The sequence below is a fragment of the Idiomarina abyssalis genome (assembly GCF_019797805.1).
Classification (GTDB): Bacteria; Pseudomonadota; Gammaproteobacteria; order Enterobacterales; family Alteromonadaceae; genus Idiomarina; species Idiomarina abyssalis.
The window spans coordinates 2,362,005-2,476,096 of the sequence record NZ_CP081832.1 but is presented as its reverse complement, the minus strand read 5'-3'; the positions used below and the strand labels follow the sequence as shown (position 1 = coordinate 2,476,096).

The 114,092-nt window shown below is 48.0% G+C and carries 114 protein-coding genes (2 of these 114 cut by a window edge); 56 read left to right on the top strand and 58 right to left on the bottom strand.

The genetic code is table 11. The annotated features are described in order from the left end of the window. Positions 1–170: the start of a PepSY-associated TM helix domain-containing protein gene (locus K5X84_RS11920; RefSeq protein ID WP_222235977.1), read on the bottom strand. It extends 898 nt beyond the left edge of the window; the window shows 170 of its 1,068 coding nt (coding positions 1–170); the start codon lies at positions 168–170; the stop codon falls past the left edge of the window. 142 nt (positions 171–312) lie between these two features. On the opposite strand from K5X84_RS11920, the gene K5X84_RS11915 reads away from it, so the two are divergent. The 6 genes from K5X84_RS11915 to K5X84_RS11890 all read left to right on the top strand — a co-directional run bounded on the left by K5X84_RS11915 (position 313) and on the right by K5X84_RS11890 (position 4,243). After that, positions 313–1,095 carry a ferredoxin--NADP reductase gene (locus tag K5X84_RS11915; protein ID WP_054490386.1) on the top strand — a complete coding sequence of 261 codons (783 nt, stop codon included), beginning with the start codon at positions 313–315 and terminating at the stop codon, positions 1,093–1,095. A gap of 42 nt (positions 1,096–1,137) precedes the next feature. After that, positions 1,138–1,977, top strand: a complete 840-nt coding sequence (locus K5X84_RS11910; RefSeq protein ID WP_222235976.1) for a patatin-like phospholipase family protein — start codon at positions 1,138–1,140, stop codon at positions 1,975–1,977. After that, the gene (locus tag K5X84_RS11905) at positions 1,934–2,524 is read left to right on the top strand and encodes a uracil-DNA glycosylase family protein (protein WP_222235975.1); all 591 of its coding nucleotides are present in this window, start codon (positions 1,934–1,936) and stop codon (positions 2,522–2,524) included. Before K5X84_RS11910 ends, K5X84_RS11905 begins: the two co-directional genes overlap by 44 nt. A 69-nt stretch (positions 2,525–2,593) precedes the next feature. Then, the gene (locus K5X84_RS11900; RefSeq protein ID WP_054490379.1) at positions 2,594–2,842 is read left to right on the top strand and encodes a hypothetical protein; all 249 of its coding nucleotides are present in this window, start codon (positions 2,594–2,596) and stop codon (positions 2,840–2,842) included. 10 nt (positions 2,843–2,852) lie between these two features. Next, complete coding sequence (locus K5X84_RS11895; RefSeq protein WP_199495095.1) at positions 2,853–3,569, top strand: PepSY domain-containing protein; 717 nt, start codon at positions 2,853–2,855, stop codon at positions 3,567–3,569. Further along, complete coding sequence (locus K5X84_RS11890) at positions 3,566–4,243, top strand: PepSY domain-containing protein (RefSeq protein WP_222235974.1); 678 nt, start codon at positions 3,566–3,568, stop codon at positions 4,241–4,243. Before K5X84_RS11895 ends, K5X84_RS11890 begins: the two co-directional genes overlap by 4 nt. Positions 4,244–4,254: 11 nt before the next feature. On the opposite strand, the gene K5X84_RS11885 is transcribed toward K5X84_RS11890, so the two are convergent. Continuing rightward, positions 4,255–4,716, bottom strand: coding sequence for a methyltransferase family protein (locus K5X84_RS11885; protein ID WP_222235973.1), 462 nt, complete (start codon positions 4,714–4,716; stop codon positions 4,255–4,257). Positions 4,717–4,752: 36 nt separating this feature from the next. Between K5X84_RS11885 and K5X84_RS11880 the strand changes: the two genes are divergently transcribed. From K5X84_RS11880 to K5X84_RS11870, 3 genes are all read left to right on the top strand, one after another. Then, positions 4,753–5,292 carry a DUF1415 domain-containing protein gene (locus K5X84_RS11880; protein ID WP_222235972.1) on the top strand — a complete coding sequence of 180 codons (540 nt, stop codon included), beginning with the start codon at positions 4,753–4,755 and terminating at the stop codon, positions 5,290–5,292. 85 nt (positions 5,293–5,377) lie between these two features. Then, entirely contained in the window at positions 5,378–6,766 is a 1,389-nt protein-coding gene (locus tag K5X84_RS11875) for a diguanylate cyclase (RefSeq protein WP_199495091.1), read from the top strand. Positions 6,767–6,982: 216 nt separating this feature from the next. Beyond that, entirely contained in the window at positions 6,983–7,192 is a 210-nt protein-coding gene (locus K5X84_RS11870; protein WP_054490368.1) for a cold-shock protein, read from the top strand. Between the two features lie 61 nt (positions 7,193–7,253). On the opposite strand, the gene K5X84_RS11865 is transcribed toward K5X84_RS11870, so the two are convergent. Together K5X84_RS11865 and K5X84_RS11860 are read right to left on the bottom strand one after the other, a co-directional pair. Next, the gene (locus K5X84_RS11865) at positions 7,254–7,586 is read right to left on the bottom strand and encodes a helix-turn-helix transcriptional regulator (protein WP_222235971.1); all 333 of its coding nucleotides are present in this window, start codon (positions 7,584–7,586) and stop codon (positions 7,254–7,256) included. A 3-nt stretch (positions 7,587–7,589) separates the two neighbouring features. Continuing rightward, the gene (locus K5X84_RS11860; RefSeq protein ID WP_222235970.1) at positions 7,590–7,985 is read right to left on the bottom strand and encodes a hypothetical protein; all 396 of its coding nucleotides are present in this window, start codon (positions 7,983–7,985) and stop codon (positions 7,590–7,592) included. A 223-nt stretch (positions 7,986–8,208) separates the two neighbouring features. On the opposite strand from K5X84_RS11860, the gene K5X84_RS11855 reads away from it, so the two are divergent. Then, positions 8,209–8,868, top strand: coding sequence for an SDR family oxidoreductase (locus tag K5X84_RS11855; RefSeq protein WP_244994790.1), 660 nt, complete (start codon positions 8,209–8,211; stop codon positions 8,866–8,868). Between the two features lie 59 nt (positions 8,869–8,927). Here K5X84_RS11855 and K5X84_RS11850 read toward each other — a convergent pair whose 3' ends face one another. Both K5X84_RS11850 and K5X84_RS11845 read right to left on the bottom strand, forming a co-directional pair. After that, the gene (locus tag K5X84_RS11850; protein WP_054490366.1) at positions 8,928–9,953 is read right to left on the bottom strand and encodes a phospholipase A; all 1,026 of its coding nucleotides are present in this window, start codon (positions 9,951–9,953) and stop codon (positions 8,928–8,930) included. Between the two features lie 185 nt (positions 9,954–10,138). Then, positions 10,139–10,606, bottom strand: coding sequence for a putative periplasmic lipoprotein (locus K5X84_RS11845; protein ID WP_222235969.1), 468 nt, complete (start codon positions 10,604–10,606; stop codon positions 10,139–10,141). Positions 10,607–11,051: 445 nt separating this feature from the next. Between K5X84_RS11845 and K5X84_RS11840 the strand changes: the two genes are divergently transcribed. After that, positions 11,052–11,612, top strand: a complete 561-nt coding sequence (locus K5X84_RS11840; RefSeq protein WP_222235968.1) for a hypothetical protein — start codon at positions 11,052–11,054, stop codon at positions 11,610–11,612. 263 nt (positions 11,613–11,875) lie between these two features. Here the strand turns inward: K5X84_RS11840 and K5X84_RS11835 are convergent, their stop codons facing one another. The 6 genes from K5X84_RS11835 to K5X84_RS11810 form a co-directional block, all read right to left on the bottom strand. Then, positions 11,876–12,367, bottom strand: coding sequence for a hypothetical protein (locus K5X84_RS11835; RefSeq protein ID WP_222235967.1), 492 nt, complete (start codon positions 12,365–12,367; stop codon positions 11,876–11,878). Beyond that, positions 12,364–13,422, bottom strand: coding sequence for a tetratricopeptide repeat protein (locus tag K5X84_RS11830; RefSeq protein WP_222235966.1), 1,059 nt, complete (start codon positions 13,420–13,422; stop codon positions 12,364–12,366). The genes K5X84_RS11835 and K5X84_RS11830 overlap by 4 nt, the downstream gene beginning before the upstream one ends. Beyond that, a complete protein-coding gene (locus K5X84_RS11825; RefSeq protein ID WP_222235965.1) occupies positions 13,419–13,910 on the bottom strand; it encodes an Ig-like domain-containing protein in 492 nt (163 codons plus the stop codon). The genes K5X84_RS11830 and K5X84_RS11825 overlap by 4 nt, the downstream gene beginning before the upstream one ends. A 21-nt stretch (positions 13,911–13,931) precedes the next feature. Then, entirely contained in the window at positions 13,932–15,500 is a 1,569-nt protein-coding gene (locus tag K5X84_RS11820; protein WP_222235964.1) for a DUF4331 domain-containing protein, read from the bottom strand. Between the two features lie 75 nt (positions 15,501–15,575). Next, positions 15,576–16,250 carry an anti-sigma factor gene (locus K5X84_RS11815; RefSeq protein ID WP_222235963.1) on the bottom strand — a complete coding sequence of 225 codons (675 nt, stop codon included), beginning with the start codon at positions 16,248–16,250 and terminating at the stop codon, positions 15,576–15,578. Then, positions 16,247–16,783 (bottom strand): sigma-70 family RNA polymerase sigma factor, encoded by a 537-nt coding sequence (locus K5X84_RS11810; RefSeq protein WP_199495080.1) that lies wholly within the window; start codon positions 16,781–16,783, stop codon positions 16,247–16,249. The genes K5X84_RS11815 and K5X84_RS11810 overlap by 4 nt, the downstream gene beginning before the upstream one ends. Before the next feature lie 376 nt (positions 16,784–17,159). Here K5X84_RS11810 and K5X84_RS11805 point away from each other — a divergent pair, with 376 nt between their 5' ends. Further along, positions 17,160–18,026: an AraC family transcriptional regulator gene (locus K5X84_RS11805; protein WP_222235962.1), complete on the top strand. Its 867-nt coding sequence runs from the start codon at positions 17,160–17,162 to the stop codon at positions 18,024–18,026. 90 nt (positions 18,027–18,116) lie between these two features. On the opposite strand, the gene K5X84_RS11800 is transcribed toward K5X84_RS11805, so the two are convergent. The 12 genes from K5X84_RS11800 to K5X84_RS11745 all read right to left on the bottom strand — a co-directional run bounded on the left by K5X84_RS11800 (position 18,117) and on the right by K5X84_RS11745 (position 28,783). Then, positions 18,117–19,298, bottom strand: coding sequence for a BaiN/RdsA family NAD(P)/FAD-dependent oxidoreductase (locus K5X84_RS11800; RefSeq protein WP_222235961.1), 1,182 nt, complete (start codon positions 19,296–19,298; stop codon positions 18,117–18,119). Further along, positions 19,298–19,789, bottom strand: coding sequence for a peroxiredoxin (locus K5X84_RS11795; RefSeq protein WP_222235960.1), 492 nt, complete (start codon positions 19,787–19,789; stop codon positions 19,298–19,300). Before K5X84_RS11795 ends, K5X84_RS11800 begins: the two co-directional genes overlap by 1 nt. Beyond that, a complete protein-coding gene (locus K5X84_RS11790; protein ID WP_222235959.1) occupies positions 19,773–20,564 on the bottom strand; it encodes a class I SAM-dependent methyltransferase in 792 nt (263 codons plus the stop codon). Before K5X84_RS11790 ends, K5X84_RS11795 begins: the two co-directional genes overlap by 17 nt. Continuing rightward, positions 20,561–21,013, bottom strand: a complete 453-nt coding sequence (locus tag K5X84_RS11785) for a GNAT family N-acetyltransferase (protein WP_222235958.1) — start codon at positions 21,011–21,013, stop codon at positions 20,561–20,563. The genes K5X84_RS11790 and K5X84_RS11785 overlap by 4 nt, the downstream gene beginning before the upstream one ends. Beyond that, complete coding sequence (locus tag K5X84_RS11780; RefSeq protein WP_222235957.1) at positions 21,010–21,882, bottom strand: Dam family site-specific DNA-(adenine-N6)-methyltransferase; 873 nt, start codon at positions 21,880–21,882, stop codon at positions 21,010–21,012. Before K5X84_RS11780 ends, K5X84_RS11785 begins: the two co-directional genes overlap by 4 nt. A gap of 81 nt (positions 21,883–21,963) precedes the next feature. Next, positions 21,964–23,559 carry an AAA family ATPase gene (locus K5X84_RS11775; protein ID WP_222235956.1) on the bottom strand — a complete coding sequence of 532 codons (1,596 nt, stop codon included), beginning with the start codon at positions 23,557–23,559 and terminating at the stop codon, positions 21,964–21,966. 45 nt (positions 23,560–23,604) lie between these two features. Next, positions 23,605–24,678: a 3-dehydroquinate synthase gene (gene aroB / locus K5X84_RS11770; RefSeq protein ID WP_222235955.1), complete on the bottom strand. Its 1,074-nt coding sequence runs from the start codon at positions 24,676–24,678 to the stop codon at positions 23,605–23,607. An 18-nt stretch (positions 24,679–24,696) separates the two neighbouring features. Then, complete coding sequence (aroK, locus tag K5X84_RS11765) at positions 24,697–25,230, bottom strand: shikimate kinase AroK (RefSeq protein WP_199495065.1); 534 nt, start codon at positions 25,228–25,230, stop codon at positions 24,697–24,699. Positions 25,231–25,367: 137 nt separating this feature from the next. Continuing rightward, positions 25,368–26,642: a type IV pilus secretin PilQ gene (locus tag K5X84_RS11760; RefSeq protein WP_222235954.1), complete on the bottom strand. Its 1,275-nt coding sequence runs from the start codon at positions 26,640–26,642 to the stop codon at positions 25,368–25,370. Further along, complete coding sequence (locus K5X84_RS11755; protein WP_222235953.1) at positions 26,642–27,463, bottom strand: hypothetical protein; 822 nt, start codon at positions 27,461–27,463, stop codon at positions 26,642–26,644. Before K5X84_RS11755 ends, K5X84_RS11760 begins: the two co-directional genes overlap by 1 nt. Beyond that, positions 27,456–27,977 carry a hypothetical protein gene (locus K5X84_RS11750; RefSeq protein ID WP_222235952.1) on the bottom strand — a complete coding sequence of 174 codons (522 nt, stop codon included), beginning with the start codon at positions 27,975–27,977 and terminating at the stop codon, positions 27,456–27,458. Before K5X84_RS11750 ends, K5X84_RS11755 begins: the two co-directional genes overlap by 8 nt. Further along, positions 27,965–28,783 (bottom strand): hypothetical protein, encoded by an 819-nt coding sequence (locus K5X84_RS11745; RefSeq protein WP_222235951.1) that lies wholly within the window; start codon positions 28,781–28,783, stop codon positions 27,965–27,967. Before K5X84_RS11745 ends, K5X84_RS11750 begins: the two co-directional genes overlap by 13 nt. A gap of 155 nt (positions 28,784–28,938) precedes the next feature. On the opposite strand from K5X84_RS11745, the gene K5X84_RS11740 reads away from it, so the two are divergent. Then, positions 28,939–31,401, top strand: a complete 2,463-nt coding sequence (locus K5X84_RS11740; RefSeq protein ID WP_222235950.1) for a penicillin-binding protein 1A — start codon at positions 28,939–28,941, stop codon at positions 31,399–31,401. On the opposite strand, the gene K5X84_RS11735 is transcribed toward K5X84_RS11740, so the two are convergent. Then, on the bottom strand, positions 31,402–33,873 hold the full coding sequence (locus tag K5X84_RS11735; protein ID WP_222235949.1) for a bifunctional aspartate kinase/homoserine dehydrogenase II: 2,472 nt from the start codon (positions 33,871–33,873) through the stop codon (positions 31,402–31,404). A 174-nt stretch (positions 33,874–34,047) separates the two neighbouring features. On the opposite strand from K5X84_RS11735, the gene metJ reads away from it, so the two are divergent. Beyond that, positions 34,048–34,371, top strand: coding sequence for a met regulon transcriptional regulator MetJ (gene metJ, locus K5X84_RS11730; protein WP_082332159.1), 324 nt, complete (start codon positions 34,048–34,050; stop codon positions 34,369–34,371). Here the strand turns inward: metJ and K5X84_RS11725 are convergent. Together K5X84_RS11725 and rpmE are read right to left on the bottom strand one after the other, a co-directional pair. Continuing rightward, positions 34,368–35,612 (bottom strand): malic enzyme-like NAD(P)-binding protein, encoded by a 1,245-nt coding sequence (locus K5X84_RS11725; protein ID WP_199495058.1) that lies wholly within the window; start codon positions 35,610–35,612, stop codon positions 34,368–34,370. The two genes, metJ and K5X84_RS11725, sit on opposite strands and share 4 nt — an antisense overlap. Positions 35,613–35,859: 247 nt before the next feature. After that, on the bottom strand, positions 35,860–36,072 hold the full coding sequence (gene rpmE / locus K5X84_RS11720; RefSeq protein WP_054490333.1) for a 50S ribosomal protein L31: 213 nt from the start codon (positions 36,070–36,072) through the stop codon (positions 35,860–35,862). Between the two features lie 167 nt (positions 36,073–36,239). Here rpmE and priA point away from each other — a divergent pair, with 167 nt between their 5' ends. From priA to hslU, 5 genes are all read left to right on the top strand, one after another. Further along, on the top strand, positions 36,240–38,450 hold the full coding sequence (priA, locus tag K5X84_RS11715; protein ID WP_222235948.1) for a primosomal protein N': 2,211 nt from the start codon (positions 36,240–36,242) through the stop codon (positions 38,448–38,450). Positions 38,451–38,542: 92 nt separating this feature from the next. Continuing rightward, a complete protein-coding gene (argS, locus tag K5X84_RS11710) occupies positions 38,543–40,285 on the top strand; it encodes an arginine--tRNA ligase (protein ID WP_222235947.1) in 1,743 nt (580 codons plus the stop codon). 6 nt (positions 40,286–40,291) lie between these two features. Beyond that, on the top strand, positions 40,292–40,858 hold the full coding sequence (locus tag K5X84_RS11705) for an SPOR domain-containing protein (RefSeq protein WP_054490326.1): 567 nt from the start codon (positions 40,292–40,294) through the stop codon (positions 40,856–40,858). 83 nt (positions 40,859–40,941) lie between these two features. Further along, complete coding sequence (gene hslV / locus K5X84_RS11700; protein ID WP_054490324.1) at positions 40,942–41,499, top strand: ATP-dependent protease subunit HslV; 558 nt, start codon at positions 40,942–40,944, stop codon at positions 41,497–41,499. A 1-nt stretch (position 41,500) separates the two neighbouring features. Beyond that, positions 41,501–42,853, top strand: coding sequence for an HslU--HslV peptidase ATPase subunit (hslU, locus tag K5X84_RS11695; protein WP_199495055.1), 1,353 nt, complete (start codon positions 41,501–41,503; stop codon positions 42,851–42,853). Between the two features lie 10 nt (positions 42,854–42,863). Here hslU and K5X84_RS11690 read toward each other — a convergent pair whose 3' ends face one another. After that, positions 42,864–44,936 (bottom strand): putative bifunctional diguanylate cyclase/phosphodiesterase, encoded by a 2,073-nt coding sequence (locus K5X84_RS11690; protein ID WP_222235946.1) that lies wholly within the window; start codon positions 44,934–44,936, stop codon positions 42,864–42,866. Between the two features lie 161 nt (positions 44,937–45,097). Between K5X84_RS11690 and rraA the strand changes: the two genes are divergently transcribed. Both rraA and K5X84_RS11680 read left to right on the top strand, forming a co-directional pair. Next, positions 45,098–45,583: a ribonuclease E activity regulator RraA gene (rraA, locus tag K5X84_RS11685; RefSeq protein ID WP_054490318.1), complete on the top strand. Its 486-nt coding sequence runs from the start codon at positions 45,098–45,100 to the stop codon at positions 45,581–45,583. A gap of 2 nt (positions 45,584–45,585) precedes the next feature. Then, entirely contained in the window at positions 45,586–46,632 is a 1,047-nt protein-coding gene (locus tag K5X84_RS11680; RefSeq protein ID WP_199495053.1) for a formimidoylglutamase, read from the top strand. Here K5X84_RS11680 and hutI read toward each other — a convergent pair. Further along, positions 46,583–47,809 carry an imidazolonepropionase gene (gene hutI / locus K5X84_RS11675; protein ID WP_222235945.1) on the bottom strand — a complete coding sequence of 409 codons (1,227 nt, stop codon included), beginning with the start codon at positions 47,807–47,809 and terminating at the stop codon, positions 46,583–46,585. The two genes, K5X84_RS11680 and hutI, sit on opposite strands and share 50 nt — an antisense overlap. 122 nt (positions 47,810–47,931) lie before the next feature. Here hutI and hutC point away from each other — a divergent pair, with 122 nt between their 5' ends. The 3 genes from hutC to hutH are packed head-to-tail and all read left to right on the top strand — an operon-like array spanning position 47,932 to position 51,858. Then, positions 47,932–48,633, top strand: a complete 702-nt coding sequence (gene hutC, locus K5X84_RS11670; protein ID WP_054490313.1) for a histidine utilization repressor — start codon at positions 47,932–47,934, stop codon at positions 48,631–48,633. A gap of 3 nt (positions 48,634–48,636) precedes the next feature. Beyond that, on the top strand, positions 48,637–50,313 hold the full coding sequence (hutU, locus tag K5X84_RS11665; RefSeq protein ID WP_222235944.1) for a urocanate hydratase: 1,677 nt from the start codon (positions 48,637–48,639) through the stop codon (positions 50,311–50,313). Between the two features lie 9 nt (positions 50,314–50,322). Beyond that, entirely contained in the window at positions 50,323–51,858 is a 1,536-nt protein-coding gene (gene hutH, locus K5X84_RS11660; RefSeq protein ID WP_222235943.1) for a histidine ammonia-lyase, read from the top strand. A gap of 3 nt (positions 51,859–51,861) precedes the next feature. Here the strand turns inward: hutH and K5X84_RS11655 are convergent, their stop codons facing one another. From K5X84_RS11655 to K5X84_RS11645, 3 genes are read right to left on the bottom strand one after another with little or no spacing between them, the layout of a single operon-like run. After that, positions 51,862–52,764 carry a bifunctional GNAT family N-acetyltransferase/hotdog fold thioesterase gene (locus K5X84_RS11655; RefSeq protein ID WP_199495049.1) on the bottom strand — a complete coding sequence of 301 codons (903 nt, stop codon included), beginning with the start codon at positions 52,762–52,764 and terminating at the stop codon, positions 51,862–51,864. A 5-nt stretch (positions 52,765–52,769) separates the two neighbouring features. Continuing rightward, positions 52,770–53,207, bottom strand: coding sequence for a D-aminoacyl-tRNA deacylase (gene dtd, locus K5X84_RS11650; RefSeq protein ID WP_222235942.1), 438 nt, complete (start codon positions 53,205–53,207; stop codon positions 52,770–52,772). A 55-nt stretch (positions 53,208–53,262) separates the two neighbouring features. After that, positions 53,263–54,117 (bottom strand): virulence factor BrkB family protein, encoded by an 855-nt coding sequence (locus tag K5X84_RS11645; protein ID WP_054490303.1) that lies wholly within the window; start codon positions 54,115–54,117, stop codon positions 53,263–53,265. Positions 54,118–54,186: 69 nt separating this feature from the next. Between K5X84_RS11645 and K5X84_RS11640 the strand changes: the two genes are divergently transcribed. The 5 genes from K5X84_RS11640 to K5X84_RS11620 all read left to right on the top strand — a co-directional run bounded on the left by K5X84_RS11640 (position 54,187) and on the right by K5X84_RS11620 (position 56,898). Then, the gene (locus K5X84_RS11640; protein WP_222235941.1) at positions 54,187–54,909 is read left to right on the top strand and encodes an SDR family NAD(P)-dependent oxidoreductase; all 723 of its coding nucleotides are present in this window, start codon (positions 54,187–54,189) and stop codon (positions 54,907–54,909) included. A 70-nt stretch (positions 54,910–54,979) separates the two neighbouring features. Next, on the top strand, positions 54,980–55,219 hold the full coding sequence (locus K5X84_RS11635) for a hypothetical protein (protein WP_054490299.1): 240 nt from the start codon (positions 54,980–54,982) through the stop codon (positions 55,217–55,219). After that, positions 55,216–55,863 carry a DUF2959 domain-containing protein gene (locus K5X84_RS11630; protein ID WP_222235940.1) on the top strand — a complete coding sequence of 216 codons (648 nt, stop codon included), beginning with the start codon at positions 55,216–55,218 and terminating at the stop codon, positions 55,861–55,863. Before K5X84_RS11635 ends, K5X84_RS11630 begins: the two co-directional genes overlap by 4 nt. Positions 55,864–55,878: 15 nt before the next feature. Beyond that, a complete protein-coding gene (locus K5X84_RS11625) occupies positions 55,879–56,394 on the top strand; it encodes an NADPH-dependent FMN reductase (RefSeq protein ID WP_199495046.1) in 516 nt (171 codons plus the stop codon). Positions 56,395–56,397: 3 nt separating this feature from the next. Continuing rightward, entirely contained in the window at positions 56,398–56,898 is a 501-nt protein-coding gene (locus K5X84_RS11620) for an MgtC/SapB family protein (RefSeq protein ID WP_222235939.1), read from the top strand. Here the strand turns inward: K5X84_RS11620 and K5X84_RS11615 are convergent. Further along, on the bottom strand, positions 56,895–57,509 hold the full coding sequence (locus K5X84_RS11615) for a TetR family transcriptional regulator (protein ID WP_199495044.1): 615 nt from the start codon (positions 57,507–57,509) through the stop codon (positions 56,895–56,897). The two genes, K5X84_RS11620 and K5X84_RS11615, sit on opposite strands and share 4 nt — an antisense overlap. A 177-nt stretch (positions 57,510–57,686) precedes the next feature. Here K5X84_RS11615 and K5X84_RS11610 point away from each other — a divergent pair, with 177 nt between their 5' ends. Both K5X84_RS11610 and trhA read left to right on the top strand, forming a co-directional pair. Beyond that, positions 57,687–57,968: a DUF3081 domain-containing protein gene (locus tag K5X84_RS11610; RefSeq protein WP_054490288.1), complete on the top strand. Its 282-nt coding sequence runs from the start codon at positions 57,687–57,689 to the stop codon at positions 57,966–57,968. Then, a complete protein-coding gene (trhA, locus tag K5X84_RS11605; protein WP_222235938.1) occupies positions 57,965–58,633 on the top strand; it encodes a PAQR family membrane homeostasis protein TrhA in 669 nt (222 codons plus the stop codon). Before K5X84_RS11610 ends, trhA begins: the two co-directional genes overlap by 4 nt. 72 nt (positions 58,634–58,705) lie before the next feature. Here trhA and typA read toward each other — a convergent pair whose 3' ends face one another. Continuing rightward, positions 58,706–60,547: a translational GTPase TypA gene (typA, locus tag K5X84_RS11600; protein ID WP_199495042.1), complete on the bottom strand. Its 1,842-nt coding sequence runs from the start codon at positions 60,545–60,547 to the stop codon at positions 58,706–58,708. 303 nt (positions 60,548–60,850) lie between these two features. On the opposite strand from typA, the gene glnA reads away from it, so the two are divergent. From glnA to K5X84_RS11570, 6 genes are all read left to right on the top strand, one after another. Further along, a complete protein-coding gene (gene glnA / locus K5X84_RS11595) occupies positions 60,851–62,260 on the top strand; it encodes a glutamate--ammonia ligase (protein ID WP_054490281.1) in 1,410 nt (469 codons plus the stop codon). A 73-nt stretch (positions 62,261–62,333) separates the two neighbouring features. Continuing rightward, positions 62,334–63,407: a nitrogen regulation protein NR(II) gene (glnL, locus tag K5X84_RS11590; protein WP_222235937.1), complete on the top strand. Its 1,074-nt coding sequence runs from the start codon at positions 62,334–62,336 to the stop codon at positions 63,405–63,407. Beyond that, a complete protein-coding gene (gene ntrC, locus K5X84_RS11585; RefSeq protein WP_222235936.1) occupies positions 63,397–64,803 on the top strand; it encodes a nitrogen regulation protein NR(I) in 1,407 nt (468 codons plus the stop codon). The genes glnL and ntrC overlap by 11 nt, the downstream gene beginning before the upstream one ends. A 75-nt stretch (positions 64,804–64,878) precedes the next feature. Next, the gene (locus tag K5X84_RS11580) at positions 64,879–65,559 is read left to right on the top strand and encodes a response regulator transcription factor (RefSeq protein WP_054490274.1); all 681 of its coding nucleotides are present in this window, start codon (positions 64,879–64,881) and stop codon (positions 65,557–65,559) included. After that, a complete protein-coding gene (locus tag K5X84_RS11575) occupies positions 65,556–66,917 on the top strand; it encodes a sensor histidine kinase (protein ID WP_222235935.1) in 1,362 nt (453 codons plus the stop codon). The genes K5X84_RS11580 and K5X84_RS11575 overlap by 4 nt, the downstream gene beginning before the upstream one ends. Then, positions 66,914–67,918 (top strand): alpha/beta fold hydrolase, encoded by a 1,005-nt coding sequence (locus K5X84_RS11570; protein WP_199495038.1) that lies wholly within the window; start codon positions 66,914–66,916, stop codon positions 67,916–67,918. The genes K5X84_RS11575 and K5X84_RS11570 overlap by 4 nt, the downstream gene beginning before the upstream one ends. On the opposite strand, the gene fieF is transcribed toward K5X84_RS11570, so the two are convergent. Further along, positions 67,908–68,837: a cation efflux pump FieF gene (fieF, locus tag K5X84_RS11565; RefSeq protein WP_054490268.1), complete on the bottom strand. Its 930-nt coding sequence runs from the start codon at positions 68,835–68,837 to the stop codon at positions 67,908–67,910. The genes K5X84_RS11570 and fieF overlap by 11 nt on opposite strands. 54 nt (positions 68,838–68,891) lie before the next feature. On the opposite strand from fieF, the gene trmL reads away from it, so the two are divergent. Further along, a complete protein-coding gene (gene trmL / locus K5X84_RS11560; protein ID WP_199495037.1) occupies positions 68,892–69,356 on the top strand; it encodes a tRNA (uridine(34)/cytosine(34)/5-carboxymethylaminomethyluridine(34)-2'-O)-methyltransferase TrmL in 465 nt (154 codons plus the stop codon). Position 69,357: 1 nt separating this feature from the next. On the opposite strand, the gene K5X84_RS11555 is transcribed toward trmL, so the two are convergent. The 4 genes from K5X84_RS11555 to K5X84_RS11540 all read right to left on the bottom strand — a co-directional run bounded on the left by K5X84_RS11555 (position 69,358) and on the right by K5X84_RS11540 (position 75,985). Continuing rightward, positions 69,358–70,653 (bottom strand): ABC transporter substrate-binding protein, encoded by a 1,296-nt coding sequence (locus tag K5X84_RS11555; protein ID WP_244994789.1) that lies wholly within the window; start codon positions 70,651–70,653, stop codon positions 69,358–69,360. Positions 70,654–70,738: 85 nt separating this feature from the next. Next, positions 70,739–71,914, bottom strand: a complete 1,176-nt coding sequence (iadA, locus tag K5X84_RS11550; RefSeq protein ID WP_222235933.1) for a beta-aspartyl-peptidase — start codon at positions 71,912–71,914, stop codon at positions 70,739–70,741. Position 71,915: 1 nt separating this feature from the next. Next, complete coding sequence (gene yfcC, locus K5X84_RS11545; RefSeq protein WP_222235932.1) at positions 71,916–73,367, bottom strand: putative basic amino acid antiporter YfcC; 1,452 nt, start codon at positions 73,365–73,367, stop codon at positions 71,916–71,918. A 17-nt stretch (positions 73,368–73,384) separates the two neighbouring features. Next, the gene (locus tag K5X84_RS11540; RefSeq protein ID WP_222235931.1) at positions 73,385–75,985 is read right to left on the bottom strand and encodes a TonB-dependent receptor plug domain-containing protein; all 2,601 of its coding nucleotides are present in this window, start codon (positions 75,983–75,985) and stop codon (positions 73,385–73,387) included. Positions 75,986–76,370: 385 nt separating this feature from the next. On the opposite strand from K5X84_RS11540, the gene K5X84_RS11535 reads away from it, so the two are divergent. Then, complete coding sequence (locus K5X84_RS11535; RefSeq protein WP_222235930.1) at positions 76,371–78,047, top strand: cyanophycinase; 1,677 nt, start codon at positions 76,371–76,373, stop codon at positions 78,045–78,047. A 208-nt stretch (positions 78,048–78,255) separates the two neighbouring features. Here K5X84_RS11535 and pyrE read toward each other — a convergent pair whose 3' ends face one another. Then, on the bottom strand, positions 78,256–78,900 hold the full coding sequence (gene pyrE / locus K5X84_RS11530; protein WP_222235929.1) for an orotate phosphoribosyltransferase: 645 nt from the start codon (positions 78,898–78,900) through the stop codon (positions 78,256–78,258). A 36-nt stretch (positions 78,901–78,936) separates the two neighbouring features. Then, a complete protein-coding gene (gene rph / locus K5X84_RS11525) occupies positions 78,937–79,650 on the bottom strand; it encodes a ribonuclease PH (RefSeq protein WP_126782790.1) in 714 nt (237 codons plus the stop codon). A 136-nt stretch (positions 79,651–79,786) separates the two neighbouring features. Between rph and smrA the strand changes: the two genes are divergently transcribed. Together smrA and K5X84_RS11515 are read left to right on the top strand one after the other, a co-directional pair. Next, positions 79,787–80,374, top strand: coding sequence for a DNA endonuclease SmrA (gene smrA / locus K5X84_RS11520; RefSeq protein ID WP_222235928.1), 588 nt, complete (start codon positions 79,787–79,789; stop codon positions 80,372–80,374). Positions 80,375–80,403: 29 nt separating this feature from the next. Continuing rightward, a complete protein-coding gene (locus K5X84_RS11515; RefSeq protein WP_222235927.1) occupies positions 80,404–81,267 on the top strand; it encodes a YicC/YloC family endoribonuclease in 864 nt (287 codons plus the stop codon). Positions 81,268–81,397: 130 nt separating this feature from the next. Here the strand turns inward: K5X84_RS11515 and K5X84_RS11510 are convergent, their stop codons facing one another. Further along, the gene (locus tag K5X84_RS11510) at positions 81,398–82,426 is read right to left on the bottom strand and encodes a sodium:calcium antiporter (RefSeq protein WP_222235926.1); all 1,029 of its coding nucleotides are present in this window, start codon (positions 82,424–82,426) and stop codon (positions 81,398–81,400) included. A gap of 129 nt (positions 82,427–82,555) precedes the next feature. Here K5X84_RS11510 and K5X84_RS11505 point away from each other — a divergent pair, with 129 nt between their 5' ends. From K5X84_RS11505 to K5X84_RS11495, 3 genes are all read left to right on the top strand, one after another. Continuing rightward, positions 82,556–82,852 (top strand): hypothetical protein, encoded by a 297-nt coding sequence (locus tag K5X84_RS11505; RefSeq protein WP_222235925.1) that lies wholly within the window; start codon positions 82,556–82,558, stop codon positions 82,850–82,852. A 17-nt stretch (positions 82,853–82,869) separates the two neighbouring features. Then, entirely contained in the window at positions 82,870–83,289 is a 420-nt protein-coding gene (locus tag K5X84_RS11500) for a nuclear transport factor 2 family protein (protein ID WP_222235924.1), read from the top strand. Between the two features lie 155 nt (positions 83,290–83,444). Beyond that, a complete protein-coding gene (locus tag K5X84_RS11495) occupies positions 83,445–85,313 on the top strand; it encodes a DUF885 domain-containing protein (protein ID WP_222235923.1) in 1,869 nt (622 codons plus the stop codon). A 77-nt stretch (positions 85,314–85,390) separates the two neighbouring features. Here the strand turns inward: K5X84_RS11495 and K5X84_RS11490 are convergent, their stop codons facing one another. Continuing rightward, positions 85,391–86,290: a diguanylate cyclase domain-containing protein gene (locus K5X84_RS11490; RefSeq protein WP_222235922.1), complete on the bottom strand. Its 900-nt coding sequence runs from the start codon at positions 86,288–86,290 to the stop codon at positions 85,391–85,393. 126 nt (positions 86,291–86,416) lie between these two features. On the opposite strand from K5X84_RS11490, the gene K5X84_RS11485 reads away from it, so the two are divergent. Further along, entirely contained in the window at positions 86,417–87,499 is a 1,083-nt protein-coding gene (locus tag K5X84_RS11485) for a GGDEF domain-containing protein (protein WP_222235921.1), read from the top strand. A 5-nt stretch (positions 87,500–87,504) separates the two neighbouring features. Here K5X84_RS11485 and K5X84_RS11480 read toward each other — a convergent pair whose 3' ends face one another. Then, on the bottom strand, positions 87,505–88,110 hold the full coding sequence (locus tag K5X84_RS11480) for a methyltransferase family protein (protein ID WP_222235920.1): 606 nt from the start codon (positions 88,108–88,110) through the stop codon (positions 87,505–87,507). Positions 88,111–88,240: 130 nt separating this feature from the next. On the opposite strand from K5X84_RS11480, the gene K5X84_RS11475 reads away from it, so the two are divergent. Then, positions 88,241–88,711: a hypothetical protein gene (locus K5X84_RS11475; protein WP_244994788.1), complete on the top strand. Its 471-nt coding sequence runs from the start codon at positions 88,241–88,243 to the stop codon at positions 88,709–88,711. 10 nt (positions 88,712–88,721) lie between these two features. Here the strand turns inward: K5X84_RS11475 and K5X84_RS11470 are convergent, their stop codons facing one another. Both K5X84_RS11470 and K5X84_RS11465 read right to left on the bottom strand, forming a co-directional pair. After that, a complete protein-coding gene (locus tag K5X84_RS11470; RefSeq protein WP_222235919.1) occupies positions 88,722–89,000 on the bottom strand; it encodes a peptidylprolyl isomerase in 279 nt (92 codons plus the stop codon). Between the two features lie 26 nt (positions 89,001–89,026). Then, positions 89,027–89,461 (bottom strand): nuclear transport factor 2 family protein, encoded by a 435-nt coding sequence (locus K5X84_RS11465; protein ID WP_222235918.1) that lies wholly within the window; start codon positions 89,459–89,461, stop codon positions 89,027–89,029. 86 nt (positions 89,462–89,547) lie between these two features. On the opposite strand from K5X84_RS11465, the gene K5X84_RS11460 reads away from it, so the two are divergent. Then, positions 89,548–89,970, top strand: a complete 423-nt coding sequence (locus tag K5X84_RS11460; RefSeq protein WP_222235917.1) for a secondary thiamine-phosphate synthase enzyme YjbQ — start codon at positions 89,548–89,550, stop codon at positions 89,968–89,970. 138 nt (positions 89,971–90,108) lie between these two features. On the opposite strand, the gene K5X84_RS11455 is transcribed toward K5X84_RS11460, so the two are convergent. Further along, the gene (locus tag K5X84_RS11455; RefSeq protein WP_244994787.1) at positions 90,109–91,335 is read right to left on the bottom strand and encodes an MFS transporter; all 1,227 of its coding nucleotides are present in this window, start codon (positions 91,333–91,335) and stop codon (positions 90,109–90,111) included. An 85-nt stretch (positions 91,336–91,420) separates the two neighbouring features. On the opposite strand from K5X84_RS11455, the gene K5X84_RS11450 reads away from it, so the two are divergent. Beyond that, the gene (locus K5X84_RS11450) at positions 91,421–91,867 is read left to right on the top strand and encodes a GNAT family N-acetyltransferase (protein WP_222235916.1); all 447 of its coding nucleotides are present in this window, start codon (positions 91,421–91,423) and stop codon (positions 91,865–91,867) included. A gap of 77 nt (positions 91,868–91,944) precedes the next feature. After that, positions 91,945–92,841: an LOG family protein gene (locus K5X84_RS11445; protein WP_222235915.1), complete on the top strand. Its 897-nt coding sequence runs from the start codon at positions 91,945–91,947 to the stop codon at positions 92,839–92,841. On the opposite strand, the gene K5X84_RS11440 is transcribed toward K5X84_RS11445, so the two are convergent. From K5X84_RS11440 to pgsB, 6 genes are all read right to left on the bottom strand, one after another. Continuing rightward, positions 92,824–93,939 (bottom strand): ABC transporter permease, encoded by a 1,116-nt coding sequence (locus K5X84_RS11440; RefSeq protein WP_222235914.1) that lies wholly within the window; start codon positions 93,937–93,939, stop codon positions 92,824–92,826. The genes K5X84_RS11445 and K5X84_RS11440 overlap by 18 nt on opposite strands. Beyond that, a complete protein-coding gene (gene rbbA / locus K5X84_RS11435; protein ID WP_222235913.1) occupies positions 93,940–96,669 on the bottom strand; it encodes a ribosome-associated ATPase/putative transporter RbbA in 2,730 nt (909 codons plus the stop codon). After that, complete coding sequence (locus K5X84_RS11430; RefSeq protein WP_222235912.1) at positions 96,669–97,724, bottom strand: HlyD family secretion protein; 1,056 nt, start codon at positions 97,722–97,724, stop codon at positions 96,669–96,671. The genes rbbA and K5X84_RS11430 overlap by 1 nt, the downstream gene beginning before the upstream one ends. A gap of 111 nt (positions 97,725–97,835) precedes the next feature. Beyond that, positions 97,836–98,987, bottom strand: coding sequence for a poly-gamma-glutamate system protein (pgsW, locus tag K5X84_RS11425; protein ID WP_222235911.1), 1,152 nt, complete (start codon positions 98,985–98,987; stop codon positions 97,836–97,838). A 14-nt stretch (positions 98,988–99,001) separates the two neighbouring features. Beyond that, positions 99,002–99,577 carry a poly-gamma-glutamate biosynthesis protein PgsC gene (pgsC, locus tag K5X84_RS11420; protein ID WP_054490055.1) on the bottom strand — a complete coding sequence of 192 codons (576 nt, stop codon included), beginning with the start codon at positions 99,575–99,577 and terminating at the stop codon, positions 99,002–99,004. Further along, the gene (gene pgsB / locus K5X84_RS11415) at positions 99,574–100,779 is read right to left on the bottom strand and encodes a poly-gamma-glutamate synthase PgsB (RefSeq protein ID WP_054490057.1); all 1,206 of its coding nucleotides are present in this window, start codon (positions 100,777–100,779) and stop codon (positions 99,574–99,576) included. The genes pgsC and pgsB overlap by 4 nt, the downstream gene beginning before the upstream one ends. 104 nt (positions 100,780–100,883) lie before the next feature. On the opposite strand from pgsB, the gene K5X84_RS11410 reads away from it, so the two are divergent. Then, the gene (locus K5X84_RS11410; protein ID WP_054490060.1) at positions 100,884–101,378 is read left to right on the top strand and encodes a DUF4199 domain-containing protein; all 495 of its coding nucleotides are present in this window, start codon (positions 100,884–100,886) and stop codon (positions 101,376–101,378) included. Here K5X84_RS11410 and K5X84_RS11405 read toward each other — a convergent pair. Genes K5X84_RS11405 through K5X84_RS11395 form a run of 3 tightly spaced genes read right to left on the bottom strand, consistent with a single transcriptional unit; the run spans position 101,375 to position 104,368 of the window. After that, entirely contained in the window at positions 101,375–102,583 is a 1,209-nt protein-coding gene (locus K5X84_RS11405; protein WP_222235910.1) for an alkaline phosphatase family protein, read from the bottom strand. The two genes, K5X84_RS11410 and K5X84_RS11405, sit on opposite strands and share 4 nt — an antisense overlap. A gap of 21 nt (positions 102,584–102,604) precedes the next feature. Then, positions 102,605–102,943, bottom strand: coding sequence for a zinc ribbon domain-containing protein YjdM (locus tag K5X84_RS11400; RefSeq protein ID WP_054490064.1), 339 nt, complete (start codon positions 102,941–102,943; stop codon positions 102,605–102,607). A 60-nt stretch (positions 102,944–103,003) separates the two neighbouring features. Continuing rightward, on the bottom strand, positions 103,004–104,368 hold the full coding sequence (locus K5X84_RS11395) for an SLC13 family permease (RefSeq protein WP_222235909.1): 1,365 nt from the start codon (positions 104,366–104,368) through the stop codon (positions 103,004–103,006). Positions 104,369–104,456: 88 nt separating this feature from the next. Here K5X84_RS11395 and K5X84_RS11390 point away from each other — a divergent pair, with 88 nt between their 5' ends. Continuing rightward, positions 104,457–105,680, top strand: a complete 1,224-nt coding sequence (locus tag K5X84_RS11390) for an APC family permease (protein WP_054490068.1) — start codon at positions 104,457–104,459, stop codon at positions 105,678–105,680. 9 nt (positions 105,681–105,689) lie between these two features. Then, positions 105,690–106,637 carry an ATP-grasp domain-containing protein gene (locus tag K5X84_RS11385; RefSeq protein WP_222235908.1) on the top strand — a complete coding sequence of 316 codons (948 nt, stop codon included), beginning with the start codon at positions 105,690–105,692 and terminating at the stop codon, positions 106,635–106,637. A gap of 62 nt (positions 106,638–106,699) precedes the next feature. Here K5X84_RS11385 and K5X84_RS11380 read toward each other — a convergent pair whose 3' ends face one another. After that, a complete protein-coding gene (locus tag K5X84_RS11380) occupies positions 106,700–108,832 on the bottom strand; it encodes a TonB-dependent receptor family protein (protein ID WP_222235907.1) in 2,133 nt (710 codons plus the stop codon). A 185-nt stretch (positions 108,833–109,017) separates the two neighbouring features. On the opposite strand from K5X84_RS11380, the gene K5X84_RS11375 reads away from it, so the two are divergent. The 4 genes from K5X84_RS11375 to K5X84_RS11360 all read left to right on the top strand — a co-directional run bounded on the left by K5X84_RS11375 (position 109,018) and on the right by K5X84_RS11360 (position 113,577). Then, positions 109,018–110,781 carry a putative bifunctional diguanylate cyclase/phosphodiesterase gene (locus K5X84_RS11375; RefSeq protein ID WP_222235906.1) on the top strand — a complete coding sequence of 588 codons (1,764 nt, stop codon included), beginning with the start codon at positions 109,018–109,020 and terminating at the stop codon, positions 110,779–110,781. 19 nt (positions 110,782–110,800) lie between these two features. Next, positions 110,801–111,742: an META domain-containing protein gene (locus K5X84_RS11370; protein ID WP_222235905.1), complete on the top strand. Its 942-nt coding sequence runs from the start codon at positions 110,801–110,803 to the stop codon at positions 111,740–111,742. A 15-nt stretch (positions 111,743–111,757) separates the two neighbouring features. Continuing rightward, on the top strand, positions 111,758–112,210 hold the full coding sequence (locus tag K5X84_RS11365) for an RrF2 family transcriptional regulator (RefSeq protein ID WP_054490078.1): 453 nt from the start codon (positions 111,758–111,760) through the stop codon (positions 112,208–112,210). 92 nt (positions 112,211–112,302) lie between these two features. Further along, entirely contained in the window at positions 112,303–113,577 is a 1,275-nt protein-coding gene (locus K5X84_RS11360; RefSeq protein WP_222235904.1) for a metal-dependent hydrolase family protein, read from the top strand. Between the two features lie 13 nt (positions 113,578–113,590). Here the strand turns inward: K5X84_RS11360 and K5X84_RS11355 are convergent, their stop codons facing one another. Continuing rightward, positions 113,591–114,092 carry the 3' portion of a MaoC family dehydratase gene (locus tag K5X84_RS11355; RefSeq protein ID WP_234972492.1) on the bottom strand. 398 nt of this gene lie beyond the right edge of the window, so the window shows 502 of its 900 coding nt (coding positions 399–900); its start codon lies beyond the right edge, outside the window — the gene reads right to left on this strand; the stop codon is at positions 113,591–113,593.

The window sequence follows — 114,092 nt, the reverse complement described above, 5'->3', positions numbered from 1 at the left end:
AGAGAACTTTCATGGCTTTCGACGCTGGGCGCAGACTCTATCCAGCCGGCGTGGTTAAGCGTAATGCCGGTAACTGAAAACAACAGCATGCCAATGAGGCAGATGGCAGAACTTATCCAATGCCAGTCTTTTAATGACCATCCTTTGCGTCCACTCGAGCGTCGAGCCATGACTTTTAATCCTTTACAAACATCAGTGAATGTATCTTATATAAAAACTATTCTCATTTGCAATACTTAATGATAAAAATTCTCATTTAGATTTAATCACGTTATGTTATGATGCGCACAAAATCGCCAATGAGGAATAGTTATGAGAAGTATCATTGCGGAAAAAGTGACTCAGGTACGCCACTGGAACGATACCTTATTCAGCTTCAGAACCACCCGTCAGCCAAGTTTCACCTTTGAAAACGGCCAGTTTGTGATGATGGGTCTGCAGCTGGAAGAGAAGCCCTTGCTCAGGGCCTACAGTATTGCCAGCGCAAACCATGAAGAAGAACTGGAGTTTTTCAGTATCAAGGTGCCGGACGGCGCCCTGACCTCTCGCCTGCAACACATTCAGGTGGGTGACGAGGTAGTACTGTCCACTCGTCCAACAGGCACTCTGGTTCCGGGGCACCTGTTGCCCGGCAAAAATTTGTATTTGCTGAGTACAGGCACCGGACTGGCGCCCTTTATGAGCGTTATTAAAGACCCCGATATTTATGAACAGTACGATAAAGTTGTGTTAGTGCACGGTGTTCGCTGGGTTTCAGAGCTGGCTTATCAAAAGGAAATTGGCGAGGACTTACCAAGCAATGAGTACTTTGGTGACTGGGTGCGCGAAAAGCTAATCTACTACCCAACGGTTACCCGGGAGCCATTCCGTGACGAGGCTCATCAACAACGCATTACCGACTTGCTGGAGTCGGGTACCTTGACTAAAACCATTGGTATGCCCGACATTAACCCTGAGCATGACCGCTTTATGTTGTGTGGTAATGACGCTATGCTGCAAGACTTAATGGCAATACTGAATGAGCGTGGCTTCACAAAAGCTACGTCACGTCGCCAGGGTGATTACGTGATTGAGCAGGCTTTTATTGAGAAGTAAACAGTATTGAAAAATAGAGAGCATTGAGAAATAAGCGAGTGTATGAGGCAAGAGCAAGGTAACAAAGCGCTGGTGGTTGAAGGCGGTGCTATGCGTGGCATTTTCGCCGCGGGTGTACTGGACGGTTTTCTTGAAGCCGGACATACAGACTTTGATTTTGCGATTGGTGTGTCGGCAGGTTCAACCAACCTGATTGGCTTTCTTGCCGGCGACCATGGACGTAACCGAAAGATTCTTTTGCAGCATGCACTGCAGCCCGAGTTTCTTAATTGGCGGCGATTTTTAAAAGGTGGTCACTTTTGCGATGTCAGCTGGCTATGGCATGCTTCGTTTGAGCAAGTGCCGTTGAGTACTCAGTATTACCTTGAGCAAAATCGTCCTTTGTATGTCGTTACCACCAACGTCGATACAGGCTTACCAGTTTACACCCGGGTGACAGCCGATAATTTGCACGAACTTTTTCCGGCGTCCTGCGCTATTCCTCTGGCTTACCGAGACTTCCCCACCGTTGGCGGTGCAGCTATGACAGACGGTGGTCTGGCTGACTCTATTCCGGTGATTAAAGCCTATGAAATGGGTGCCCGGGATATTACCGTTATTTTGTCTCAGCCCCGTGGCTTCAGGAAAAAAATACGACCACTACCGACCTTTATGAAGCGCTTTTTTAAACATCATCCTGCTTTATTTGACGCGGTTGCCAGACGCTCCACTGTGTATAATGACGCCATTAACTTCATTGATAATCCGCCAGCGGATTGTACTATGACTGTACTTGCACCGCCTGCGGATTTTCCGGTCGGGCGTTTTACTCAGGACAAAAAGCTGTTGGAGCAGGGGTATGAAATGGGAAGAGCCGCCGCACTGGCAACAATTACTGCGTGATGTAAGAGCCTGTACTTTATGTGAGCCGGAGCTTCCCTTAGGTGCCAGACCGGTTGTTCAGCTAAACCCTAAAGCCCGTATTCTGGTTGCAGGTCAGGCCCCTGGCAGACGTGTACACGCCTCTGGCAAACCCTTTGATGACCCAAGCGGCGACAGGTTGCGGCAATGGATGGGTATCGATAGAGAAACCTTCTATGACCCAGAAAAACTGGCTATTATTCCTATGGGACTTTGCTACCCGGGAACAGGGAAGTCCGGTGACCTGCCACCGCGTCCGGAGTGTGCTCCAACCTGGCGTAATCAGTTGTTAGAGCAGTTACCTAATTTGGAACTGACGCTGGCTATTGGTCAGTATGCTCAGCAATGGCATTTAAATGAACCAAAGCGCAATTTGACTGAGCGAGTAAAAAGTTGGCAAGATTATTGGCCAACTTTACTGCCGATGCCGCACCCTAGCCCGCGAAACAACTTATGGTTACGTCGGAACCCATGGTTTGAAGACGAAGTTATTCCTCAATTAAAGCAGAGAGTTAGAGAACTACTTTGACTTTTGCAGGGCGACCCGATAATTTTATAGAGCACTACATAATAATAAATTATAAAAATAAGGTCTATTATGGAAAATCAGAATAATAACAATGACGTTATCTCTACTGGCAATTGGTTTGTCACCCTTCTAATTACCGCTATTCCACTTATTGGCATTATTATGTTGTTTGTCTGGGGCTTCTCAGATGCAACAAATCCAAACAAGAAAAATTGGGCAAGAGCCGCTCTTATTTGGGTTGCTATTGCTATTGTCATCAATATTTTCATGTTCATTGGTATGGTAGGTATGGCTGGCTCAATGAACGGCGGTTATTAATTTAGCGCATATGAACCCTCGAAAATGGCGAGTCTGGCATCGCTGGTTATCTCTTATTGTCGGCTTACAGCTGGTGGTGTGGAGTATTAGCGGTGCCTATATGGTGTATTTTGATCTGAGCTTTATTCACGGTAATCACCTGGTGAAAGAGCTTGAGCAGCCTATTGCTAAAAATACCTTAAACTCTCCAATAAGCTGGGTGTTGGAACAAAACCCCGAAGCCACGTCGGTCCGCTTAATACAGCAGTGGATAGATGGATCTTTGCAACCGGTTTACAGCGTTGAGAGCAAGGCTGGCACACAGTTGCTTATGGCTGAGTCTCTTGAGCCGATAGAGCTTGATCGAATGGACATCGGCTACATAGCGCGACAGCATTATACCGGTGACGAAAACATAAAAGCCCAGGTCAGTTTTATTGAAGACAAAGCCCCGGGTGAGCTGAACCCTGCCTTATTACCCGTTTGGCGAGTGGACTTTAATGATATGGCCGGTGCTACTTTATATTTTTCAGCGGCGACGGGTGAGCTTGTAACCAAGCGTCATGATTTCTGGCGAATGTTCGACTTCTTCTGGATGCTCCATATTATGGACTATCAGGACAGAGTGGACATTGAAACCTGGTGGTTAAAAGCGTTTAGCATTGCTAATGGCTTGTTTCTGATAAGTGGCATTGCCTTGCTTTACTTTCATTATCGGCCACGTAAAAAAAGAAGGCGGTCAGTATGAGGTTTATGCGCAAACTGCATCGCTGGTTAAGCCTGGTTATTTTTATTCAGGTATTTATATGGTTAGTTAGCGGCTTGTACTTTAGTTGGTTGGGTCATGAGAAGCTGGCAGCCCATGACTATTTCCAACCCGTTACTGAAGAGGCCGTAGGTCCGGTTTATTACCCGGAAAGTGCGTTAATTGAACGTTTTGAGAATATTCAAAGTCTGGAAATACGCTCTGTCGCTGGTACCGCTCAGTACGTGGTTACAACAACCGATGGTAAAAAGCATTATGTGAATGCTCTCACAGGCAAGGACTGGAAAACCCCGGCCCCGATGGCAGCTGATCTGGCCCGGCGAAGCTATAATGGACCGGGCCATATTGAACAAGTGCATGCCGTAACCGGAACTGATGAGATTATTGGTTGGCGAAGCCAGGGCTTTAGAGTGACCTTCAGCGATGACATTGCAACGCGTGCTTATATAGACGCAGCCTCCGGCGACGTGATTGATCACCGTAACAGCAGTTGGTGGTTAAGTGACTGGATGTTCCGTTTACACTTTATGGACTACAGCGGTGAACGCGACTTCAACAGCCTTCTGAACATTGTTGCGGCAACCGCTGCGCTCTGGTTTAGCTTGTCGGGCCTCATTCTACTGGGCCGGAGTTTAAAACGGCGGCAGCTTTTTTAAATAAAGCGGCGCTACCACCAACGGCCAGTTTTCTGACAGTAATCTTTATAAGTTTCACCAAAGGTTTCTGTCAGAATACGTTCTTCCGGAATAATCTGAAAGCGGTTCATGTAAGCCACATACAACGCTAAGCCCCATAAAGAAAACACACTACCCAGAAAAACGCCCCACGCCATTAACAAAAAGAAAAAGCCTAAATACATTGGGTTCCGCGTTCGCTGATAAATACCCGTGGTGACCAGTTCTGTACTTTTGGCAGGGTCGCGTGGGTCTACTGTTGTCTGTGCACGTCGAAAACCAATAACACCCAGCAAGGGTAATAACACCCCTAATGCCAATAGGAAAATAGCGGCAGCGCGCTGACCAACATAAAACTGGTTAAAGGCTTCCGTGTAATGGGCGGTTAACCACATTAGCCCGGCAACAACGGCAACAACCAGCACGGGCGGTACTTTGAGTTCAAGCGATTTCATGGCAAAGTGGCTTCCTTTTCGGAAAAGATACGAAAAATGACGACTGATACAGCTAAGATTATTGAGCAAACCCGCCATTGGGTGCAACAGCTGATTGTAAAGTACAACATCTGCCCTTTCGCGCGCCGCGAAGTTGAGCGTAAGAGTATTCGATATGTGACAGCTGCTCAGCGCGAACCTCAAGCCGTGCTGCAACAATTACTGGATGAAGTTAACCACCTGGACGCGACGCCTGAAACTGAAACCACATTGCTTATTCTTCCTTCCGGGTTTGAAGGCTTTTATGACTTTCTGACTCTGGTTGATATTGCCGATGCATTGCTTGTTGAAGAGGGTTACGAGGGCGTTTATCAACTGGCGCATTTTCATCCCGACTATTGTTTTGACGGTGAACCACAAGATGACCCGGCTAATTACACCAACCGGGCTCCTTACCCGACCTTACACTTGCTGCGTGAAGCCAGCATTGAAGAGGCGCTGAAAAGCTACGATGATCCGGAATCCATTCCGGAACGAAATATAGAGTTTGCCCGCCGTAAGGGTAGCGAGTTCTTTAAGGCAATCTTATCCGAATAGTTTACGACACTTTGCTACACTGTTAGTTAGTATCGTTAGCAGTTATGCTGGCTCGTACCCTTGAGTTTTAAAGCGACGAGGCGCTATGTCAACAAACCGTATTACTCATAGAATTATTGAACAGCTGCCAACGATGGTAGCTTATGTTGATGTTGAAAGACGTTTTCGCTTTGTGAATACGGCTTATGCCTCGTTTTTTGATTTAACGCCGGATGACATGCTGGGTAGACCGGTAACCGACGTGTTGAGTGACGAATCTTACCAGCGGGTAAAGCCAAATCATGACCGTGTGTTTTCTAGTGGTGAGAAGCTAGAGTTTTCAGACGTTATTACTTTCCGAAACGGACGTAAGTGCTTTTTGGATATTCGCTACCTGCCTGAATTTGATGAGCAAGGTAAGGTCATTGGTCTTTATGCTCTTATTGAGGACGTAACGGACTATTACGCATCGGTTGATGTTATGCGCACCATTCATGAAGTGATTCATAAACGTGGACGCCGGATTGACCCCGCCTCCATTGATGAGTTACTAAAAGTTGGTGTGGATTACTTAGGTGTTGATATTGGTACCGCCAGTTCCATTAAAAACGAGACTTACACCATTGAATGGGTGCAAACCGCAAAAATGGATTTTCCTGCCGGTACGCAATTACCTCTGGCGACAACCTATTGTTCGGTAGTACTTAAGGCCAATAATTTAATTCATACCAATGACGCTTCAGAAGATCCACGCTTTAAAGATCACTCCAGTTTCCAGACTTACGGCCTGGAGACCTACATTGGTACGCCTATTATTATTAACGATATAACTTGGGGCATTTTAGGGTTTTCCCGCAAAAACAGACGGGCTGAGCCTTTCAGTGAGCTTGAAGTCGAAATGGTAAGAATGATGGGCACGGCGGTAGAAACCGTTATTGCTGAGCAACAGGTTCGTTCCGACCTAATTCGCCAACGGGATGATATGGCGGTTATTGCCTATACCGATGCTTTAACCGGACTTAAGAATCGTTCGGCGGGTATGGAAATACTTGAGCAAAGCTTAATACGGAAAAACGATGAGCGCGGATGTGTTGTTGCCGTTATTGACTTTGACCACTTTAAAGCAATTAATGACACTTACGGGCACGATGTGGGTGATAAAGTACTAATTGCAGGCACCGGAGCCATGTCAGAAGCCGTTCGTAGCAGCGACAGCGTTGTCCGGGTGGGTGGTGAAGAGTTTATGGTGGTATTGGCTTACGCCGATCATGAGAGTGCGACGCAAGTACTGGAAAGAGTGCGTCAGGCGGTAGAAGAGACAGTCATTACGCTCGATTCAGGGGAAATTATTAACCCAACAGTCAGTATTGGCGCCTCGGAGAGCCGAGCGGAAGATGACGTTTCCAGTATTTACAGAAGGGCTGATCAGGCGCTGTATAAGGCTAAGCGGGCAGGTCGTAACTGTGTTGTCTGGGCAGATGACACTGACGCATAAATTTATTATCAAAATAAAGTGATAAATCGTTTGACTCACAGTGCAATAGGCGTAGACTCCACTGCGTCGGATAGATAGAAAGACAGTTAGTTAAAAAACTCCACTTCGTTGACCTATTATTATTAATACCATCGTCCTGTAGTTCTAAGTTCTTATTTTTACCCGCATCATCGGCCTTTAACGGCCACATACTTAAAAGTTACAGGAAGATATATTATGTCTGATAAAATTACTGGTTCAGTAAAATGGTTTAACGAAGCAAAAGGCTTCGGTTTCATCGAACGTGAAAACGGCGCAGACGTTTTCGCACATTTCAGCGCTATTTCTAGCGACGGTTTCAAAACCTTAACTGAAGGCCAGCGCGTTGAGTTCGCAGTAACTCAAGGCCCTAAAGGTCCTCAGGCTGAGAACATCGTAGCGCTGTAATTACGCGCCTCGAAGTCTAAAAAGGCAACCCTCGGGTTGCCTTTTTTATGCCCACTTTTCATTAGCGGTTAGTTAGCCAGAGTGTTAAGCCAATACCAATAGCCATACCTAACAGCAGTGTGATTAACATGGGCAGTGCATCTAACCAGCTCGGTGACCGTTGTTGATTTACTGCGTTACTGACTTTGGGCTTTGTGGCAGAGTCTGCTCCGATAACCTGTCGCTCTATTTCGTACACACTACACAGGGCTGCAACGGTCTCCTGTGACGCTATGCCATCTTTTTCAACGCGTTGTATGGTCCGTAAGCTGACTGCGCAGGCATCCGCCAGGTGCTGCTGTGTCCAACCTCTTTTATTCCTTAGCTCTATGGCTTTAGCTGCATCAATTTGCATAGCTTACCCCATTACCTTTAACGCTATGGTGGCTGCTAAATAACCAAAGGCCATACCGGCCAGAAAAAATAAAATGAGGTTACGGATAAAAACTTTCTTATTATCAAAAGCGGAACGAGTTTCGGTTTTTATGACCTTGCCGTCCGCCATCAAAGTACATTCCACCCGACAGAACAGAAAACCGGTCACATTGAAGCGTAGTTCGTACGAAGTGCCATCAACCTGAAACTGATGGCGACTGGATAAGCCCAGGTTACGTTTTTTTGATACCGATACGCCGTCGACCAGAATTTCTTCTTTACCGGTAAGGCTGGAAGCATTTGCCGTAATAGTATGGCCGTTATGCTCAAATTCAAAACGATACGCTAAATACAGCTTTTCAGTCAGAGATTGTTTCATTGCGATTCACCTTTTTATTTGTTTTAAAGAATACACTCTTCGTGTGCTGAATAAAGCTACCAGTGTTAGAAAAACAGCGTGACGTCAGTTTTGAGCCTGTCATATGACAGTGCTCTGTCGTAATGCCTACAAGCCTTATGCTACTTGTAAATGTCAGTAAAATGGCGATCTAAATTCAGTAAAAGTTACGTAGAATCAGACAGAGAAAAACTCATGGAGGTGGATGATGAAAGTAGCTGTTATTGGAGCGAATGGAAAAATAGGTCAGCATTTGGTTGAGCAGATGCAGCACGCAAAAACACATGAAGTGATTGCGGTGGTGCGTAAAGAAGCGCAGCAAAAGGCATGGCAGGAACGAGGTGTTACCGCCAAATTAGGTGATTTAGAAGGACCGGTTTCAAAGTGGCAGGCGCTTTTTGACGGCGTCGATGCCGTGGTCTTCACCGCTGGCTCCGGCGCAAGTACCGGTGACGATAAAACATTGTTGGTTGATTTAGACGGTGCGGTAAAAACTATGGAGGCAGCAGAAGCAGCCGGAGTTAAGCGTTATGTCATGGTCAGTGCGTGGCAGTCTAACAACCGGGAAAACTGGGCCGATTCTTTACTTCCCTATTATGCTGCAAAACATTATGCAGACCGGGAGTTGATGCGTACAAACCTTAACTGGACCATTGTTCGCCCGGGGGCATTAACGGACGAAGAGGCGACCGGTAAAGTGGTTGTTGGCGATTCACTGGCACCGGGCTCTGTGCCTCGTGAAGATGTTGCCAGCGTTCTGCGACGCTGCCTTGACGAAAATGGAACCGAGCATAAAGCTTTTGATTTAATGGCAGGCGACAGCGAAGTCGAGCGTTCGCTACAGTCGATGAAAGGAATGGCTTAGTGCCTATGTTTTACGGTTGGAGTATCTTCTTGCTCCAGCCGTTTTTATCCATTTAAGCCTTATAGAATGTTGTTTAAAGCTATGCCGATACCAAAGCGAGTCTGTTTATGGTTGTAATCAATGAGACTCTCTCCGTAACCGGTAAATATTGAGGTATAACCTATAAATTTACCGCCAATAGGGAAGGTCCAGTTGAGTTCTGCTGACCCTCTGCCGGTATCAATGGCATGACGAAGGCGAAGAATGTATTCAAAGTCACCATCGCTGTAAGCCGTGGTGAATTCGTAGTCGCCAACGTAGTCGGTAATGTTCGGGTTGTCATCTCCGCTGGACTGCATAGGGTCGGTTTTTCTGTTTTCCTGTAAGCGTATCCAGGGTTTTAGGGAGAAAACAAAACGGCCTTTTTCAACAAAAAACTGCGCATAAAATCGGTTCCAACTGCGTGACAAAGGCTGGCTGCGACCGTTTGATAAGTGTTCGGCACCAAAAACGATCCCGGTATTTGTACCGAAAGGATGCCAGCCGGTTGGTGTGGCATAGAAAATTTCAGGCATGTAATTGGTTTCACGGAACGGCTTGGAAATATCGTCGGAGTACACCTGCCACCACGACTGCACGGTTAAACCGAAGAAAAGCTTATCTTCTTCAAACAACAAGCTTTCTCTATTGAAAGGTACTTTAAAGCTGAACTGAAACTTTGCTTCGTAGTCTTCAAGGTTTTGCTCATAACCATCTACGCTCGCATACTGCTCGCGGTTAATGTTGTTACTGGTAATTACCGGCAGTAAATAATTGCGACGGTGCGGAGTTAAAACATAAGGGTCAAACTGAGTAACCTGCTCACTTTTCATGCGGTTAGTTAAAGCGCCGGGTTGCTCAACGGCATCGACTTCAACAATGTCCTCGTCCTCAGCAGAGCGAAGTTCTTCCTCACACTGAGCCCGAACATCCGCAATAGTGACTTCAGCATTGGCGTCATTCATTTTACCCAGCAAGCATTGCTGCATATTTGAGAGTTCTTGCGCCTGGACATTAACCGCTACAGCGGAAACTCCTGTCGCAAATATCCAGATCCATTTTCTCATAAGCGCAATACTCCTTTACCAAGACTCCTTGTACTATAGCGTAAGAGAGGGTTTTAGATCACTCGCTCATTCGAAATTGAGTGTAAAGGGTTGGGGAAAGGCCCGTTGCTATGAAAGGCTCTTAAAGGCCAACTTTGTCATACTTGCTGTACTCAGAGGCTCGCAAGCTAAACGCGTCATTACTCTTATCGTTTGGGTGAAAGATAGAGAGGTTCACTCATACCGATGACATTGTCTCTGCTTTTAGTCTTTTTTTGATGAATAGCTACTTGGTATTTGAGTGGTAACTGCATTTTTTTCAATACTTCATCTGAATAATCCGCACTCGTCGATAAGGGAGTAATCCATTCCATTGACACTGAGCCGCTCCTTGAGTCGATTTGGCAAGGATCGTTTCCTATGGTTTGGGTCACCCATTCACCTTTTCCCGTCGAAAACAAGACTGAGCACGTATATAGACCATCAAGTGCTTTGTAGTTCTTGATACTATAATCAAACTTTACATGTAACTGGTGCTTATCGGTTCTAGGCGTACCCACTTCGGAGACTTTTAGGTTACTAATGACCGCTTGGCTGTCACTCACATCCAAGTAATTTTGCGATGTACATCCGGTAAGAAAAGCAACGATCACGAGCCCTAGAGTTTTCTTCATCTTTATCCTCCTTGAAAACACAACATTTTCTTCATATTGAGGTGTTGCATAGCGAGCAACATTAAGCCCCGACTTTCAAGTTAACGTTAAACCAACAAGTTGAGTAAAACAACCGCATACTACAAATTGGCGCCGCTCACGAGTTCCCTAAAGCCATTAGCGTAACCTCAGTTACTAATAAAACCGCTGCAAGTTGAAGAACATTAAAAACATTAAGAAAAATTCAAATTCCGCTTCTCGCTCCAATCGGACTTTCGTCGGTGTAACGCATAACCAATGTTAGGTATCATGCAGTCGGTAGGGCTTAAACGAGTGCTATTCAGGTTATTAATAGTGTATCTTGGTAGCGGTATTTTTGCGTTGACCTAAGGATCAGTACCTAACTGTTGAGCGAGTTACACCGTCCGCACGCAAAATGCATAAATGTGGTACACAAGGAGCTAAAGTGATCAAAAAGTTGTCATTGGTGTTGATTCTTACCTCGCTTCCATTGCTAGCGTGGTCGTTCGTAAAACCGGTTAGATTGCTTTTTCCACATTTAAACGGCATGAAATGTCACAACTCGGTTTGTGTCGAGCACACAAAAGAAATGGAAAAAGCCGAAGAGTCGTACGGATCCGCCTTCGATGCAGTCTCTTCTGCTGGAATACCTCTTCGCTCAAAGCCTATATTTGTATATTGCTCCACTTTAGAGTGTTATCAGTCGTTCGGAGGAGGCTATGAGCGGGCCATCTCATACCCTTTTCTTGGTACGGTTATAGCTCCCGCTTCTTGGCAAAGCTACATTACTCAGCATGAATTGATTCATTGGTTTCAATTTTCCGAAATTGGTGCTGTTGCGACAATGATGAAACCGGAATGGTTCAGAGAAGGAATGGCCTATTCATATAGCAACGCACCCGATTCAGATATCCCTGAGCACTACCTGCCCTTGATGGAAAGATACAATGATTGGCATTCTAAAAAATCATGGACGGAAGTTATTGAACAGGCGGGTGAGCTCTGACTTGAATAGCTTATCAACCGTACTCAATCCTACATAGAGTGCACTATCTCTTTATATTCGATATCTAAGGGCCTGCGTTAATGTCAGCTTCGAGCGATGGACGGACATTGAATTTGACTTAAGTCGACTTAATCTATTAATGCTAAGTATCCGGCCAAACAGGTAAAATTTTGTTTAATATTGTCTTACTACATTAATCTGGGCACTATTGGACCGATCACGGCAAGACTTCTTAATTTAAAGTCCCTCCCTATGATTCAAAGTTAAAAAATAACCGTGCGTTGCTCAATGTCTATAACAGTGGGATTGCTACTCGTGTCTAATAGTGAAGATTCAACAATCACTCGATGGTCAGGAAACTCTGTCCAGACATTATTTACGGTCACTGACGTTAGTGGCTGGTCGCAATCAGGCTCTGCCTGTAATACAAGATACTGTTCTTTGGCATAGGTCACGGTAACCCAGGGATTGTTGTGAGTTAATACTAAGTGACACTGGTTAAGACTGACCGTTTGATTAAGGAATTGCTCCAGTTTATTCAGTTTTCCGTTTAGGAGCTGCTTGCTTATTTTGCCTTCGTCTATCCAGTCGTCGTTTAATGCAACTAGGTCGTGAAACGATATCTGGTATTTAAGCAGCCCATCACGATCGATATTTAAAAACGATGTACTGAATGAATGTCCACTAACCTGCCCTGTAAACGCTAAAGACAGGAGCAAGAGGGGGATAGAAAAAAACGTTGGTATCTTCATCATTGATTCGCCTCTTTTTGAAGTTGTTGCGCGTCAATCAAGAGCCGTTTATCAAAGGGCTCTTTGGCGACAGAATAATTGATGTTAGCCCACTTCACAGCTCTGTCAGGATGCTCAAGGAGGTAGGTAAAATAAAACGCAATATCTGCACTGTGCAGCCGATCATTGCGAAGTACGCGCAAATGCATTCGTTGCTTGATGTAATCTACCCAGCAACCACCACCGTGCAATCGTTGTTGCACTAGGGCGACACGAACCGCTAACGCGTCGGTGAGCTGACTAGCGCAGTCGGCTATCAGCGAGTCGGGAAGTGATCCAGACGTTTCGAGCAAATAACTGTCCAGCAATAGTTTTTCTTCTACAATGGTTTTATCTTCGGGTAACTGGTTAAGCCAGCTTCTTGCTTCGGCATAACGCTCTAATAACAATGCTTGTTCGGCCAGGATCTGTAAACGCCAGCGCTCAATAGTGTCAACTTCACTGTTTTGTGGCTGTCGCTTTTGCAGATCGCTTAACTGCGTGTAAGCGGCAAGCTGTTGGTTGGCACGTCCCTCAACTTCAAGTAAACAGGTCGATACGACACTTAATGAATGTTGACCAAACAATGAGGTGCAGCGGGACTTAGCTGCTTCCGTGTTCCCTTGAGCCAAGGCAATACGCGCTTGCATCAGTGAGGCCTGCAAGTGGAATGGACGTAGTTCAAGAATCCGCTCTAAATATTCACTGGCCTTGGTAAACTGATGTTGGTATTGCAGTAAATCGGCACTTGCTAATAGCCAGTTAAGGTTCCGGTTAGCACTGGGTTGTTCTGCCAGCTTTGATCGTAACTGCTTTGCCTTTTGTAAATATTCATGGCTGTCCGAGCGGCGAACCCAGTTAAGATAGTGGTGAATAAGATCAGCGCCATGGTTCAGGCTGTTAGGGTGTTGCTGGTACCCTTGTTCAGCCTCGGTTACTTCGGTCGGAACTATGGCAGCCTCAGGCTGCCATAGTAACTCTTCCGATGAAGCCGCCATATGACTGACCAATAAACCGATCAGTAAAAGCGCGACTCTCATTCATTGCCTCCTTCCGCTACCAGATCGGCAAAAGCTGCCGTATCCGAGACATCATCATTGATTATGCGTCCATTCAAAGGCAATGGCTCAGCATTAGCAGGTTGACCATAAGCCTCACGGACATAAAAGCTCGCAGCAACCTGCTCGGCTTCCACCGCGATTGATACAGTTCCCTCATCAGAGAGTTCGCCGTCCGTAACAGAATACCTAAAGTCAACATCACCAACATATTCGCTGGGTGGTGTATAACTGAAGGTGCCATCCGAATTCACTGTTAGCTCGCCAATGTCGGTGCCTTGTTCTAGCTGGTAGCTCAGGGTATCACCGTTGCCATCATAACCATTCAGTGTTTCGTTAAGTGTCGTATCTACGGTCATTGTAAACATACTATCGCGAGCTGCTGGTGGCAGATTTTCGTCACTGTTATCCAGGCAGCCTGATAGCAACATAACGGCAGCTGAACTGACAATAATTAATGAGTATTTCATGTTGTTTCCTCCCATGCTGCGTTATTCGCTCGCTGAACCCGGTGTCGGCGTTTTCAGATAAGGGAATCCATCGTTAACGTAGCTGGCGTCGATGGGGGCTCCATCGGTGAAAGGTACATTGCCGACGGGGGCGTCGTCTGGGCTGCAAAAGCCTAAGTTAGTTGCCTCACCATTAACGGGAATGTCGTGACATAACGCGCCCATAACCACTCTTAAGGCGATATCCACTACGTCATCACCTGGCCTGCGGCCGTTAGGGAAGCCCGCTAAATCATCGCCTGCAACGCCTAAAGCAGCCTGCTCTTGAGCGGGTGTGGCCGGAATGCCGGTATTTAACCGTAACATTTCTGATGGCGTGACCATTGTCTGTTGGTTTACACCCTCGACGCCGGTTAGAAACGCAGCCACAAGATCGGTGCGTGGATAGTTCGATGGCGCCAAGCTGTCGAAGTCGGTACCTAAGGTTGTATTCACGGGTTCACGGAACAGTAGGTCAAGAATAACCGGTAGCGTTGGGTGCGTAACGTAATCAGCAAATTGGCCGTCTTCACTCGGTGCCGACGATGAGAACGTGTCTTTATCATCGATACCAATAACGAGTTCGTTCACTAATGGTGCGCCTAAGCGCGATACCTGAACCAAAGCGCCGGCATTAACGTCGGGCTTTTCAAATGTAGCGTTAGGATTTTGCAATCGCGCCTGAGGTACTTGTGCGGTTGTCCAGCTGCCGACGACCCCATTGCCGTCACCTGTGATGCAACTTTTTGGTAGCTCAAGGGCAATGGTGTTGATGTTCTTGTTACGCAAGTCATCATTGGCGTCACTCTGCTCTATCCCGCCTGGGAACGCGCCTGCCTCGATGGGCACATAATTCACGAGGTCAAAGGTTTCACCTAGGTTAACGACGAAGGGGTCTTTGCGTTGACCTACAAACACCTTACCCGGCATCGAGCAGTTTGGAATGTTGATTTCATATACATACTGGTTTGCATAATCCTGGTAGCCCTGTGCACTGCCAAATGTCTTCTCTCCCACAAACGCCAATGGTTTAGTAAACTCTTGTTCACCCGAAACGCCCATAACCTGTGCCGAGGTGCCACTTTTTTGAGGTCCATTGACGACATTAATGGTAAAGGATTCATTAAAGTTGAGGGTGCTCTGGTCGCTTGCCGAAATAGCGCCGATAAACTTCAGCGGTACACTTACATCTTTCTGCATACCATCTGTACCAACGGGTAGCTTCACGCCGCCATTTGGCAGTGAGTTATCAAAACGGAACTCAAAGGTCAGGTCTTCTTCAGCGTCACCATCACTATCAAAATGGATAGAGTAAACCGCTGATTCGTCCATAGCGAAGTAATTAGGACCACCATAAGCGTCTTGCAACGGAACATAGTTAGCGATGGCGGTAACGTAATCCTCGCGGCCAGGCTCATAACTATTGAATAGATAAAAGTCGGTTGAATCTAATGCTGGAAAGCGAGTGATGTTAGGCGCTTCGCGGTGACTGGATGCCAGTGCGGTTGCTGATACGATCCCTGCAGCCACAATCGCTGTGGCTAATGGTTTTTTAGAAAATAGTTTTTTCATAATGCCCTCTCGTTATTTTAGTTCTTCATGAGCTATCCGAACGAGAGGGCATATTGGATTCAAAAAAATATTTTTTTATAGCTGAGCAATATCAGTTGTATATAAAACGGGTCCAGTAGGCAGCCCTGTCGGGGAGCCTCCGGCAGGCTCCAGACTCACGGCTAAACCACTAACTTGCGCCAACTTAAAGGCATCCGGAGGTGTAAGCATTATGCTTCCGGCCTGTTCTGGTAGTAGACCCAGTGATACAGGGTTAGAACCATCAGCAGGTAACATCCACAACTGATAGTCTTTATCGGAGTATGGCTCGATAGTTCTCTGGGGAACAACTTCGATTGAGTTATCCGAGATGCTTAATACCCACAATGATTTTTGTTGTTCGTTTTGAATCACCGCCACACGGCTATCTGCCGTATCTGGGGTGAATACGGTTTGCTGCACCAGGAATATAGCTAACACGACTGCTGCGGCAGTACCAACCGGACCAAGCCAATGCCATAGATCGAAACTTCGTTGGTTGCGGCTGAATAGGCGCCCGTAGATCGTGTTCCACAGCTTTGCCGGTGGGTTAACGGGCTGTAGACGGTCAGTCAAATGGTTTAGTTGCCCTTCCCAATAAATAACCTGTCGATTGATAGATGAACTGCTTTGTATCAATGATCTAAAACGAATCCTCGCTGAGCCGCGCATCAATCCTATAACGTAGCGGCGCGCCAATTGTTCGGTCAATTCTTGATTATCATAATTCATGATTGCAGGCACCTCTTCAGACTGTCCAACCCGCGACGAATCCAGGTTTTAATCGACCCCAATGCTTCTCCTAAATGGTGGCTGATCTCTTGATGCGTCAATCCAAACAGGTACGCAAGGTGAATAGAATGTCGCTGTGAGCCTTGCAATTTACCAAGACAATCATCAAGCCGCGGGGCATCGGCCTCCTCCTCGTTCATCACATCAACAGCATTTTGGCTAACGAGGCGCTCGATGTCATCTACAGATATGGCCCGATTATCCGACGAACGTAAAACATCAATGGCACGATAACGAACCATACTGGTCACCCATGACATAGCCGTTCCCTGATCAGCACGATACTGCGAGGCAGAATGCCAGACTTTGATATAAGTATCCTGAAGCACGTCTTCGGCAAGGTTTCTTTCGCGGAGTATCGCAAGGCTGACTCCAAATAGCTTAGCCGCAGTCTGTTTATAAAACCGCTTAAAAGCCTGTTGGTCGCCAATTGCAATAAGGTGTAGCTCTTCAGCAAGGTTTTGACTAGCCATGGAACCTATCCTTAATTATGAAGTGAAAGTTCAATACGATGATAGCTTGGTGAAATATTGTTCGTTGCCATTTAACGGCAACTTGATGTCTATCGTCAAGTTACTCCTAACAAACATAAAGGTGAGTAGAAGAGCTTGAGTTTGCACGACGTATATGTGTAACCTAGTTATTTGCGAGCAATGGCTACTGTTGGCCTAAGTTCGCGCTTCAAATGTTCGGACAATTATTTGTTGTTACGGCTGTGGCGATGCTGTGTGTTGGTATTGCTAAAAAGCTGCTGCGTAGAACAAATTTCCCTCGATATTGAGCAACCTTAGTCAAGATTAACCCTCTATTAAGTTTTAGTATTAAACCGCTAAGGGGAGAATTACTTATATGTCGAACTATCAAGGTCGGTTTGAGAAAGTTATTAGTCACATTGAGGCGAATCTGGACGCTGACCTTGATATTGATACGCTGTGCAAGCTTGCGCATTTGTCCAAGTATCATTTTCACAGGCAGTGTTCGGCATTCATGGGAATGTCGGTAATAAAACTGGTACGGTTGCTTAGGCTCAAAAGGGCTGCTTATCAGTTGGCCTACAGAGATCATGAAAGAGTTCTGGATATAGCGCTGGCAAATGGCTACGAGAGTCATGAAGCCTTTTCTCGGGTGTTTAAAAAGCACTTTGAGAAAAGTCCATCCGAATTCAGAAAGGCGGCTAATTGGACCCCTTGGCACGAGAAATATGAACCGATATTAATGCTAAGGAAAAATATTATGGATAACGGCACAAAATTTAACGTTGATATTAAAGAGTTTCCTGAAACTCTAATCGCGGTAATGGAACATCGCGGGGCGCCAAGTTTATTGGGGGCTTCGCTACAAAAATTTATTGAATGGAGAAAGCTTAGTCATATCCCGCCAAGCAAAAGTAAGACATTTAACTTGGTTTACGATGACCCGAATGTTACCGCACCAGACGACTATCGACTCGATATAGCCTGCTCTGTCGATAAGCCAGTCGCCGCGAATGACTACGGCATAGTCAACAAAGTTATTCCTGCGGGACGATGCGCCGTAGTTAGGCATATTGGTAGCGATGACTCTATCGGTGTGATAGTAAGCTTTCTTTATACCCAATGGCTGCCGAAGTCTGAGGTTGAAGTGCGGGACTTTCCTATTTACTTCGAGCGAGTCAGTTTCTTCCCGGATGTGCCAGAGAACGAAATGATAACCGATATTTATTTACCCATTGAATAAAATATAGTTGTCGGCTAATTAGTCTGATCCCGGTTCGCCTCCTGGCACCAAGCGGAACTAACCAGCACAAGTGATCGCTCTGGCAATCACTTAAACCTCCGACCCACAAGCAAAGCCACTGCTCCACGCCCATTGAAAATTAAAGCCTCCCAACCAACCGGTTACATCCAGCACTTCGCCAATAAAGTACAGGCCGGGTTGCTTCTGGCTTTCCATGGTTTTGGAGCTGACTTCGTCAACATTAACACCGCCTAAGGTGACTTCGGCGGTGCGGTAACCTTCGGTGCCGTTGGGTTTTAGCTGCCAGCGGTTAAGGTTGTCGGCTATGGCCTGAAACTGCGCGTTAGAAGTATCGGCCAGTTTGTTGTTCAGTGGCCATTGGTGGTGCTCTGCTAGCGCGGTCACTACGCGTTTAGGGAAGTGTTGCTGTAATACGGTATTGAGCTGAGTTTTGGGTTGTTGCTGTTGTTGCGTTTTCAGCCACTCAAAGGCGTCTAAGTCGGGTAGCAGGTTAATAGTCACGGCTTCGCCGGGCTGCCAGTAGGAGGAAACCTGCAAAATGGCCGGTCCGCTGACACCGCGGTGGGTAAACAGCATGGCTTCACGGAAATAACCGCCATGGGCTTCTGCACTGACGGGTACAGCCACACCGGAAAGCTCGGCAAAGCGGGCTTTTTCGTCTTCTTGCAGGGTAAAAGGCACTAAACCTGCGCGTACCGGCACAATGGAATGGCCAAACTGCTCCGCAATTTGATACCCCAGCGGGGTCGCGCCCAATTTGGGCATAGATAGCCCGCCACAGGCAATAACCAGTTTGTCGCAGCTATAGTCGCCGCGGCTGGTTTCAATGCGGTAGTTGCCGTCGTAGTCTACCGACACAATCTCGGTGCGTAGCTGAACTTTGGCGCCGTATCGGTCGCATTCGCTCATTAACATGCGCACAATGTCTTTGGCGGAGTCGTCGCAAAACAACTGGCCTAAGGTTTTTTCGTGGTAGGCAATGCCGTACTCAGCCACCAGGCCAATAAAGTCCCATTGGGTGTAGCGGCTGAGTGCCGACTTGCAAAAATGCGGGTTGGAAGACAGAAAGTTTTCCGGGCCAGCGTACATATTGGTGAAGTTGCAGCGGCCGCCGCCGGAAATCAGAATTTTCTTACCTGCCTGCTTGGCGTGATCCAATACCAGCACCGACTTACCGCGCTGTGCGGCATGGGCGGCGCAATGCAACCCCGCCGCACCGGCACCAATAATAATCACATCCCAGTTCGACATTATTTTTGCAGTTGCTCCAGTATGTATTCGGCTTTGCTCACTTCAAAGGACTTGTCCTCTTCTACAAACACACCTTTTACCTGGCCGTCGGTAATGATCATGGCGTAGCGCTTAGAACGTATGCCACCAAAGTTACCGGTGTCCATGCTAAGGCCCATTGTCTGGTTGTATGCGCCGTTGCCGTCGGACAATAACCGAACCTTTTCTCCGATCCCTAATGCGTCGCCCCAGGCCTTCATAACAAAGGCGTCGTTTACCGCCACACAATTAATACTCAGAACACCCGCTTCTTTTAACGCTTCGGCGTGCTCTACGTAGCCGGGCAGGTGTTTCTCCGAACAGGTCGGAGTAAACGCGCCAGGCACTGAAAACAGTACGTGCGTGCCTTTGGCGAATATCTCTGCCGGGTCATAGTTCTGAATGCCAAGATCACCTTTGCTGGTCAGTGAACCTGATGGAATTTTATCGCCTTCTCTAATTTGCTGACTCATGAAAACCTCGTTTTATGTAAACATCAAAGCGATGCTTTTTACTCTTAATTTGACTGTTTGGTTCACGCCCGGCCAGAAAAGGTGCGCTGTTGGGGCGCTTAACCACTACTCGGAATTTAGCGTTATTAAGCGCAGGCTCTAGCAATGAATCGGCGTCTTCGTCGCTGCCGACTAACTGCTGGAACATTTGCATGTCTTTTTTCACTTGCGCCTTTTGCTTGCCGGTTTTTGGGTACATGGGGTCTAAATAAACCACGTCGGGCTCGTGGGTGAAGCCTTTACCCGTATATAAGTTGTCGGTTCCGATTAAATGCATGCGCTGGCAGGTTTCGCCAATGAAGTCGGCTTCCTGCTGGGCTCTGTGCAGGCCGTTATCGAGCAGCGCAGCGACAACCGGGTGACGTTCTATAAGCTGCACGTCGCAGCCCAGTCCGGCTAGTACAAAGGCGTCTCGCCCAAGGCCGGCGGTTCCGTCGACAACCGATGGTTTAAACTGCCCGGTGACACCAACTGCTTTAGCAATAGCTTCGTTTTTTAACTGTGTGTTCTGAGCACGGTAGGCCGCTTTGCCCTGATGAAAGTCGACCACTAAAGGTGACATTTTTTGTGGGCTTTGCAGCCAATGCAGCGCGAGTACATCGTCGTTCAGCCACAGTTGAAAAACGTCATTATCGGTGGCTTCAGACGGGAGGCCCCAACGCTTCGCGATCGCCTTTGCCTCAACGGTTTCAGCATCGCTGCCTGCAAGAACGGGAACCCGGACCGCGGCGGTCACTGTGCGGCCTTACGTTGCATATCAATGTGTGGAATGTCGTCTTCCAGATACTCGTCGCTAATGGCTTCAAAGCCGAAGCTTTGATAGAACTTCAGCAGATAAACCTGTGCGCCTACCCGAACTGGGGCTTTGGGAGCATATTCTTCAAGATAGTCGATACTGCGTTGCATGACTTCTCTGCCTAGCTTCTGGCGGCGCACTTTTTCATGGGTTATTACCCGACCAATACGAGAATAGCCGGTATCGGCGGTGGCCAGGTACAGCCGGGCGTAGGCGACCATTTCACCAGTGTCGTTGCGGGCGTACAAATGTAAAGCCTGCTCGTCTGCGCCGTCGGCGTCCAGGTAGGGACAAGTTTGCTCCACCACAAAAACTTCCTGCCGAAGTTTCAGTAAGTCGTACAGATCATGCAGTGAAAGATCGTTAAATGCTTTTAAGTGCCAGTTCATGTGCCTACTTTCTTCAATGAGTTGCTAAGAGAAACCACATTGCTTTTATTGACTTCGCTATCGTATAAAGCGAGCAGCTCGGCTACGGGCTTTCGACCGTCGCCTTTTTGACTGATGCTGCGCGAGACCGACAAGCTACTGATGTCGGCGTGTTTGTATAAAGCCCGGGTGAGGTCGGTGTCGTGGTTGCTTATCAGTACCGGAATGTGGCGTTTTTTCGCAACCTGCACTGCCCGGCGGGCTAGCTCGTCCTGATCAGTCAGGCCAAAGCCGCCAGTGGAGTAGCTGGTAAAGTTAGAGGTCTGGTCCAGCGGGGCGTAGGGCGGGTCGCAATAAATCACGTCGCCTTGTCGGGCGCGCCGGAAAACTTGTTCAAACGGGCGGCAAATAAACTTGGCCTTGCGCGCTTTCTCGGCAAAATGCTCGAGCTCTTTTTCAGGGAAATACGGTTTGCGGTAATCACCAAAGGGCACATTAAAAATGCCTTTGCTGTTATAGCGACACAGGCCGTTGTAGCCGTGGCGGTTCATATATAAAAAAAGCAAAGAGCGAAAGTAAGGGTCGCTGCTGGCATTAAAGGCGGCACGCAGTGCGTAGTAAGCGTCGGCCTGGTTGTTACGGTTAACGAAGAGCTTGCGGGCGTCCTGAATAAAAGTCTTCGGACGGCGCTTCACAAACTGATACAGGGTAATGAGGTCCTGATTAATGTCGTTAAGCAGGTAGCTGTCGTAGTCGGTATTCAGAAAAACTGAACCGGCACCCACAAAAGGTTCGATGAGCTTTTTACCTTGCGGCAAGCGTGCTGTTATCGGCTCGATAAGTGAGTACTTACCGCCTGCCCATTTTAAAAATGCCCGATTCTTCTTCATGCGCCGGCCGTTGGTGGATCCTCAAGGGATTGTAACCCAAAGGCCGGGGGATGAAAATTGCTGACTGCGTGATTCGTCCGGCTACTGGCTAGTAATGTCGTTTTGCACACTGGCAAACGACTTAGCCCAGGGCTCCATTTGCTGCACATCGGTCGGCAGCTGAGTGGCGGCTGCACGTGCTTGCTCAATGCTGGGATAGCTGCCAAAAATAACCACATAACGTTGATCAGCGCGCTGATACACCTGAGTATTAGCGGCAATACCGTAGTCATTACGGAAACTGCGCAGTAGCTGCGGGTCACTAATAATGCTGATTTGCAGCGTGTAATTGCCTGAATTCTGATCCAGTGCCCACTGGGTCTGGAACGGCCGCGCTTGAGGCTGAGACTGTTGTGGTTGTAGCTCAGGTTGTTCTGCTTTAACTTCTGGCTCTGGTTTGGCTACAACGGTATCAATGCCTGCCTCGGCTGCCGACTGCTCGTTAGACTGCCCTGCAGGCTCTGCTTCCTGCGGCTCTTGTTGCTTCGGCTGTTGCTTAATGAAGCCCAGCGAAATTTCGCCTTCTGTAATTTCAGAGGCGGCTACGGTGTTTAATGTACCTAACGCATTGCGGTAAGAGGCGGCCAGTTCCGCAGGAACCAGTTCTAAAGAACGTTCATTGAGCGGTTCAAAGCTGGGCAAACTGGTCGTCTGTTCGGTAGCTTCTGATGCTGTTCCATCTACGGCTGTCGTGGCACTGTTTGCATCGCCTTCTTCGGTCGTGGTTTCTGCCGATGCCGCTGATTCCGGATTCACTTGTTGCCAGTAGGCGGTCAGCTGCTCTTTATTCAGAAAACCAGCAAAGGCCAGACTCATAATGGCTGCAATTAAAAGAATAGGCCACAGACGCATTTTGCGACGGCTGCCCTGTTCTGCTTTATGGTTCGCTTTGCTCTGTTCGCTGGCGTTGTTGTCAGCATTTTCTTCGGCATTGGTATCGCGGTAGCGTGCTGCCTGAGTCGTTAAGGTTAACTGCAGACGCTGCTGAATTTCACCGGGAAACCCATGAATGGAGTTTAAAAATTGTTGAATGCGTTCCAGGTTCCAGAAGCTACGCTGCTTCTCCGGCAGTAAGGCCTGCACAAAGCGAATCTGTTCGTCATGATTAAGTGGCTGGACCTCAATCATGGTGGGCCCTTGTACACGCAAGTGCGGCGCCGGGCGTTGTTGCTGTGCCCAGCGGCTGTCGCCGGTAATGATAATGCTGGTGCGCTGACCAATGGCGCTAAGCTGAGTAACGGTGGAAATGCACTCGGCTAAAAAGCTTTCTGACAATAGCTCACCGTTATCGATAACAATAATGGCGTGGTTAAGCGGACGCTGGCGTTGCATCTGACGACTTAGTGACTCGTCGTTAATGCTGATGGTGCCGAACAACTGGTTGAGTATCTGTGCGCGAAGTCGGTCGTTGGTGGAGCGTTCATTGGCGCTGATAAAAGCGACTTCCGCGTATTCTGATGCCTGCTCCAGAAACACTTCTGCAATGGTGGTTTTACCGCTGCCCTCTTTGCCGTGCAGCATAATAAGCGAAACGCTTTGCTGGCAATTTTGGTGGAGCTGGTCAATAACCTGTTGCTGGCTTGGTTTGGTTTTTACCGGCGCGGCAACAATGTGTTGTGTGGTTGCAAGTGCTTGCATCTGTCTGTTCCTGTCTGTCAGCCGAATAGAGATAACGCGTTGGCGTTAGCAACATTCAGTGATCACAGCAGCAACGGTATTGTGTTCTACAGTACTGACGACTTCAGCTTTACCAATAGCAACTGGAAGAACAAAGTGCAGCTGACCGTCTTTTACTTTTTTGTCGCGCTGCATGTAGTCTAACCAGTCCTGCCAGGGCATTTGCGGGCCCTTCGTCGGCAAGCCAAGTGCCAGCAGTAAATCTTTGATGCGTCGAAAATCTGACGAATCGAGCCGCTGTGTCACTTCTGACAGCTTAGATGCAATTATAATGCCAGCGGCTACAGCCTCACCGTGTGTCCATGCACCGTATTCGGTGGCGGCTTCAATGGCGTGCCCAAAAGTGTGGCCTAAATTGAGTAGTGCCCGTAGGCCTTTTTCGCGTTCATCCAGTGCGACAACTTCTGCTTTAATTTCGCAGCTGCGCTTAATGGCGTAGGTGAGTGCCCCCGGGTCTTTTTGGTTTAACTCTGTCGTATGCTCTTCCAGCCACTGGAAAAACTCAGCGTCGTAGATAACACCGTACTTAACCACTTCGGCTAAGCCGCTGCGGTAGTCCCGTTCAGTCAGTGTTTGCAAGCAGTCTATGTCGATAACCACCGATTTGGGCTGATAAAAAGCGCCAATCAGGTTTTTCCCCTGCGGATGGTTAACCGCTGTTTTTCCGCCCACGGAAGAATCGACTTGCGACAGTAGGGTGGTCGGAATTTGGTAAAAGTCGACACCCCGTTGAAATGTTGACGCCACAAAGCCCGCTAGGTCACCAACCACACCTCCGCCTAAAGCAATAATGCCGCAGTCGCGGTTAAAGCCAGCGTTAATAAGAAGATCCATGGCTTCGCTGTAGCTTTCCAGGCTTTTAAACTGTTCGCCGTCGCGCATTTCAAATACTTCGACCTGATGGCCGGCAAGCGCACTTAATAATGGCTTTAAATAGTGCTGGCTGATGGTTGGGTTAGTGATGACCAGTAGCTGTTGATTGAGTCTATGCGGGAGGTTTTCTACGTAGTTTGATAACAGGGCGTTACCAATGTAGATGGTGTAGCTGCGTTCACCTAAAGAGACGTTAACCTCAGCCATGAACGCAGCTCCCTTTATTTACCCGAGGCCGTTAATCGACTCGAGTTGATCGATAATGTCATTGACGACGAATTTTGCGCTTTGATCATCGGTTTGTACCGTGATGTCTGCAATTTCTTCGTATAAAGGGTCGCGTTCTTGCGCCAGTTGCTCCAGCACTTTACGCGGGTCGTCAGCTTCTGCAATTAAAGGCCGGCGTTTGTCGCGCTGGGTGCGCGCCAGTTGTTTCTCAATGGGTGTTTTCAAGTACACAACAACACCCCGAGCCGACAGACGGTTACGGCTTTCTTTGCTCATGACCGAGCCGCCACCTGTCGCTAAGACAATACCCATGTTTTCGGTAAGCTCTTCGATTACTTTTTCTTCGCGTGCACGAAAGCCTTCTTCACCTTCAAGTTCAAAAACCCAACTGATATCAGCCCCTGTGCGGCGCTCGATTTCAGAATCTGAGTCGAAGAACTCTAAATGTAATTGTCTGGCGATTTGACGGCCAATCGTACTTTTGCCAGCCCCCATGGGCCCAACAAGAAAAATATTACGTTTCTCAGCCATATTCCTGCTTACATCATTGGTTAAAATTAGCTGTAACTCACGAATCCGGAGTGTCTGGAGACGTCCCCCAACCCAACGAAAAGAAGCGCGATTATCGCAACTTGAGCCCACTTTAGCAATAGTAATCGGCTTTTGGACTAAGTTTGGGGCAATATCGTTGGTGTGACGAAAATCATTAACTCCCGCTTTTCATTGCGCTGCTGCTGGTGAGAGAACAAATTCCCGAGTAACGGCAGCGAACCTAAGATGGGGACACGACTGTCATCATTCAAGCTATGTTCCTGAAAGATTCCCCCTAAGACGATAGTTTCTCCATTTTTCGCCAGTACCCGCGTCGACATTTCCTGAGTGTCTATAGCGACAGCGGGTCCGGTTGGTGTGGCAACGGTGTCACCGCGGGTGTTTTGGGTAATGGTGAGCTCCATTAGTACATGGTCATTTGGTGTTATTTGCGGAGTTACACTTAAACCCATAACTGCCTTTTTAAATTGCACCGCGGTAGCCCCGTGCGCAGCTGTTTCGACGTAAGGTATTTCGGTACCTTGCTCTATGTAGGCCGGTTGCTGATTCGACGTAAAAATTTTCGGACTGGTAATAATTTCGGCTTTGTTTTCCTGCTCCAGCGCCGTTAATTCAAGGTCCAGCAGAATGTCATCGCTCAGCCTGGCCAGGTTTGCGGAAAAGGTTCCGGCGGGGTTTGTTGCGGGTAAGTCCACTTGCATACCTTTTACAAAGCTCCCTGTGTCCTCTGGTATTGCCAGTCCGTACTCCGACGCGCCCCAACGAATGCCCAGTTCTTTACTCACGTTGGCCTTTACCGTCACCATACGGGCTTCAATAAGCACCTGTTTCACCGGGACATCTAAATCATTGACTAACTGACGAATGGTGGCCAGCTGCTCCGGCGTGTCCCGAACAATGAGGGTATTAGTGCGCTCATCAACACTGACCGCTCCGTTGGGTGACAAAAAGCTTTGCTGTTCATTTTTTAATAACGACGCTAAGTCACTGGCTTTAGCAAAGTTTACGCTAAGCAAAATAGAGCGGTGCTGGCTATTGTCTGCGGCAGCATCATCGGCGACATCAATGCGGAGCATGGAACCTTGTGTGTGAACCGTTAAGCCATGACTGGTTAGCAGCGTGTCGAAGGCATCCTGCCAGGCAACCTTGTTGAGTTTCAAACTGGATTCACCACTGACCTGGTCGGTAATCAATATATTTAACTGATGCTGATCGGCCAGTAATTGTATGAGTTGGCTTAGCGGCATTTTATCGGTATTGAGCGAAACAGGTTGTTGTCTTTGCTCTTCGCTCAGCAGGCTTTTCCAGGAATTTTCCATTGCGTAGCCAGATGTAGAGCAAAGCACCAGCAGCAGACTGAGCGCACGAAAAGAGAATTTAATTGGCTTCATTACGGTTTCTTGTCCTTAGTTAAACGAAGTTTGACGGTCTCTGCCGACCAACAGCCTGCATACTGCTGCCAGCGTTCGAAAAGTGCGTACCCGGGGTTAATTTCACGCAATTGCATGAGTGGGTTTTCTATCCAGCTGTTGTTAGCAAGGGTTATTACGCGGTCAGGCAGTTGTAGCAGAGCTTTTCTTTGTGGTGAGGTTTGTGTGGCCAGCAACTTCACTAAAGACCAGTCACTGATTTGAATGTTGCTCTTTATTGCAGGCCGCTCTAAGCACTTAGGAGGTTCGACAGCAATGGGCGGAAAGTTTGTTTTAAACAGCGTGTTGGCGTCAATGCTTGCCGAAGCGGCATCATCGGCGTTTAACCACAGAAACTGCCAACTGAGTTTACCGCTGGTTAAGTCTGTGTCTTGCCACTTTAATGTTTGAGTAAAAGGAAAAGCCTGAGTCGCGCCGTGTTGTGCCAGCATTACAGAGGCAACAAAACGGACAGCGCGCTGATAGCTGCCATTAACCCCAACGAACCATTGTTCAGAACTCTCTGGATCTTGTTGGTAGTGCAAGTCTACCTTTTGTTGCTTTGCCGCCTGGGTCAGTAAAGACGAAACATCCACGAAGGAGGGTTCGGATACGTAGATACTGTCCTCTGCCGGAACTGGAGGAAGAGGTGTCTGTAGCTGCTGATACTGATTCCGCAAGGTTTTGCTAAGCTGCGCGGCCTGATACCCGGTGAAGTAATAGCTAATGAGCACAGCAAGCAGGGTAAAGATAAGCAGGGCCATGACCCAGGCAATAAGTGCTTTGTGTAATGATTTAGCCACGGCTGGCCTCACGCTGGCTATTTAAGTAATGGAATGAAACGCGTTTTTGCGGCAACAACTGCTGTTTTAGCCCGGCATGAACAAGTTGTTTGTTGAGCCATAAATAGTGATCGTTAACTTCCTGAATACGGCGATAGCCAGCTTCCAGCTTGAATTGCTCATGGTTAAAAGTAAGCCTGCGATGGTGAAAGCTTTTTGGGGTGTTGTCGAGTAATGCCGAAAATGCGTTAAGCCTCAGCTTATGTAAGCGTTTAAGCCGGGTAAAAATACGCTGAGTTTCTTGCTGTTGCTTGTAGGCTTGCCAGCGTTGTTGGTGAACTTTGCGCTCAGCCAGTTTCTGATTCTGGTCGCTAACTTGCTGCTGCAACTGAGCCAGATAGTCACTGTATGAAATAACCCACTGTGACGAGAAAAAGGTAACAGTTATTAACAGCACAATACCGACTTTATGCAACGTGCGGTGGCGTTGCCATAAGCTTTGCTGTCGCCATTGCAGAAGGTTTAGCGATGCCATTGGTTAAACCCCCGCAAGGCTAAGCCTAATAACACCATTTCATTATCTAATGCTGCAACAATGGGTGCTGGATTGTTTTTGAAAAAGGGGGTTGTTGATAGCACTAAGTGCGTGAGTTGCATTTGCCCTTCAAGCTGCCGGTCAAGCGACGACTGAACCGCTTTATCGCCAAAGCTCATAACCCAACTGAATTTGCCGGACATTTGAGCCGACAAAAGATAAGGCAGTAAATTGAAAGTATCGACGTATTCTAAGCGCTGAAAAACACCGCCTTTGCAATACAGAAGAATAGACTGAGGCTGTCTCAGCTCGACAATGACCCATTGCATTGTGCTTTCAAATATTGCGTTGTCGGGCCAAAGGTAAGGAAGTACTGCGTTGGTTGCACGTACAACAGACTGATAGGCCGGCTCAACCACGTGTACCGGCATTTGTAGTGGTGCCAATATTGCCAGTAATTCTTCCAGAGCTGAGCGTTGACCAATGACCGCTTCAGCTTCGTTATCTCGGGTAAAATAGTCGTAACTGATACCGGTACTGGTCTTTAATTGTGGCGGTAACTTTTCCAGTAACTGCTCTTCAACCTGACTATGGTTGTCCAGCGCAATTTTCTGATAGTGAGTTGCGGTGTAATCAAGCGCTGAGACAATGCCATCTTTATTGAGTCCTTTATCGCTGAGGCTGTTTTTGTGTTGCTGTGAAAAGTGGTCGACGACAAAGTGCCGGCCCTGCCGTGATAGTTGTAAAACCAGACAACTTTCACGATTCATTTGCACAGCAAGTGGTTGCTGGCGAAGTAATGACATTAGACAATATCCTTATTGTAGAAAAGCCAGATGCAAGCGTAGTGTTGTGAACAAAAATCCGCCATAATAGTCAGTAAGAATTTAGAGCTAATTTATGTCGGTTTTTGCGGTTTAAGCAGACTGGTGTAGTGAAAAAGCGGTTATGGAGCAGATAATTGAAGTGGTTTAAGCGGCTAATTTACACCTTGCTGGTGTGTACTATTATTGGCGGGGTAGCGGTTGGCAGCCTTTACTTGTATGTAAAGCCCGAATTACCCAGCGTGGAAACTTTGCGCGATGTGCGTTTGCAGACACCAATGCAGGTGTTCACAGCAGACGGAGAACTGATCTCACAGTTTGGTGAAAAGCGGCGTATACCTGTGGAGCTGCAAGACGTACCGCAACCGCTTATTGATGCTTTTCTGGCAACTGAAGACAGTCGTTTTTATCAGCATTTTGGTGTTGATCCTATTGGTGTTTTGCGTGCCTTTAGTGTGTTGCTGACCACCGGTGAGATTCAGGAAGGTGCCAGTACCATTACCATGCAGCTGGCACGTAACTTCTTTTTGACCTTTGAACGCGCGTGGATGCGCAAGATAAAAGAAGCCTTTATTGCCGTTCACATTGAACAGCTCTTAAGCAAAGATGAAATTCTGGAACTTTACCTCAATAAAATTACCTTTGGGCATCGCGCTCATGGTGTCGGGGCTGCAGCACAGGTTTATTACGGTAAGCCACTAAAAGACCTGACTTTAGCACAGATGGCAACCATCGCAGGCCTGCCTAAAGCGCCGTCGAATCTAAACCCAATTTCAAACCCCATTGCCTCGAAAGCGCGCCGCCGTGTGGTTTTGTTGCGTATGCTGGATGAAAATAAAATCAGCCAGGCGGAGTTTGAAGAAGCGGCTAATGCTCCGGTTACCGCTCGTCGCCATGGAGCGGAGGTAACGGTCAATGCGCCTTACCTGGCTGAGATGGTGCGTCAGGAAATGGTAGACCGCTACGGAGACGACCAAGCTTACAATGAAGGCTACAAGGTTTACACAACGATAAGAAGTGATGTGCAGCTGGCTGCGCGTCAGGCCGTCTGGGATAACCTGCACAGTTATGACGAACGCCATGGTTACCGCGGTCCGGTGAGTTTGTTGTGGTCGGCAGAGAAAGAAGAGGAGCCGGTGGAAGAACCGGCTATTCGGCAATACCTTGAACAATTACGCGTTATTGGTGCGGTTACACCGGCTGTGGTGACAGCCATTGGTGAGCAGTCTGCGGAAGTGATGGTTAAAGACGAGGGGAAAATCACTTTACCCTGGGAAGCCATGCACTGGGCCCGCGAATACCTGAACGAAGAACGTCAGGGACCGCCTCCGGAGACAGTCGGAGAAATCATGCAGCCCGGGCACGTTATTTGGTTGCGTCGGGTGAATGACGGCAGTGAATGGCGTCTGGCTCAAATTCCTGAACCAAGTTCCGCCATTGTGTCGCTAAGGCCCGATGACGGCGCTGTAGCTGCTGTGGTTGGTGGTTACAGTTTCCAGCTGAGCCAGTACAACCGCGCATTACAAGCGGAACGTCAGGTTGGTTCTAATATTAAACCGTTAATATATTCAGCAGCCTTTGAAGAAGGATTGACGCTGGCGACTTTGGTTAACGATGCTCCGATTAACCAGTGGAACCCGGGTTCCGGTATTGCCTGGCGACCCAAAAACTCGCCTGAAGTTTACGAAGGGCCTATTCGCCTGCGTAAAGCGCTGGCTAAGTCGAAAAACGTGGTTTCAGTGCGGCTAATTCGCGAAGTGGGCGTAAAGCAAGTGGCAGACCATTTAGCGAAATTTGGGCTGGATCGTTCTGAAATTCCTGAAAATGAATCGCTCTCGTTGGGTTCTCTTTCAATGACACCGATGCAGGTAGCCAGAGCATTTGCTGTTTTCGCAAATGGTGGCTTTTTGGTCGAACCTTATTTCATTGAACGCATTGAAGATGCAGACGGAAACGTTTTAGACGAAACCGACCCGGCGCGCGCCTGTTTCGACTGCGATAAACCGGCACCGCAGGTCATCAGTGAGCAAAATGCATTTTTGGTTGAACAGGCAATGAACTCTGCTGTCTGGGGTGGTGGAAGCTGGCCTAATGGCACTGGCTGGAATGGTACCTCCTGGCGTATTCAACGTTCCAAACCCATTACCGAAGCGGTAGGTCGTAATATTGCCGGTAAAACCGGTACGACAAACGATGTGCGAGACACTTGGTTCTCGGGCTTTACTTCTAGTCTGTCCACCACGGTCTGGGTAGGTTTTGATGATGTTTCCAGAAAGCTGGGGCGTACGTCAAAGCATCCTGAAGTGGACTCCAGTCAGCAGGCAATAACAGGCGGTGAGGCTGGTGCTAAAACAGCGTTGCCGGGCTGGATCCTATTTATGGAAAAGGCGTTACCCCTGTTCCCGTCACGTGAGTTTGGTATTCCACCGGGCGTGGTGAATGTTCGAATCGACTTAGAAACTGGTAAGTTGTCGCATAAGAGCGATTACACAACACGCTTTGAATACTTCATTCGGGGAACTGAGCCGACAGAGTACAGCCGTAATAATGGCAACTCAGACCGCGATATTTTTGAAGACAATGACGACGATTTATTCTAGTCAGGCATTAGGACAAAATGAGTGGGAGCGTTGAGCTCCCACTGCCAGTTTACCCAGTAACTGATTCAAATCGGACTGAACACCACCTGCGGTAACGTGTTTACCTGCACCGGGACCACTTATTACGAGCGGCATTTCAGAATACCAGTCGGTGTAGATAACAAAGATGTTTTCGCCGGGTATTAGGTTTGCCAGCATATCCCCTTCCGGAATGTACTCAATACCAACCTGGGCGGTAACCCGCTGCTCATCACTGACCGTGAAGCTGGCCAGTAGTCGAGGGACCTTACCGTCTTTGGCGGCTTCGTCGAGCATAGCTGCCATGGGCTCATCAAGCTCAGATATGCGTTGCATAAAGTCGTTAAGCGGTATGTCGCGTAAGTTCTCCGGCACAAGGCTTTGTACCTGAATGTCCTGCCAGTCCAGATTCAAGCCAATTTCGCGTGCAAGAATCAGCAGTTTACGGACAAGGTCCTGGCAGGACAGATCCTCTCGTGGGTCGGGTTCGCTGTAACCCCTTTCTTTGGCTTCTTGTACCAGCGAACTGAAAGCCACACCTTTGGTGAAATTCTCAAACAGCCAGGACATAGTTCCGGAGAAAATACCGGAGATACTGCGGATTTCGTCGCCGGAATTGCGTAAGTCATTAATGGCGTAATTCAAAGGCAGTCCAGCGCCAACTGTGGTGTTATAGAGCCACTCACGTTCGTATTCGTGCTGGATGGTACGAATTTCGCGGTACAGCGCTTCGTCAGCCGAGCCCGCGCGTTTGTTGGCACTGATGATATGAAGGCCGTTTGCGAACAGACTCGGGTATAATTGCGCGACTTGTTTGGCATCGGTTAAATCAATCACAACCAGCTCGTCGTATGGCGCATTGGGCAGCTCGCGCAACAGTTCGGTCAATACGTAAGGGCGCGCCAGGCGGTCGAAGTCATCTGCCCACTGGGTCAGTTCAACGCCGTTGTAATCCAGCCATAAACGGCGGGAGTTGGCTATGCCAATAACGCGAACGTCCATCACCTGATTAATGCGATCTCGTTGTTGTCTGAACAGCTCCAACCAGGCTGTACCAATATTGCCACGGCCAATAACCAGCACACCCAGACTGCGGCGGTAGTTAAATAATTGACTGTGTAAACGGTTCAGTAAACGGTTATCAAGCTTCTGCTCTAAAATAGCCACAGCGGAGTCGCCGTTCTGAGTTAAGGCAAAGCGGCGTACTTTTTGTTCTGAAAGCTGGAGCTTAAAGGTCGAAAACTGATCGGTTTCCTGAATGCGGTTACCGACTATAGCGACCATGGAGTAACCGCGAATTTGAGTGATGGCATCACCCGCGCCCAGACTGTCCAGCCAGCCGGTCAGATAGTCTAAGTGGTTTTGGTGAAAGACCAGATACTGCTGATGATTTTCCGGCTCAGTCCAACTGACCAGCGGTTCTAACTCCAGTTCATCCAGGCGCTTTACTAAAGCCTTGTCCTGCAACTCAACTTTAAACAGAACCACTTCGGACAAAGACGTGAAAACTTTGCCGCGGGGCTGCGTATTCTGGAACTGACCAATGCGGGTTTGCTGGTTTTCTACTTTTAAGCTGGAACGTACCGATATGACCATGCGTTGACGGTCGACCGGCTGAAAGGTTCTTGGGTGCAGAACCGGGCTGCCAAGTCTTGCCAGTTCCTCGGCTTCGGTCCAGTCCAGTGTGGGCAAACTGACGACACGTTCAACTTTACGAGGATCCGCCGAGTAAACACCGGCAACGTCTTTCCATATGGTGACCTGGCGAGCATCAAGCAAGCTACCCACCAGCGTAGCTGAGTAGTCACTGCCGTTGCGACCCAGAGTCAAGCTTTCGCCGTTTAAGCCACGGGCAATAAAGCCGGTAACAATAAAGCGGGTGCCGGAATGAGGAGCTACCCGCAGTAGTAGCTTTTCACGGGAGTGCTCAACCTGAATCACAGGCTCTGGAGCATCCGCTGCCAGTAAGAAGTCGCGGGCATCAATGTGGTCGGCCCGGGTGCCCTGTTTTTGCAGCAGCGCAGATAATAAGCGTGCCGACCAAAGTTCACCGTAGGACAGCAGCTCGGCGTTATGAGCAATGTCTTCGTCACCGGCTAACCAACGACGCCAGCGAGTGAAGTCCTGTTGTGACTGTTGCAGCAATTGCTGTTGTAAATCGCCACTTAATAATTCAGTGATAAGCCCTTGCTGAAAATTCTCCAGCTGATCGAGCAGAATACTGGCGGTATCGCCCGGCTGCGGTTTGGCGTTTATAATAGCCAGAATACGATTGGTCGTATCACCAGCGGCGGAAACCACGACAAGATCGCTCGCGCCGGCGTATTCCGTTACAATGCGGGCCACACGTCGATAGCAAAAGGCGTCGGCAAGACTGCTTCCGCCAAACTTGTGTACCTGAACACTGTCGGCAACGGCCTGCTTTTGCTCCTCTGTGAGCTGTGTTGTTGTCATTCCGCCTTCCTTAACTACTCGCATGGATTGGGTTACTGCTACTAAGGCTAAAATATTGTCAGACAAATGTCAGCAACTTTTAGCCATCTAGACGGATAAAATTTGACGGGGTCGCTCAGTCGGGTACAATTCATTACAACTTACAGGGTTTTGTCTGACATCAGAGTAATGAATATGAAATGGAACGGCGAATACATTTACCCGTATGCTGAACACGGTCGTAAGAGTCAGCAGGTTAAGAAAGTTACGGTCTCAATTCCTACTCGGGTATTAAAAGTACTGACTGATGAGCGGACCCGTCGCCAAATCAATAATTTGCGTCATGCTACCAACAGCGAACTGCTGTGTGAGGCGTTTTTACACGCTTTTACCGGTCAGCCGCTGCCCGAAGATGAAGACTTACAAAAATCGAATTCGAATAAAATACCCAAAGCCGTGCGGGAAGAGCTGGAAGCCAGAGGCTTGCCCATCCCGACGGATGACGAATTGGACGATTAATCCTGCATATAATTTTCTGGTAAATCGATTTTCGCCGCGCCGGATTTCACGGCGGCTTCAGCAACGGCGCGAGCCACACGTTGGCACAAGCGTGGGTCGATAGGCTTAGGAATAATGTAGTTGCGGCCGAAGTTTAATTCTTTGACATCGGCTGCTTTTAGCACGGAATCGGGCACGGGCTCTTTCGCCAGCTGACGAATGGCCTCTACCGCTGCCACCTTCATTTCATCGTTAATGGCTGTTGCCCGCACATCTAATGCTCCGCGGAACATAAAGGGAAAACAGAGTACATTGTTCACCTGGTTCGGATAGTCCGAACGGCCAGTTCCCATAATTAAGTCGTCCCGTGCTGCCATAGCAACTTCCGGTTTAATTTCCGGATCAGGGTTTGAGCAGGCAAAAATAACCGGGTTAGGCGCCATTAGCTTCAGCTCTTCCGGGCTGAGCAGGTCAGGGCCTGAAACGCCGACAAAGATATCAGCACCCTCAATAACATCTTTTAGCGTGCGCTTATCGGTATTGTTAGCGAACAGTTGCTTGTATTCGTTTAAGTCATCACGGCGGGTGTGAATAACGCCTTTAGAATCGAGCATATAAATGTGTTCGCGCTGTGCACCGCATTTAATCAGAAGCTCCATACAGGCAATTGCTGCTGCGCCGGCACCGAGACAAACAATGCGTGACTCGGCCAGTTTTTTGCCCTGAATTTCCAGCGCGTTAAGCATACCGGCTGCGGTAACAATGGCAGTACCGTGTTGGTCGTCATGGAATACCGGTACATTGCAGCGTTCTATTAAGGCCTGCTCAATTTCAAAACACTCAGGCGCTTTAATGTCTTCTAAGTTAATACCGCCAAAGGTATCAGCAATGTTGGCAACCGTATTGATAAAGTCCTGTGTGGTACGGTGACTGACTTCAATATCAATGGAATCCAGCCCGGCGAAGCGCTTGAACAAAAGTGCTTTACCTTCCATGACCGGTTTTGACGCTAATGGTCCCAAATTGCCCAGACCGAGAATAGCCGTTCCGTTGGTAATAACAGCAACCATGTTGCCTTTAGCTGTGTACTTGTAGGCATTGTCCGGGTCTTGCGCGATTTCCCGAACCGGCTCTGCTACGCCCGGGCTGTAGGCCAGCGCTAAGTCTTTGCTGGTTTCAGCAGGGGTGGTGAGTTCAACGGAAATTTTACCCGGGGTCGGGTATTGATGGTAATCCAGTGCCTGTTGGCGAAAGTCTGTCATGCGGTGATACCTGAGTCTGGTGATCAGAATGCCGATCAGTCTATCGCTTTTGTGCTAATAAACAAATCTTACCTCCGCCTTTGAGGGTAATGAGGTGAATGAAATTTCCAATGTGTTCAAAAGTACACCAGTTAACTTTTCTTTAACAATAGGCCGCTTAGCGAAACAGGCACAAAAAAAGGCGCTGTTTAGCGCCTTTTTCTTAAAATCTGCTGTTAAGCAGCGTTTTCTATAAGTTTTCTTAGGCTTATTTCTTGCCCAGAGCACCAAAACGCTTCTTAAATTTGTCAACACGACCACCAGTGTCCATTACACGCTGCTTACCAGTGTAGAACGGGTGGCACTCTGAACATACGTCCAGGTGAAGATCTTCTGAGCGGGTTGAACGCGTTTCGAACGTGTGACCGCAAGAACAGCTGACTTTTAAAGTCTCGTACTTAGGATGAATACCTTGTTTCATGGGGTTACCTCAGTTATGGGCCGCATCGCCATTCGATCCAAAGCCGAACACCATGCGCAAAAAAACATCAATGAATTAAGAGCCGCGCATTTTATGTGATCCTGAGCTTGTGATCAAGCAGAATCTGCTGCCTTGTATTCTGCGCGGTAGCGTTCCAGAATAGAGCCATGAAGCAAGCCAACACCGGCAATGAACGACGTTATAAAGTCGCTCTGCCGTTACCTCTTCGACAAACCTATGATTATCTGTGCAAAAGTGCTGAGCCGCTGCCGCAGGGAGTGCGCGTGCGCGTGCCATTTGGTCAGCGCCAGTTAGTCGGCTATGTGGTTACTGAAGCCAATGACGAGCCGCCAACGTTTGAGCTGAAGTCGGTTTCGTCGGTATTGGATGAGCAACGACTGTGGCCGGATGATATTTGGCAACTGGTTCGCTGGTCTTCCGATTATTACCACCACTCGCTGGGGGATGTTGCTGCCAATAGCCTGCCGGTTTTGTTGCGCAAAGGCGATGCGCCGGAATACCTGACTGAAACTTTTTATGCGTTGACTGACTTAGGCCTTGCTCAGTCTATTAACGACTTGAAAGGGGCGGCGCGACAACAGCAAGTGCTGGCGGCGCTGAAACATAAGCCGCTCAGGCGCAGCGACTTAACCGACATAGGTGTGACCTCGGCCGTGCTTCGTACCCTGCAGGATAAAGGCTGGATTGAGGTGCGTGAGCAGGCACCGGCAAAGCCACAAAGCTGGCAGCAGAAGCCATCGGTATTAAGAGAACAGGGTCATGAATTAAATACCGAGCAGGCAGTAGCGGTTTCAACCATTAACCAGCAACAGAAGCACAGTACGCTATTGCTGGAAGGCGTTACCGGCAGTGGTAAGACTGAAGTCTACTTACAGGCTATGCAACCGGTACTGGAACGTGGTGAACAGGTTTTAGTGCTGGTGCCTGAAATTGGCCTCACCCCGCAAACCCTGCAGCGCTTTAAAGAACGCTTTGACGCGCCGGTGGTGATGCTGCACTCCGGTATGAGCGACAGAGAGCGATTGAATACCTGGCTGGATGCTAAGCACGGGCATGCAGCGATTATTATCGGTACCCGTTCGGCGGTGTTTACGCCTTGCCAGAAGCTCGGTCTTATTGTGGTTGATGAAGAACATGACCTTTCGTATAAGCAACAAGATGGTTTCCGTTATCATGCCCGGGATATTGCTATTAAACGGGCGTCGTTGCTGAATATACCGCTGGTATTAGGCAGTGCTACCGCGTCGCTGGAAACCTTAAACAATGCGGTAAACAAACGCTTTCACTGGCTTAAGCTGGGGCAGCGCGCTGGTGGCGCGCAAATGGTTAAACACGAGCTTATTGACCTTAAGCAGCAACCGATAAAAGCGGGCATCTCCAAAGCACTACGGGAACAAATTCAGGTAGAAATTGAGCGCGGTAATCAGGTGCTGTTGTTTTTGAATCGTCGTGGCTTTGCCCCTGCGTTAATGTGTCATGAATGTGGTTGGCTGGCCCAGTGTCATCGCTGTGACGCTTATTATACCGTGCATAAGACGCACCAGCAGCTGCAGTGCCACCATTGTGGGAGTCAGCAGCGGATACCACGTCAATGCGGCTCCTGCGGCTCGCCGCAGATGATTTCTCATGGTGTGGGCACTGAGCAGCTCGAGCATAGTCTGAAAGAGATGTTTCCTGGCCGCGGGGTACTGCGCATTGACCGGGACTCAACCCGCCGCAAAGGCCAGTTAGACGACTACCTGCAAAAAGCCACAAATAATGAGTATCCTTTGCTGGTCGGCACGCAGATGCTGGCAAAGGGCCATCACTTTCCTAACGTGACTTTAGTGGCGCTGCTGGATGTCGACGGTGCGCTTTACAGCGCTGACTTTCGGGCTGCAGAGCGTTTAGGCCAGCTTTATACTCAGGTGGCCGGTCGCGCAGGGCGTGAGCACAAAGCCGGTAAAGTGGTGCTGCAAACCCACCATCCGGAGCATGATTTAATTCAGGATTTGCTCAATAACGGCTATTCGCATTTCGCACTGACGGCTTTAGCCGAACGCCAACAAAGTGAGCTGCCGCCGTTTTCTTATTTAGCTCTGTTCAGGGCTGAGGCGACAGACAGAGACTCTGTCGTGCAGGCCATGACCCAAATTCAGCAGTTGATGCCGCAGGTTGATGGTGCGTTTTTACTGGGGCCAATGCCTGCCTTAATGGAGCGTAAAGCTGGTCGTTACCGCTATCAATTGCTGTTACATTGTCAGTCACGGAAATTACGTTTTCAGTTAATTGAGCACTTGCTGCCGCAGATTAACGCCTTGCCGTTATTGAAAAAAGTACGCTGGTCGCTGGATATCGATCCGCAAGACTTCAGCTGATTAACAACTAAGCGGTTTTTTTTATCGGGCGTAGCGATTAAACTAAGCGCTTTGAATTTCCTCTTCGATTTTTCATACAGGTAGTCGCATTAATGAAAGAACAACTTGAACAGTTACTGGCCGAAGCCATTGGTCAACTTAAAGCACAGGGGAAAATCCCTGCGGATCACCCAGTAAAGATTCAGTTGGATCGCCCTCGCGACAAATCGCACGGTGACTTTGCGACGAACCTGGCACTTATGTTGGCAAAGCCGGCAAAGTCGAACCCGCGTCAGTTGGCTGAAGCTATTGTTGATGCGGTCCCGGAGAACTCTCTGCTGTCGAAAATGGATATTGCCGGACCGGGCTTTATTAATTTCACTATTTCGCAGGACCAGCTGAAAGATCAGTTAACGGCGATGCTAAACAGTGACCGCCTGAATACCGATGTTGCTCACCAAAGCAAAACCATTGTCATTGACTACTCGTCGCCTAACCTGGCGAAAGAAATGCACGTCGGCCATTTACGTTCTGCCATTATTGGTGATGCCGTGTCCCGCGTGTGCGAGTTTTTAGGTCATAAAGTGGTTCGCCAAAACCACGTGGGCGACTGGGGTACACAGTTCGGTATGCTTTTGGCTTACATGGAAGCGCTGGATAACCAGTCGGCAGAATATGAACTGAGCAACCTGGAAACCTTTTATAAAGCAGCCAAGCAGCGTTTTGACGACAGCGAAGAGTTCGCTGACCGTGCTCGACAGCTGGTGGTAAAACTGCAGTCGGGCGACGAATACTGCCTGAAGCTGTGGAATCAATTTATTGATGTATCACTCAGCCATTGCCAGGAAGTTTATGATCGTTTGGGCGTTAAGCTGACCCGTGATGACGTGATGGCAGAAAGTGCCTACAACGACAAGTTACCGGGTGTCATCGAGCACCTGCGTGAAAAAGGTTTGCTGACCGAAGATCAGGGCGCGCAGTGCGTGTTCCTGGAAGAGTACAAAGGTAAAGAAGGCGAACCGCTGCCAATTATTGTGCAGAAAAAAGGCGGTGGTTATCTGTATGCCACCACCGATTTAGCCGCCATTGAATACCGTCAGAAAGTATTAGGCGGTGACCACTTAATGTATTTTGTAGACGCCCGTCAGGCACTGCATTTTGACCAAATTTTTACCCTGGCGCGTAAAGCAGGCTTTGTTGAGGGTGAGATACAGCTAGACCATTACGGTTTTGGTACGGTGATGGGCAAAGACGGAAAACCTTACAAAAGCCGTGACGGGGGTGTGACTAAACTGGCTGATTTATTAGATGAAGCCGAACGCCGCGCACTCGAGTTGCTTCAGCAGAAAACGACCGACTTAACAGACGAGCAGCAGAAACGCGTTGCTGAAGTGGTGGGTATTAGCTCGGTGAAGTATGCCGACTTGTCGAAAAACCGTACCAGTGACTACATTTTTGACTGGAATCACATGCTGACCTTTGAAGGCAATACAGCGCCTTACCTGCTTTATGCTTACACCCGTGTGAACAGCATTTTTGACCGACTCGGCGATACCGCTTTTGACCGTGATGCAGACATTATTCTTAATGACGAGCGTGAGCTGGCACTTGCGAACCAGCTGGTGCGTTTTAATGAAGTGCTGCATCAGGTTCAGGATAAAGCCATGCCGCACTTCTTATGCGGCTATCTGTTTGATCTGGCCGGGCGTTTTTCCAGCTTTTACGAAGCCTGCCCTATTTTGAATCAGGAAGATGAAGCCCTTCGTAACAGCCGCCTGAAGTTGTCGATGTTAACGGCTAACGTGCTGAAGCAAGGCCTGGATTTGCTGGGCATTCCAACCCTGGAGAAGATGTAACGCACTATGGATTACGCGAATCGTAAGCCAAAATCGCCGAAACGTAAGCCGGCTAAGAAAAAGGGAAGCAATAAAAAGCAGCAACGTGGCGCAAAACCTGTTGGTGAACGTAAAGCTGTCCCCTGGTTCGTGGTTATTATTGCCATTGGCTTAATCGCCTTATTTACTTATATTCTGGTGCAAATTAGCGGTAAGTCCGAGGAAGTTGAGCAACCGCATGTGCAGCAACCACCGGCCGATCTGTTGCCGGAAAAGTCGGCCGAACGCTGGCGTTATATTGAAGAGCTGGAAAGCAAAGAAGTGGAAGTGGATGTACCCGAACGCGAAGTGGGTCCACCTAAGCTTATGCAATGTGGCTCTTTTCGTCAGCAGGCTGACGCAGAAAGGCTGCGTGCGCAAATTGCTATGGCGGGTCTGGAATCTCAGGTTAGAGCAACGGACGGCAGTAATGGTCTTTGGTACCGGGTTATTTTAGGGCCTTATGAAACAAAACGTGACGCCGAACGTGATCGTCATAAACTGCAGCGGAATCAGGTGTTTGGTTGCGCAATTTGGAACTGGAACATTGATTAATCCATACCCACCATTGAAAAACACGATATAGACCCTCAAATACTTGTCATTGATGTCACAAAGACAAAAAAGAGGGTCTTGATTTGACTACTATCGTATCTGTTCGCCGCGGCGATAAAGTTGTAATTGGCGGAGACGGCCAGGTTTCCTTAGGTAATACCGTAATGAAAGGCAATGCACGTAAAGTGCGTCGTCTTTACCACGACAAAGTGCTGGCAGGTTTTGCCGGCGGAACCGCTGACGCTTTCACACTGTTCGAACGCTTTGAATCCAAACTTGAGCAACATCAGGGCAACCTGATGCGTGCTGCTGTGGAACTGGCAAAAGACTGGCGTACTGACCGGGCGCTGCGTCGGTTAGAAGCTCTGTTGGCAGTGGCTGATAAGGAAACCTCACTGATTATAACGGGTAACGGCGACGTTGTTCAGCCTGAGAATGACCTTATAGCTATTGGCTCGGGTGGTCCTTTTGCTCAGTCAGCGGCAAGAGCGTTGCTGGAAAACACCGACTTGAATGCCCGCGACATTGTGCAAAAAGCATTAACTATAGCGGGTGATATTTGCGTATATACGAACGGCAATCAGACCATTGAAGAAGAAGAGTCTATTGCTGAAGACAAAACAAAGCAGGGGAAAGAATAAGATGTCTGAGATGACCCCAAGAGAAATTGTTGACGAATTAAACCGACACATTATTGGCCAGGATAAAGCCAAACGCGCTGTTGCCGTTGCTTTGCGTAATCGCTGGCGCCGCATGCAGCTGGACGATGAACTGCGTCAGGAAGTGACGCCAAAGAATATCTTAATGATTGGCCCAACGGGTGTTGGTAAAACGGAAATAGCCCGTCGCCTGGCAAAATTGGCAAAGGCACCGTTCATTAAAGTAGAAGCCACTAAGTTCACCGAAGTTGGCTATGTGGGTAAAGAGATAGAGTCTATTGTTAAGGACTTGACCGATGTAGCAGTGAAGCAAACTCGTGAAGAGATGATGCAAAAGGTACGTTACCGCGCTGAAGAAGCGGCGGAAGAGCGTATTCTGGATGTACTGTTGCCTCCGGCGAAGAAGTCGTCCTCCGGTTGGGCTCAACAACAGGAAGAAACACCTGAAAACGATGATCAGCGCGGCACACGTCAGGTATTCCGTAAGAAGCTGCGCGAAGGCCAGTTAGACGACAAAGAAATTGAAATTGATTTAGCTATGCCACAAATGGGTGTTGAAATCATGGCACCACCGGGCATGGAAGAGATGACGTCGCAACTGCAGAATATGTTCCAGAACATGGGCAACGATAAAACCAAAGCCCGTAAGATGCGTATCAAAGACGCCTACAAACAACTGGTCGAAGAAGAAGCGGCGAAATTGCTGAACCCAGATGAAGTCAAAGAAGCAGCGATTGAATCGGTTGAGCAAAACGGCATTGTCTTTTTAGATGAAATTGACAAGATTTGTAAGCGCGGTGATACCAGCGGACCGGATGTTTCACGCGAGGGTGTGCAGCGTGACCTGCTGCCTTTGGTTGAAGGTACAACGGTGAACACCAAGCATGGCATGATAAAGACCGACCATATTCTGTTCATTGCCTCTGGTGCATTCCAGATGAGTAAGCCATCGGATCTTATTCCGGAGCTTCAGGGTCGTTTGCCGATTCGGGTAGAACTGGAAGCGCTGACCAGCGGCGACTTTGTTCGCATTCTGACAGAGCCTAGTGCTTCACTGACGACGCAATACCATGCGTTACTGAACACGGAAGGCGTGGAGGTTAACTTTACCGAAGAGGGCATTCAGCGCATAGCTGAAGTTGCATTCCATGTGAATGAGACGACCGAGAATATCGGAGCTCGCCGGCTGCACACCGTGCTTGAGCGCTTGATGGAAGAAATTTCCTTCCATGCAACAGACCACAACGGTGAGAAGCTGACCGTAGACGCAGATTACGTCAACGAACATGTTGGTGAGTTGTCGCAGGACGAAGACTTAAGTCGCTTCATCCTGTAATACATTACCGTTAAAAAGCCGTTGCAAACTCCCCGGGAGGCAGCGGCTTTTTATTGCTCTGAATTTGACGTTCAATAAATTGTTCGGCGAATTGCAGGCGCATTGGCGGCGAATAGAAATAGCCCTGCATCATGTCACAACCCAGTTTCTGCAACATATCCTGCTGTTCTTCGGTCTCAATTCCTTCAGCAATCACTCGTTTTCCTAAACCATGAGACAAGCGGATCATGGCTTTTAAAATGGTCGCGTCGTTATTATTTTGCTGAAGTTCGCTGATGAAACTTCGGTCAATTTTAATTTTGTTAATAGGCAAGGACCGTAAATAAGCCAGAGAAGAATGTCCTGTACCAAAGTCGTCGATGGATATACCAAAGCCCATCTCCCGCAAACGTTGAATGACACTCATGCCATTATGCAAGTCAGACATAGCGACATTTTCAGTAATTTCTAATTCCAGCCATTCCGGCGAGATACCGTAGTCTTCCTGCAGCCGCTGCATTTTTTCAATCAACTGGAAATGCTGAAACTGAGGTGCAGAGAGGTTTACCGCAATTGGCCAGCATACGCCAAACTTTTGTTGCCAGGAGCTAAGAATCGCAGCGGCCTGATTCAGCACCCAGTCATCTAAATCGGTAGAAAGGCCGAGTTGTTCTATGTAAGGCAGGAACTCTGCCGGACTCAGCAAGCCCCGTTCGGGGTGTTGCCAGCGTATGAGGGCTTCAAACCCACAAAGCTGCTGATGGTCGAAGTCGAACTGAGGCTGAAGGTACAAAGTGAATTCATTTTCTTGCATTGCCTTACGAAGCACTGGCTCCATATCAACCAGATAGGAGTACATTTCGTCCATGCCGCGCTCATAAAAGGTTATGGTGGGCTGGTGCGACTGCTTGGCCTGAGTTAAACCTATGGTTGCCTTATTGAGCAAGACTTCCGATCGGCTGCCGTGCTGAGGGTAGCGCGAAATACCAATGCCTACTGCAATATTTACGGTTTTCTCGCCAATATCAATGGGCAGGGTCAATGCTTCCTGAAGTTCTGTGGCTAAGTCTTGTATCAGGCTTCGGTTCTTTAAGTGGTCAAAAGCAATAGCAAAAACGTCACCGCTGATACGTGAAACAGTGAGGGGCTGCTTAGTAAAATTTTGCAGGCGGCGGGCAATTTCCTTTAGAACCTGGTCACCGCCGCGAATACCGATATTTTCGTTCACCACTTTAAAACGGCTGACACCAATTAGCATCATGGTTAAGTGGCGATTGTTGCTACGGCAATATTCAATAAATAACGGAATTTTACTGACCAGTTGATCGCGGTTAGAAACCCCTGTCAGAGCGTCATGAGTGTGAAGATATTCGGCGCGTTGAATAGCGCGCACTGCGGTATTGCGCTCTGACTCCAGCAGCCAAATAATGACGCCAACAATAACAACGGCAATGATAATAACCGTTAACAGAGCCTGGAAACTTAAAACCCAGTCGATGGCGTTGGCTGATAACGAGAACATTCCGGCCAGCACCAGAAAGTTTTTAATGCCGATACTCAGAAAACCCCCTGAGACTAACTTGGGGCCGATACCTGCGCCCAAACTGCGCCACATGAAAAAGCCGATAGCAATAAGCGCTAAGCCTGTGACTAAAAAGCGCATAAACCCGGCATTGGGGGTGCTGCCGACAGAGCTGATAGTTGGCTCCAGCCAGAAGTAGGAGATAACCCCACCAATGAGTGAAACGGCGTAAGCAATATACTGCCAGTATTTTTGTGGTTTGCTGTTAAAGGCGGCACAGGACGCCCCCAAAGCAATAAAGCAAATTGCCAGGTACTGGAAGGTTAAGGCAATGCCTTGTAAGCCGCCGGACCAGTTAAGTGCAGACTCGGGTGCAACCATTGCGCTGCCTGCAAGAAAGGCGCGAATTAACTCACTGGGGCCAAAGGCAAAGCAGGCAAAAGACCAGTAACTTAAGTAGTCACGTCGATAATAACGGTGATAATACATAAGCAGCGACGCGAAACCGATAAGAAAAACGGCTTGTATGGCGTGCGCAAAGGTCTCTATTGCCAGACTTGTCATTAGGTCAAGCTGCGGCATGAAAATAGCGATTCACTTTATTATTATTATAGTTAGTTAGATTAAACGGGTTTTTATTCTATAATTCAAGGGTTTCGTTACCTCTGTCGGGCTTACTTTTGTCCTTGCCGGATAGCAGGTATACTGCCAGTCACTGCTATAGCAACGTCAGGAACACAATCATGGAATACAACACTTCAGAACTTTGCGATTTATACCCCGATATGGTCGATGTGGTTGAGCCCATGTTTGAGTCTTATGGAGGCCGTAGCTCTTTCGGCGGTCGTCTGGTTATCATTAAATGCCACGAAGACAAAGGGCTCATTGAAGAAACGGTGGCGGCAGACGGTGGCGGCAAAGTATTGCTGATAGATGGTGGTGGCTCGGCACGTCGTGCTCTGCTTGATGCTGCTATAGCTGAACAAGCTATGGATAACGACTGGGAAGGCATTGTCTGTTATGGGGCTGTGCGCGAAGTTGATGCGCTGGAAGAACTGGACATTGGTATTCTTGGCGTAGCTTCTATTCCTGTGGGGGCAATTAGTGAAGGTGTGGGTGAAGTGAATGTGCCGGTTAACTTTGGCGGCGTCACCTTTTTACCCGATGATCATCTCTACATTGATACCACCGGCGTCATCTTGTCTCCGGAACCACTAGATATTGAATAACTATGAGTGAGATTTCTTTTTTAGAATTAACCGATCCGGCTAAATGGGTAACGGTGCGCGAGCAGGAAACAAAAATTGGTCAGGCTATTCGGGTTCTTTCTGAGCAGGGAACTTATGAAGAAAGCCTGGCTGCAGCCTGGGAAGACGGCCAACGCGTAGCTTTAGTGGGAGTTCCGGAAAGTATTGGCGTGCGCGCGAATCTTGGGCGGGCAGGTGCCGACGATGGCTGGCAGTCCTTTCTCAAGAGCTTTTTGAACCTGCAGAAAACCGGCTTGCTTTCTACCCATGAATTGTTGCTGATTGGTGCTGTTAATTGTGATGATTTGAATGAAAAAGCTGAGGAGCTGGATACTTCGAACCCGCATGAACTAGCGACGTTACGCGAACTTTGCGCACAGGTCGATGCGCGGGTGGAAAAGGTGCTGACGCCGCTGTTCGAGCAAGGCTTTGAAGTCATTGTTATTGGTGGTGGTCACAATAACGCGTATCCACTATTGAAGAGCCTGCATAAAGTGACCGGTGAAGCCTGTGGAGCCGTGAATTTAGACCCGCATGCAGACTTTCGCCCGCGCGAGGGTCGCCACTCTGGTAATGGCTTTAGCTATGCCTATATGGAAGGCGCGCTGGAGTTTTATCATATTGTTGGTCTGCATCAGGGGAAAAACTCCGCCAGCAGTCTTCGCCAGTTGCAGGACGCAGGAATGCGTTACCATACGCTGCACCGCTTGTACGAGCGCCCATTTACTGAAGTGATGGACGAAGTGGTGGCAAAAGCGGTGTCCTGGCAACGTCCACTGGGCATTGAGGTTGACGTGGATGCCTTAAACGCTGTGCCTGCCAGTGCGGTGAATTATGTTGGCTTGAGTCTTGGACAAGGCTTTCAGTACGTTAAGCGACTGGCAGAGGTTAGCGAGGCACGTTACCTGCACCTTGCCGAAGCCGCACCGTCATTATGCAGTGCGGGCTTCGATGAAGGCATGAAAATTTGCGGACAGCTGCTTAGTGAGCTGACCACGGCTTACTTACACGGTCGTGAGCGACGCCGTTAAACCACAAGGTTTTTAGCGGGTTTACGCCAAATTGGTAAGTGAGCTCAGCGGCGTCCTGACAATTCCATAGCGCTAAATCTGCGTAACAGCCTTCGGCAATAACGCCCCGCTTCTGTTCACCTAAGGCTTTGGCAGCATTAACTGTTACCCCGCGCAAGCATTCTTCCGGTGTCATGTGGAAGAAGGTAGCGGCCATTTGCAGCATTAACGGTAGGTTGTGAATAGGCGAAGAGCCCGGGTTTGCATCGGTGGCAATGGCCATGGGAACGCCGTGTTTTCTCAGTAATTCAACCGGCGGCTTTTGGGTATCGCGCAGAAAATAGAATGCGCCCGGCAATAACACCGCCACTGTGCCATTTTCGGCCATGGCTTTAACGCCTTCCTCGTCTAGCTGTTCAAGATGATCAGCAGATAACGCCTGATATTCCGCGGCCAGCTTGGCACCTTGCTGATTAGTAATTTGTTCGGCATGAAGCTTAATAGGAAGTCTTAACTTTTTAGCTGCTTCAAACACTTTTTCAGTTTGGGCCGGGCTGAACCCAATGCTTTCACAAAAAGCGTCAACAGCATCGACCAGCCCTTCGTTCGCCAGAGTCGGCAGAATGTTTTGGATAATTTCATCAATATAGCCGTCGGCGTTATCCTTGAACTCTGGCGGCACGGCATGCGCTGCCAGTAGCGTGGTCTTTATGTTCACCGGCAACTGTTCGGCTAACTGACGCGCTACGGTTAACTGTTTGCGCTCGTTTTCTAAGTCCAGCCCGTAACCGGATTTCACTTCAATGCTGGTGACGCCTTGTGACATGAGCGTTTCTGCGCGCTCTAAAGCTAATTTAAGCAGCTTTTCCTGTGAAGCTTCGCGAGTGGACTTGACGGTGCTTTTAATGCCGCCGCCCTGCTCGGCAATTTCCTGATAGCTGGCGCCATGCAAACGTTGAGCAAATTCGTTAGCCCGCGAACCTGCCCATACCAGATGGGTATGGCAGTCGATTAACCCAGGGGTCAGCAAACCGCCGTTACCGTCAATGACTTCCGCCGTGGGAGTGGCGGGAGCGTCAAAGGCTGCACCTACAAATTCAATTTTTCCTTTATTGATAATGACTGTAGCGTCGTGGATCAGACCATAGCCCTGATCATCGTTCATTGTTGCTGCGTTGATGTTTTCTATACGTTGCATAGCAGTCCTTAAAGGTGAGTTCTGATAAAAGAATAGCAAAAGTAACTTGTATAGACAATTATTCTGGACTAGACTTTTACCCTCAAAAGTACCGTGTCATATCATTCATTGTTGGGGTCGGGATGAATAAATTCTCAAAGATAAAACAGCACATTTATCTGAAGATAGAGTCCGGTGAGTGGCCTGAAAACCACCCTGTCAGTTCGGAAAACGCATTATCGACGCAGTTCTCGGTCAGTCGTATGACGGCTCGCAGAGCCTTGCAGGAGCTTGCGGATGAAGGTCTGGTGATAAGAACGCAGGGGTCCGGCACTTACGTTGCCCCCATCAAGTCGCAAACCTCGTTTATGGCCATTCGCAATATTGCCGATGAGGTGCGTTCGCGCGGACACGATTACCGCGCCAAGGTGCATTTGCTAAAAGAACAGCCGGCAAGCGCTCAAATTGCGGAAGCACTGGAGCTGGAAGAAGGGAATCCGGTTTTTCATTCGCTGATCACCCACTATGAAAATGACCAGCCGGTTCAGCTTGAAGAGCGTTTTGTGAATCCGAAGCTGGTACCCGATTATCTTAAGCAGGACTACAGTAAGGTCACTCCGCATGAATATTTATGCGTAGTCAGTCCGCTAACCGAAGCCAGTCATCAAATTGAAGCCATTCTGCCGGTCAGCACGATATGCCAATACTTAAATATCGACCGTCACGAACCTTGTCTCAGAATTTTGCGCCGTACCTGGAGCTCAGGCGGTGTGGTCACCTTTGCCACACTGACTCACCCTGGCTCCCGGTTTAAGTTAGGCGGCCATTTAACCTTTAAGGAGTAAGTCATGTCATTCACCCGTTTGGATAAAAGTCGCAAAATAAGCGCACCTCATGGAACCGAGCTAACCACCTGTAACTGGCAGGTAGAAGCTGCAAAGCGGATGCTAATGAACAACCTGGATGACGAAGTTGCCGAACACCCACAGGCACTGGTCGTTTATGGTGGTATTGGGCGTGCTGCGCGCAGCTGGGAATGCTATGACAAAATTATTGAAACTTTAGAGCGCCTGAAGCCAAACGAATCTCTGTTGATTCAGTCGGGTAAACCGGTGGGTGTATTTCCGACTCATGAAGACGCGCCGCGTGTATTGATTGCAAACTCTAACCTGGTGCCCGAATGGGCAACATGGGAGCATTTTAACGAGCTCGATAAAAAAGGCCTGATGATGTACGGGCAGATGACTGCGGGTTCATGGATTTACATTGGCTCGCAAGGCATTGTGCAGGGCACTTATGAAACCTTTGGCGCCGTTTCGCGTCAGCACTTCGACGGCGACGCTAAAGGTAAGTGGGTACTTACTGGTGGTCTTGGAGGCATGGGCGGAGCTCAGCCGTTGGCGGCCACCATGGCCGGTTTTTGCATGTTAGCGGTGGAGTGTGATGAGTCGCGCATCGATTTCCGTTCGCGCACCGGCTATGTGGATCATAAAGCCACCAACCTGGACGATGCGTTAAAGCTGATTAACGACGCCATGGAAAAGGGCGAAGCCATTTCAGTGGGCTTACTGGGTAACGCCGCTGACGTTTATTCTGAATTGCAGCAACGCGGTGTCACACCGGATGTGGTGACTGACCAAACGTCTGCCCACGACCCTCTGCACGGTTACTTGCCACAAGGCTGGACGCTGGAGGAGTATAAAGAGCAGCAGGAAAGCGACCCCAGTGGCACGGTAACCGCCGCGAAAGAATCTATGGCGGTACAGGTTCGCGCTATGCTGCACTTCCAGAAAGAAGGCGCAGCTGTACTGGATTACGGCAACAATATTCGTCAGATGGCCAAAGACGTTGGCGTTGATAACGCCTTTGACTTCCCGGGTTTTGTCCCCGCTTATATCCGTCCGCTGTTCTGCGAAGGTATTGGTCCATTCCGCTGGGTGGCGCTTTCGGGTGATCCGGAAGACATTTACAAGACCGACCAGAAAGTCAAAGAGCTGATTCCGGACAACGAGCACTTACACAACTGGCTGGATATGGCCAAAGAACGCATTAGCTTCCAGGGCTTGCCGTCACGTATTTGCTGGATTGGCCTTAAAGACCGCGCCCGCATTGCTCGTGCGTTTAACGACATGGTTAAAAGCGGTGAGTTAAAAGCTCCTGTGGTTATTGGTCGTGACCATTTGGATTCCGGCTCAGTTGCCAGCCCTAACCGCGAAACCGAAGCGATGCAGGACGGCTCTGATGCGGTATCGGACTGGCCCCTGCTGAATGCGTTGCTGAATACAGCCGGCGGCGCGACCTGGGTCAGCCTGCACCATGGTGGTGGCGTAGGTATGGGTTATTCACAGCACGCTGGTGTGGTGATTGTGGCCGATGGTACCGAAGAAGCCGACAAGCGCTTAAGCCGGGTGCTGTGGAACGACCCGGGCACAGGCGTTATGCGTCATGCTGATGCCGGATACGATATTGCGAAAAACTGCGCCCGTGAACAAGGGCTTGATTTACCGATGCTGGATACGAAGTAAGGAGGTTGCATGAGTCATTTTGAATTACAGCCAGGACAGTTGCAGTTAAGCGAACTGCGCCACTGGTTTTATCAGCATCAGACGCTAAAGCTTTCTGATGAAGCGAAAGACAACATTGCGACTTCGGCAAAAACCGTTGCGGATGTACTGGAGCAAGGGCGAGTGGTTTACGGTATTAATACCGGTTTTGGACTACTGGCGAATACACGTATTCCACCAGAACGTTTGACTGATTTACAGCGCCGCATTGTGTTGTCGCACGCCGCCGGCACCGGTGACTTAATGGAAGACGCCGTGGTGCGTTTAATGTTGTTGTTGAAAATTAACTCTCTGTCGCGCGGGTTTTCTGGTGTGCGTCCGGTGTTGGTTGATGCGTTGATTAAACTGTTGAACGCCGAGGTGTATCCCTGCATACCGGAAAAAGGTTCCGTAGGCGCATCTGGTGATTTAGCCCCGTTAGCGCACATGGTATTGCCGTTAGTAGGCGAAGGTACGGTGCGCCATAATGGCGAGGTGCTAAACGCTAAAGAAGGTCTGAAAATAGCGGGCATTGAGCCTTTTGAACTTGCGCCGAAAGAAGGTCTGGCCTTATTAAACGGCACTCAGGCATCAACCGCACTGGCATTGGCAGGTTTGTTCCGAATTGAACGTAACTTCCATGCCGCCATTGTGGTGGGTGCGACTTCTGTGGAAGCCGCTATGGGCTCTCGGGCGCCATTTGACGAACGTGTACACGCTGTGCGAGGACAGCCGGGGCAAATTAAAGCGGCGGAAATGCTGCGTCACGTGCTGACTGACAGTTCTGAAATTGCCAAAGACCACGAAGACTGCGAGAAAGTGCAGGATCCGTATTCTCTGCGTTGTCAGCCTCAGGTAATGGGTGCAGTATTAGACCAAATTGAGCATGCCTCGGGCATTCTGGTACGCGAAGCTAACGGTGTTACTGACAACCCACTGGTATTCAGCGAAGAGCAGGACATTATTTCCGGTGGTAACTTCCACGCCGAACCTGTTGCTATGGCGGCGGATATTCTGGCCATTGCAGCGAGCGAAATTGGCGCTTTGTCAGAGCGTCGGAGTGCGCTGCTGATAGACAGCCATTTAAGCAAATTGCCGGCGTTTTTGGTGAATGACGGTGGGGTTAATTCGGGCTTTATGCTGGCGCAGGTTACTGCCGCGGCATTGGCGTCAGAGAATAAAACTCTCGCGCATCCTGCCTCGGTGGATAGCCTGCCAACCTCTGCTAACCAGGAAGACCATGTGTCGATGGCAACCTTTGCAGCACGCCGGTTAACGGACATTGCTAAGAACGTCAGCGACATTATTGCTATTGAGTGGTTAGAAGCGGCGCAGGGTCTGGATTTCCGTCGTCCTTTAAAAGGTGCGGCTGCGGTTGAAACGGCCTTTAACTGTCTGCGTGAGCAAGTGGCGTATTATGCGGAAGACCGCTTCTTTGCACCGGATATTAAAGCCGCCAGTGACCTGATTCAAAATGGCGAGTTAGCGGCAGTGGTGCAACTACCGCATATTTTGTCTGAAGTGTAAGGGTTAATCCCGTTTAGCAAGAACCACGAAGCGGCCGGTAAATTCTGCTACCGGCTGCTCTTCGTCGAGTATTTGAGCTTTTAGTGTTAACCGGGCATTTTTGCCTTGTTTTAACGCAGAAAAGTCACCGGTAACATCACTTAACCGTGCTACTGCCCGAGGCTCCTGAGTCACCGGCTTATGGTAATGAATGTTGCCATCGCCCAGTACGACTGACCCTTCAAGTTCCCGCTCCAACAGCTGCAAATGCAACAACCCCCAGCAGGTTAAGGTGCCCAGTGAATAAATGCTGCCTGCAAACATGGTGCCGTGTACATTAATGTTCCGTGATAGAACCGCGCGGGTTTCGAAAACACGCCCTGTGTATTGATGAATCTTAATGCCCATGGCATCGGAAATAGGAATGTCTTCCTGCCAGGTTTTCTGTAGCTCAGTACACCATTCGGGTCGATAAATTATGCGGTTATATTCAGTAAAAGACTTACGTAAGTGATGTTCTGCCATTGGGTTATTCACGGTATCGGCTTCTTCCGCGACTTCGTAACCACACTTCTTGTAAAAGCCGATGGTATTGTCGCGTGAGTTGATCACGACATGTGTTGCGCCTTCTTTGCGCGCAGCAAGCTCCAGCGCGTAGATAATAGCAACCCCATGGCCTTCGCCACGGTATTCAGGTGCAACGGCCATAAAGCGTATTTGAGCTTCTTCCGGGCTATTAAAATGCAGCCGGCCAACGGCAACGGCTTCGTCAGCTTCATTCACGACCATTCGGTGATGACCCACTTGATCGTATTCGTCTTGTTCAGAGCCCAGTGGCCGTTGAAAGGGTTCACGCAGAACCCGCCAGCGAAGGTAATAATAACGTTCGAGTTGCTCGTCGGTTTCAGGAGTAATAACGCGATACATGACAGTTATACCTTCAATTCAAATGTAACCGGGCCGTCATTGACCAGTTCAACCTGCATATCGGCCGCAAAACGACCGGTTTCTACCGGAACGCCCTGAGCTTTCAGCTTTTCACAAAACACCTGATATAAGTGTTGAGCCTGGTCGGGTGTTGCTGCAGATGAAAAGCTGGGGCGACGGCCTTTACGGGTATCTGCCGCCAGTGTGAATTGAGAAACAACCAGGGCTTTGCCTTGTTGATCAATGACACTGTTATTCATTTTGTCGTCGGCGTCACTAAAAATCCGATAATGAGCAATGCGTTTTGCCAATTTTTCGGCACTGGTTTCGTCGTCCTGGTGTTCTACTCCGAGCAAAACTAGCAGCCCGTGGTCAATGGCACCGACAACTTCATCGGCAACGGTGACCTTGGCATGGCTAACGCGCTGAATCAGTCCGATCATGAGTACATACCTTTAAAAAAGAGAACCGCTATGGTCGGTGAAAATTCACAGCAGGTCAATCAGACTTCGGCTCAGGCAGCTGTAACTGATACTCCTCTAAGCTAACGGTTAAAACCGCGCCAATGAGTACAATCAACCAGGAAAGGTAAATCCATACAATAAGAATAGGAATAGTGGCCAGCGCGCCGTAAATGGCCTGATAGGTTGGGAAGAAGGTGATGTACAGTGAAAATAGCTGTTTACTCAGCTCGAATAAAAGTGCCGCGATAACCGCACCAAAGGCGGCATAGCGGAATTTAACCTGACGGTTAGGTACCAGCTGATACATGAGCACAAAGAATACAAAAGAGGTGACAATGGGTACGAACCATAAGACAAAGTTTTGTACACCGGAAACATATTCATCAGCAAACTGGCTGAGTGATATCAAATAAGACGTGGCTGCCAGGCCGGAACCGATAAGTACCGGGCCGAGTGTAAGCAGCATCCAGTAAACCGCAAAAGAAACTAACCAATGTCTGCTGCTGGAGTCTCGCCAGATATTATTCAGTGCTTTATCAATGGCTGACATGAGCATAATGGCCACAATGAACAGAAAGCCAACGCCAATGGCTGTCATTTTCGAGGCGTTGGTAACGAACTCATTCAGGTATTGCTCAAGTTGCTCGCCCGAAGTGGGAAGTAAGTTGGCGAACAAGGCCTGTTCAAGGTTTTCCTGTAACTCCTCAAACATGGGGAAAGCGGAAAAAACCGTAAACATGACCACTAACAGAGGCACTAACGACAGCATGCTGACGTATGTTAAATGACCAGCGGTAATGTTCGTATTGTCACTGTTAAACCTCTTACCAAAGTACTTGAGAAAGCCTAAGGTATGTTCGAAATACGATTTCCAGTCAAGTTGCATCATGATGTACTGAGCTAATCCAGTTTAAATAACGTAGGGAAGTATAAACTATCATGATAGAGAGTAGCGCAAATGGCAATGGTGGTATTGGGTGCCGGTGGTGGATTAGGCCAGGCCTTAACACTGGAATTACAAAATCAGTTTCCTGATGAAGAAATTATTGCGTTGTCTCGTCAGCCTCAAACTGGGTTATTTGACTCGGGTAAAATAACCTATTGCCAAATTGATGACTACAGTGAAGACTCGTTGAGCGCGTGGGTGAGTGACTTTAAAAGTGGCGGCAAGCAGCTGACGGGAATCATTTCAACTATTGGTATGCTGCATGATGAAAAGACGTTTCCAGAAAAGAAATTGTCAGACATTACTGCGGACAATCTGACTAAGTTGTTTTCTGTTAACGCAATAAAGCCGCTATTAGCGCTGAAGGCTTTTTTACCTATTCTTGACCGTAAAAACACCCGGTTTTGGGTGCAGTTGTCGGCAAAAGTGGGCAGCATTGAAGATAATTATCTGGGTGGCTGGTATGCATACCGGTCGAGCAAGGCGGCGTTAAATATGCTACTGAAAACGGCGTCTGTAGAATTAAAACGAACCCATAAAAAATTATCGATAGCAGCGGTGCATCCGGGGACAACAGATACTGACTTATCGAAACCTTTTCAGCAGCGTATTTCAGCCGACAAGTTGTATTCGCCGGAATTGTCCGCAGAACGAATAGTCGAAGTCGTGAAAAATTTGAAACCCGAGCAGTCCGGTGGGTTATGGCACTGGGACGGCTCAGCGTTACCTTATTGATTTAATTTGCTTTTCGTTAAGGAATGTCTCTTAATTGGTATGAGGCAAAATGCAGTGCAAGGAGAACACGATGTTATATATTTTAGCGATTTTATTCCCGCCGATTGCAATTCTCTTCACCGGGAAAATATTTCAGGCAATATTTAATGCGATCATCGCCATTATTGGCGTGGTTCTTTTTATTGTATCTTTCGGTGCGTTAGGTGTTATTTATCTGGTCGCTATTATTCACGCTATTATCGCCGTGCATGATTACCGTCAGACCAAACGCGACGAACGCTTAATTAAAGCGGCACGAGGTGACAAATGATGAAATGGACTTTACCAATTGTCGCGGTATTCATACTGTCAGCCTGCCAAAGTGCCTACTACGGCACCATGGAAAAGTTTGGTGTAGAAAAGCGCGACATTTTAGTCGACAGAGTGGATGACGCTCGCGACTCGCAGTCCGATGCGCAGGAGGAGTTCCGTTCAGCGCTTGAGCGTCTGGATACCATGCTGAACATTGATGGTGGCGAGTTGGAACAGCAATACAATGCGCTACGGGACGACTATGAAGACAGTAAAGACGCAGCTGAAAAAGTTCGCAGTCGTATCGATGAAGTTGATGAAGTTGCGAATGACTTGTTCGACGAATGGAGTGAGGAGTTAGGCGAGTACAGCAATGACAATATGCGTCGCGAAAGCGAGCGTCAGTTGCGCGAAACTGAACGGCGTTACGCTGAGTTACTGAGAGTTATGGAACGCGCGGCGGATAAGATGCAGCCGGTTCTGGATAAAATGCAGGACAATGTGCTTTATCTGAAGCATAACCTGAACGCCAAGGCGATTGATGCCATTCGCGGTGAGTTCAGTAATCTGCAAAACGATATTTCCGTACTAATAAAAGACATGGAAGCGGCAGTAGCTGAATCGAACCGCTTTATCGAAGCTATGAAAGATTCCCAATCTTAACGATCAGGAGATGATATGACAGTTTTATTTATTGGTGGCAGTCGCCGTAAAGATTCGCTCAATACCAAGCTCAAGCACCGTTTAGCAGAAGTGGCGGATAAACACGGTATTCGCTATGAGCTGGTTGATGCTGACGCGCTGGATGCTCCGATTTACCACGGTGACTTAGAAGCCGCTGATGGCGTTCCCGAGCCGATGAAAAGGCTGGGTGAAAAAATCCAATCCGCATCGAAAGTGGTTTTGGTAAGCCCTGAGTATAACTCGTCGGTGTCGCCGTTAGTGAAAAATGCCATCGACTGGGTGTCACGGCTTGATATGGGGGCATGGTCTGGTAAAACGGTTTTATTAGCTGCGGCTTCCCCTGGTGGTTTAGGTGGTTTGCGTGCGGTCAGCCATTTGCGCGATATACTTGCGAATGTAAAAGCCTGGACGGCTCCTATGTGTGCAAGCTGTCCTAATGCCACTGATGAGGCTATTGCCGCAATGGACGAGAGCTTTTTAAAGAGCTTTTTAGAACAAGGAAAGGACTGATTAGTGATTGACTGGCAAATTGTCCAGGATCTGGGTCCATACTCCTGGAGGGGAATAGGCACCGCACTTTTGTGTGGTGCTATTGTGGGTCTGGAACGACAAATTCGTGGTAAACCGGTTGGTATAAGAACCTCTGCACTGATTATTCTGGGCACCTACCTGTTTTTGGTGGGTGGTTCATCCGTTGTCAGTCAGGGCGGCGATCCATCGCGAGTGATAGGCCAAATTATTACCGGTATCGGCTTTCTTGGCGCCGGTGTTATGCTGGCGCGCGATGGCGTGGTGGTCGGCGTAACATCCGCTGCGACCATCTGGGCTTTGGCGGCCATTGGTATTGCCGTAGGCCTGGGAATGTACGGTGTGGGTATTGTGTTGTCGTTGGTTATTGTTGGCGTGTTGCTTGGCGTTGACCTGCTTGAAGACACTTTTCAATCACTAACCCGTGGCGTACACCGAAAATACAGCGGCTGGCGCCGCCGTCGTGGAGACAGTAATGAGCCTTAACGAGTTAAGCCATTGATGTAACTGTCGATGGCCTGGTTCCCGTACTCGACTAAAGGAAAATAGTCTGGTGCGAGCAACCAGTTGTAAATGAGCCCGTCTACCAAAGAAAAAAGACCAATAACAGCAATTCGGGCATCCACTGTTGTTGCTAATTCGCCCCTTTCAATAGCTGATTCAAAAAGTTTTTCAATATCGCAGATACATTCATTACGGCCGCTTACATGTCGTAATTTAATTGGGTTTACTTCGTCAATGTATTCGCATTTATGAAGTAAAATACTGGCCAGTGAGCGTACTTGCGGGTCTTCCTGAACGCGGCTGATAAATTCCTTCGAGCGCCCTTTAATTTCCTCCAAAGGATCAAACTCGGAGCCTTCAGCGATTTGCTCACGCATTTCATCAATGGGTAGTTTGACGCGTCCCATCAGGGATTCAATGAGATCCATCTTGTTCTCAAAGTGGTGATAGATAGCACCGCGAGTGACACCTGCTTTTTCAGCCACTTGCATCATAGACGTATGGGTTACACCGTTTTCACTAAATAGAGCTTCAGCAGCATCTAATAATTTGGCGCGGGTCTCCATTGCGTCTTCTTTTGTGCGTCGAACCATTTGGGGCTCCAGTTTCTTAACATTCGTTCATTATTATAACGGTTTTTGTTTAATCATGCATCAATGTATGTATATTCTAATACAAGGTTTTCAAAACAATTCGGTAAAAGCGGTTGTGGAATGGGATTTCCGCCCTAATAATAAAGGTATACATTTAGTAAAACGCTGAGGTGTGTGATGAAAAACGAACTCGATAACAAACTGATGTTGGATGCGTACGAAAAAATCCACACTCATGGTGAAGCTCGTCAGGGGCGTCACTATTTAGAAGGAATTGAAGCTTATACCGACCATGATGGGTATACCGTTTTTTTGGAAGGACATGGCGTTAAGCTGACATTACAATTCCATAACTCGTATCACTTAGACTACGACAACGAAAGACAATACGACCAGTTTATACGGGCCCTTAAAAATATCAGTAAGGGGTATGAAACTCCTGGGCTGGAGAGAGGATGAGTCAACATAAAGCCTATACGGCAATGGAAGAAGTTGCTCACGCGCTAACTCACGGCGTGGGGGCCGTTCTAAGTGTCGTTGCTTTGATTGTCATGTTGGTGTGGACTTCAACTCATGGCGATGCTTTTCATGTTGTAGCGGTGAGTGTATACGGTGCGAGTCTTATTCTGCTTTATACGGCCTCTACGCTGTACCACGCATTTCCCTGGCCAAAAATTAAAGCGGTGTTTCAGCAGTTGGATCATGCCGCTATATATGTACTGATAGCCGGTACTTATACGCCATTTGCATTAATTAATCTGAGGGGAGCCTGGGGCTGGACGCTGTTAGGCGTAGCCTGGAGTATTGCGCTCTTGGGTGTCGTTCTTGAACTTGGCATGAAAAAGCGAATAAAGTGGCTGTCGCTAAGTTTGTATCTTGGTATGGGCTGGATGGCGCTTATAGCGATTAAGCCCATGATTGATAACGTGGATGCTGGTGGCTTGATGTTACTGGTTGCCGGCGGCCTGGCATACACTTTTGGTGTTATTTTTTATGTCTGGAAAACGCTGCCGTACCATCACGCGGTTTGGCATTTATTTGTATTAGCGGGCAGTGTTTTTCACTTCTTTTCTATTTTCTATTTTGTGTTGCCTCAACCGGACTTATTGTCAGTGAACGGATGAGCACGAGTCGGATAATAGACAATAAAAAAAGCCCACTAGGAAGTGGGCTTTTTACTATCTAACTAAAACTAATTAGCCGTTCTTGGGTTCACGACTTAAACGTTTACGATCGTTTTCTGTCAGAGCACGCTTACGGATACGAATAGATTGTGGTGTTACTTCAACCAGTTCGTCATCGTTAATGAACTCAAGCGCTTGTTCCAGTGTTAAACGAATAGGCGTACTCAGCGTTTGCGCTTCATCCGTACCAGAGGCACGAACGTTGGTTAGCTGCTTACCCTTCAGACAGTTTACTGTCAGGTCGTTTGAACGGTTATGAATACCAATGATCTGGCCTTCATAAACTTCATCACCGTGCGATGCAAATAACTTACCGCGTTCCTGCAGATTAAACAGAGAGTAAGTCAGAGCTTTACCCTGGGCATTTGAAATCAGTACACCGTTACTACGCTGACCAATGGTGCCGCCTTTGTGCGGGCCGTAGTGGTCAAACGTATGGTACATAAGGCCAGTACCTGAAGTTAGTGTCATGAATTCTGTCTGGAAGCCAATCAAACCACGGCTTGGTACTTCAAAGTCGACGCGAACGCGACCTTTACCGTCTGGTGTCATGTTGGTCATTTCGGCTTTACGTAAGCCTAATTTTTCCATAACGGCACCCTGATGCTGCTCTTCAATATCAACCGTCATGGTTTCGTAAGGTTCCAGTTTTTTACCATCTTCGTGCTTGATAATAACTTCCGGACGAGAAACGGCTAACTCGAAGCCTTCACGGCGCATGTTTTCGATAAGAACACCTAAGTGCAGCTCACCACGGCCTGATACACGGAAACGGTCCGGGTTATCAGTTTCTTCAACGCGCAGTGCGACGTTGTGAACCAACTCTTGCTGCAAACGCTCAAGAATTTGACGAGAGGTAACAAACTTACCTTCTTTACCCGCGAAAGGTGAGGTGTTGACCTGGAATGTCATGGTTACAGTAGGTTCATCGACGGTTAGCGGCTTCATTGCCTCCGCTTTACCAACCGCACAAACGGTGTCGGAGATTTTTAATTCACCCAGACCGGTAATAGCGCAAATGTCGCCTGCTGCTGCTTTGTCGGCTTCAATGCGATCCAGACCTAAGTAACTAAAGACTTTACCAATTTTGCCGCTGCGTTCTTTGCCGTCAGCACCAACAATAGTAACTGGCTGGTTAACTTTAACGCTACCACGGGTAACACGGCCGATACCGATAACGCCTAAGTAGCTTGAGTAATCCAGCTGTGACACCTGCATCTGCAGGTCACTTTCGGGGTCTGCGTCCGGGTGACTTACCTTATTAACGATAGTTTCGAACAATGGCGTCATGTCGCCATCCTGATCGTCTGCGTCTAATGATGCCCAGCCATTAAGTGCTGATGCATAAACAACCGGGAAGTCCAGCTGCTCGTCGGTAGCGCCGAGGTTGTCAAACAAGTCGAAGACCTGATCCATAACCCAGTCTGGGCGAGCTCCAGGACGGTCAACTTTGTTGATAACCAAAATTGGGTTAAGACCGTGAGAGAAGGCTTTCTGCGTGACAAATCGAGTTTGAGGCATAGGGCCGTCAACGGCGTCAACCACTAACAATACAGAATCCGCCATAGAAAGTACGCGCTCAACCTCGCCGCCAAAGTCGGCGTGTCCTGGAGTATCCAGAATGTTAATGCGGTAATCTTGCCAGTTAACCGCGGTGTTTTTGGCGAGGATAGTAATACCACGTTCTTTTTCAAGATCGTTGGAATCCATAATACGGTCTTCTATTTCGCCACGGCTTTCTAACGTGCCGGATTGTTGCAACAACTTGTCGACTAGGGTGGTTTTACCATGGTCAACGTGCGCGATAATCGCGATGTTGCGTAATTTTTCTATATCAAATACCTGAATTGTCATTAAGAACTGCCTGTAGTTGTCCGGGAGCGAAACCCGTCCAAGGGGTTTTGTGAAAAATAGCGGCGTATTCTACCTTTTTGAGTTGGATTAAGAAAGGGCTGATTGTTTTTTGTCCATTATATTTTCTTTTCCTTTCTCTTTGTTTTGCACCAAAAATGTGCGATATGCGCTATACTGGTGCATATAAACTTTTAAAAGAAGACTGAATTTAACTTAATAGTATGAATATAAAGGGAAAGTTCAGTTGGCACAGGCTTTGCTATACTTAGGCTGTATTTTTAGACGCTGTCTACGGAGGACAACATGTCAGCTAATAAGATTTTCGATACCATTAAAGAACACGACGTAAAATTCGTCGACTTACGCTTTACCGACACCAAAGGTAAAGAGCAGCACGTCACTATTCCGGTGTCGCAAATCGATGAAGACTTCTTTGAAGAAGGCAAAATGTTTGATGGTTCATCTATTTCCGGCTGGAAAGGGATTAACGAATCGGACATGGTGCTAATGCCCGATAATGAGTCTGCCGTTCTGGACCCGTTTACTGATGAAATCACCCTGAATGTCCGCTGTGACATTCTTGAGCCTGAAACCATGCAAGGTTACAGCCGTGACCCTCGTTCAATTGCTAAGCGTGCAGAAGAATTCCTGCGCTCGTCAGGTATTGCCGATGAGGCTTACTTTGGCCCTGAGCCAGAATTTTTCCTGTTCAATGACGTTCGTTTCCACACCGATATGAGTGGTTCGTTCTACAAAATTGATGCAGAAGAAGCGAAATGGAACTCTGGTCGTGAATATTCAGAAGGTAACCTGGCTCACCGTCCTGGCGTAAAAGGCGGTTATTTCCCGGTACCTCCGGTTGACTCTGCACATGACATCCGCGGCACTATGAGCCTGGTTATGGAAGACATGGGCCTTGTTGTTGAAGCGCATCATCATGAAGTAGCCACTGCTGGTCAAAACGAAGTAGCAACTCGCTTTAATACTCTGACATCTAAAGCTGATGAGATGCAGGTTTACAAATACGTTGTGCATAACGTAGCGCACTCTTATGGCATGACAGCAACCTTTATGCCGAAGCCACTGGTTGGTGATAACGGTTCTGGTATGCACGTGCATATGTCTCTGAATAAAGGTGGCGAGAACTTATTTGCCGGTGACCAATATGCAGGGCTTAGCGAAACGGCATTGTATTACATTGGCGGTATTATCAAGCACGCTCGTGCTATTAACGCCTTTGCGAATGCTTCAACTAACTCGTACAAGCGTCTGGTTCCTGGTTTTGAAGCTCCGGTAATGTTGGCTTATTCAGCGCGTAACCGCTCGGCTTCTATTCGTATTCCATTGGTTTCCAGCGCCAAAGGTCGCCGTATTGAAGTGCGTTTCCCTGACCCAAGTGCCAACCCTTACCTGGCCTTTACTGCATTGCTAATGGCGGGTCTTGACGGTATCCGTAATAAGATCCACCCGGGCGATGCAATGGACAAAGATTTATACAATCTGCCTCCTGAAGAAGCGAAAGACATCCCGACGGTTTGTCACTCCCTGGAAATGGCTCTGGAAGCTCTGGATAAAGACCGTGACTTCCTGAAACAGGGCGGCGTTATGGATGACGACATGATTGATGCTTACATTGATCTGAAATATAACGAAGTAGAGACATTGAAGAAGACTACCCACCCGGTAGAATTCGATATGTACTACAGCGTTTAATGGCGAATTATCGGGTGAGGCTTTTAGCCTTGCCCGATTGCACCAATACGGTGCATAACCCTCTCCTGCCTTCGTGAATAACAACGCGCTACTTAACCAATTACTCACAGGCATACTCATCCTTGATGACCGCCTGACCATTCGTTATGTCAATTCATCCGCGGAATCGTTGCTGGATCACAGCGCCAAGCGACTATTAGGTGAACCGTTTAGCGCCGCGTTTTATCATTGTTCTCTGGCGTCGGAAACATTAATAGAATGCCTGAATAGTGAGCAAACTGTGCTGAATGCGGAAGTTCATTTTGCACTGCATTCTGGTCACGATATTCGTGTGGAAACCAGTATTCAGACAGTTGATCAAGAATTTGGCCGGGCATTGTTGCTGGAACTCAAACAAGTTGACCAATTGCGACGCATCAACCAGGAAGATCAGCAACGTAATCAGTTATTTGCGACACAGCATTTATTACGCGGTATGGCTCACGAAATAAAGAATCCGTTAGGTGGTTTGCGAGGAGCTGCGCAGCTACTGGCAAGACAGCTTCCCGATGAGAAACTGACCGAGTATACCGACTTGATTATCAGTCAGTCTGATCGTTTACGGTATCTGGTGGACAGACTGTTAGGGCCAACCAAGCGTGGTGAATCAAAGCTGACCAATATTCATGAAGTACTGGAGCGTGTGGTTCGGACACTAACTTATGAGTACGGCGAGTCACTGAAGCTGACCAGGGACTATGACCCTTCTTTACCGGACATTCGGGTGGTGCCTGAAGCTTGTGAGCAAGTGTTCCTGAATATTGCCCAGAATGCGGCGCAAGCTATGTCGGGTGCTGGCACTATTGTCATTAAGACTCGGGTCGAGCACCAATTGACGTTGTTTGGTCTGCGTTATCGGCAGTGTGCGGTGGTGACAGTTACCGATAACGGACCCGGCATACCGGCGGAATTACGCGATACATTATTTTACCCTTTAATTAGCGGACGTGCAGAGGGAACCGGCCTGGGTCTTTCATTGGCGCAAAACCTTGTGCACCAGCATAAGGGGAAAATTGAATTTGACTCAAGCCCGGGCAAAACCCGGTTCTCAGTTTATTTGCCGTACCTTACTGCAGACAATGGTAACGAGGTGATGGATGACCACTAATGCTCAGTTATGGATCATTGATGACGATGACTCAATTCGTTGGGTTTTGGAAAAAGCTTTTGCTGACAGTCGCTATCATGTTCGCAGTTTTGCTAACGGAGAGGACTTTTTTTCCGCATTAAAAACTGATGCTCCGACTGTGGTGTTGACGGATATCCGAATGCCCGGGGAAAACGGTCTGGCCGTGCTTGAAAAATTAGGCCGTGAGCAGCCGCAATTGCCAGTGGTGGTGATGACCGCACATTCAGACCTTGAAACCACGGTAAAGGCTTTTCAGGGTGGGGCTTTTGAGTATTTGGCAAAGCCTTTCGATATTGATGAAGCGATAACAGCAGTGGACCGTGCGCTGCAACATGCAAGACAAAGCGAAACCGCGGCGAATGAGCCTATTGATAATAGCGTTCCGGAGCTTATCGGTGAGGCACCTCCCATGCAGGATGTTTTCCGTGCCATTGGTCGTCTGTCGAGTTCCAGTGTCAGTGTCTTGCTGACCGGTGAAACCGGAACTGGTAAAGAAGTGGTTGCACGAGCTTTGCATAAACACAGTCCGCGCGCGGAAAAGCCTTTTATTGCACTTAACATGGCGGCCATACCGGCGGACTTAATTGAGTCGGAGTTGTTCGGGCATGAACGCGGCGCTTTTACCGGAGCTGACAGAAAACGTGTGGGCCGCTTTCAGCAAGCCGATGGCGGAACCTTGTTTCTGGATGAAATTGGCGACATGCCATTACCGGTTCAGACACGTTTGTTACGAGTTTTGGCCGAAGGGCAGTTTTATCCAGTAGGGGCGCATCAGCCAGTTAAAGTTGATGTTCGCGTTATTGCAGCGACACACAGAGAGCTGGAGCAGTTAGTCGATAAAGGACAATTTCGTGATGACTTATATCATCGGCTTAATGTTATCCGGTTGCGTTTACCCCCTTTGCGCGAGCGAACAGAAGATATAGCGACTTTGGCAAAGCATTTTCTGAAAAAGTCGGCTGAAGAGTTGAATGTTACACCAAAAACGTTGTTAAATGAGACACTTAGCAAGTTAATGAGTTACTCTTGGCCCGGTAATGTAAGACAGCTGGAAAATACCTGTCGCTGGTTAACCGTTATGGCACCAGGGCAGAATATTGGTGTTAATGACTTGCCTGAAGACATTCTGGTGCCAGCTGATTCAGAACCTGAAAATTTTACCGGAGAACTTACCTGGCTGCATTGGCTCGAAAGAGAACTGGAAAAACACCCGTTAGAGGCTCAGGATGTTTTGCAAAGTTATCAGCATCAGTTGGAAAAAATTGCTTTGCAAACTGCTTTACAACGTTTTTCCGGCCACAAGCAAAAAGCGGCGACATGGCTGGGCTGGGGCCGAAACACCTTAACCCGAAAGCTGAAAACTCTGCTAAAGTAAAAGTTATGTAAAGGGGGTCGTATCCATGCCCGGCATTTTGGATCATGGATTTATTTCTGGAGAGAACAGTAAGTTATGAGACATTCCGTACTACTCATTGATGACGATACTGAAATGTCTGTCATGCTGACAGAATTGTTTAAACGTGAATCCGTAGATTTAAGCGTTGCCGAAGATGGCGTGACCGGCCTCGACAAAGCACTTAACGGCGACTACGAGCTTATTTTGCTGGATGTCATGTTACCCGGTATTGATGGTATGCAGCTGTTACAGCGTTTGCGCCAACAACACCGCGATACAGCTGTGCTCATGCTGACGGCCCGTGGTGACGACGACGACCGTGTTATGGGTCTGGAACTGGGTGCAGATGACTACCTTCCAAAACCGTTTAACCCGCGTGAACTGGTTGCCAGGGTGAGAGCTTTACTGCGTCGTACACCTAACACCACCATGCAAAACGAAAGCCTGAACGTGTGCGGTATTGTATTAGATCCGGCCACAACGGAAGTGAAATGCGACGATGCTGAACTGATATTGACCCCCACTGAATTCGATATTCTGCGCTGTTTAATGCAGCAAGCGGGCCAAATGGTGAGTAAAGATCAATTATCGGTTGCGGCACTGGGGCGTAAAATGGAGCCTTTTGATCGCAGCCTGGATGTTCATATCAGTAACATTCGTAAAAAGTTTCCGACGAAACCTGATCGTATCCAAACCATTCGCGGCCGTGGCTATCGACTGATCGCCAGCTTATGAGAAACCGGCGTACGCGGTGGTATCGATCGCTAGCCCTAAGGTTACTTTTTATTTTCTGGGCGTTGCTGTCGGTCACAGCGGCCAGCGGTTATCTGTTAGCGGTTTGGAATAAACCGAAAGCAGAGTTAAAGCCGCTGGAGCCGGATATTTATCAAACTCTACAACCGCTACTCAGCGATGCTTTAACTTTTCAATCTTTGCAACCTGGGCGTTTAATCGCTGGCGACTACCGCGTGGCTGCTCAACTATCCGTGGAAGGCAGTGAAAAGCTGTTGATGGACGAAATGCTGAGAGTCAGTCACGGCTCAACCTTGTTGCGTATGCTTGGCCAAAGCTCACCTCAACAAATTCCTCTGGACGAACGTTTGCTGATGGGCCCGTTTGAACTGGACGGCAATAAAATATTGGTCACTAAACCTTTGGGTATTGATGAGCAAGTTAACCGGGAGCAGTTAGAAAGAGAGTCAACCCGGGCGCGCTTACTTACCTTGTTGGTGGGTAGTGGTTTACTTGCCGTTTTACTGGGCATTTGGCTTATCCGCCCAATACGACGAATGATCCTGGCTATGCGAGAGGTAGCTGACGGTAGTGCAACTCCTGAATTAAAGCGGCTACCCAAACGCGGTGATGAAATTGGCGAACTGGCGCGAGCGTTGTCCCAGGGTGCTGTCGATTTAGCGACATCGCGCGATGCCCAACGGCGTTTACTGAGTGATGTATCGCATGAGCTACGCTCACCGATGGCACGTATGCAGGTTGCCCTTGATTTAGCTGACTGTAATGAGGATGACCCAAATTGGCAGCAACTGAGCCGCGATACCGAACGCCTCAGCGTAATCATTGAACGAATTTTGTCATTATCGCGGTTAGAGAACGGCTTGGTAGAGCTTAATCATGAGAATCTGGACAGCGGTGAGTTAGTGCAACAACTTATTGGTGATATGTGCTATCAGAACCCGGAGGTTAGTGGGCGCCTGATTCAGCAAAATGGCGACTGGCCTATTATTGATACTGACTCTGAATTGCTCAGACTGGTGCTGGAAAACATTGTTCGTAATGCGCTGCATTACACTGACGATAATGTCGAACTTTCTTATGATGATTATGGCGAAGGGTGCCGCATTCGTATTCGTGACCATGGCCCGGGTGTGGATGAAAGTACATTAGAAAAACTGTTTGTACCCTTTTACCGCGGCGATCCGGCTCGTCACCATAAGGCCGGAGTTGGTCTTGGGTTGGCCTTAAGTCATCGTGCTGCAGCTGTGTTAGGGGGCGAATTAAAAGCCAGTAATCACTCTGAAGGAGGACTGGAAGTCGTGTTAGACTTACCTAAAAGTCAGCCTGAACCAAATACATGAAGCAACCTGATTCACAACACCAGCGCCCCGCAGATGATACACCCGAGTGGGCGGAGTTTTTCAAAACGCAGGTAGAACCCTTCTGGGAACAACAGGTTCTTTCTGAGTATTTCACGGCGTTTGACGGTATTCAGTTGCATTTCGCATACTATAAACATAGCGCTGATGCACCATTGGTGGTCATTGCTCCGGGTCGGATAGAGTCGGCTCTTAAATATCAGGAGCTGTTTTGGGAGTTGGCCCAGCAAGGCTTTTCCGTGGCGGCGCTGGACCATCGAGGCCAGGGTTTATCGGCTCGGTTGACGGCCAATCATCATCAGGGACATGTCGACAACTTTGACGATTTTGTCCGCGATTTCTCAGATTTTACCGAACAATTAACAAGTCTATTTGGTAGTGTCCCTAAAACTTTATTTGCTCATTCAATGGGTGGCACCATTGCGACAATTTACTGTGCGACTTGTAGCCACCCATACAATAAGCTGATTTTATCCGCTCCCATGTTCTCTATCGAAACCGGTAAAGTCCCTTATTGGCTGGCGCGCTGGGTAGTTGCCGCAGGCGCATGTATTAACCGGTACTTGGCTAAGCCCTGGTATTTTTTTGGTATGGGTGACTACCAGGCGGTACCCTTTGAAGAAAACGTTCTCACTCACAGCAAACAGCGTTACCAGACCTTTCGCAGGGTATACGATAATGTCGCTGAGGTGCAGCTGGGCGGACCAACTTTTAACTGGCTTTACGAAGCGGTTAGTGCAGCCATGAAGGCGCAGCAACTGGCGAGTGATGTTCACATTCCGGTCATTTTATTTCAGGCTGGTAATGATCAGGTTGTTTCTGCTGCCGGGCAGAAAAAAGTCGCCGCGGCAGTCACCCGGGAGTACTTTCGGTTTGAAACCATTGAGGGCGCATCGCATGAGCTGATGATGGAAACGGACAGATTCCGCCAGCCAGTGTTGGATGCCATCATTGAAGAGACTCGAGAGCTCGTTAACGCTTAAGTGAACCTTCCACCACGGCGACAATTTCAGGATCCATATGCACAATGATGTCTGCTCCCGGGAAGGCTTTCATAAGCTGCGCCTCAACATCGTCAGCTATGGCGTGGGCGCGCAATAACGACAACTCGTTAGCCAGTTCAATGTGTAATTGAATAAAGCGTACCGGGCCGGCTTCGCGCGTGCGCAAACCGTGAAAGCCTCTGACACCATCCACCGCCATAGTAATGCGGCCAATTTGCTCCTGCAGATCCTCTGAAAGCTCTCTGTCCATTAGTGCCTGAAAGGCATCCCAGCCAATGCGAACAGCACCAATAATTAAGTAAACGGCAATACCAATGGCAAAAATACTGTCGGCCCAGAGCCAACCGTAACTGCTGAGAATTAAGGCAACAATAACCGCTAAGTTCAGCAGTATGTCCGACTGATAATGAAGGTTGTCGGCTTGTACGGCTTTAGAATTGGTATGCTGAATGGCCATGCGCTGAATAACAATCAGAACAAAGGTAATGACAATTGCGATGCCAGAAACAGCGATGCCGTAACCCACTTTCGGAACGCTACCACCCTGCATAAATTGCTGCACACTGTGAAAAATAAGCAGCATGCTGGAACCGGCAATAAACGCGCTTTGCGCCAGAGCGGCCAATGACTCCGCTTTACCATGACCAAAGCGGTGCTCTTCATCTGCGGGTTGTAACGCATAGCGAATGGCAAAGAAACTAAAAATCGAGGCGCCACTGTCCAGAATGGAGTCTGTCAGAGAGGCAAGCATACTGGCTGATTCAGTCTGAAACCAGGCAAAAAGCTTAATGCTTATGAGGGTTATTGCAACAACAACGGATGCCGTGCTGGCCAGACGCACCCAAAAAGCGTAATTTTGTTGGTAATTTTTCTGATTTGCCACAGCGCCGGTACACATTTCTAAAAAATATTCTGCTATTCTACCGCTTTTACTGAAGCGATGAAAACGACCATGTTGCACCTCGTACTGTTTGAGCCTGAAATACCCCCTAATACGGGCAATGTGATTCGTCTGGCGGCGAATACCGGAATGTCCCTGCATTTGATAGAGCCCCTGGGTTTTGAGCTGGATGAGAAAAAGGTTCGGCGTGCCGGTTTGGACTATCATGATCTGGCTTCTGTGAAAATTCACAAAGACTGGCAAAGCTTTTTAGATAACACGAAAGTTAATCGTATATTTGCCTGCACGACAAAAGGTAAGACTAGCTATGCTGAGGTAAATTATGAAGCGGGCGATGTTCTGCTTTTTGGCCCTGAAACCCGTGGATTGCCTATGGAAGTGCTGAGAACCTTTCCAGAAGAGAACTGGTTGAGGTTGCCTATGGCGGACAGCAGCCGCAGTCTTAACCTGTCAAATTCTGTTGCTATCTTTGCCTATGAAGCGTGGCGCCAAAATGGTTTTAAAGGGGCCTGTTAACTTATTTATCAATGGCTATTGGGCTTTGCTGAGCCAGAACCGTGTCGAATAAGCTTCTAAGTGAGCGGCCTCGTGGCGTGTCTGAAAACGCCACAAACAGTGGCAGAGGATCCGATAATTTTTGTTTTTTGTAAGGCTGCTCTGTCCAGTCTGGCAGGTTATCTTTGTAGTCCACAACCGCACTCACCCTTTCCATATCGAGCAGCGCAAAACAATCAAGAGAGTTTGATGCGCGATAAAAAGGGCGCTCAGTATCAACTAAATTTTCCATAAAACGAGGGCCTGAAATGCAAATAGGGCCTTCGTTAGGCTCTTCCAGGGTAAAGAGAAAAACACTGTCGTCATAAGCGACATGGTATTTTGACAGAATAATATTCTCTATTCTTTGATCAGGACGAACACCGATGAGGGCATCAGCACGGCCTTCCTGGATCAGCTGAATACTGCGTTGCCAGCTACTGACAACGGTATTGAGTTGAGAAGTAAACATCGGGAACGTTGACTTTGCTATTTGCCAAAGTTTACCGGTGCCGTCGGCATTCAGTAAGCCAGGGTGTATGGCACCAACAACCGTCAGTTGCTCCGGACGTTTAATAGGCTCCACCGCAGGCTGGGGCTTTATTCCATACTTTTCACGAAGCACTTTCATACGACCATTCTCATGCATCTCTTGCAGCTGATAAGTGAGCTGAGGAATAAGCCGGGCGTGTTCTTCGTTTAGATAATGGAAGCCAGTTTCGGTGGACAGTTTGTGGCTAATAAAGTGCGGGTTATCGCTTAATTCCGAACTTTGAAACTGGAAGTCCCCCATAAAAGCAAACTGAATGCGTCCCGATTCAAGCAGCTTTAGTACTTGTTCGAGATCAATAGGCGTTACTATGGACGGCTGGTGAGGAAGACTTTCAACGACGTCAGTAATGGAATCCATACCATCGACGTATGCCAGACTTTCTATTTTCGACAATGGGCAGTAACCGCAGTCGCGCCTGTCAGCGACAGCTATGATGTCGAAAGTGAATAATGGAAATGGGATACGGCGAAGGTCGCGACGCTTGTTCTCAAGCATGGCTGTTCTTCCAAGCTCACCAGCAATGGTACCTTCAGTCGCTAGCTGCTCACCACGAGCGCGAGGTAGCTCAATATATTCAAGCTTGATATCCAGTTTGGCATAAGCTTCTTCAAGAACTGCTGTTACGTATTGCGTAAAAGGGCCTTCGTCAGGCGCACGAAAGACCAGTTTCTCCTGAGCGAGCGCGAGACTGGTTGTGGGTATTAAACCAAAAAATAATAGCAACACGCAAAGGCGCAACGATGACTTCATAACAAAAAGTGAGATCTTATATCGTTAAAGAAGGTTTAGTATAGCAGTGTTCAGAGGCCCGTCACGACCCCTGAAACTCACCAAATTTCAATGGTTTACCAAGTTCAACAACCATTTTACCCTTGGCTATTACATAGGTTATGGATTGGTCTTCCTGATTCATTAATAAGATATCGGCATCGGCACCGACAGCTATATGCCCTTTGCGCGGAAGCTTTAGGCGGTCGGCGGCGTTGGTACCAGCCGCTTTCAGTACTTTTGTGGTTGGTATACCTTTTGCCAATGCCTGCTGAACCGACTCTAACAAGCTTTGTGCTCTGCCCACTTTAAGTCCGCGTAGTTTACCGGCTTTATCAAAGTCAGGAAGGCTGGCATTACAGTCGGTACTAAAACTAATATGGTTCTCATCTACTCCCAGCTCCAGCAATTCACCGAGAGCGTCGGCCGCTGCAATCTCTCCGGCTGCCAGCAGTTCGGGCGTCGTTGATGTGGTTAAGTCAAGAACAGCACCTTGCTGGGCAAACTGAACCGCACTCTCCATTAGCTGCCGATGACGGTTGATATGGGTTGGATAGAACTGATTAGCAGTAACATCAAAATCGGCGCAAGCATGCTCTGCAACACTCAGCATGGATGGCTCGTCACCAACATGCAAAAATACAATACCGGACTTGCCGGATAACAAACCGCCTACCTTTGCATCTGCAGCCAACCGTGCCAGTTCGTGGGGAGTAATTTGAGAGCCGCGTTTGTCGGCAATAGCAACTTCACCAACACCAATAAACTTATCGATTAAAATTAAGTCATCTCGTACGGAGCCACTTATTGTTTTAATAGGATACTCATAGGAGCCGGTGTAACAAAAGGTACTAAGCCCTTCATTTTCTAGCGCACAAGCTTTTGCCAGCATATCCATTAAGGATCGGGTGGAGGCATCAGTACCTAGTCCGGAAACCATAGTAGTAATACCTGCACTAAAAGCATCCGTTATTGGCATATCGGGTGTTCTGGTATGAAAGCCACCTTCACCACCACCGCCGTTAAAATGGGCAAGCGGGTCAACAAAGCCAGGCATGAGCCATAGACCAGTGGCATCTATAACTTGAACGTCGACACTCTGGCTATTTAAATCAATGTCAGTATTTATGGCAGCAATACGACCATCCGCTATTAATACATCTTGTTGGCCTAAATATTCAGGCGACCAGACTTCGGCGTTCTTAATAAGTTTGAGCATTTTATGAAAATCCTATGGTTACAGCGAGGATCATAGCAGCCAATGACATGAGCATTAGGCCGAGTTGAAACTTCCAGATAATCTTCACCCAAGCGCCCCAGTCTAACTTGACTGCACCAAGACAGCCAATAAGAGATGCGGAGGTCGGGATAATAATGTTAGTCAGGCCGTCGCCCAGTTGAAATGCGAGTACCGCGGTTTGCCGACTAACCCCAGCTAAGTCTGAAAGCTGTGCCATTAAAGGCATGGTTAACGCTGCCTGACCGGAACCCGAGGCAATAAAGAAGTTAAAAACGGACTGAAACACTAACATCAACGATGCTGAAACAACCGTTGAAAACTCACCGATTGTATTTCCTGCGGTGTGTAATACCGTATTGAGAACGGAAGGTGTGGTTGCATCATCTCCACCAAGCAATAAAACGATACCTTTAGCAAAACCGACAATTAATGCAGCGGGGAGTAAGTCTTTCGCTCCCTGATTAAAAGATTGAGCAAGATCGTTTGCCGATAAACGTCTGCCAATAACAGCAATTAGTCCGCATGCCAGACCCATGACAAAGAACTGGGCCGCAATTTCCGGGATATAATACTGACGTTGGGTTACCCCCCAGATGACCCAGCCTAAACCGATCAAAAACGTTAATAAAATGGCTGTATCAACAGGCTGAAAAGGCTTATCTGAGACAGATTGAGGCTCTCGTTCATTGATGACTGGCTGCTTAATTCGTCTGGCATAACGTAACGTAAATTGCAGGCCGAACAAGGTAAAAACACACCAGAGTATGATTCTGAATCCACTGCCCGAGAGTAGAGGGACTTCAGCAATGCCTTGTGCAATGGCGACACTAAAGGGGTTCATCCAGGAGGTAGCAAAACCTATCTGGGTAGCAACGTAAGTGGTAAGCACAGTAGTAACTGCATCATAGCCGAGGGATCGCATGACCGGTAACAAAACCAGACAGAATGCGATGGCCTCTTCACCCATACCAAAAATGGCACCGCTGAGAGAAAAAACCAGGAACATAGAGGTCAGAAATACCAACTCGAAATGCCGTGTTTTTTCAATAAGTGCTAGAATCCCACGCTCAACTGAGGTTGTTTTTAGGATCATTCCAAACGCACCGCCAACCACTAAAATGAATGCGATAACGCCAATTGCTGCACCCCATTTAGAGCCGGAAACCAGCCCCTCGAAAGGAACATTAGCCAGGCCGATTTCACCGCCCTCTGCGAAAAGAGGTCGTTGAAAGCTCTCTTCATCTGCGTAACGAAAACTTTCAGGAATAATAACTGAACGTTGTTGGGTTTCACCATTAACGCTGCGCGTAACGGTTTGTGTTTCATAAGATCCAGCAGGCACCCACCAAGCGGCGAGTGCTGCCAGAACACCAACAAAGAACAGGATGACCAGCGCATCGGGCATGGCCATCGATTGTTTTTGTAGTTTCATACTGCGTTGTAAGCCTGTTAAAAGTTAGCGGTATAACGCAACGATACCTGACGACCTAACCAGTCATGAACTGAAGAAGCATAACCATTTGTCGGTGACGACGCATAAGGCGGCTCTTCGTCCAGCAAATTGCGTACTGTTAACAAGAAACGGTGGTTCTCGGTTAAGTCATAGCCAACACTGGCGTTCCAGGTTAACCAGGCATCAACAGTATCATTACCGCCGAATTTAAAGTCACCATCACCCAAGCTACTGACGTAATGACCGTTTAGGTTCGCGTTATAATCAGACAACTGCCATTCAACGCCGAAGTCGGCGACAAATTCAGGGCGTGCAATTTCTGCCGCACCACTTAAACGACCCAGCAGATCTTCCGCTTCTGAATCGGCTGTCAGCTTACGCTCGTAACTGAAAGTGCGTGTACCACTGGCATAAACGTTGAACTGACCATATGCCGCTGTGTTCAGGCTGTAGTCCGTTCGAATATCAACACCATCGGTTTTCTGTTCACCCACGTTGAAGTAACCGGTGCGCAAGAAAACCAGATCACCCTGGGCATTCACGACACAACCAAACTCACTGTTCAGCTGGCTTTCGTCGCTAACAACTGGTGACGTGCCAGCGACGCAGGCATCCAGAGTGGTGTTGGCGTCGATATCAACAATGTCTTCATGGTCGTAGCGCCAGTAGTCAGCTGTAAACTGCCAGGCGTCAGTAATGTTCCAGGAAACGCCCATGTTATATGCGACCGACTTCTCAGCTTCGAGATCCAGGTTACCTAAGGTTTCTTGGTCTAACTCTAGTTCTCCTTGTTCGTTACCTGAAGTGCCGCATAAAGAAACATAAGGGTCATCTGGCGTACAGTTGATGTAAGCGGCAGATAAGGACGTTCCTGCTCCCAACTGAGTTAAGGAAGGTGCGCGGAACCCTGTGCTGGCAGATGCTCTCAGAATCAGGTCATCTGTCGCACGCCAACGCAGAGACAGTTTAGGATTTACGTCGCCACCAAAGTCACTGTAATGGTCATAGCGTAAAGCCGCGATCGCATCAACTGACTGAGTGAGTGGCAGATGGAATTCGCCATAAAAAGCATACTGACTTCGGTCCGCCTCAGCCTGGCTTGCACCTAGTGCGAAGACACCGTTGTTAGCGGCAATGGCTGCGGGCTCATCAAATAGCTCTTCACGGCGGTACTCACCACCAAAAACAGATTTCACATAACCAGCAGGCATTTCAAATAAATCACCTGCAATGTTGAAATCAATAGAAAACAGCTCCGATTCGCCGTTTCTTGGCGCCAGAGTCCGTAAATCAGCAAGAGTGCTCGCATCGTTGTTACGACCTAAATTGAATGGGTCGAAACGCCCTTCGGCAATTGCTTCATCAACAGCGTCTACTGAATAGAAGCCAGCGGTGTGCAGAATCTCACTCTCTGACTTGCCGTAACTGGCGGCTGTTTCCCAGCTCCAGTAACCGATTTCACCACGAAGTCCTGCCAACATACGGTATGAGGTATCGGTATACTCCTGAGTACGACGATCGGGGAAGCGTGAGCTGATATAGATTGGGTCTGTAGATCCATCAGTCTCGTTAATTTCACTCGCCCATTCCGGCACTACGGGTGAATCTCCGGGGATATTTGCCGAGAATGCAGCTCCGGAGTCATAAGCGTGTCCCTCATTACGCTGAAACATGGCTTCGGCAAAAAACTCGGTTCGGTCGTTTACTCGATAATAATGATTAACGGTTGCTCCGAGGTTATCGAAGTCAGGCTGAATAACCCGTTGTATCACATAGTCGTAATCGCAGCGTTCATTGGCTACTGCGGTACCATTGTTGCAATAAGGTTCTGCGTATTCGGTGCCATCAATATCAACAAAAGTGCTGGACTTAAAGGTTACGTCAATAGGGCGATCTGAATTGAACACAGAGTTTTGACTGGCGTAATCTAAAATGACCGTGGTGTTACTGTTCTTGGTATTAAAACCGCCAACATAAGTTGCGTTATAACGGCTGCCATCTGCCGAGTCGCTATCATCTCCGTACATCAGGGAGACTTCGTGACCTTCAAAGTCCTTGCGCATAATAAAGTTAATGACGCCTGCAATGGCATCTGAACCGTAAATGGAAGAAGCACCGTCGGTCAGTACTTCAATTCGATCAATGGCAGACATGGGAATGTTATTCACATTGACGAAAGAGTCTGCGCCATTGGCGAAAGAGCTGACATTAACGCGACGGCCATTCACCAGAACCAGTGTTGAGCTGCTGCCGAGTCCGCGCAAGCTGACGCCTGCCGAACCTGCCGGTGCGCCATCGGCTCCGCCAACACCGCCGTTTTCTGTAAAGGTACCAGCGGTAGCGGCTTGTGGTAAATCTTTTAAGAACGATCCAACACTGATATGGCCTCGCTCATTCAAATCTTCTTGACTGAAAATTTGAACCGGATTGGCACCTTCCATATCAACGCCTTTTAAGCGTGATCCAGTGACTTGAATATTTTCGTCGATTTGAGCTTGTTCTTGTTGTTCGCTTTCAGTATTCGCTTGCTGCATTGCAAGTGCGACAGGCGAAAGAGTTAGACCCGCTAATGGGATCAATAGGCTCCACTTGGACATAGGAATCTCCTTTGTGGTTTTTTAATTTTTGAGATTTTCCCGTGTGAACGGGATTTATGTCACGAGTCGTGTCTTATTGACACACAAAGGCTCATGCATATTGCTCGTAAGAGAGTTTTAGCGGGGGAGGCAGTGGTGCACTCGCCGCAGTAACCAGACTGGCTACCGTGGCCTATTCGTCGAACCACTCCGAAAGGTAGAAACTATCGTAGTGATAGTTGGTTAGTTGATAAGCTTTTTTTAGCATAACGGTTATAATTATCCTAATAATTTGCTGTCTTAAATTTGACAGTGGCATAGGAATAGCACTAGCGTTGCTAGCTGTCAATTTAGTCAAATATCATAGCCGGACGGAACGAGTGGCTGATTACTAGGGGTTTTGTTTATGGTCAAACGGTTGTTTTCCAAAGTTTTTATTGCCATTTGCGCACCGGTTTTGGTGGCGTCTGTAAGTGCTGAAGAAGATAAAAATTTTCGTCACTTGTTATTAGCCGGCGGCGGATTAGAGGCTTGTTCCAGTTTCGCGTCGGACAATTGCGACGACGTTGACTGGATAGATAAGGACACCATGCGCACCGACAGATACCTCAATCTGTCAAAAAAGTTTCGCTCCAAAGCAACGGCAGAGTCGGTTTGGCCAACCTACCGTGAAGAAACTCGCAAGAAGGTGGCCGATGCGCTGGAATTGATTCATGAACGTTTAAAAGAAGATATTGTTCCTGAACGTGTTTTCCTGCGTGAATTTACCCGTCGTGCGACACAGCAGCTTTATAACGCATTGTCAGACGCGGAATGGAACCGGATTATCGATTTAATTGAGCTTCCTGTTCCCGACTCTGCCCGTGAAGTTGTTAATTTGGATGAAAACCTGAAAGGTGAATCGAAAGCAATTTTTCAGCGTTTTGTTGAAATGGCTCAGTCTGTTGCCGGAGATGATCAGAAGCCGACCATTTATTTTCTGACCTCTGCATCACGTAACCCTTATGACGCTATTGATTTTTACAGCAGTGTATTTGAGCAATTGGGAGCTGAAGCGCATTGGCTGCCTTTGGATTCGGCGTTAGTCAAAGCTCAGCGTGAGGGCCGTTGCGATGAACTAGCAAAAATTCAGCAGGAAGAACTGGGCGCCTACGAACGTGACCGTGTGCACAGAGACCGTTATAAAGAACAGGTCGCGTTTTGCAAAGACTCTGATGCCGCCGCAGAAATGATTGCGAAGGCCGACGGACTGTTTTTTAATGGTGGCGACCAGAATTTAACTCGTTCGACCTTTGTTAAGGCGAATAATCAGCCTGGCGATGTGCTGAAAACGATTATTGCCGCTGTTCAGCAAAAAGAAGTGGTTGTTGGTGGAACCAGCGCAGGTACGGCGGTCATGACCTCTAAGCCGATGATCTCTAACGGTACAACCGCTCAGGCGATAAAAGAAGGGGCGATTGCCTCTGATCCACCGCCGTTTGGGTGTGATTTAGACACCACTTGTCCGCCGAATGTCGGGCCGGACAGCCTGACTTACCATCCGTTAGGTGGCTTGAGCCTGTTCCATTATGCAACCTTAGATACGCACTTTTCTGAGCGAGGCCGGCATGGTCGCTTAATGCGCTTAGCTGCGGCAAGCTCAACACCTTTGTCGATTGGTATTGATGAAAACACCGCGATGGAAGTGAATCTTGAAACTGGGGCGTTTGATATTATTGGCGAGCGCGGTGCTTTCTTTGTAGAAGATGCACAGGGCACCGATAACGCGGTAGCCGGTACTTTCCATTACCTGGTTGCCGGTGCTTCAGGTGTGATTTCCCCTTATGGCCTGCAAACCGCAGAATTCGCTGAAGGTGATGACGTAGTACAGACAGAGCCAACCACAAACTTCTTGTCCGACCGTGGCTTAATTGATTCTATGCGCATTTTGTGTGGTGAGCGTAAGCAGGTTAGCTTGTTGAATAAGGACTACCGCTTAATAGCTCAGCGTGGTGAATCAAGTCGGATTAAGTCTTCAGGTGGTGAATGTCAGGTTATAAACGGCAGCATTGGCATTGCCTGGCAGCCACAGGAACAGCTGTAACGGGTGGCTGCGAATGAAAACGGCTGGTGATTACCCCCTCACCTGAAAGACGCCGTGAACCCATTCCTGGGGGCTTGGGTGGCGCCATCCTTGGCGCCACACACTTTCAGGTGAGGGAATAATCACTTATTGCCGTTTTCCTGTAGCCTGGCGTTTACGTCAGGTCCGATATTCCACCTGACATTCATGCCGAGCAACGAAATACGTATCAGGCGACACCAAACTCGGCGCGATAAGCTTCAACTTTGGGAAGATACTCTTTAAAGGTGTCGTCATCTTTCAAGAAGGTGATTACATCATTTAAGCTGACAATGCTGACAACCTGAGCACCAAAATCACGCTCAACTTCCTGAATGGCCGATAACTCACCTTTGCCTTTTTCCTGACGGTCTAAAGCAATAAGAACACCGGATAACTCAGCGCCGTTAGCCTGAACTATGTCCATGGCTTCGCGAATAGCCGTGCCTGCGGTAATCACGTCATCCACCAGCATTACTTTGCCTTCCAGCGCTGAGCCCACCAGGTTCCCGCCTTCGCCGTGGTCTTTCTTTTCTTTACGGTTAAAACAATATGGGGTGTCCTGCTGATGGTGGTCATATAAGGCAACCGCTGTGGCGGTGGCAATTGGAATGCCTTTGTAAGCCGGGCCAAAAAGCACATCAAAACTGATACCGGAGTCGACCAGCGCGGCGGCATAAAAGCGGCCTAAGCGGGCTAAGTCAGAACCTTTATTAAAAAGCCCTGCATTAAAAAAGTACGGACTGGTGCGGCCGGACTTTAAGGTAAATTCACCAAACTTTAATACGCCACGCTCTATGGCAAACTCAATAAACTCTTTTTGATACGCTTTCATTGCCTGCTTATTCCTCGCTTACGTTTATACTGAAGCTTACGCTAACGCTTGTTTCTGAATATCAATTAACTCACGAATGCTGTGACGCGCCATTTCAACCAGGCTGTTCATTTCGTCAAAACTGAAGGCTTCGCCTTCGGCTGTGCCCTGAATTTCGATAAACTTGCCGGCTTCTGTCATGACTATGTTCATGTCGGTATCGGCTTTTGAGTCTTCAATGTATTCCAGATCGCTGACCGGTTCGCCGTCTAAAATACCGACCGAAATTGCCGCGACCATTTCTTTTAACGGGTTCACTTTGACCATGCCCTGGCCGCGCATCCAGTTCAGCGCGTCAACTAAAGCGACACAAGCACCGGTAATAGACGCGGTACGTGTGCCGCCGTCGGCCTGAATCACGTCACAGTCGATAGTAATGGTGTGTTCACCTAAAGCGCTCATATCGATGCAGGTACGCAGTGAACGGCCAATCAAGCGCTGAATTTCTAAAGTACGACCACCTTGCTTACCGCGGGAGGCTTCGCGGGCGGAACGGGTATGAGTGGCGCGTGGTAACATGCTGTATTCAGCGGTAACCCAGCCCTGTCCTTTACCTTTTAAAAAGCGAGGAACGCCGCGTTCTACCGACGCATTGCAAAGCACTTTGGTTTCGCCAAACTCTATTAAAACCGAGCCTTCTGCGTGTTTGGTAAAGTTACGGGTAATGGTTACCGGTCGAATTTGTTGTGCCGTACGGCCACTTGGACGCATGTCATCTCCTTACTGAGTGAATGTCGCGATGTATAAATTGAGCGCAATTGTAGCAGAATTGGACGATTAATGGATCGCGATTCGCGCAGCAACGTATTACACTAGACCGAGTGGAAAAATATGGACGGGAGGCAGTATGTCGCGTTCAGATGATGAAGAATTTGAGCTGTTTCGTCAGGAAATGACTGACGTAACGCCCTTGGCGGGTGAAGAGGTTGCTGATATTAAGCAGGCTTTTGAACCGACGCTGGCGCAAAAAGAGCGCCGCCGCGCTGCCGAGGCGGAAGAGGCTGCAAACGAAAACTTTTTATCGACCGAGTACGTGGACTTAGTTGAGCCGGATGACGTTATTGAGTTTCATCGTGACGGTGTTCAGGCGGGTGTATTCAAGCGCCTGAAGCAGGGGCGTTACAGTATGGAAGCCAGCCTGAATTTGCACCACCATACACTGGCAGAGGCGCGCACGGCACTGTTTAACTTTGTGAAAGATTGTCACGCCGCGGGTGTACGTACGGCTTTAGTCATCCACGGCATGGGGAAGCATACAAAACCGCATCCGGCACTGATAAAAAGTTACGTGAATAAGTGGCTGCGCGAGCTGGAACCTGTACTGGCGTTTCATAGTGCACAGCGACCCCATGGTGGCCGCGGCGCAGCCTACATAATGATGAAAAAGAACGCCGAACAGAAACAAAAGAACCGTGAAAAGCACGCTAAGCGGTAACAGAAACGATTCGTTTTAAAGGAACCGACATGATTCAAAGTATGACCGGCTATGCTCGTTACGAGCAAAAAGCCGACTGGGGCACCGCAGTTTGGGAAATTCGTTCAGTTAACCAACGTTATCTGGAAACTTACTTTCGTTTACCGGAAACCTTCCGTTCACTGGAAAATTCACTACGTGAGCAGTTTCGTAAAAAGCTGCAGCGGGGCAAAGTTGAATGCAAACTGAGCCTGCAGGTAGATGAAGCCCAGCAAAGCGCCTTGTCGATTAACGAAGACCTAGCGAAAAGTGTTATTGCCAGCGCCAAATGGGTAAGCCAACACTCCGCCGCCGGGCAGTTAAACCCTATTGATGTTCTAAAATGGCCCGGCGTTGTTGCTGCTCAGGACCAGGACATGGACGAGCTGCAAAAAGACGTTCTGGCTGCTTTGGAAAAGACCACCAACGACTTTATTGAAAACCGCAAAAGTGAAGGCGCAGCTATTGATAAAATGCTGCAGGAACGTTTAGACGGTGTGACCACACAGGTAGCTTTTGTGCGTGAACGCATGCCGGAAGTTATGGCGTGGCAACGCGAACGCTTACTAACCCGTTTTGAAGAAGCTAAAGTTGAACTAGAGCCGCAGCGTGTAGAACAGGAAATGGTGATGTTGGCGCAGAAAACTGACGTAGCCGAAGAGCTCGACCGTTTAGACGCGCACGTAGAAGAAGCTCGCAAAATATTGCAAAAAGGCGGCCCCTGCGGACGCCGTCTGGACTTTATGATGCAAGAGTTCAACCGCGAAGCAAACACCCTGGCCTCTAAGTCTATCAACTCTGACATTACCGCTGCTGCGGTGGAGTTGAAGGTTTTGATAGAGCAGATGAGAGAGCAAATTCAAAACATCGAGTAACTCTTATCTCTATAATCTCTCTTTATTTGGCTCATTCTGTGAGCCAAATAACCTGCTTATTCGGCTCACGTTCTAAAATAGAGATTAACGAGTCATTATTAGCAAGTAGTGCAGCACAACAAAGCTTTATCTAGCTTATCAACAACCACACCCCACCAAGGTATAGCACGGTAATAAGTACGCTTTCCAAACCAATACGGCCGGGGCCTTCACGCTCACGCCGAATGAGCCCCATGATCAGAATGGCTGACATTAACAGTGTCAGGCACACCCAGAACAAGGTACCGTCGGTCATGGTGTGATAAATCGATCCGTCGCGGTAGGCAATATCCGATGCGGCGGTAAATAAGGTATCAAAGGAATTACCACCGATAATACCGCCTACGGCCAGGGTTAATGCGCCACGCCGAACGGCTGCGACGGAAGTGACGAGTTCGGGAATTGATGTGCTAATAGCGGTTAGCATAACGCCTACTATGGTTTGGGTCAGTCCGGTCTCTGTGGCAATGACAGTTGCTGAAGGCTCCAGCATGTAACCGGCAAAACCAAGCACGACAAACAGCACAAAAAACTCACTCGTAAGCCTTAACATTGACGGCATAAGCTTTATGTCATCCGGCTTATCTTCACGCGTTTCACGAGTTTTTGTCGGAGCCCACATAGGCGCATCGTGCGCCCGGTGGACAAGGTGAATACCGTAAATATAAACAAGAAACAGTATGGGCGTGACAGGGTGTAACCCCCAGACCGTGACATTAGGCAAAAGCGGAGTCATGAGAATAAGCGAAAGCAGAACAATAAGCAGTGCGTTTTGCATCATGTTCGGAACCGATGCTGCTGCATGCTCAAGGTTAGCGCGTCGGTAGACCATATCGGCCACCGCCAGGAAAAAGGTTTGTACCGCAATACCACCCAGAGCATTGCTCATTGCCAGTTCTGCGTTGCCGTTCCATGCTGCGGTAACCGACAACACGGAGCCGCCAATGGAAGTTGTACCGCCCAGTAACACCGCGCCTGCTGCGGCTTCACCGATACCGGTGCGATCGGCAAGCTGATCGACAATACGTGTAATGCGGGTTCCGGCAATAGCTATAATCAGAGCGCAAACCCCAAATACCGCCAGTCCTTGAAATAACGTCCAGTTTTCAGGGTTTAACAAATGCCAATGCCCCTTACGACGACTGATAAAATGAGTATAGCTAGCTGACTAAGCGGATCAAACGCCAGGCAGGGCAACATTGCTGTTATTAGGTTATCCTATGGCTAGAAAGCTATTAAAGGTGTTTGCATGCGAAAAACGGACAAAAAGCTGGAACGGGAGATAATCCGAGAGCTGACTCAGTTGTGCGAAGTGGCGAAGTTTGAACATGAAGGCTTTATTTGGCTCGCGCATGAAGTGAACTATCAGCACTTTCCGCAAAGTTTGAAGGTGACGCTTGTGTTTAACGAGAGCGTAAGCAAGGATGTATTACTTACCGAGTTTCAGGCGTTGATTCCAAAGGTGCAGTTCGCACTTGAACCTGTAATAGGTGAGCCCTTGCCGGCTGCACAAATTGAAGCGTGCCGGGAACACACACTGCAGTAACTGAATAAGGATTGATCATGCGGCATTTAGCTTCCTGTTTCATGTTCTTTTGCGTTGTCCTATCGGCTCCCGGGCTGGCGGCTTCCGAGCGTTCTGAACAAGTTAAGGGATTCGTGGCCGCGTTTAATGCGCATAATGCGGAGCTAATGTCACAATACGTGACCGATGATATTCAATGGCTGTCGGTTAATGGTGACAGAGTAGCGGTTGAAACCAGCGGGAAGACTGAGCTCATTGAAGCGATGGACGGATACTTTAAATCTTGCGCGTCGTGTCAAAGTGAAGTAACCGACCTAACTGTATTAGGAAACCGTGTCAGTGCAGTGGAAGAAGCAAGCTGGCGGCAGAACGGAGAGCTGAGGTCGCAGAAAAGCCTGGCGATTTACGAGTTTAATAATAGCCTCATTCGTCGCGTTTATTACTTTCCTGCAGAATAAGTTATCTCGCAACAGTGCTCGAGTTATTCCGGACATTTTCACTGGGTTGTCGGCATAGACGTTTGGGCGTAGCTATTACCCCTGCCGTCGTCTCTTCATTGACATCCCGTGCTGTACACGCTATCAAGTTGATGAAACAACAGGAGAGAATACACATGTTTGAATATAAGAAAATTGCGTTGGCTGTCTCGCTGGTGCTAATGACGACCGCTTGTTCAGACGCTTCCAAAGAAGAAGCGACGACGGCAAATGCTCAGTCTCAAAGCGCAACGTCTGAAAACACTACTCAGAATGCTGAACAGACTGAATCTGAAAAAGCCAATAAGCTGTTTGAAGACATTTTTATGGAAAATGTCATGCGCAGCCCAATGTATCAGTCTTATCTTGGTATTAAAGAAGACCAGGACAAATGGGACGATATTTCTGAAGCGGCAGCAGAGGAAGAGCTGGCGTTACAGAAAGAGCATTTAGAGCAAGTGAAGGCGATTGATGAGTCAAAGCTGAATGAGCAGACTAAAATAAGCTGGATGCTGATGAAGCAGAAGCTGGAAAACGAGATTGCTGATTACAAATGGCGTCATCACAACTATCCGGTTAATCAGATGTTTGGCATGCACTCCAGTGTTGCTTCGTTGTTGATTAACCAACACGGTATTAGCGAATTGGACGATGCACAAGATTACATTGCTCGTTTAAATGGCTTGCCGGGGCTGTTTGACCAGTTGGCAGAGAACCTGGAACTGCGGGCTGAAAAAGGCATTATCGCACCGAAATTTGTTTACCCCTACGTAATTAGCGACAGCAAAAACATTATTACCGGTGCGCCGTTTGATGACGGTGAGCCTAGTGCTTTGTGGAAAGACTTCACAAGTAAAGTTGAGAAGCTTGAGCTTGAAGAGAGCCAGCGTGAAGAGCTGTTAGCGTCTGCAGAAAAAGCCATGCTGGAATCGGTTAAGCCTGCCTATGAAGGTTTAATTACCGCGGTGGAAGGTATTGCCGAGCAAGCTACGACCAAAGACGGTGCCTGGAAATTCCCGGACGGTGAAGCGTTTTACAATAATGCGTTAAAGCGCACCACCACGACTGACTTAACCGCAGAAGAAATTCATGAAATTGGTTTAAGTGAAATGGAGCGTATTCATGAAGAAATGCGCGGCATTATGGAAGAAGTGGGATTTGAAGGAACGCTGCAAGAGTTCTTTGTCCATATGCGCAATAGCGAAGAGTTTGTTTACCCGAACACCGAAGAAGGTCGCAAGCGTTATCTGGATGAAGCAACGGCTTACATCGATAACATGCGTGGGCGTTTGGATGAGCTGTTTATCAAAAAGCCTAAAGCTGATTTGATTGTCAAAGCGGTAGAACCTTTCCGTGAGAAGTCAGCGGGTAAGGCCTTCTACCAGCAGCCATCAATGGATGGTACTCGCCCTGGTACTTACTACGCGAACCTTTATGACATGGCGGCTATGCCGACTTATCAGATGGAAGCGCTGGCTTACCATGAAGGTATTCCGGGCCACCATATGCAAATTGCAATTCAGCAAGAGCTGGAAGGCATTCCTAAGTTCCGTCGCTTTGGCCGTTACACTGCTTACAGCGAAGGCTGGGGACTGTACACCGAGAAGTTGCCGAAAGAAATTGGTTTGTACAAAGACCCATACTCCGACTTTGGTCGCTTAGCGATGGAGCTATGGCGTGCGGTTCGTTTAGTTGTTGATACCGGTATTCATGACAAGAAATGGACGCGTGAAGAAGGTATTGATTTCTACGTAACCAATACACCGAACGCAAAGTCAGACGCCGTGAAAATGGTGGAGCGTCACATTGTCATGCCAAGTCAGGCAACTGCCTATAAAATTGGCATGAACAAGATACTGGAATTACGTGAAAAAGCTAAGTCAGAGCTTGGCGATAAATTTGATATTCGTGAGTTCCATGACGTTGTGCTTGGCAGTGGTCCAGTACCGCTGAACATTCTGGAGCAATTTGTTAACGACTACATTAGTGAAACGAAAAGCTCTTAGAACTAGACTTTAAAACGGCAACAGCCGTTTCTGATTCAGCGCACCACCCTTACCAAGGTGGTGCGTTTTTATATCAACTACTCACTTAATTGATTACCGCCATTCCTTTTAGCTCGGTACATAGCCTCGTCAGCCTGACTTATTAGGGTGTCTGCGGTGTCACCGTGCTGTGGCCACAAGGCCATACCCATACTGCAGGTAACGACCTCTTCACCATGGGGCAGTCGCAACGGTGCTTGCATTGCTAGCCGGATTTTTTCTGCCACAGCACGTACCGTCGTTATACCTTCGTCTGTTGAGGGAACGGCATCAATAAGCACCACGAATTCATCGCCACCCAGTCGAGCAACCGTGTCGGTTGCGCGGACTGCCGAAGCCACGCGTTGGGCAACTTCTTTTAACAGTTGATCGCCTGTGGCGTGGCCGTACTCATCATTAATGAACTTGAACTTATCAAGATCCAGATACAGAAGACCTAAACCTGTACCGTCCCGAGTGGCACGCTTTTGGGCTGTACTGACTCTGTCGTAGAACAAGGCGCGATTAGGTAATTGAGTTAGGGGATCAGTCAGTGCCATGTGCTCAAGGCGAGCAATCAAGCTTTCGCGGTCGCGCTCCAGGCGCTTTTGTTCAGAGATATCGCGGGCAACGCCAACTCGCCTTTGATCTCGCTCTGACCAGCGAGCTGACCAAAGTATGTGTGCAACAGATCCGTCTTTACGTATATAACGGTTCTCGAAGTGAACCACTTGGTCACCTGAGTTTATTTTCTGTGCTATAGCCATGGTTGCCTGGTGGTCGTCAGGGTGAATGAAGTCGAACATTGAGCGATTCATCATTTCGTCGGGTGTATAACCAAATACGCGCTGAGTGCCAGGGCTTAAATAACTAAACCGGTGCTGCTGGTCAACGACGCATATAGCATCGAGCAGAAGATCCATATACTCGGCGAGTGCTGCAAATGCAGTTTTGTTCATGAGTTTGCCCGGTTTTTCTGGAATTATAGCCATCTTAATGGAAGCTGCCAGATAAGTAACCAGTGACATAAGTTCCAATCACTGTGAAACCGCGCTAGCATAAGAAAAAAGCAGCAAAAGCGACTTATGAAATATTGGCGTAAATACCATCCGACCATTGGCACTGATGATCCCAGGTATCATCAGGTGTCACTGATCTATAGTGTTTTGCTGATTATGCTGATTTACTTCGGCTTAATTGGCTTGCTGAATATTACGCTTTTTGATGCTGCCGATATTGCCATATACGACTTTTCCGGCTTTGTTTTAGCCGCTGCTATCTACTTTTACGTTAGCCGTGGTGGTAATTTCAAAGTGGCTGGGTGGATAGTGACTCTAACCTTGGTTTTCGTCCTGTTAGCTTTTATTCATTTGGCTGAAGGACGAAATTATTCGTTGCTGTGGGTTACGATTTTACCGCCGATTGCCTTTTTCTTATTGGGGCCAACCGCCGGTACATGGGTGACGGGACTGGTATTCGCTTATTGCGGCTGGTTTTTGTATAAACTGTTGGGTCTTGGTGTTCCGGGAAATTTAAGTTTAGGTGCTCTTTTTAATTTTGTGGAAGTTGCAACCGCACAGGTTTTTCTGTTTCGTTATTATGAACGCTCACGGCGTGAGGCTTATGAGCAACTGCAAAAGACCTCAACAACAGATCCTTTAACGGGCATTTTTAACCGCCTGCACATAGATAATAGCTTAAAGAGCTTATTGGCCTCCTCGAAGCGAGACTTAAAACCTACATCGATATTGTTGCTGGATGTCGATCATTTCAAACGCATTAATGATGAATATGGCCACATTGCGGGTGATAAAGTATTGGTGGCGATTGGCAATGTAATGAAAGAGACAACCCGGGAGGGTGATTTAGTCGGTCGCTGGGGTGGTGAAGAGTTCTTAATTATTTGTCCTGATACTGATGGCGGTAAGGCAGCAAATATTGCGAACCGGATTGTAGAAAGACTCAATAAGCAGCCGCTATTGGATGACATTAATGCGACCGTCAGTATTGGCATTGCAACAGCTTCGGGCCGCGATAAAAAGGATACTGTTGAAACTCTTCTGCAAACTGCTGATAAAAACCTTTACAAGGCAAAAGCAGACGGGAGGAATACAGTGGTTGCCAGCTACGATGATATTGCCTTAACTTCAGCCCACAGCACAACTTAACGAACTTAAAACCAGCGCGGCACCTGGTTCTTGTATTGCCGGTATTCCTCACCGTAGAGTTCACTCAGTGCTTGTTCTTCTTTTACCGCTTGCAGGCGTATCATTGCGACGCCCATTGCCAGACAGATGAGTGTAAACAGGCTGGGCAGCGTCAAAAATAACCCAATTTGTCCCAACATAATGGCTAAAAACATAGGGTTCCGGGAGCGTGAAAAAGGCCCTTTTGTCAGCAAGGCCCGGTTTCTATCGGAGTCTATCCCTGAGCGCCAGTCTTGTCTCATGTAAGCATGGTTGTAGCTCACGAGCCCCAGAGATACCAGCATAGTGACCATGCCAATGGAAAGAACCCAGGGGCTATAAAGTGAGGCGAAAATGCCCAACCAGGGATCTATAGGGAAGAAAACGCGGGCAATACAAACAACTAAAATGGCTCCACGAAAAAGGTTAAAGACCTGCCTTATCCACCAGGTAGCACTGCCTTTTTCCCCATACTGAATGTGACTTTGTGCGGTGCGCTTTGAAAGCCCAATGGCGGTGCTTGCGTAATGAACCGCAATAAAGAGAAAGTACAGTGCTAAAAAATGACGGCTAATTAGGTCAATATCAGGCAAAAAGAGCTCCGTTCAGTTGGTATGCTTAGTCTCTTCTATTTTACGGTTCCTTAAAGATATTGAAAGAGTTGAGTGAAATCACCACTTCTGTGCTATTCATTAAGTAAGCGTCTAAACTGAGAGTAGCGTTATGCGATATACATTTTATTCTGGGCTGGCTCTAAGCGGCATGCTGTTATTGGCAGGCTGTGCATCACCTTCTTCCTCAGTACTTATTGGCGAAGCTCGCCCTGAAATTCCGGTTGAGCAGGTGAAGGTGTACTTAGAAAAGCCAGAGAGCTACGAAGAAATTGCGTTGATAGAAGCGACCAGTGATTCGTCCTGGAGTTTTGGTGAACAAGCTAAAGTAGAGGCGGTTCTGCAACGCTTGAAAAAAGAGGCGGCGAAGGTAGGCGCAAATGGGGTTTTACTTGAAAAAACGGGTGATAAAGAAGGTAACTCCGTTTATGTGGGCACCGGTGCCGGAGGCTACTCAGGGAACGTTGGGTTTGGTGTCAGTGTGGGCAAAGCGTTTGGACTGACCGATAAAACCGGAGAAGGCATCGCTATTTATGTAGAGCCTGGTAAAAAGGACGCCGACCCGGTTGAGGAGCAAGAATAAAAACGGTTTGTTAGCTGCGGGACAATGTCTTAATTAAGTGCCAGCCGAACTGAGTTTTGACCGGCCCGTGCACTTCAAGAGTGGGCTTGCCGAACACGACTTTGTCAAAAGCAGAAACCATTTGGCCGCGATTAAACTCGCCTAAATCGCCGCCTTTTTTGCCGGAGGGGCAAAGTGAGTGCTTACGTGCTAACTCTGCAAACTTAGCGCCCTGCGCAAGTTGCTCTTTTAGCGTTTCGGCTTCGTCTTTGGTTTCGACCAAAATATGTAATGCGTGTGCTCGTGCCATTCTTTGCCTCCGGTGGCTGTTTACTTTTATTCAGGGACTTCAGTTGCGTTCCAGTTGACGGCTTTCCAGCGACCGTCACGCTCAATTAAAACGCCGGTATTGTAATAGTATTTTGTTACTTTTCCTTCCTCTTCGGCGGTTAGCGTGAAATTAAATACCACGGTATCGCCAAACTGTTTTACTTCGATGTCTTCGGCCCCGTACCAAACTTTTACTTCTTCAGGGTCTTTAGCTTTGGCGTCTTTCATGCCGGACATAAGGTGTTCTTTACCAAAGCGGTTACCGCTGGAGCTGGTATAAGTGAGTTCTTCTGCCCAGAACCGGTCATGAGCTTTTGGTGAATTAATGCTGGCGCCATACAAAAATGCTTTTACGGCTTTTGTGGTGGCTTCTTCGACACTTTCTTGGGCTAAACTTGTTATGCTGAATAAAAGCGTAAAAACGATCAGTAAGTATCGCATTAGTATCATTCCTTTAAGTTATGACGTTGTTTTCGATATGCTCTAAGCATATGGCAAGCTTTCATGTACAGCAAACAGGTTTACAAATGCTTATCAAACAAACGGAACTTCAGTTACGGGCTCGACCGCGAGGTTTTCATCTTATTACCAGCGAGGTTGAGCAGGCCTTATCGCAGCTTGGGCAGGTTCAGGTGGGTTTATTGCATGTGTTTATTAGGCACACCTCTGCGTCGTTGACTATTAATGAAAACGCCGACCCAACGGTCAGGCAGGACTTTGAAAGCCATTTTAATGAGATGGTACCGGAAAATGCCCCCTATTATCGTCATACGTTTGAGGGGCCGGATGATATGCCGGCACATTTAAAGTCGAGCATTCTTGGTAGCAGTCTGACCGTTCCTGTGACAAATGGCCGTTTAAATATGGGAACCTGGCAGGGTATTTATCTTTGCGAGCATCGGGACCATGGCGGCGCACGCACCTTAGTTCTCACGCTTCAGGGTGAGTAGAAGGTTAGTGAGCATTAACTCTAACTGAAGCGTCCGAGAACAAAAATAAGTGCCAGAGCGGCAACAATACAGACGATAGCGATAACGCCGTACTTATAAATACGCTGGTCTTTAATTTTAGTGGCCATAATGCCTTCTCTATGCTGATAGCTTGCGCATTGCCCATAAACCAATGATTGGTCCGGGCAGCAGAAGCCAGGTAACCCACTCGTTATGTATAGACCACAAATTACTGGTTAGCCATATGGCCGGTAGTGTTAATGAAAAACCAATAGCATTCATTATGGCCAGTGCAGAACCAACATTTTCTTTGGGTGCAAAATGAGCGGCCAGCGCTGAAAATTGCGGAGAGTCAGCAATAACCGTAAGACCCCAAAACAGCAATAAAGCGAAAAGTATCCAGGCGGGAAGTTCTGTCATTAAAGGGTACAGCAAACAAATACTGCCGGAGCTGAATAATGCCAGTCTGGCAACGGTTAGCCCCGGGAGCCGTTTGGTCAGTAAACCACCGCCAATACAGCCCAGGCTGCCAATAGCAATAATGAAAAAGGCCAGCCAGGGTACTGCGCTTAAAGGAAGGTTAAGAGCGGTTAGAGGTTGCAACACTAGCAACGGTGTTAACATCCAGAACGCGTATAACTCCCAGCAGTGACCAAAGTAACCGACAGCAACGGCTCTGAATTTGGGGCGTGTTAATGCGCGCAAGCCAGAGCGCAACGTATGAGCTGACGCGGTAGCCGGCAGATGAGGACCACTGCCAAGCCATCCTACTAAGAGGCCGCCAAGCAATGCCAGTAGCGAAGATACCAGCAGCGGGATCTGCCAGGAAAAATCCAGGGTTATTCCGCGCATGAGGTGCGGCAAAGCCGTACCCAGAGTCAGCATGGCTAGTAGCCAGGCAAGTGCGCTGCCTGCATAGCGGGGCACCCAGGATATCACCAGTTTCATTCCCATTGGGTAAATTCCGGCTAAACAAAGCCCGGTTAAAAAGCGCAGCAACCAGGCGATGCTGGCAATATCAACGGTAAGGATAAACAGTGCATTAACAGCTGCACCAACCATGCTTGAGAACAGGAAAATCTGGCTGGCCCGGTAGCGATCCGCCAGCCCGGTTAGTGCCAGTGTCAGAGTGCCGATAATAAAACCCAGCTGCACGGCCAGAGTTAGAGCGCCTAAGTCTGACTCAGTGAGTTGCTGTTCTGCCGACAAAGGAAGCCAGACACCGTTAATGCTGAACCACAAGGACGTGCCCAGTAATTGAGAGAGAATAATTAAGGGCAAGGCAAGTTTCTGGTGCAGTTTGGTATTGCTTAGCATGGCGCCGTTAGTTGCATCTTTTAGGAGGTTATTTTTTATAGGACTCACATTACCTTAGTTAGCGAACTAACGCGACGTTAGGTTTTCTTCTGTGCTAATTTACGTTGGAAACCCATTGTTAAAACAAAGAGCGATGTTAAAGAAAGCTGAATTAAACGAATTAAAAGTGGCGTTGACCTGGCCTGAGAATGCTGCAGAGTTCCGGCTGTGGTTTGGCGATAAAGTTCGGTATGGCAGCCCTGCGGACGCTATCTGGCAACAAATTAAAGGCAATGAACGCGGCACTTTTGCGTTTTATCAGAATGAAGAGCTGATTGGTTTTGCTCAGGCTTATGAAAAAGTCGAGAACGGTATTCACATAGCCTGCCTTATTGTTAACCCGAAAATGAGAGGCAAAGGGCTGGGGCGGTTATTTGTAAAAGCATTAATGGAAAATGCCTGGGCGCAGGAGCAAGTCAGGTTTATTACATTGAATGTATACCCTGAAAATACGCCGGCGCGGTCACTTTATAAAGACCTGGGGTTTCACGAGGTAGGTGAGAATAATGGTATGGTCTCTATGCAACTGGAGAGAGACTAATTCAAAAGGCTTTGCTCTGTATTTAAGATAAACTAGCCGTTATTGGTTACCATTAACCCCATGCATACGGACTTCCCATGAAAGAAAATGAGTTGCATCGACGTCGTCTAATTTCGGCGAAACAGTCTGAAGAATCTATTGCCAAAATAGAAGGGCAAGGCTCGTATAAGCTGGCATTTGCCGATCATGAATTTTTACTGCAGGACGACTTGCGCGCGGTACGCCTGCAACTGGAGTATTTAAAGCCTCAGTTAACGCTCGAAAAGCATCAGATAGACGCAACCATTGTTGTGTTTGGCAGCGCCCGTTTTTTATCGCCTGAGCAGGCGCAGCATGATGCCCGTATGGCTGAGCAAGCGTTAGCAGAAGAGCCAGATAATGACAGCTTAAAAGGTAACTTAAAGCGCGCCCAGCGGGCATTAAAAAATAGTGCTTACTATCAGCAGGCAATGGACTTTTCACGTATTGCGACTGAACACAACCTTAAGCACGATGAAGAAAACCTGATGATTGTCAGTGGTGGTGGCCCCGGCATCATGGAAGCTGCGAACCGAGGAGCGATGGAAGCCGGAGGAGAAAGTATTGGTCTGAATATTGTACTGCCTCATGAGCAACGTCCAAACCCATATATAACGCCTGAATACTGCTTCCAGTTTCACTATTTTGCCATTCGAAAAATGCACTTTCTGCAACGAGCTCGTGCGTTAGTTGCTTTTCCTGGTGGCTTCGGAACGCTCGACGAGTTATTCGAAACCTTAACTTTGGTACAAACTAAAAAATCAGAACCTGTACCTATCGTTTTGGTGGGATCTGAATTTTGGCGTCGTGCAGTCGATTTCGATTTGCTGGTAGAAGAAGGCACTATTGCAGAATACGACTTAGACTTGTTCCAGATTGTGGATAGCGCGGAAGAAGCATGGCAAGCAATATGTCACTGTTATGACTTAAAAAATGGTTCACGCCATATCCGCTAACCGTTCGTGAAAGTGGCGCCAGGAAACCCAAAAGAATAAGGCGCCAATACCGCTTAGTGCAAGTAGCTGTGGCCAAACAATTTCTAACCCGGCGCCACGGAATAAGATGCTTTGACCAAATTCGGTAAAGTGAGATGTAGGAGCAAAGTACATCACAGCCTGAACTGCAGCAGGCATACTGTCAAAAGGTGTCATGCCGCCGGAGAGTATCTGCATTGGCATAATAATCAGCAAAAACAGTAATCCGAACTGGGGCATAGAGCGGGCATAGGTTCCTAAGAAAATGCCAATAGACGTGGTGGCAAAAAGGTGCAGAGCGGTACCGAATAAGAACAGTGTTAAGGAACCGCTGGTAGGTATAGCAAGCGCCTGTTTAATTATCACAGTGAGTGAGAACGCAGAGGCAACTAATACGACTAAGGCCATAGCCCAAACTTTGCTGACCATAATTTGAAAAGGGCTGACCGGCATTACCATAAGGTGCTCAATGGTGCCGTGTTCCCGTTCTTTTATCAGGGCTGCACCGGTTAAGATAATCGACAACATGGTAATTTGGTTAATCAATTCCATAATGGCGCTGAACCATCCGCTATCAAGCTCCGGGTTAAACTGTGCCCTTACGGCTATATCGACAGGTAACTGAGTGTCGGACTGCGTGAAGGAGCTGACTTCGCGATTAATAATAGATTGAATGTAACCGTTACCAGTAAAGGCTTGACTCATGCGCGTGGCGTCAACAATGAGTTGTAGCTGAGGCTGATCACCGCTTAACAAATCACGCTGCAGCCCTTCAGGAATATCGAGAATAAAGGTGTAGCGCCCTTCGTCCATAAGCTGATCTGCCTCTTGAGCAGAAACGGCTTCGGGCGGCAAAAAGTAAGGCATTAAGAAGCTGTTTATCAATTGGTTGGAAAGCTGGGAACGGTCATTGTCGATAACGGCTATTGGTGTTTTGTACAAAGTTTGTGGTGTGGCAGATGCCGCGGTATAAACAAATACGGTAAAAGCCAGCATAATAAACAGCAGTAACATAGGGTCACGCGACAAGCTAATGAGCTCTTTCACGCCTAAATGAGCAATGTTTTTAGCTGATCGCATTTATTGCTCCTGTTTCCTGACTAAGCTAATACCAATGGCAATGAAAAGAATGGCAGCGATGCTGAGCCCGACTAACATGACCTGCAACTCATTAAATGACAGGGCTTTCGAAAACACGCCCCGACTGACAATCATATAGTAAGTTGTCGGATAAATTTCGCCGATAACCTTGGCAAGTCCCTCGAGTGAAGTCACCGGCGTGATCATGCCAGAGAATTGGGATGCAGGCAGAATGGTGGCAAGTGCAGTACCAAAAAGTGCGGCAATTTGGCTATTAAGAAAGGCCGACATAATAAGTCCAAGTGCGGTTGCACACAGAACATAGAGAAAGGTCGCGAGTGAGAAAGCCAGAAAACTTCCGGTGATTTCTACGTTAAAAATAAACAACGCCTGAGCAACCAATATTAAGAAGTTTGCCATTGCGAGAACGACATAGGGTAGTTGCTTACCAATAAAAAACTCACTTTTGCGGGTTGGGGTAACATAAAAATTTGTAATAGAGCCCAGTTCTTTCTCTCTCACTACAGACAGTGACGTCAGTATGGATGGGAAAAGCATTAACAACAGTGGAATGACAGCAGGAACCATGGCTGGCAAGCTTTTAACGTCGGGGTTATAGCGATACCTCGATGCTATATCGACCATCGCTGGCTTTGTTGGCTGGCTGCTTAACTGTTGTTGCTGTTTTTGTAGCCAGTCAATATGCATACCCTGAATGTATCCTTGCGCGGTCTCTGCACGCATTGGCATTGCACCGTCAATCCAGGCCCCTATACTGACGTTTTCCCCACGCTGCATATCGCGAGCAAACCCGCTGGGTATTTCTATAGCTAAGCTGATTTCTCCAGCTTTTAAGGCATCGTCAACTTGTTCATAGCTTGTCAGGGGGGCTTTTTCATTAAAGTAACGAGAACCCGATAAGCTTAAAATATAGTCCCGGCTGGTGCTGGTGTGGTCACGGTCTAATACCGCGAAATCAATTTCATCAACGTCCATATTAATGCCGTAACCCAAAACAAACATCAGAATAACGCTACCAACTAAGGCCATCACTAAGCGCACCGGGTCGCGGATAAGCTCTAGGGTTTCGCGGTGACTGATGCTGAGCAGTCGCTTAATGCTGAAACCGTGATTGAGTTTAAGTTTTTCACTATGTTGCAGTTCTGAAGGTTCCTGCGGTGATTGTTGCGAGTGATGAGAAGCAGACGCCTCTTCTAAATAATTGACGAAGGCATCTTCCAGCGAGTCACTATTACGGCTTTTAGTAATAGCTTCGGGGGTATCGGTTATTAGAACTTTCCCGGCATGCATTAAGGATATGCGATCACAGCGCTCGGCTTCGTTCATAAAGTGCGTTGAGATAAATATGGTGACACCATGCTCACGCGATAACTTCATCAGAATTTGCCAGAAGTGATCCCGTGCAATAGGGTCAACGCCCGAAGTTGGTTCATCCAGTATTAATATTTCTGGTTGGTGGATCATTGCAACCGCTAAAGATAGCCTCTGTCGTTCTCCTACCGGAAGCTGGCTAGGTAATTGTTGGAATAGTCGTTGTAAATCAAATTGCTCGGCAACGCTTTCTACTCTGTCTTTTATGCTGTTTTTAGGAATATCGAATAACTGGGCGTGTAACTTTAAGTTTTGGTAAACCGTTAATTCTCCATACAAGGAAAAGCTTTGAGCCATGTAGCCTACACGCTTTCGGGTTTCAAGAGGGTTGTTCTCAATTGGTTGATCGAAGAGCCAGGCTTTACCAGAGCTGGCGGTAAGTAAACCGGTCAGCATCTTCATGGTGGTGGTTTTACCGCAACCATTAGAGCCTAAGAAGCCGAATATCTCGCCTTTTTGAATGCGAAAACTCGCTTTATCTACGGCGGTAAAGTCACCAAATTGCATGGTAAGATCCTGGGCTTCGATAGCAACCGATGTTTCTTTTATCGAGAGACGAGCGATATTTTCAAAGTCCTGATTGGGTTCTGCACCCAGCAATTTAATATAGGCTTTTTCAAGAGTGGATGTTGCCGTTTGCTGCAGCAACTCATTTGGAGAGCCTGCGGCTAATAACTTCCCTGCATTCATAGTAGCCAGCCAGTCAAAGCCCTCGGCCTCATCCATATAGGCAGTAGCGACTAAAACGCTCATGTCAGGGTGTTGTTGGCGAATATCAGCAATGAGTTGCCAGAATTGGCGACGGGACAAAGGATCTACGCCAGTGGTAGGTTCATCAAGAATAAGAAGCTCGGGTTCATGAATCAAGGCACAGCAAAGCCCAAGCTTTTGCTTCATACCACCGGACAACTTGGCGCTGGGGCGATCGCGGAACTCCCATAGGCGAGTGGCTTTTAGCAAACGACTGACACGTTGCCGACGTTGTTTACCGTCAATGTCGAAAAGTTGTGCGAAAAAGCTGAGGTTCTCCTCAACCGATAAAGTCGGGTAAAGGTTTTTACCAAGTCCCTGTGGCATGTAGGCTAAACGACGATATAAATGTTTACGTTGACGCGACTGACTCAAGTCTTCATCAAGAACATGTAACTGGCCTTTTTGTAGCGCGCGTGCCCCGGAAATCAATGAGAGTAAGGTGGATTTCCCTACTCCGTCGGGACCAATCAGGCCACAGAGTTGCCCCCGTGGAATTTTAATTGATAATGCTTCAAGCGCTTGTTGTTTTCCGTAGCGGTAATTGATCTCGCTCAGTGTTACTACTGAGTCATTGTCTGTTGACATCAGTCAAGCTCCGATTGCAGCTCAATAGGCCAACTGTCCTGTCCATCAAGTTTGACATAAGCCACCCCAGGGAGCCCTGTCTTTACCCGCTCCAGGTGTTGTTCTAGTAACTTCTTATCAATACTGGCTCTGACCCGGAACATCAGTTTTTCACGTTCTTCCTGGGTTTCTACTGTTTTAGGTGTGAACTGAGCTACGTCTGAAATAAAGCTAATATTAGCCGGGATGCGGTAGTCCGGCAGTGCATCTAATACAATACGGACTTCACTACCGACTGAAATCTTTCCAATAGTCTGTGTTGGCAAGAAAAAGGTCATGTAAACATCGCTCAGATCGACCATATTAACTACTCGGCCGCCACTCCCAATCACTTCGCCTGGCCTTGATACTACGTATTGAACACGGCCGTCCCGGGGGGACAAAAGGGTACTATCATCAATTTGGATTTGGATACGTTCAATGGTTGCTTTGGCGGCTTGAGCAGCAGATTCTGCTTCCTCTCGCTGTGAGATGGCAGTGGTAATTGCCGCTTCAGTAGAAGCAATTTGAGATTTCGCCGCAGCTACCGCCGACTCAGCGCTAACAACAGCGGCTTTTGCATCATCCAGCTCCTGGGCTGACATAGAGCCTTGTTGGGATAAACTCTGTACACGTGCCAGACGCTTTTTGGCAAGGTCTAACTCAGACTCTCGTTGTTTTAATAAGGCCTGTGCGGCGTCTTTTTCAGCGCGCCGTTGATTTACCTGGCTTTTGGCGGTATTGATGGCGTTTTGAGTCTGTTTAAATACTGCTTGGGTTTGATGCAGTTCAGCTTCCAAAGTGGTGGTATCAATTTTTGCCAGTTTGTCGCCGGTGAGCACGAACTGACCTTCTTCAACCCATACATTGTCGAGGCGACCGGCAACTTTCGTGGCGACGTTAATTTCGACGGCTTCTATTCGCCCATTGCCACTGGCAATGCCTTCATAGCTAGCCGACTCTTTGTTAATACCAAGATAAACGAAAAAGGCGATGCCAATAATGACCACCGCCCAGACAATATTCCTTTTGCTCATGCTCTCATCTCACTAACAAGCGATAATAAACTACTGTTAGTTTTAGCACTAAATTAGCCAGTATGTAAGCTCGACCAGAAGAGGGAGTAACTCCCCCTTTGTTGGTAGCTATTAAACCATCGGCTTCGTGCTTTTACCGCTTTCGCCAGTTCTCCGCCACAAGCTGGTAATGCGAGCAGAGCGAACAATAAGCCAGGTCATGGCAAATAATCCAACACCTAACCCTAACGCTAACCAGCGGTTATAAATAGTGGCTGAATAAACTCCGCCATTACCAACCGGAACAACTTCAGGTGGCATTAACGGAAGGCCGTGTCGTTCAGCCATGGTTTTGATACCAATGAAGTGAATGCCGGGAATGTCTTCCTGCAGGAAGTAACCCATGACAGTATCTACTGCAAAAGCTCGTGATGGCGCATCTTTTTGCAGGCCGGACTTGAACATGTCATCAATACCCGGAGGACCGACAATAGTTGCTCCTCCCCCCACGTTGACGAACGCTTTGTATTGGCGGTCGGCTGAATACTCTCGAAATATAGCAATACGATCAGCAACTGCTTCCTGGTAGTTCGCGGGCTCAATTAAGTTAATATCTGCGTTTTCAATACTGTTGCGTATTGAACGGATCCCCTCTTCAGGTATCCCAATGCCACGGTCTTCAATACCGCCGATAGACGCATAAACAGGCTTTAAAGAGAGCACACCGGCTTCTCTAAGCTCGCGCTCCATATCAAGCCACAAGAAGTTAGGAACGTTGGCACCCCATTGCGACGATGATGCGGATGCAATGATAACCGCTTCGGCTCCGATAGCTTCAATGGCTGAATAAACAGCGAGGTTTAATGCGGGGAAGGAACCCGATACGGTGACTGCAACTAAATCCCCTTCTTTCACACCGGCATCGGCCATTAATTTAACTGCAACGGCAGCCCAGTTAGGGTTAACTGTTGTTTGTTTCGATTCACGGCCACCATGGTTGGTCGTTACAATGCTATTTTCTAAACCAACGAATCCTGAGCGTTGGGGATCAAACTCAGGGTTAATTGGTGCTAATTGAGCGCGCAGTGGTTTCAGTACCTGCATGCCTTCACGCATTATCTTCGATGCGTTAACCATAGTAGCGTAGTTGTCGTCAACGATAGGATCACGCTGCTTCACGTTTTCCGCCGCGACCATCACAATAACGGATAATACGATAAGAAAAATTAATCCCCAGGTTGGTACGCCCGAAGAACGCCAATAAATCTTTGTAAAACTACTCATGATTCGTCCTCCTGTTACCAGCCGGGCATCTGAAATGCTTGGCTTGCTTCGTACATTTGTAATGATTCCGGCATAATCACAATCAGTGCTAGCCTGACCAGCACAGCTGTTACTGCCAGCCCGCACAGGGTTTGAAGTACGCCCTGTCGGTCAAACCAAATGGCGATAAGTCCGGGAATAATGTAGCCGATAATGCTGCTTTCCATAATGGACATCATAAAGCTGGACTCAAGTGTTGCGATTTGAGCCTGAGCGTTATCTCCCCCGGCAATCATTTGTAAATCGACCCAGTTAACCAGGTTCCCAAGAAATAAGTCCATTAACCCGGCAATCAAATAGCCGGTAAGAATCATGATAATGGTTTGGCGGCGGCCGTAAATAATGGCGAAGCTGGCAATAATTCGGACAATCAAATAAGTGATAAGCGCGGCAATAAGCGTAATGGCCAAGCTTAAAGGATCGGTCAATTGCAGTGCGACATACCCAGGTACAACCAAACCGCCTGCGGCAAGGCCTAAAGTTTGAGTGAGTAATAAGGTAAAAAATAAGCCGACCCCAATGGCAACGGCCAGAATGTTTAATGCAATCATAGATCTTCCTCCTTGATTGCCCGGTTCTGGAAGAAGCGAGCGACTTCTTCGCCACCGCCGTGAATATTGCACATGCCAACAACTAATGCGCTGCTGCCGGACTCTTCTAAAATTGTTTCGGTTATTTCGGTCATATGGGCATTTTCCATGACTAATAATTTTTCTGGGTCGAGGCCATATTTCACCGCATTACGGACGAAAATAAAGGTGCCTGAACCCATCAGTAGGTATTTATCCGCTTCGCTCCACTTAACCGCATCTTCCGCCATTTGCTGAGAGCGGTGTGGGCGGTCCGCCCGGCAATTAATTAACACGATTTTTCGACGTTCGTTGCCATGCTTTTCCAGCATGTTTTCCCAAATGCGACCAGTAGACTCTGGATCGTTGGCTGCAAAAGCGTTGACGAAAACAATTTCCCGCTTGAAGTAATTAACGTGAAGAACCTGCATGGCACCGGCTTCCGGCTCAAGGGCAACCATGCCGTCTAAGGCTTTCTCCCTGTCGACGCCCAGGTGCTCGCAGACATTAAGTGCCAACGCAACGTTCTCCGCATGTTCGGCATAGCGAAAACGTTTCATGGTTTCCTCAGTAATAGCGTTAACTTCGTCTTCTGTTACACCATGCAGCTCGCTCTTTCGGTCTTGGCAGGAGTGCTTGAAGATGTCGAGTAAGTCTCGCTCAGCGGTGAATAAATCCCCTTTCACCGGGGTGCTACCGGCAAGGGCGAGTCCTACATCGTTTTCTCCCGGCCCCATCACATCTAAATGATCGGCTCGGGCATTGGTAATAACGCCTACTGTTGAACGTACCATTCGCAGTTCGCTTAAGGACTGGTACTGTGGTTGCAGCGCCATACATTCCATAACCACAATTTCGGGCTTTAATGCGGCCATTCTTTTCAGGGTGCGCATTTGTTCGATAATATTTGCGCCGCTAATGCGGTAAATAGGGAATTCTCGCCCCTCGGGGTCAGTAATGGCCGCGGCTGAACCTGTTGTTTTTGCGCAAATACGTTTTCCGCCGCTACGCAGCCCTGCAGCAATTAAACGGGTAACGCTGGTTTTACCGCGAGTGCCATTAACATGGACTCGAACCGGAATTTTGCGAACAAGCGCCCAGTGACGAACAGCCTCAAAAACGCCGGCAATGACGAGAACAACCCATAGTGCAGCGACAATAGCGAGCATGCTGGGTATTTCCACGGGAACCCTCCTGAAGGAAATTGTTTGAAAACACGACTATAATTACAGATAGTCTGCTAATAAGGCTATTGTTTTTAGGGATCTTTACAAAAGGTTAGTACAAAATGCTTAAACAACGAAAAACAGAAATAAAGTGGGGCATTATCTTCACCATTGCAGGTTTGTTGTGGATGTTAATGGAAAGATTAGTCGGTCTGCATGACAACTATATTGCTTACCACGCAACCTATACCAACTTCTTTGCACTCATTGCTATTGCTATTTATGTACTGGCACTGAGAGAAAAACGCGAAAAGGATCTAAATGGATCGATGACTTGGAAGCAGGGGTTTGTAAGCGGTTTGATAATTGCCGTTGTGGTGGCTATTTTGACGCCAATTAGCCAGTGGATAACCCATGTCATTATTTCGCCTGATTACTTTGAAAATGTGAGCAATTTTTCAGTAACTCAAGGCGAAATGAGTGCAGAACAAGCTGAGGTTTATTTTCAGCTTAGTAGTTATATTGTTCAGTCAATGATTTTTGCTTTAGTCATTGGGGCTATTACGGCGGCAATCGTCGCGGTGTTCATGAAAACACCGCAACCTGATGCTGATTAATGAGTTTCGAGAATTGGCCGGAGCACTTCCGCCCGGCCATCAATTTCCGTGAGAATCTCTAACCCCAGTAATTCTGCCAGCATTGGGTAAATATGAATGTTTTCAAAACGCTCAATGCTTTGTCCCTTATTAAAGGCGTTGCCGGTGGCAACAAATAACCCATCCATATCGCGAGTGCCGTAATACCCGTGAGTACCTCCATCAGAGCGTTCCTCAGCTGGTCGGGTAGCAAAGCTGTTTGGTGCGTCGGTTGCAAGCACGATAGCCGGCACACGAGGGCTATTAACAAAGTGTCGCTGTGCAAGTGCGCTTTCTGTTTCTAGATAAAATGGTTGTTCCGTTGTTTGTTTTAAACGATGACGGAGCGACTCAATGTGTTGCTCTGACGTATTTTCTTTAGCATAAATCAGCAAACGGGTTTGTGCGTTAATGACGGTAAACCGATCAGAGTCAATGTTCAGATCATCAACTTCTATCATTTTGTCGGCTAGTATCGGAGCCATGCCATGATCAGAAACCAGCACTAAATTCACGGAAGCATCCACTTCTGTCTGTAATTTGCGCCACAATTCTCCAATAAGCTCGTCTATGTGCTGAACGGCCCCTTTTACTTGTTTCGAGTCTGGTCCGAAACGATGACCCATGGTGTCAACGACGGAAAAGTAGCCGGTAACCAGCCGTGGACGAGCTTTTTCCGGTAGCTTGAGCCAGTCGATGATTTGTTCGATTCGCTGGCGGTTAGGAACCGGGTGACTGTAATGATAAAAATAACTGGGTGTCCGGCCATTTATGCGGGCATCGGATTCAGGCCAGAAGAAAGTGGCTGCTTTTACTCCCTGAAACTCGGCAAGGTTCCACAAAGGCAACGCGGTTATCCAACTGCTGTCTTCTAAGCCGTCGGCCATACTGTACTTTTGCTGGCGCTCGGTATCGTAAAAGTTATTATCGACCAAACCATGCTTGGTCGGATAACGGCCGGTAATAATAGACAGGTGATTAGGAAAGGTTTTGGACGGATAAACCGGTATTAACCCCTTGCTGCGGACGCCTTCCTGAGCAAGCTTGGCAATATTTTTCGCATCGTGCTTTTCAATATAGTCATGACGAAAGCCGTCTATTGAAATGAGCACCAGGGTTTGTTCGTTACTTTTGCCAAATGTAAATGACGAAAAAAGAACGAGGCAGACAATCAATAGGGTTTTCATAATAAGTTCCGGTATCCGGTTTCAGACCTTTTTAACAAATTCAGATTTCAGTTTCATTGCACCAATGCCGTCAATTTTGCAGTCAATGTCATGATCGCCGTCAATGAGACGAATATTTTTAACTTTGGTGCCTACTTTAACCACCGAAGATGACCCTTTAATTTTAAGATCTTTAATCACTGTGACGGTGTCGCCGTCTTCCAATGGTGTGCCGTTAGAGTCACGAAAGGATGGCGCATCGTCAGCCGCTTCAGGTTCGTTTTCGGACCATTCGTGTCCGCATTCAGGGCAAATGAGTAAAGTTCCGTCGTGGTAGGTAAAGCTGGAATTACACTCCGGGCAGGCTGGGAAATCGCTCATATCAAGTCCTTTCTAGGGGATGAAAGCGGGTGATTATAGCCTGTCACCGACTCGGGCGCACTAGACAAAAATTAGTACCACCAGTGTCGTGACAATGGCGAGCAAAATATTAAGCACCACACCCTCTCTGGCCATGGCTTTTATGGTGACCCGATTAGAAGCAAAAACAATGGAGTTTGGTGGTGTGGCTACCGGCATGCAAAACGCGCAACTGCAGGCAATAACCGCAGGTATCATGAGTAACTCAATGGGTAATTCAAGTGCTGCTGCCGTGGCTGCAAGAATGGGCATCAGTAAGGTGGCAGTTGCTGTATTGGAGGTGACTTCTGTTACGAAGGACACGGTCAGCGCTAACACAAAAATAAGTAACCATAACGGCAGCACGCCTAATGCGGTAAGTGACTGGCCAATAATTTCGCCCAAACCACTTTCCATAACGCCACGGGCTAAGCAAATACCGCCGGCAAACAGCAATAGAATGCCCCAGGGAATATCTTTTGCCAGTGGCCAGTTTAATAGCTTCTCGCGTTTAACTTTTCCAGTTGGAATAACGAACATGGCAACTACACCGGCCAGTGCAACGGTCGCGTCATTGAGGCTGCCAATGCCCAGTAAGCCGGTCCAGCCGCCAAAGGGTGCGGTACGTGTTATCCACAAAAGGACGACGGTACCGAACACCATGAGCACACGCTTCTCATAGGTTGTCATTTCACTGGTGGTCGGTAACTCAAGTGGCTTTGATAATTTGACGTTGCGGGTTAACCAAAGTGCAATAACAGGTAAACCTAATAAAACCATGGGTAAACCAATACCAAGCCAGCGGGTGAAACTGAACTCTACGCCGGTAATATTCTGGTAGATAGACGCAAAAATCAGGTTCGGTGGTGTTCCTACTAAAGTAGCGATACCGCCAAGCGAGCCTGCGTAGGCAAGACCTAAAAGCAGAGCCCGTTGGAAGTTTTCATCGTCGCTGGCATCGGCCAATGCCAACGCTACAGGTAAAAGTGCCAGCACACCTGCCGTATTCGATATCCACATGGACAGAAAGGCGGTCGCGGCCATAAAAGAAATAACCACTTTGCGGCCATTGTCAGCACCAATGCGTGCAACCAAAGAAAGAGCCATGCGCTTATGAACACCACTGGCTTCAACGGCTTTGGCCAACATAAAGGCGCCCATGAACAAGAGGATAATATTGTCGCCTAAAGCGCCTGCGGCTGTTTGTGTGTCGATAACCCCGAAGGCCGGAAGCAAGACGAAAGGGAGTAATGAGGTGACAGGTAAGGGGATGCACTCGGTTACCCACCACCAGGCTACCCAGACCACAGTGCTTAAAGTAAGCGCGGCAGGTAATGGCATGTTCGCCAATTGCGTCGTGAGCAATACGATAAGTGCTGTAATCGGGCCCAGTGCTAAATGTTTCATTAAGAGGTTGTCACATCCATTTCATCTTTTACCCTGTAAGATAATAGAGAAGTGACTGAATCAGCAACGAAAGATTAAAGGGGATAGCATGAATCAGCAGTTGGTTCGCTCTACCTCGCTCGCGGGTGCCATTGTTTTGGGGCTTGGTTCCATTTTAGGTACCGGTGCGTTCGTGAGTGTGGGTATTGGTGCGGATATTGCCGGTGGTGCCGTTTTATGGGCAATTCTCATTGCGGCGGTGACGGCCTTATGTAATGGCTTGTCTTCCGCGCAGCTGGCTTCTGCTCATTCCGTCAGTGGAGGCACCTACGAGTATGGCTATCGGTTTCTGACTCCGGCTTATGGTGTAACGGCGGGTAGTTTGTTCGTGGTAGCAAAAAGTGCTTCAGCGGCAACCGCTGCGCTGGCGGTAGGCTGGTATGTGACCAATGCCACGGCAATACCGGACTATTTAGCGCAGTGGATAGCGGCTGCGGTATTGGTGCTGTTTACGTTATTAGTACTGGGGGGCGTTAAGCGCACAAATTGGGTTAACGCCGCCATTGTCACACTGAGCATAATTGCTCTGCTGGCCTTTATTGTTACAGGCCATCAGCAAACGGCTGTAATGCTAGAGCGGCCGTCTGTTAAGTGGTGGCAGGTACTACAAGCTTCAGCTTTACTCTTTGTTGCCTACACCGGCTACGGACGTATTGCCACCATGGGGGAAGAGGTACAAAACCCACGTCGGGTTATTCCTCTGGCCGTTGTTTTAACTCTGGCGGTTGTGACGCTTCTGTATCTGGGAGTGGGGAATGCTCTGCTGCGTTTTCCCAGTATAGCGAACTTTCAGGCGGAGCATTTCTCTCTGGCAAGTTTGCTGCCGAGCGGACCTGTACAATGGTTAGTGACCGTTGGTGCAGTGGTTGCTATGGGCGGAGTTATTCTGAACTTAATTTTAGGGGTATCGCGGGTGATTCTGGCTATGGGCCGCCGCGCCGATTTACCCATGCGCTTTGCCAATTTAAATGACCAACAGACATCGGCACCACCGGCAACCTGGCTAACTTGTATTGTCATGCTGGTGTTGGTCGCAATTGGTGATATAAAGACCGCATGGTCGTTCAGTGCCTTCACGGTTTTAGTGTATTATGGCATTACGAATTTGGCCGCATTGAAAGTCACAAAGAGTGATCGTTTTGTGCCAAAGTGGGTATCCATAATAGGTTTGGCCAGCTGTCTTGGACTGGCTGTTTTTGTGCCGTGGCAGGTGCTGTTGTCGGGCATCATTTTTATTGTCGTAGTTCTGCTGATACATCAGCTGAGACGCTAAGAGGTATACATGCGAGATATTGTTATTCTGCACGAAAATGAAGAGTGGCTGGTGCCGCTAAGAGCAGAGTTTGAAAAGCGCGGCGTAGAAGCCAAAGAATGGTTCCTGGATACGGGAGTGATACCTTTTTCCGAGCTTCCGGAAGATGCGGTTTACTATAACCGTATGAGTGCCTCCTCGCACACAAGGGGCCATCGGTTTGCACCGGAGCTGACTCGCATGGCATTAACCTGGCTGGAAAACAGTAACCGAACCGTGGTTAATGGCTCCCGGGTGCTGGCACTGGAAGTGTGTAAGCTGTCGCAATATGCGGCGTTACAAAAAGCAGGCCTTAACGTACCTAAAACGCAGGCAGTGGTCGGAAAAGATCTGCTGACAGAAGCGGCTGAAAAGTTTGCCGAGTGGCCGCTGATTTTAAAGCCTAATCGCGGGGGTAAAGGTTTAGGCGTTATTAAGTTTGACGATGTCGCTGGCTTAAAGAGCTATATCGACAGCGATGATTATGAAGAGCCGTTAGATGGCATCTGGCTGTTACAGGAATACATTAAACCAAAGCAACCACATATCACTCGCAGCGAATTTGTCGGGCAGAAATTTATTTACGCGGTTAACGTGAACACTGAGCAAGGCTTTGAGCTATGCCCGGCCGATGTGTGCAGTGTGGATGATGCGTTTTGCCCAACCAATGAAGCACCTGCTGAGAACAATCAACCCAATAAATTCACTATTACACAGCGCTTTAATGACCATGAAATTATTTTTGCGCTGGAAGCATTCTTGAAGGCCAATGATATTGATGTGGCCGGCATTGAGTTTATTGAAGACGCAAAAGGCGAACTGTACGTTTACGATGTGAACACCAATACCAACTATAATCAAAGTGCAGAGCGTGAAGCCGGTGTTAAGAAAACGGGTATGGGTGCGTTAGCGGATTACTTGATTAGCTTAGCTCAATAAGGCAAACCAAAAAAATGGCCCCTAAGAGTGGGGCCATAACAAATCCAGGGAGGGATTGGTTTTTAGAAAGTGTATTCCACACCTAAAGAGGCTGTTTGAGGTTTGTTCGGACGCGCACCATGCGGTGAACGAGCAACAATTTTCTGTTGATCGAACAGGTTCTCAACTTTGAAATAAACCGCCATGTTGTTGTCGACTTCATAACGGCTGACAAAGTCGGTCACAAACAGTGATTCGGTTTTGTTAAAACGGCTGTTGTCACGGTTACAGCCAACAGAGACGCACATTTCGTCAATGTATTTACCGACCACATAGTTTACCCAGCCTTTGTTGTTATCTAGCGCAACGCGAACACTGAAGGTATTCTGCGGAATGTCATTCAGTTCATCGCCGTCCATTAAACCTGTCACCGCGTTGTCCTGACTGATTTCACCTTTGGTGTAGGTGTAAGCCAAATCAACTGGCATAAGGAACTGACCCAATTCAAAGGTATTGCTCGCCTGTAATTCCAGACCGGCTACCGTTGATTCACCCAGCACATAAGAGCCCGACTCAGCGCCATTGTCACATGGGTTAGCAATTGAACACTGCTGTGTGGTGTCGCTAAAGTCGCTGTAGAAACCAATGGCTTCTGCAAAGAAGGAACCTTGATTAAAACGAACACCGGCTTCGTAGTTGTTACTGGTTTCTGGTTCCTGGAAGTCCTTCGCACCACCGCCTAAAGGCGAAAAGCCTTTATGAGCGCCTGCCAGTACCTGCCAGTTATCATTCACGTCATAAGTGAAGGATACGCCCGGTAACCATTCGTCGCTGTCGTTTGAACGTGTGCTGTCCAGTTGCTCGCGAGCCGTGTCAGCAAACTGGTAACGATAAGACTCAACGTCTTCATAACGCAGTGCAAAGTGGACGTTAAGGTCTTCGGTTGCCTGCCACTGGTCTGTCAGCCAGAAGCTGACTGCATCAGCGCCTTCCAGACGGTTGTTGCCGCCAGTAGGCATAACTTCGGCTTGGTATACAAGGCTGCCGTTAACCTGATCATAAATTTCAACCGGCTGGAAACGGTCCATTTCGTCGCTGTGGTCACGAACACCCACTTCAAGGTTATGAGTCCCTAAAGCAAACTGAGCATTAGCTTCAATGCCTTTAGATTCATAAGCTCGGTTGTTGTTTTTGTAGTTCAGACCGGCTTCATCCTGAGTGCCTTGCAAAATAGCTAATGCATCGGCGTCACCGCTGTTAGCCGCACTGACGTATGCATTACCGCCATCCAGTTTGAACCAGTTGCGAGCATAGTCGTTATAGTAGCTTAAAATATTAAAAGTCAGATTATCCGTCGCTTCAAACGCATAGTTTAAGCTGTAGCCTTTGTGGGAGTTATCCATCTGATCAATTTCAGAAAGGCCATAACGGCGGTTTTCATCCTGAGCGAAATCGGCATCGGTCAAACCGAGATAAGTTTCGTTCGAGACTTCTTCTGAATATTGAACTTTGGCCAACAGGCTCTGGCGCTCGCCAGTCCACTGAAGTTTTGCAACATAGTCTTCAATATCAAAACCGGCGTCGCGGCTGCTGCGGTCAATTTCTTTGAAGCCGTCGCTGCTGCGTTGAACGGTTTCTAATAAAAAGCCCCATTGACCTTCAGTGCCACCAACATGAGCATGAATATCACGGCTGCTGTTTTCGCCAAACTGAGTCAGAACTTGTCCGCCAAAGTCTTCAGGAATAGGTGTTGTTACCAGGTTTAAAACGCCGCCGGTTGTCTGTGGGCCGTAACGCAGTAAAGGAGCACCTTTTAATACTTCAACGGATGACATACGGAAGGTAGTCGGGAAGTAGTAGGCCGCTGGGTTTGAATAAGGCGCCGGAGCCATCATAACGCCGTCTTCCAGCAAAGTGACCTTACTGACACGACCAGCTGTTGCGGCACGGATGCCAATGTTAGGACGCAGGCCCTGGCCGTCTTCTTCACGGACATAAATTCCCGGAATGGTTTTCATCAGTTGGTTGATGTCGCTCGGAACTTCAATGCGCATCTGCTCTTCGTCAATAACGGCGCTTGAGCCGGCAACGTTGCGGGCTTCTGTTTTACTGCCAATAATTTTAATTTGCTCGATATCTGTATCGACAGCGGTATTTGCTAAAGCCGGAGCTGCCAGAGCTGTGAGTATGGTGCTAGCTAAGATCGTTTTTTTCATAACGGACTCGATTGACCTTTTTTGAAAAGTAATTTCAGTTTCAATGAATTAAGCGGCGAGAATGATAATTAAAATAAGAATGATTCGCAATAATAGTTTTAGTGTTTTTTTGATCCAACTCATCGGTTTTTAGAAAAGTTACGTAAGGAATTAGTTAATAGAATCGAAAGATAGAAGGATATGCTTTGTCAGCGAAGGATATTGCTAATGCCAGAGTACTGATTGTTGATGATAATCACACCAACATTGAGCTTCTCATCGCATTATTAGAAGAGGCTGGGTACCAGTATATTGAAGGGGTACAAACTCCCAGGCTCATTGATGAAAAAATGGCCTCATTTAAACCGGATCTTATTCTGTTAGATTACAGAATGCCGGAGTTGAATGGTGCTGAAGTACTTAAACATATGAAACAAACTTATGGCGATGATGCTCCGCCAATGGTTATGTTGACAGCTCAGGGCGATAAAGAAACGCGGCTCCGGTCACTTGAACTGGGTGCTACCGACTTTTTAACCAAGCCCTTTGATAACGAAGAAATTTTACAGCGACTGCGTAACATTTTGCAGGTCCATTATCGTTCGCAGGCGAGACGAGATGCGTCGTTATTTTACGAAGCCATTGCAAGTAAACGCTCTGCGGAGCTTGAAGAGCTCGTTCTTGAGGACATGCTAACCGGGTTACCTAACCGACGGGCAATTCTGCAGGAAGTTAATGCAATGGTGCGCTCCGATAAAGGCTGTAGCGTTGTCTTTCTGGTTATTGATGAACTTGAAGAAGTTGCTCAGTTGCATGGTTACCCTTTGGCCGAAGCTTTTACGCGTGAACTGGCGTTGTTATTACAAAGTAAAGCACCAGCCCGCAGCTTCATTGGTAGCTGGGGGCAACAGGAATATGTTGTCGTGTTTGAAGCGCAGTTAGATGCCGAACTCATGCGTAAGGGACATAGACTGGTTGATGTTGCCAGCGGCGATCACGATTACGAAACCTTACTTATCACTATCGCTGCCCGGGCCGGAATAAGCTCTACTCTGGACAGTAATATAGAGCCGGATGAACTGATACGTCAGGCTTCCCTGGCTTTACCAAAGAAAGGAACACCCCCTGTCGGGCTGTTTTCTGACGAGCTGCATCGTGATTTGGCTGATCGTATTAGTTTACGTAACGACTTGAGAGCAGCCTTAGAAGCCGATGATCTTCAGTTGTTTTTCCAGCCTAAGTACGACTTAGTTACCGGTAAGATAACCAGCGCAGAGGCATTACTTCGTTGGCAACACATAGAAAAGGGGTTCATATCGCCCGCGCTGTTTATCCCATTGGCGGAGCAAACCGGTGATATCAGAGCGATAGGAGACTGGGTTGCTGAACATGCGATAAAACAGCTGGCGAAATGGCGTCAACAGAACATTGTTGATGGCAGTTTTGTGTTGGCAATAAATGTGTCCCCTCAACAGATGGTAACCGGAACTTTTGCTTCGGATCTTCTGGAGTGTTGCCAACGTCACAAGGTCGAGCCCAAACAGGTACAGGTGGAAATCACGGAATCTGCGGTCATGCAGAACCTGAAGAAAGTCCAGCATGAACTGGAAGTACTGACGCGAGCGGGAGTTACCGTAGCGATGGATGACTTTGGTACGGGCTATTCATCATTGTCTTATTTGCGGAATTTACCAATTAGCGTGATTAAAATTGACCGTAGTTTTGTCATGAACTTAGTGAGCAATTCATCGGACCAACAGCTGGTAGGTACTATCGTGTTAATGGCTCACAATTTTAAATGCTCAATTGTTGCAGAAGGCATTGAAACAGTTGAGCAAGCTAAGCTTTTAGTGCAAATGGCATGTAACGAAGGTCAGGGCTTTTTATTTTCCAGGCCTATTACTCAAAATGAGTTTGAGGAGTTAGTGCAATCACCAGCACATACTATAGAATCTTATCTTAACAGTTAAAAATAACAGGATGGCAAGTATGCCCGGTATCACCGTAAAAGGAAGTCTCTCTCTTTTCGCTGCAACACTGTTGTCAGGCTGTGCGCTTGTATCGCCAGCAGAGAAGGCACCCGTTGCTTACCAATGTGGTGCGAGTGAATTGAGTGTATTGCAGCAAGAGCAAGGTTTGCTGTTAAGTTATGGATCTGAGCAAGAACTGCTGACACAAGCGGTGAGCGGTTCAGGAGCCCGTTATTCAAATGATAACGAACCTGTCACTGAGTTCTGGAGTAAGGGTAACGAAGCAGATATTACCTGGCGTGGCCAGGACATGCCGCTGTGTGTGGAACAGGGGGCCTTGCCCAAACACTTTACTGCTAAAGGTAATGAACCCTTCTGGCAAGTGGCAGTAAACCCTCAGCATATGGCCTTAACAACCCCGGAAAGCGAAGCCATTATCGATTTAAAACCTGCGCAAGTGGTATCAACCCAGCCTTACGAATGGCGTATAGAGTCGACCACAGATAAACACCTGATTGTTATTGACCGGTTATGTCGCGATTCAATGAGTGGCCGTTTATATCCTTATCAGGTGGACTTACAGGAGTCTGACCGGATGTATTCTGGATGTGGCGGAGACAGCGAATGGTTGCTTCAGGGCGTCAGCTGGGAATTATCAGAGTTTGAGGGGCATGCAATTCAGTCCAAACCTGCCACCATCCAGTTTTTAGAGGACAATCAACTGGCGGGCTTTAATGGGTGCAATCGCTACTTTGGACATTACAACATGGGTGGCGAGCTTGCGCAGATCCGCTTAACAGGCAGCACGAAAATGGCCTGTAGTGATACAGCCAACGCTTTGTCGCGTGAGTTTAGCGATGTACTCGAGCGTGTTTATCAAGTGAATATTGATGATAAGGAGCGCCTGATATTGAGCACTCGTGGCGGTCGTCAACTGGTCTTTAAACAAGAACCCCGATAAAGGTAATACGCACGCATGCAATTAAAAAAGTATACAGACTACGGCTTGCGAGTGCTGATGTATCTGGCAGCGAAAGAAGACAATGAAAGAGTCACCATCGATGAGTTAAGTGGCATATTTAACGTGCCAAGAAATCATTTAAATAAGGTGGTTCATCAGCTTGGGAAAGAGGGGCTGATAGAAACTCGCCGTGGCAAAAACGGAGGTTTTTTACTGGCGGTTGACCCTGCCGATGTACGTCTTGATCAAGTGATTAGGCGACTGGAAGGCGATGAATACTGGATAGACTGCCATAAGCCCGAGTGCGCTATATTTCCTGTCTGTGAGTTGAAAAGCTTAATCAACCAAGGCAAAGAAACCTTCTACAACTTCCTGTCGAATTACACCTTAGCTTCGTTGTTGAAACATGAGTCTGAAATTAGAGAGCTCTGGGGAACCCCAATTCAGGTAACTGTCGATAAAGATTAACCTTTGGTCGCAATAGTGATCGCTGGCGTTGCAATTCGTAACGGTTCGGAGTATCACAGACCATAAAGAGTAAAATAAAATCAGGGGGAAGTATGTTGAAGAAAATAGCTATAGGTTTAACGGTAGCGTTAGCAGGACACACCGCTCAGGCTGGTGAATGGCTGCATTGCGGAAATGTGTTTGACAGTGAAAGCGGTCGTCTTGCCGGTGAGCGCTATATTGAAGTCACTGACAACAAAATTACTGCCGTTAAAGTGAACGCCCCCGGCGGTGATGCTTCGGTTACGGATTTAAGCGCACATACCTGTCTGCCTGGCTTGATTGATTTACACGTTCATCTTGATGGCCAATCCGGGCCTGACTCTTACATAAAACAGTTTACTGAAAACCCTGCTGATCTTGCTTTGAAAGCTCAACACTATGGCATGAAGACCTTGGAAGCTGGCTTTACGACCGTAAGAAACCCGGGTGACTCCGACAACGTCACTATTGCCTTACGTAATGCGGTAAATGCAGGTGTGGTTGACGGGCCAAGAATTTATTCCGCAGGGAAATCTTTAGCAACGACCGGTGGACATGCCGACCCGACAAACGGCTGGAAAGAAGAACTGATGGGGCGTCCGACGCCTAAAGATGGTGTTATTAATAGTGCCGCAGATGCTCGCGAAGCAGTACGTCAGCACTACAAAGATGGTGCTGACTTTATCAAAATTACCGCAACCGGCGGTGTTTTGAGTATGGCCAGCAGCGGCGACAACCCTCAGTTTACTGACGAAGAGCTAAAAGGTCTGGTTGATATTGCCAATGACTACAACTTTCATGTTGCAGCACATGCCCATGGTAAAGCAGGTATGCTGCGGGCAGTGAAAGCCGGCATTACTTCGGTAGAGCATGGTACTTACATGGATGACGAAGTAATAGCGGCTATGAAAGAGCACGGAACCTATCTGGTGCCCACCATTCTGGCCGGCAAGTTTGTTGCTGAAAAAGCGGAAATTGATGGTTACTTTCCGGACGTTGTCAGACCGAAAGCGCGCGAAATAGGCCCTAAAATTCAGGACACTTTTGCAAAAGCCTATAAAGCAGGGGTTAATTTCGCATTTGGTACCGATAGTGGCGTATCCGCTCACGGTGATAACGCGTTAGAATTCCAATACATGGTAGAAGCAGGTGTCCCCGAAGCTGAAGCGATTCAGTCAGCAACTTCCATAGCTGCCAAGCTGCTTAAAAATGATGATATTGGTCACATTGAAGAAGGTAAACTAGCGGATATCGTGGCTGTAAAAGGAAACCCGTTGGACGATGTTACCTTATTGCAAAATGTCAGTTTTGTGATGAAAGGCGGTAAGGTTTATAAACACCAATAAGTCTTTTTAAGGGTCAGTCGAAACGGACTGACCCTTCTAGTTTTAAGGAAACATGATCGCTGCTTCTTACTTCGTATTTGGTTTTATCCTCTTCTTCTGATGCCCAGAGCTGTACCCGAGCCGGTAAAATAACGGGTCGTTTGAACGTAACGTCAATATAAGTAACGGCTTTTTGCTGGCGCTTTTCAAGTTCAGCCTGAGCTCTCGCCATCATGTACATGCCATGGATAATAGGCTTCTCAAACCCAAACCAGCGCGATACCAGAGGATGCAGATGAATCGGGTTAAAGTCACCGGAAATTCTCGCGTAACGCCTGCCCATACCGCTGCCTAACTGCCAATGGCTGATGTTTTCCCAGCCAGCTTCCGGTTCAAATGGCTTTATCGGTGTTGCTGCTTTTTTCGAGGGAGCCTGGCTTTGGCCACTCATGACTTGATAGACACTGGAACAGGTGGCTACTTTTTCGTTGTTTTGCCAAAACTCTACCACAAACTGCGGACGCAAACGGCGTGGA

Excerpts from the sequence above, each read along its gene's own strand:
- K5X84_RS11915 (WP_054490386.1), top strand. The coding sequence starts at position 313 with ATGAGAAGTATCATTGCGGAAAAAGTGACTCAGGTACGCCACTGGAAC.
- K5X84_RS11910 (WP_222235976.1), top strand. The coding sequence starts at position 1,138 with ATGAGGCAAGAGCAAGGTAACAAAGCGCTGGTGGTTGAAGGCGGTGCT.
- K5X84_RS11905 (WP_222235975.1), top strand. The coding sequence starts at position 1,934 with ATGAAATGGGAAGAGCCGCCGCACTGGCAACAATTACTGCGTGATGTA.
- K5X84_RS11900 (WP_054490379.1), top strand. The coding sequence starts at position 2,594 with ATGGAAAATCAGAATAATAACAATGACGTTATCTCTACTGGCAATTGG.
- K5X84_RS11895 (WP_199495095.1), top strand. The coding sequence starts at position 2,853 with ATGAACCCTCGAAAATGGCGAGTCTGGCATCGCTGGTTATCTCTTATT.
- K5X84_RS11890 (WP_222235974.1), top strand. The coding sequence starts at position 3,566 with ATGAGGTTTATGCGCAAACTGCATCGCTGGTTAAGCCTGGTTATTTTT.
- K5X84_RS11885 (WP_222235973.1), bottom strand. The coding sequence starts at position 4,716 with ATGAAATCGCTTGAACTCAAAGTACCGCCCGTGCTGGTTGTTGCCGTT.
- K5X84_RS11880 (WP_222235972.1), top strand. The coding sequence starts at position 4,753 with ATGACGACTGATACAGCTAAGATTATTGAGCAAACCCGCCATTGGGTG.
- K5X84_RS11875 (WP_199495091.1), top strand. The coding sequence starts at position 5,378 with ATGTCAACAAACCGTATTACTCATAGAATTATTGAACAGCTGCCAACG.
- K5X84_RS11870 (WP_054490368.1), top strand. The coding sequence starts at position 6,983 with ATGTCTGATAAAATTACTGGTTCAGTAAAATGGTTTAACGAAGCAAAA.
- K5X84_RS11865 (WP_222235971.1), bottom strand. The coding sequence starts at position 7,586 with ATGCAAATTGATGCAGCTAAAGCCATAGAGCTAAGGAATAAAAGAGGT.
- K5X84_RS11860 (WP_222235970.1), bottom strand. The coding sequence starts at position 7,985 with ATGAAACAATCTCTGACTGAAAAGCTGTATTTAGCGTATCGTTTTGAA.
- K5X84_RS11855 (WP_244994790.1), top strand. The coding sequence starts at position 8,209 with ATGATGAAAGTAGCTGTTATTGGAGCGAATGGAAAAATAGGTCAGCAT.
- K5X84_RS11850 (WP_054490366.1), bottom strand. The coding sequence starts at position 9,953 with ATGAGAAAATGGATCTGGATATTTGCGACAGGAGTTTCCGCTGTAGCG.
- K5X84_RS11845 (WP_222235969.1), bottom strand. The coding sequence starts at position 10,606 with ATGAAGAAAACTCTAGGGCTCGTGATCGTTGCTTTTCTTACCGGATGT.
- K5X84_RS11835 (WP_222235967.1), bottom strand. The coding sequence starts at position 12,367 with ATGATGAAGATACCAACGTTTTTTTCTATCCCCCTCTTGCTCCTGTCT.
- K5X84_RS11830 (WP_222235966.1), bottom strand. The coding sequence starts at position 13,422 with ATGAGAGTCGCGCTTTTACTGATCGGTTTATTGGTCAGTCATATGGCG.
- K5X84_RS11825 (WP_222235965.1), bottom strand. The coding sequence starts at position 13,910 with ATGAAATACTCATTAATTATTGTCAGTTCAGCTGCCGTTATGTTGCTA.
- K5X84_RS11820 (WP_222235964.1), bottom strand. The coding sequence starts at position 15,500 with ATGAAAAAACTATTTTCTAAAAAACCATTAGCCACAGCGATTGTGGCT.
- K5X84_RS11815 (WP_222235963.1), bottom strand. The coding sequence starts at position 16,250 with ATGAATTATGATAATCAAGAATTGACCGAACAATTGGCGCGCCGCTAC.
- K5X84_RS11810 (WP_199495080.1), bottom strand. The coding sequence starts at position 16,783 with ATGGCTAGTCAAAACCTTGCTGAAGAGCTACACCTTATTGCAATTGGC.
- K5X84_RS11805 (WP_222235962.1), top strand. The coding sequence starts at position 17,160 with ATGTCGAACTATCAAGGTCGGTTTGAGAAAGTTATTAGTCACATTGAG.
- K5X84_RS11800 (WP_222235961.1), bottom strand. The coding sequence starts at position 19,298 with ATGTCGAACTGGGATGTGATTATTATTGGTGCCGGTGCGGCGGGGTTG.
- K5X84_RS11795 (WP_222235960.1), bottom strand. The coding sequence starts at position 19,789 with ATGAGTCAGCAAATTAGAGAAGGCGATAAAATTCCATCAGGTTCACTG.
- K5X84_RS11785 (WP_222235958.1), bottom strand. The coding sequence starts at position 21,013 with ATGAACTGGCACTTAAAAGCATTTAACGATCTTTCACTGCATGATCTG.
- K5X84_RS11780 (WP_222235957.1), bottom strand. The coding sequence starts at position 21,882 with ATGAAGAAGAATCGGGCATTTTTAAAATGGGCAGGCGGTAAGTACTCA.
- K5X84_RS11775 (WP_222235956.1), bottom strand. The coding sequence starts at position 23,559 with ATGCAAGCACTTGCAACCACACAACACATTGTTGCCGCGCCGGTAAAA.
- aroB (WP_222235955.1), bottom strand. The coding sequence starts at position 24,678 with ATGGCTGAGGTTAACGTCTCTTTAGGTGAACGCAGCTACACCATCTAC.
- aroK (WP_199495065.1), bottom strand. The coding sequence starts at position 25,230 with ATGGCTGAGAAACGTAATATTTTTCTTGTTGGGCCCATGGGGGCTGGC.
- K5X84_RS11760 (WP_222235954.1), bottom strand. The coding sequence starts at position 26,642 with ATGAAGCCAATTAAATTCTCTTTTCGTGCGCTCAGTCTGCTGCTGGTG.
- K5X84_RS11750 (WP_222235952.1), bottom strand. The coding sequence starts at position 27,977 with ATGGCATCGCTAAACCTTCTGCAATGGCGACAGCAAAGCTTATGGCAA.
- K5X84_RS11745 (WP_222235951.1), bottom strand. The coding sequence starts at position 28,783 with ATGTCATTACTTCGCCAGCAACCACTTGCTGTGCAAATGAATCGTGAA.
- K5X84_RS11735 (WP_222235949.1), bottom strand. The coding sequence starts at position 33,873 with ATGACAACAACACAGCTCACAGAGGAGCAAAAGCAGGCCGTTGCCGAC.
- metJ (WP_082332159.1), top strand. The coding sequence starts at position 34,048 with ATGAAATGGAACGGCGAATACATTTACCCGTATGCTGAACACGGTCGT.
- K5X84_RS11725 (WP_199495058.1), bottom strand. The coding sequence starts at position 35,612 with ATGACAGACTTTCGCCAACAGGCACTGGATTACCATCAATACCCGACC.
- rpmE (WP_054490333.1), bottom strand. The coding sequence starts at position 36,072 with ATGAAACAAGGTATTCATCCTAAGTACGAGACTTTAAAAGTCAGCTGT.
- priA (WP_222235948.1), top strand. The coding sequence starts at position 36,240 with ATGAAGCAAGCCAACACCGGCAATGAACGACGTTATAAAGTCGCTCTG.
- argS (WP_222235947.1), top strand. The coding sequence starts at position 38,543 with ATGAAAGAACAACTTGAACAGTTACTGGCCGAAGCCATTGGTCAACTT.
- K5X84_RS11705 (WP_054490326.1), top strand. The coding sequence starts at position 40,292 with ATGGATTACGCGAATCGTAAGCCAAAATCGCCGAAACGTAAGCCGGCT.
- hslU (WP_199495055.1), top strand. The coding sequence starts at position 41,501 with ATGTCTGAGATGACCCCAAGAGAAATTGTTGACGAATTAAACCGACAC.
- K5X84_RS11690 (WP_222235946.1), bottom strand. The coding sequence starts at position 44,936 with ATGCCGCAGCTTGACCTAATGACAAGTCTGGCAATAGAGACCTTTGCG.
- rraA (WP_054490318.1), top strand. The coding sequence starts at position 45,098 with ATGGAATACAACACTTCAGAACTTTGCGATTTATACCCCGATATGGTC.
- K5X84_RS11680 (WP_199495053.1), top strand. The coding sequence starts at position 45,586 with ATGAGTGAGATTTCTTTTTTAGAATTAACCGATCCGGCTAAATGGGTA.
- hutI (WP_222235945.1), bottom strand. The coding sequence starts at position 47,809 with ATGCAACGTATAGAAAACATCAACGCAGCAACAATGAACGATGATCAG.
- hutC (WP_054490313.1), top strand. The coding sequence starts at position 47,932 with ATGAATAAATTCTCAAAGATAAAACAGCACATTTATCTGAAGATAGAG.
- hutU (WP_222235944.1), top strand. The coding sequence starts at position 48,637 with ATGTCATTCACCCGTTTGGATAAAAGTCGCAAAATAAGCGCACCTCAT.
- hutH (WP_222235943.1), top strand. The coding sequence starts at position 50,323 with ATGAGTCATTTTGAATTACAGCCAGGACAGTTGCAGTTAAGCGAACTG.
- K5X84_RS11655 (WP_199495049.1), bottom strand. The coding sequence starts at position 52,764 with ATGTATCGCGTTATTACTCCTGAAACCGACGAGCAACTCGAACGTTAT.
- dtd (WP_222235942.1), bottom strand. The coding sequence starts at position 53,207 with ATGATCGGACTGATTCAGCGCGTTAGCCATGCCAAGGTCACCGTTGCC.
- K5X84_RS11645 (WP_054490303.1), bottom strand. The coding sequence starts at position 54,117 with ATGATGCAACTTGACTGGAAATCGTATTTCGAACATACCTTAGGCTTT.
- K5X84_RS11640 (WP_222235941.1), top strand. The coding sequence starts at position 54,187 with ATGGCAATGGTGGTATTGGGTGCCGGTGGTGGATTAGGCCAGGCCTTA.
- K5X84_RS11635 (WP_054490299.1), top strand. The coding sequence starts at position 54,980 with ATGTTATATATTTTAGCGATTTTATTCCCGCCGATTGCAATTCTCTTC.
- K5X84_RS11630 (WP_222235940.1), top strand. The coding sequence starts at position 55,216 with ATGATGAAATGGACTTTACCAATTGTCGCGGTATTCATACTGTCAGCC.
- K5X84_RS11625 (WP_199495046.1), top strand. The coding sequence starts at position 55,879 with ATGACAGTTTTATTTATTGGTGGCAGTCGCCGTAAAGATTCGCTCAAT.
- K5X84_RS11615 (WP_199495044.1), bottom strand. The coding sequence starts at position 57,509 with ATGGTTCGACGCACAAAAGAAGACGCAATGGAGACCCGCGCCAAATTA.
- K5X84_RS11610 (WP_054490288.1), top strand. The coding sequence starts at position 57,687 with ATGAAAAACGAACTCGATAACAAACTGATGTTGGATGCGTACGAAAAA.
- trhA (WP_222235938.1), top strand. The coding sequence starts at position 57,965 with ATGAGTCAACATAAAGCCTATACGGCAATGGAAGAAGTTGCTCACGCG.
- typA (WP_199495042.1), bottom strand. The coding sequence starts at position 60,547 with ATGACAATTCAGGTATTTGATATAGAAAAATTACGCAACATCGCGATT.
- glnA (WP_054490281.1), top strand. The coding sequence starts at position 60,851 with ATGTCAGCTAATAAGATTTTCGATACCATTAAAGAACACGACGTAAAA.
- ntrC (WP_222235936.1), top strand. The coding sequence starts at position 63,397 with ATGACCACTAATGCTCAGTTATGGATCATTGATGACGATGACTCAATT.
- K5X84_RS11580 (WP_054490274.1), top strand. The coding sequence starts at position 64,879 with ATGAGACATTCCGTACTACTCATTGATGACGATACTGAAATGTCTGTC.
- K5X84_RS11575 (WP_222235935.1), top strand. The coding sequence starts at position 65,556 with ATGAGAAACCGGCGTACGCGGTGGTATCGATCGCTAGCCCTAAGGTTA.
- K5X84_RS11570 (WP_199495038.1), top strand. The coding sequence starts at position 66,914 with ATGAAGCAACCTGATTCACAACACCAGCGCCCCGCAGATGATACACCC.
- fieF (WP_054490268.1), bottom strand. The coding sequence starts at position 68,837 with ATGTGTACCGGCGCTGTGGCAAATCAGAAAAATTACCAACAAAATTAC.
- trmL (WP_199495037.1), top strand. The coding sequence starts at position 68,892 with ATGTTGCACCTCGTACTGTTTGAGCCTGAAATACCCCCTAATACGGGC.
- iadA (WP_222235933.1), bottom strand. The coding sequence starts at position 71,914 with ATGCTCAAACTTATTAAGAACGCCGAAGTCTGGTCGCCTGAATATTTA.
- yfcC (WP_222235932.1), bottom strand. The coding sequence starts at position 73,367 with ATGAAACTACAAAAACAATCGATGGCCATGCCCGATGCGCTGGTCATC.
- K5X84_RS11540 (WP_222235931.1), bottom strand. The coding sequence starts at position 75,985 with ATGTCCAAGTGGAGCCTATTGATCCCATTAGCGGGTCTAACTCTTTCG.
- K5X84_RS11535 (WP_222235930.1), top strand. The coding sequence starts at position 76,371 with ATGGTCAAACGGTTGTTTTCCAAAGTTTTTATTGCCATTTGCGCACCG.
- pyrE (WP_222235929.1), bottom strand. The coding sequence starts at position 78,900 with ATGAAAGCGTATCAAAAAGAGTTTATTGAGTTTGCCATAGAGCGTGGC.
- rph (WP_126782790.1), bottom strand. The coding sequence starts at position 79,650 with ATGCGTCCAAGTGGCCGTACGGCACAACAAATTCGACCGGTAACCATT.
- smrA (WP_222235928.1), top strand. The coding sequence starts at position 79,787 with ATGTCGCGTTCAGATGATGAAGAATTTGAGCTGTTTCGTCAGGAAATG.
- K5X84_RS11515 (WP_222235927.1), top strand. The coding sequence starts at position 80,404 with ATGATTCAAAGTATGACCGGCTATGCTCGTTACGAGCAAAAAGCCGAC.
- K5X84_RS11505 (WP_222235925.1), top strand. The coding sequence starts at position 82,556 with ATGCGAAAAACGGACAAAAAGCTGGAACGGGAGATAATCCGAGAGCTG.
- K5X84_RS11500 (WP_222235924.1), top strand. The coding sequence starts at position 82,870 with ATGCGGCATTTAGCTTCCTGTTTCATGTTCTTTTGCGTTGTCCTATCG.
- K5X84_RS11495 (WP_222235923.1), top strand. The coding sequence starts at position 83,445 with ATGTTTGAATATAAGAAAATTGCGTTGGCTGTCTCGCTGGTGCTAATG.
- K5X84_RS11490 (WP_222235922.1), bottom strand. The coding sequence starts at position 86,290 with ATGAACAAAACTGCATTTGCAGCACTCGCCGAGTATATGGATCTTCTG.
- K5X84_RS11485 (WP_222235921.1), top strand. The coding sequence starts at position 86,417 with ATGAAATATTGGCGTAAATACCATCCGACCATTGGCACTGATGATCCC.
- K5X84_RS11475 (WP_244994788.1), top strand. The coding sequence starts at position 88,241 with ATGCGATATACATTTTATTCTGGGCTGGCTCTAAGCGGCATGCTGTTA.
- K5X84_RS11470 (WP_222235919.1), bottom strand. The coding sequence starts at position 89,000 with ATGGCACGAGCACACGCATTACATATTTTGGTCGAAACCAAAGACGAA.
- K5X84_RS11465 (WP_222235918.1), bottom strand. The coding sequence starts at position 89,461 with ATGCGATACTTACTGATCGTTTTTACGCTTTTATTCAGCATAACAAGT.
- K5X84_RS11460 (WP_222235917.1), top strand. The coding sequence starts at position 89,548 with ATGCTTATCAAACAAACGGAACTTCAGTTACGGGCTCGACCGCGAGGT.
- K5X84_RS11450 (WP_222235916.1), top strand. The coding sequence starts at position 91,421 with ATGTTAAAGAAAGCTGAATTAAACGAATTAAAAGTGGCGTTGACCTGG.
- K5X84_RS11445 (WP_222235915.1), top strand. The coding sequence starts at position 91,945 with ATGAAAGAAAATGAGTTGCATCGACGTCGTCTAATTTCGGCGAAACAG.
- K5X84_RS11440 (WP_222235914.1), bottom strand. The coding sequence starts at position 93,939 with ATGCGATCAGCTAAAAACATTGCTCATTTAGGCGTGAAAGAGCTCATT.
- rbbA (WP_222235913.1), bottom strand. The coding sequence starts at position 96,669 with ATGTCAACAGACAATGACTCAGTAGTAACACTGAGCGAGATCAATTAC.
- K5X84_RS11430 (WP_222235912.1), bottom strand. The coding sequence starts at position 97,724 with ATGAGCAAAAGGAATATTGTCTGGGCGGTGGTCATTATTGGCATCGCC.
- pgsW (WP_222235911.1), bottom strand. The coding sequence starts at position 98,987 with ATGAGTAGTTTTACAAAGATTTATTGGCGTTCTTCGGGCGTACCAACC.
- pgsC (WP_054490055.1), bottom strand. The coding sequence starts at position 99,577 with ATGATTGCATTAAACATTCTGGCCGTTGCCATTGGGGTCGGCTTATTT.
- K5X84_RS11410 (WP_054490060.1), top strand. The coding sequence starts at position 100,884 with ATGCTTAAACAACGAAAAACAGAAATAAAGTGGGGCATTATCTTCACC.
- K5X84_RS11405 (WP_222235910.1), bottom strand. The coding sequence starts at position 102,583 with ATGAAAACCCTATTGATTGTCTGCCTCGTTCTTTTTTCGTCATTTACA.
- K5X84_RS11400 (WP_054490064.1), bottom strand. The coding sequence starts at position 102,943 with ATGAGCGATTTCCCAGCCTGCCCGGAGTGTAATTCCAGCTTTACCTAC.
- K5X84_RS11395 (WP_222235909.1), bottom strand. The coding sequence starts at position 104,368 with ATGAAACATTTAGCACTGGGCCCGATTACAGCACTTATCGTATTGCTC.
- K5X84_RS11390 (WP_054490068.1), top strand. The coding sequence starts at position 104,457 with ATGAATCAGCAGTTGGTTCGCTCTACCTCGCTCGCGGGTGCCATTGTT.
- K5X84_RS11385 (WP_222235908.1), top strand. The coding sequence starts at position 105,690 with ATGCGAGATATTGTTATTCTGCACGAAAATGAAGAGTGGCTGGTGCCG.
- K5X84_RS11380 (WP_222235907.1), bottom strand. The coding sequence starts at position 108,832 with ATGAAAAAAACGATCTTAGCTAGCACCATACTCACAGCTCTGGCAGCT.
- K5X84_RS11370 (WP_222235905.1), top strand. The coding sequence starts at position 110,801 with ATGCCCGGTATCACCGTAAAAGGAAGTCTCTCTCTTTTCGCTGCAACA.
- K5X84_RS11365 (WP_054490078.1), top strand. The coding sequence starts at position 111,758 with ATGCAATTAAAAAAGTATACAGACTACGGCTTGCGAGTGCTGATGTAT.
- K5X84_RS11360 (WP_222235904.1), top strand. The coding sequence starts at position 112,303 with ATGTTGAAGAAAATAGCTATAGGTTTAACGGTAGCGTTAGCAGGACAC.